This is a genomic window from Erythrobacter sp., assembly GCF_040217515.1.
Lineage (GTDB): Bacteria > Pseudomonadota > Alphaproteobacteria > Sphingomonadales > Sphingomonadaceae > Erythrobacter.
The window spans coordinates 223,073-327,558 of sequence record NZ_JAVJPT010000008.1; the positions used below are offsets into that span (position 1 = coordinate 223,073).

99 protein-coding genes, 4 tRNA genes and 1 pseudogene (1 of these 104 cut by a window edge) are annotated in these 104,486 nt (G+C 65.5%); 33 read left to right on the top strand and 71 right to left on the bottom strand.

The window, feature by feature from the left end; translation table 11 throughout:
• The 4 genes from prsR to RIB52_RS11210 form a co-directional block, all read right to left on the bottom strand.
• A protein-coding gene (prsR, locus tag RIB52_RS11195) for a PEP-CTERM-box response regulator transcription factor (protein WP_350175517.1) crosses the window boundary here: on the bottom strand, positions 1-807 show its 5' portion. 561 nt of this gene lie to the left of the window's left edge; the window shows 807 of its 1,368 coding nt (coding positions 1-807); it begins with the start codon at positions 805-807; its stop codon lies beyond the left edge, outside the window.
• A complete protein-coding gene (gene prsK, locus RIB52_RS11200) occupies positions 807-2,942 on the bottom strand; it encodes an XrtA/PEP-CTERM system histidine kinase PrsK (protein WP_350175518.1) in 2,136 nt (711 codons plus the stop codon). Before prsK ends, prsR begins: the two co-directional genes overlap by 1 nt.
• Positions 2,942-4,327, bottom strand: a complete 1,386-nt coding sequence (locus RIB52_RS11205) for a TIGR03013 family XrtA/PEP-CTERM system glycosyltransferase (RefSeq protein WP_350175519.1) — start codon at positions 4,325-4,327, stop codon at positions 2,942-2,944. Before RIB52_RS11205 ends, prsK begins: the two co-directional genes overlap by 1 nt.
• A 147-nt stretch (positions 4,328-4,474) precedes the next feature.
• Positions 4,475-5,812, bottom strand: a complete 1,338-nt coding sequence (locus RIB52_RS11210; RefSeq protein WP_350175520.1) for a helix-turn-helix domain-containing protein — start codon at positions 5,810-5,812, stop codon at positions 4,475-4,477.
• A 173-nt stretch (positions 5,813-5,985) separates the two neighbouring features.
• On the opposite strand from RIB52_RS11210, the gene RIB52_RS11215 reads away from it, so the two are divergent.
• Together RIB52_RS11215 and RIB52_RS11220 are read left to right on the top strand one after the other, a co-directional pair.
• Entirely contained in the window at positions 5,986-7,581 is a 1,596-nt protein-coding gene (locus RIB52_RS11215; protein WP_350175521.1) for an isocitrate lyase, read from the top strand.
• Between the two features lie 128 nt (positions 7,582-7,709).
• Positions 7,710-7,904 carry a hypothetical protein gene (locus tag RIB52_RS11220; RefSeq protein ID WP_350175522.1) on the top strand — a complete coding sequence of 65 codons (195 nt, stop codon included), beginning with the start codon at positions 7,710-7,712 and terminating at the stop codon, positions 7,902-7,904.
• Positions 7,905-8,108: 204 nt separating this feature from the next.
• Here RIB52_RS11220 and RIB52_RS11225 read toward each other — a convergent pair whose 3' ends face one another.
• Positions 8,109-9,428 carry an amidohydrolase gene (locus RIB52_RS11225; protein ID WP_350175715.1) on the bottom strand — a complete coding sequence of 440 codons (1,320 nt, stop codon included), beginning with the start codon at positions 9,426-9,428 and terminating at the stop codon, positions 8,109-8,111.
• Positions 9,429-9,523: 95 nt separating this feature from the next.
• Positions 9,524-11,365, bottom strand: a complete 1,842-nt coding sequence (locus RIB52_RS11230; RefSeq protein WP_350175523.1) for an SLC13 family permease — start codon at positions 11,363-11,365, stop codon at positions 9,524-9,526.
• A gap of 141 nt (positions 11,366-11,506) precedes the next feature.
• On the opposite strand from RIB52_RS11230, the gene RIB52_RS11235 reads away from it, so the two are divergent.
• Positions 11,507-12,883 (top strand): NAD-dependent succinate-semialdehyde dehydrogenase, encoded by a 1,377-nt coding sequence (locus tag RIB52_RS11235; RefSeq protein WP_350175524.1) that lies wholly within the window; start codon positions 11,507-11,509, stop codon positions 12,881-12,883.
• Between the two features lie 140 nt (positions 12,884-13,023).
• Here the strand turns inward: RIB52_RS11235 and RIB52_RS11240 are convergent.
• The 4 genes from RIB52_RS11240 to efp all read right to left on the bottom strand — a co-directional run bounded on the left by RIB52_RS11240 (position 13,024) and on the right by efp (position 14,959).
• Positions 13,024-13,108, bottom strand: a tRNA-Leu gene (locus RIB52_RS11240).
• A 43-nt stretch (positions 13,109-13,151) separates the two neighbouring features.
• The gene (locus tag RIB52_RS11245; protein WP_350175525.1) at positions 13,152-13,970 is read right to left on the bottom strand and encodes an inositol monophosphatase family protein; all 819 of its coding nucleotides are present in this window, start codon (positions 13,968-13,970) and stop codon (positions 13,152-13,154) included.
• A 31-nt stretch (positions 13,971-14,001) separates the two neighbouring features.
• Positions 14,002-14,391, bottom strand: coding sequence for a hypothetical protein (locus RIB52_RS11250; RefSeq protein WP_350175526.1), 390 nt, complete (start codon positions 14,389-14,391; stop codon positions 14,002-14,004).
• A 4-nt stretch (positions 14,392-14,395) separates the two neighbouring features.
• On the bottom strand, positions 14,396-14,959 hold the full coding sequence (gene efp / locus RIB52_RS11255) for an elongation factor P (RefSeq protein WP_350175527.1): 564 nt from the start codon (positions 14,957-14,959) through the stop codon (positions 14,396-14,398).
• Positions 14,960-15,215: 256 nt separating this feature from the next.
• On the opposite strand from efp, the gene RIB52_RS11260 reads away from it, so the two are divergent.
• Positions 15,216-15,626 carry an elongation factor P gene (locus tag RIB52_RS11260; RefSeq protein WP_350175528.1) on the top strand — a complete coding sequence of 137 codons (411 nt, stop codon included), beginning with the start codon at positions 15,216-15,218 and terminating at the stop codon, positions 15,624-15,626.
• Between the two features lie 3 nt (positions 15,627-15,629).
• Here the strand turns inward: RIB52_RS11260 and RIB52_RS11265 are convergent, their stop codons facing one another.
• Positions 15,630-16,340 (bottom strand): M23 family metallopeptidase, encoded by a 711-nt coding sequence (locus RIB52_RS11265; protein ID WP_350175529.1) that lies wholly within the window; start codon positions 16,338-16,340, stop codon positions 15,630-15,632.
• 129 nt (positions 16,341-16,469) lie between these two features.
• Between RIB52_RS11265 and RIB52_RS11270 the strand changes: the two genes are divergently transcribed.
• Complete coding sequence (locus RIB52_RS11270; RefSeq protein ID WP_350175530.1) at positions 16,470-17,024, top strand: manganese efflux pump MntP; 555 nt, start codon at positions 16,470-16,472, stop codon at positions 17,022-17,024.
• Here the strand turns inward: RIB52_RS11270 and thiE are convergent.
• The 8 genes from thiE to tkt all read right to left on the bottom strand — a co-directional run bounded on the left by thiE (position 17,014) and on the right by tkt (position 24,460).
• Positions 17,014-17,655: a thiamine phosphate synthase gene (gene thiE / locus RIB52_RS11275; protein WP_350175531.1), complete on the bottom strand. Its 642-nt coding sequence runs from the start codon at positions 17,653-17,655 to the stop codon at positions 17,014-17,016. The two genes, RIB52_RS11270 and thiE, sit on opposite strands and share 11 nt — an antisense overlap.
• Before the next feature lie 30 nt (positions 17,656-17,685).
• Positions 17,686-18,570, bottom strand: a complete 885-nt coding sequence (locus tag RIB52_RS11280; protein WP_350175532.1) for a fructose bisphosphate aldolase — start codon at positions 18,568-18,570, stop codon at positions 17,686-17,688.
• An 85-nt stretch (positions 18,571-18,655) separates the two neighbouring features.
• Positions 18,656-19,120, bottom strand: a complete 465-nt coding sequence (locus RIB52_RS11285) for a PaaI family thioesterase (protein ID WP_350175533.1) — start codon at positions 19,118-19,120, stop codon at positions 18,656-18,658.
• 23 nt (positions 19,121-19,143) lie between these two features.
• Positions 19,144-19,788: a 2OG-Fe(II) oxygenase family protein gene (locus RIB52_RS11290; protein WP_350175535.1), complete on the bottom strand. Its 645-nt coding sequence runs from the start codon at positions 19,786-19,788 to the stop codon at positions 19,144-19,146.
• A gap of 4 nt (positions 19,789-19,792) precedes the next feature.
• Positions 19,793-20,221, bottom strand: a complete 429-nt coding sequence (locus RIB52_RS11295) for a DUF4440 domain-containing protein (protein WP_350175537.1) — start codon at positions 20,219-20,221, stop codon at positions 19,793-19,795.
• The gene (locus tag RIB52_RS11300; RefSeq protein ID WP_350175539.1) at positions 20,221-21,423 is read right to left on the bottom strand and encodes a phosphoglycerate kinase; all 1,203 of its coding nucleotides are present in this window, start codon (positions 21,421-21,423) and stop codon (positions 20,221-20,223) included. The genes RIB52_RS11295 and RIB52_RS11300 overlap by 1 nt, the downstream gene beginning before the upstream one ends.
• Positions 21,424-21,445: 22 nt before the next feature.
• Positions 21,446-22,453, bottom strand: a complete 1,008-nt coding sequence (gene gap, locus RIB52_RS11305; protein WP_350175541.1) for a type I glyceraldehyde-3-phosphate dehydrogenase — start codon at positions 22,451-22,453, stop codon at positions 21,446-21,448.
• Positions 22,454-22,468: 15 nt separating this feature from the next.
• Positions 22,469-24,460, bottom strand: a complete 1,992-nt coding sequence (gene tkt, locus RIB52_RS11310) for a transketolase (RefSeq protein WP_350175543.1) — start codon at positions 24,458-24,460, stop codon at positions 22,469-22,471.
• Between the two features lie 260 nt (positions 24,461-24,720).
• Here tkt and RIB52_RS11315 point away from each other — a divergent pair, with 260 nt between their 5' ends.
• From RIB52_RS11315 to RIB52_RS11330, 4 genes are all read left to right on the top strand, one after another.
• On the top strand, positions 24,721-24,969 hold the full coding sequence (locus RIB52_RS11315) for a hypothetical protein (protein ID WP_350175545.1): 249 nt from the start codon (positions 24,721-24,723) through the stop codon (positions 24,967-24,969).
• A gap of 34 nt (positions 24,970-25,003) precedes the next feature.
• Positions 25,004-25,513: a cell division protein ZapA gene (locus RIB52_RS11320; protein ID WP_350175547.1), complete on the top strand. Its 510-nt coding sequence runs from the start codon at positions 25,004-25,006 to the stop codon at positions 25,511-25,513.
• A gap of 419 nt (positions 25,514-25,932) precedes the next feature.
• Positions 25,933-26,511, top strand: a complete 579-nt coding sequence (locus tag RIB52_RS11325) for a 5-formyltetrahydrofolate cyclo-ligase (RefSeq protein ID WP_350175549.1) — start codon at positions 25,933-25,935, stop codon at positions 26,509-26,511.
• 30 nt (positions 26,512-26,541) lie between these two features.
• Positions 26,542-26,784 carry a DUF2842 domain-containing protein gene (locus RIB52_RS11330; RefSeq protein WP_350175717.1) on the top strand — a complete coding sequence of 81 codons (243 nt, stop codon included), beginning with the start codon at positions 26,542-26,544 and terminating at the stop codon, positions 26,782-26,784.
• Positions 26,785-26,826: 42 nt separating this feature from the next.
• Here the strand turns inward: RIB52_RS11330 and RIB52_RS11335 are convergent.
• From RIB52_RS11335 to thyA, 5 genes are all read right to left on the bottom strand, one after another.
• Positions 26,827-26,903, bottom strand: a tRNA-Asp gene (locus tag RIB52_RS11335).
• A 127-nt stretch (positions 26,904-27,030) separates the two neighbouring features.
• Positions 27,031-28,296, bottom strand: a complete 1,266-nt coding sequence (locus RIB52_RS11340; RefSeq protein ID WP_350175551.1) for a dihydrolipoamide acetyltransferase family protein — start codon at positions 28,294-28,296, stop codon at positions 27,031-27,033.
• Between the two features lie 7 nt (positions 28,297-28,303).
• Entirely contained in the window at positions 28,304-29,359 is a 1,056-nt protein-coding gene (locus tag RIB52_RS11345; protein ID WP_350175553.1) for an alpha-ketoacid dehydrogenase subunit beta, read from the bottom strand.
• Entirely contained in the window at positions 29,356-30,660 is a 1,305-nt protein-coding gene (locus tag RIB52_RS11350; RefSeq protein WP_350175555.1) for a 3-methyl-2-oxobutanoate dehydrogenase (2-methylpropanoyl-transferring) subunit alpha, read from the bottom strand. Before RIB52_RS11350 ends, RIB52_RS11345 begins: the two co-directional genes overlap by 4 nt.
• Positions 30,661-30,777: 117 nt before the next feature.
• Positions 30,778-31,737: a thymidylate synthase gene (thyA, locus tag RIB52_RS11355; protein ID WP_350175557.1), complete on the bottom strand. Its 960-nt coding sequence runs from the start codon at positions 31,735-31,737 to the stop codon at positions 30,778-30,780.
• Between the two features lie 111 nt (positions 31,738-31,848).
• Between thyA and RIB52_RS11360 the strand changes: the two genes are divergently transcribed.
• A tRNA-Pro gene (locus tag RIB52_RS11360) sits at positions 31,849-31,925 on the top strand.
• Between the two features lie 360 nt (positions 31,926-32,285).
• On the opposite strand, the gene RIB52_RS11365 is transcribed toward RIB52_RS11360, so the two are convergent.
• The gene (locus tag RIB52_RS11365; protein ID WP_350175559.1) at positions 32,286-34,667 is read right to left on the bottom strand and encodes a TonB-dependent receptor; all 2,382 of its coding nucleotides are present in this window, start codon (positions 34,665-34,667) and stop codon (positions 32,286-32,288) included.
• Positions 34,668-34,771: 104 nt separating this feature from the next.
• Between RIB52_RS11365 and RIB52_RS11370 the strand changes: the two genes are divergently transcribed.
• Genes RIB52_RS11370 through RIB52_RS11380 form a run of 3 tightly spaced genes read left to right on the top strand, consistent with a single transcriptional unit; the run spans position 34,772 to position 36,904 of the window.
• Positions 34,772-35,575 (top strand): ThuA domain-containing protein, encoded by an 804-nt coding sequence (locus tag RIB52_RS11370; RefSeq protein ID WP_350175561.1) that lies wholly within the window; start codon positions 34,772-34,774, stop codon positions 35,573-35,575.
• Complete coding sequence (locus RIB52_RS11375; RefSeq protein WP_350175563.1) at positions 35,572-36,135, top strand: carboxymuconolactone decarboxylase family protein; 564 nt, start codon at positions 35,572-35,574, stop codon at positions 36,133-36,135. The genes RIB52_RS11370 and RIB52_RS11375 overlap by 4 nt, the downstream gene beginning before the upstream one ends.
• 10 nt (positions 36,136-36,145) lie before the next feature.
• Positions 36,146-36,904 carry an SDR family NAD(P)-dependent oxidoreductase gene (locus RIB52_RS11380; RefSeq protein ID WP_350175565.1) on the top strand — a complete coding sequence of 253 codons (759 nt, stop codon included), beginning with the start codon at positions 36,146-36,148 and terminating at the stop codon, positions 36,902-36,904.
• Here the strand turns inward: RIB52_RS11380 and RIB52_RS11385 are convergent.
• From RIB52_RS11385 to RIB52_RS11410, 6 genes are read right to left on the bottom strand one after another with little or no spacing between them, the layout of a single operon-like run.
• The gene (locus RIB52_RS11385; protein WP_350175567.1) at positions 36,901-37,677 is read right to left on the bottom strand and encodes an SDR family NAD(P)-dependent oxidoreductase; all 777 of its coding nucleotides are present in this window, start codon (positions 37,675-37,677) and stop codon (positions 36,901-36,903) included. The genes RIB52_RS11380 and RIB52_RS11385 overlap by 4 nt on opposite strands.
• Positions 37,674-38,993, bottom strand: coding sequence for a spinster family MFS transporter (locus RIB52_RS11390; RefSeq protein ID WP_350175569.1), 1,320 nt, complete (start codon positions 38,991-38,993; stop codon positions 37,674-37,676). The genes RIB52_RS11385 and RIB52_RS11390 overlap by 4 nt, the downstream gene beginning before the upstream one ends.
• A complete protein-coding gene (locus tag RIB52_RS11395) occupies positions 38,990-39,700 on the bottom strand; it encodes a TetR/AcrR family transcriptional regulator (RefSeq protein ID WP_350175571.1) in 711 nt (236 codons plus the stop codon). The genes RIB52_RS11390 and RIB52_RS11395 overlap by 4 nt, the downstream gene beginning before the upstream one ends.
• Positions 39,697-40,956 (bottom strand): cytochrome P450, encoded by a 1,260-nt coding sequence (locus tag RIB52_RS11400; protein WP_350175573.1) that lies wholly within the window; start codon positions 40,954-40,956, stop codon positions 39,697-39,699. The genes RIB52_RS11395 and RIB52_RS11400 overlap by 4 nt, the downstream gene beginning before the upstream one ends.
• Positions 40,943-42,301 carry an aromatic ring-hydroxylating oxygenase subunit alpha gene (locus RIB52_RS11405; protein ID WP_350175575.1) on the bottom strand — a complete coding sequence of 453 codons (1,359 nt, stop codon included), beginning with the start codon at positions 42,299-42,301 and terminating at the stop codon, positions 40,943-40,945. Before RIB52_RS11405 ends, RIB52_RS11400 begins: the two co-directional genes overlap by 14 nt.
• A gap of 51 nt (positions 42,302-42,352) precedes the next feature.
• Positions 42,353-42,709, bottom strand: coding sequence for a Rieske (2Fe-2S) protein (locus tag RIB52_RS11410; RefSeq protein WP_350175577.1), 357 nt, complete (start codon positions 42,707-42,709; stop codon positions 42,353-42,355).
• 127 nt (positions 42,710-42,836) lie between these two features.
• On the opposite strand from RIB52_RS11410, the gene RIB52_RS11415 reads away from it, so the two are divergent.
• The 3 genes from RIB52_RS11415 to RIB52_RS11425 are packed head-to-tail and all read left to right on the top strand — an operon-like array spanning position 42,837 to position 45,944.
• Positions 42,837-43,802 (top strand): thiamine pyrophosphate-dependent dehydrogenase E1 component subunit alpha, encoded by a 966-nt coding sequence (locus tag RIB52_RS11415; RefSeq protein WP_350175579.1) that lies wholly within the window; start codon positions 42,837-42,839, stop codon positions 43,800-43,802.
• A 16-nt stretch (positions 43,803-43,818) separates the two neighbouring features.
• Positions 43,819-44,841 (top strand): alpha-ketoacid dehydrogenase subunit beta, encoded by a 1,023-nt coding sequence (locus RIB52_RS11420; RefSeq protein WP_350175581.1) that lies wholly within the window; start codon positions 43,819-43,821, stop codon positions 44,839-44,841.
• Positions 44,842-44,846: 5 nt separating this feature from the next.
• The gene (locus RIB52_RS11425; protein ID WP_350175583.1) at positions 44,847-45,944 is read left to right on the top strand and encodes an acetoin dehydrogenase dihydrolipoyllysine-residue acetyltransferase subunit; all 1,098 of its coding nucleotides are present in this window, start codon (positions 44,847-44,849) and stop codon (positions 45,942-45,944) included.
• Positions 45,945-46,142: 198 nt separating this feature from the next.
• Here RIB52_RS11425 and RIB52_RS11430 read toward each other — a convergent pair whose 3' ends face one another.
• Both RIB52_RS11430 and secA read right to left on the bottom strand, forming a co-directional pair.
• Positions 46,143-46,898, bottom strand: a complete 756-nt coding sequence (locus RIB52_RS11430; RefSeq protein ID WP_350175585.1) for a sulfite exporter TauE/SafE family protein — start codon at positions 46,896-46,898, stop codon at positions 46,143-46,145.
• Between the two features lie 55 nt (positions 46,899-46,953).
• Positions 46,954-49,716, bottom strand: coding sequence for a preprotein translocase subunit SecA (gene secA / locus RIB52_RS11435; protein WP_350175587.1), 2,763 nt, complete (start codon positions 49,714-49,716; stop codon positions 46,954-46,956).
• A 505-nt stretch (positions 49,717-50,221) separates the two neighbouring features.
• On the opposite strand from secA, the gene argJ reads away from it, so the two are divergent.
• Positions 50,222-51,448, top strand: a complete 1,227-nt coding sequence (gene argJ / locus RIB52_RS11440) for a bifunctional glutamate N-acetyltransferase/amino-acid acetyltransferase ArgJ (protein ID WP_350175589.1) — start codon at positions 50,222-50,224, stop codon at positions 51,446-51,448.
• The gene (locus RIB52_RS11445) at positions 51,445-52,251 is read left to right on the top strand and encodes an inositol monophosphatase family protein (protein WP_350175591.1); all 807 of its coding nucleotides are present in this window, start codon (positions 51,445-51,447) and stop codon (positions 52,249-52,251) included. The genes argJ and RIB52_RS11445 overlap by 4 nt, the downstream gene beginning before the upstream one ends.
• A 93-nt stretch (positions 52,252-52,344) precedes the next feature.
• Here RIB52_RS11445 and trxA read toward each other — a convergent pair whose 3' ends face one another.
• The 8 genes from trxA to ahcY form a co-directional block, all read right to left on the bottom strand.
• Complete coding sequence (trxA, locus tag RIB52_RS11450) at positions 52,345-52,665, bottom strand: thioredoxin (protein WP_350175593.1); 321 nt, start codon at positions 52,663-52,665, stop codon at positions 52,345-52,347.
• Between the two features lie 57 nt (positions 52,666-52,722).
• A complete protein-coding gene (gene addA, locus RIB52_RS11455) occupies positions 52,723-56,247 on the bottom strand; it encodes a double-strand break repair helicase AddA (protein WP_350175595.1) in 3,525 nt (1,174 codons plus the stop codon).
• Positions 56,244-59,312 (bottom strand): double-strand break repair protein AddB, encoded by a 3,069-nt coding sequence (gene addB / locus RIB52_RS11460; protein WP_350175597.1) that lies wholly within the window; start codon positions 59,310-59,312, stop codon positions 56,244-56,246. Before addB ends, addA begins: the two co-directional genes overlap by 4 nt.
• A gap of 10 nt (positions 59,313-59,322) precedes the next feature.
• The gene (locus RIB52_RS11465; protein ID WP_350175719.1) at positions 59,323-60,012 is read right to left on the bottom strand and encodes a nucleotidyltransferase family protein; all 690 of its coding nucleotides are present in this window, start codon (positions 60,010-60,012) and stop codon (positions 59,323-59,325) included.
• 35 nt (positions 60,013-60,047) lie between these two features.
• Positions 60,048-61,055 (bottom strand): aminoglycoside phosphotransferase family protein, encoded by a 1,008-nt coding sequence (locus tag RIB52_RS11470; RefSeq protein WP_350175599.1) that lies wholly within the window; start codon positions 61,053-61,055, stop codon positions 60,048-60,050.
• Entirely contained in the window at positions 61,052-61,522 is a 471-nt protein-coding gene (tsaE, locus tag RIB52_RS11475) for a tRNA (adenosine(37)-N6)-threonylcarbamoyltransferase complex ATPase subunit type 1 TsaE (protein WP_350175601.1), read from the bottom strand. Before tsaE ends, RIB52_RS11470 begins: the two co-directional genes overlap by 4 nt.
• A complete protein-coding gene (locus tag RIB52_RS11480; RefSeq protein WP_350175603.1) occupies positions 61,519-63,876 on the bottom strand; it encodes a PAS domain-containing sensor histidine kinase in 2,358 nt (785 codons plus the stop codon). Before RIB52_RS11480 ends, tsaE begins: the two co-directional genes overlap by 4 nt.
• A 118-nt stretch (positions 63,877-63,994) precedes the next feature.
• A complete protein-coding gene (ahcY, locus tag RIB52_RS11485) occupies positions 63,995-65,419 on the bottom strand; it encodes an adenosylhomocysteinase (protein ID WP_350175605.1) in 1,425 nt (474 codons plus the stop codon).
• 250 nt (positions 65,420-65,669) lie between these two features.
• Between ahcY and RIB52_RS11490 the strand changes: the two genes are divergently transcribed.
• Entirely contained in the window at positions 65,670-66,149 is a 480-nt protein-coding gene (locus RIB52_RS11490) for a peroxiredoxin (RefSeq protein ID WP_350175607.1), read from the top strand.
• Between the two features lie 64 nt (positions 66,150-66,213).
• Here the strand turns inward: RIB52_RS11490 and RIB52_RS11495 are convergent, their stop codons facing one another.
• Positions 66,214-66,909, bottom strand: a complete 696-nt coding sequence (locus tag RIB52_RS11495) for a cytochrome b/b6 domain-containing protein (protein WP_350175609.1) — start codon at positions 66,907-66,909, stop codon at positions 66,214-66,216.
• A gap of 4 nt (positions 66,910-66,913) precedes the next feature.
• On the bottom strand, positions 66,914-67,402 hold the full coding sequence (locus RIB52_RS11500; protein ID WP_350175611.1) for a c-type cytochrome: 489 nt from the start codon (positions 67,400-67,402) through the stop codon (positions 66,914-66,916).
• 375 nt (positions 67,403-67,777) lie between these two features.
• On the opposite strand from RIB52_RS11500, the gene RIB52_RS11505 reads away from it, so the two are divergent.
• Positions 67,778-68,698: an OmpA family protein gene (locus RIB52_RS11505; protein WP_350175613.1), complete on the top strand. Its 921-nt coding sequence runs from the start codon at positions 67,778-67,780 to the stop codon at positions 68,696-68,698.
• A 53-nt stretch (positions 68,699-68,751) separates the two neighbouring features.
• On the opposite strand, the gene folE is transcribed toward RIB52_RS11505, so the two are convergent.
• Positions 68,752-69,372 carry a GTP cyclohydrolase I FolE gene (gene folE / locus RIB52_RS11510; RefSeq protein ID WP_350175615.1) on the bottom strand — a complete coding sequence of 207 codons (621 nt, stop codon included), beginning with the start codon at positions 69,370-69,372 and terminating at the stop codon, positions 68,752-68,754.
• Between the two features lie 260 nt (positions 69,373-69,632).
• Here folE and RIB52_RS11515 point away from each other — a divergent pair, with 260 nt between their 5' ends.
• From RIB52_RS11515 to RIB52_RS11530, 4 genes are all read left to right on the top strand, one after another.
• Positions 69,633-70,028: a metallopeptidase family protein gene (locus RIB52_RS11515; RefSeq protein ID WP_350175617.1), complete on the top strand. Its 396-nt coding sequence runs from the start codon at positions 69,633-69,635 to the stop codon at positions 70,026-70,028.
• 174 nt (positions 70,029-70,202) lie between these two features.
• The gene (locus RIB52_RS11520; protein ID WP_350175619.1) at positions 70,203-71,414 is read left to right on the top strand and encodes a hypothetical protein; all 1,212 of its coding nucleotides are present in this window, start codon (positions 70,203-70,205) and stop codon (positions 71,412-71,414) included.
• On the top strand, positions 71,411-72,181 hold the full coding sequence (locus RIB52_RS11525; protein ID WP_350175621.1) for an acylneuraminate cytidylyltransferase family protein: 771 nt from the start codon (positions 71,411-71,413) through the stop codon (positions 72,179-72,181). Before RIB52_RS11520 ends, RIB52_RS11525 begins: the two co-directional genes overlap by 4 nt.
• The gene (locus RIB52_RS11530) at positions 72,153-72,839 is read left to right on the top strand and encodes an HAD family hydrolase (protein WP_350175623.1); all 687 of its coding nucleotides are present in this window, start codon (positions 72,153-72,155) and stop codon (positions 72,837-72,839) included. Before RIB52_RS11525 ends, RIB52_RS11530 begins: the two co-directional genes overlap by 29 nt.
• A 150-nt stretch (positions 72,840-72,989) precedes the next feature.
• On the opposite strand, the gene RIB52_RS11535 is transcribed toward RIB52_RS11530, so the two are convergent.
• Together RIB52_RS11535 and RIB52_RS11540 are read right to left on the bottom strand one after the other, a co-directional pair.
• A tRNA-Arg gene (locus RIB52_RS11535) sits at positions 72,990-73,066 on the bottom strand.
• Positions 73,067-73,153: 87 nt separating this feature from the next.
• On the bottom strand, positions 73,154-73,594 hold the full coding sequence (locus tag RIB52_RS11540; RefSeq protein ID WP_350175625.1) for a (deoxy)nucleoside triphosphate pyrophosphohydrolase: 441 nt from the start codon (positions 73,592-73,594) through the stop codon (positions 73,154-73,156).
• Between the two features lie 73 nt (positions 73,595-73,667).
• On the opposite strand from RIB52_RS11540, the gene RIB52_RS11545 reads away from it, so the two are divergent.
• The gene (locus tag RIB52_RS11545; RefSeq protein WP_350175627.1) at positions 73,668-73,853 is read left to right on the top strand and encodes a Flp family type IVb pilin; all 186 of its coding nucleotides are present in this window, start codon (positions 73,668-73,670) and stop codon (positions 73,851-73,853) included.
• 116 nt (positions 73,854-73,969) lie between these two features.
• On the top strand, positions 73,970-74,140 hold the full coding sequence (locus tag RIB52_RS11550) for a Flp family type IVb pilin (protein ID WP_350175629.1): 171 nt from the start codon (positions 73,970-73,972) through the stop codon (positions 74,138-74,140).
• Between the two features lie 87 nt (positions 74,141-74,227).
• Here RIB52_RS11550 and RIB52_RS11555 read toward each other — a convergent pair whose 3' ends face one another.
• The 4 genes from RIB52_RS11555 to RIB52_RS11570 all read right to left on the bottom strand — a co-directional run bounded on the left by RIB52_RS11555 (position 74,228) and on the right by RIB52_RS11570 (position 79,609).
• Positions 74,228-75,706, bottom strand: a complete 1,479-nt coding sequence (locus RIB52_RS11555; protein ID WP_350175721.1) for a M48 family metalloprotease — start codon at positions 75,704-75,706, stop codon at positions 74,228-74,230.
• A 94-nt stretch (positions 75,707-75,800) separates the two neighbouring features.
• A complete protein-coding gene (locus RIB52_RS11560; RefSeq protein ID WP_350175631.1) occupies positions 75,801-76,751 on the bottom strand; it encodes an acetyl-CoA carboxylase carboxyltransferase subunit alpha in 951 nt (316 codons plus the stop codon).
• A 42-nt stretch (positions 76,752-76,793) separates the two neighbouring features.
• Complete coding sequence (locus RIB52_RS11565; RefSeq protein WP_350175633.1) at positions 76,794-77,675, bottom strand: tyrosine recombinase; 882 nt, start codon at positions 77,673-77,675, stop codon at positions 76,794-76,796.
• Between the two features lie 11 nt (positions 77,676-77,686).
• The gene (locus RIB52_RS11570) at positions 77,687-79,609 is read right to left on the bottom strand and encodes a hypothetical protein (protein WP_350175635.1); all 1,923 of its coding nucleotides are present in this window, start codon (positions 79,607-79,609) and stop codon (positions 77,687-77,689) included.
• Positions 79,610-79,868: 259 nt separating this feature from the next.
• On the opposite strand from RIB52_RS11570, the gene RIB52_RS11575 reads away from it, so the two are divergent.
• Genes RIB52_RS11575 through RIB52_RS11585 form a run of 3 tightly spaced genes read left to right on the top strand, consistent with a single transcriptional unit; the run spans position 79,869 to position 82,361 of the window.
• Entirely contained in the window at positions 79,869-80,438 is a 570-nt protein-coding gene (locus RIB52_RS11575) for a shikimate kinase (protein ID WP_350175637.1), read from the top strand.
• Entirely contained in the window at positions 80,435-81,580 is a 1,146-nt protein-coding gene (gene aroB, locus RIB52_RS11580) for a 3-dehydroquinate synthase (RefSeq protein WP_350175639.1), read from the top strand. The genes RIB52_RS11575 and aroB overlap by 4 nt, the downstream gene beginning before the upstream one ends.
• A 10-nt stretch (positions 81,581-81,590) precedes the next feature.
• Complete coding sequence (locus RIB52_RS11585) at positions 81,591-82,361, top strand: cyclase family protein (RefSeq protein ID WP_350175641.1); 771 nt, start codon at positions 81,591-81,593, stop codon at positions 82,359-82,361.
• 20 nt (positions 82,362-82,381) lie between these two features.
• On the opposite strand, the gene RIB52_RS11590 is transcribed toward RIB52_RS11585, so the two are convergent.
• A complete protein-coding gene (locus RIB52_RS11590; RefSeq protein ID WP_350175643.1) occupies positions 82,382-82,525 on the bottom strand; it encodes a hypothetical protein in 144 nt (47 codons plus the stop codon).
• Here RIB52_RS11590 and RIB52_RS11595 point away from each other — a divergent pair, their 5' ends adjacent.
• Positions 82,526-82,798 (top strand): hypothetical protein, encoded by a 273-nt coding sequence (locus RIB52_RS11595; protein WP_350175645.1) that lies wholly within the window; start codon positions 82,526-82,528, stop codon positions 82,796-82,798.
• Between the two features lie 92 nt (positions 82,799-82,890).
• Here the strand turns inward: RIB52_RS11595 and RIB52_RS11600 are convergent, their stop codons facing one another.
• The 19 genes and pseudogenes from RIB52_RS11600 to pgi all read right to left on the bottom strand — a co-directional run bounded on the left by RIB52_RS11600 (position 82,891) and on the right by pgi (position 101,677).
• Complete coding sequence (locus tag RIB52_RS11600; RefSeq protein WP_350175646.1) at positions 82,891-84,951, bottom strand: ATP-binding protein; 2,061 nt, start codon at positions 84,949-84,951, stop codon at positions 82,891-82,893.
• A gap of 85 nt (positions 84,952-85,036) precedes the next feature.
• A complete protein-coding gene (locus tag RIB52_RS11605; RefSeq protein WP_350175648.1) occupies positions 85,037-85,462 on the bottom strand; it encodes a lysozyme inhibitor LprI family protein in 426 nt (141 codons plus the stop codon).
• The gene (locus tag RIB52_RS11610) at positions 85,456-86,253 is read right to left on the bottom strand and encodes a heme-dependent oxidative N-demethylase family protein (protein WP_350175650.1); all 798 of its coding nucleotides are present in this window, start codon (positions 86,251-86,253) and stop codon (positions 85,456-85,458) included. Before RIB52_RS11610 ends, RIB52_RS11605 begins: the two co-directional genes overlap by 7 nt.
• Positions 86,250-86,495, bottom strand: a complete 246-nt coding sequence (locus tag RIB52_RS11615; RefSeq protein ID WP_350175652.1) for a hypothetical protein — start codon at positions 86,493-86,495, stop codon at positions 86,250-86,252. Before RIB52_RS11615 ends, RIB52_RS11610 begins: the two co-directional genes overlap by 4 nt.
• Positions 86,492-87,502 carry a biotin synthase BioB gene (bioB, locus tag RIB52_RS11620; protein WP_350175654.1) on the bottom strand — a complete coding sequence of 337 codons (1,011 nt, stop codon included), beginning with the start codon at positions 87,500-87,502 and terminating at the stop codon, positions 86,492-86,494. The genes RIB52_RS11615 and bioB overlap by 4 nt, the downstream gene beginning before the upstream one ends.
• Positions 87,499-87,972, bottom strand: a complete 474-nt coding sequence (locus RIB52_RS11625; RefSeq protein ID WP_350175656.1) for a DUF6998 domain-containing protein — start codon at positions 87,970-87,972, stop codon at positions 87,499-87,501. Before RIB52_RS11625 ends, bioB begins: the two co-directional genes overlap by 4 nt.
• 2 nt (positions 87,973-87,974) lie before the next feature.
• Positions 87,975-88,133, bottom strand: a pseudogene (locus tag RIB52_RS11630) (hypothetical protein); the annotation flags it as partial.
• A complete protein-coding gene (locus RIB52_RS11635; protein ID WP_350175661.1) occupies positions 88,130-88,390 on the bottom strand; it encodes a DUF2442 domain-containing protein in 261 nt (86 codons plus the stop codon). The pseudogene RIB52_RS11630 and the gene RIB52_RS11635, both read right to left, overlap by 4 nt.
• A gap of 123 nt (positions 88,391-88,513) precedes the next feature.
• Positions 88,514-90,667, bottom strand: a complete 2,154-nt coding sequence (gene scpA, locus RIB52_RS11640; RefSeq protein WP_350175663.1) for a methylmalonyl-CoA mutase — start codon at positions 90,665-90,667, stop codon at positions 88,514-88,516.
• Positions 90,668-90,754: 87 nt separating this feature from the next.
• The gene (locus tag RIB52_RS11645; protein WP_350175665.1) at positions 90,755-91,543 is read right to left on the bottom strand and encodes an enoyl-CoA hydratase-related protein; all 789 of its coding nucleotides are present in this window, start codon (positions 91,541-91,543) and stop codon (positions 90,755-90,757) included.
• A gap of 113 nt (positions 91,544-91,656) precedes the next feature.
• Positions 91,657-92,106: a methylmalonyl-CoA epimerase gene (gene mce, locus RIB52_RS11650; protein WP_350175667.1), complete on the bottom strand. Its 450-nt coding sequence runs from the start codon at positions 92,104-92,106 to the stop codon at positions 91,657-91,659.
• A gap of 9 nt (positions 92,107-92,115) precedes the next feature.
• Positions 92,116-92,739 (bottom strand): hypothetical protein, encoded by a 624-nt coding sequence (locus tag RIB52_RS11655; protein ID WP_350175669.1) that lies wholly within the window; start codon positions 92,737-92,739, stop codon positions 92,116-92,118.
• A 53-nt stretch (positions 92,740-92,792) separates the two neighbouring features.
• A complete protein-coding gene (locus RIB52_RS11660; protein ID WP_350175671.1) occupies positions 92,793-94,325 on the bottom strand; it encodes an acyl-CoA carboxylase subunit beta in 1,533 nt (510 codons plus the stop codon).
• Between the two features lie 90 nt (positions 94,326-94,415).
• Complete coding sequence (locus tag RIB52_RS11665) at positions 94,416-95,444, bottom strand: NAD-dependent epimerase/dehydratase family protein (RefSeq protein ID WP_350175673.1); 1,029 nt, start codon at positions 95,442-95,444, stop codon at positions 94,416-94,418.
• A 24-nt stretch (positions 95,445-95,468) separates the two neighbouring features.
• Entirely contained in the window at positions 95,469-96,824 is a 1,356-nt protein-coding gene (gene gorA, locus RIB52_RS11670; protein WP_350175675.1) for a glutathione-disulfide reductase, read from the bottom strand.
• Positions 96,825-96,888: 64 nt separating this feature from the next.
• A complete protein-coding gene (locus tag RIB52_RS11675) occupies positions 96,889-98,349 on the bottom strand; it encodes a DEAD/DEAH box helicase (RefSeq protein WP_350175677.1) in 1,461 nt (486 codons plus the stop codon).
• 219 nt (positions 98,350-98,568) lie between these two features.
• Positions 98,569-99,372, bottom strand: a complete 804-nt coding sequence (locus tag RIB52_RS11680; RefSeq protein ID WP_350175679.1) for a hypothetical protein — start codon at positions 99,370-99,372, stop codon at positions 98,569-98,571.
• Between the two features lie 74 nt (positions 99,373-99,446).
• Positions 99,447-99,902, bottom strand: coding sequence for a hypothetical protein (locus tag RIB52_RS11685; RefSeq protein ID WP_350175681.1), 456 nt, complete (start codon positions 99,900-99,902; stop codon positions 99,447-99,449).
• Between the two features lie 242 nt (positions 99,903-100,144).
• On the bottom strand, positions 100,145-101,677 hold the full coding sequence (gene pgi, locus RIB52_RS11690) for a glucose-6-phosphate isomerase (RefSeq protein ID WP_350175683.1): 1,533 nt from the start codon (positions 101,675-101,677) through the stop codon (positions 100,145-100,147).
• Positions 101,678-101,728: 51 nt separating this feature from the next.
• Between pgi and lepB the strand changes: the two genes are divergently transcribed.
• The 3 genes from lepB to era are packed head-to-tail and all read left to right on the top strand — an operon-like array spanning position 101,729 to position 104,174.
• Positions 101,729-102,568 (top strand): signal peptidase I, encoded by an 840-nt coding sequence (gene lepB / locus RIB52_RS11695; protein ID WP_350175685.1) that lies wholly within the window; start codon positions 101,729-101,731, stop codon positions 102,566-102,568.
• The gene (rnc, locus tag RIB52_RS11700) at positions 102,565-103,275 is read left to right on the top strand and encodes a ribonuclease III (RefSeq protein ID WP_350175687.1); all 711 of its coding nucleotides are present in this window, start codon (positions 102,565-102,567) and stop codon (positions 103,273-103,275) included. Before lepB ends, rnc begins: the two co-directional genes overlap by 4 nt.
• Complete coding sequence (gene era, locus RIB52_RS11705) at positions 103,272-104,174, top strand: GTPase Era (RefSeq protein ID WP_350175689.1); 903 nt, start codon at positions 103,272-103,274, stop codon at positions 104,172-104,174. Before rnc ends, era begins: the two co-directional genes overlap by 4 nt.
• Positions 104,175-104,304: 130 nt before the next feature.
• On the opposite strand, the gene RIB52_RS11710 is transcribed toward era, so the two are convergent.
• The coding region (locus RIB52_RS11710; RefSeq protein ID WP_502879527.1) for a GIY-YIG nuclease family protein at positions 104,305-104,486 on the bottom strand (182 nt) is incomplete at its 5' end.

Sequence of the window (104,486 nt, forward strand, 5' to 3'; positions counted from 1 at the left end):
GCGCTCCTGCAGGAAACGTAGCAGCTTGACCTGCAGCGGCAGCGGGATGTCTCCGACTTCGTCGAGGAACAGCGTCCCGCCATTGGCGCTTTCGATCTTGCCCTCCGTGGTCTTTACCGCTCCGGTGAAGGCACCTTTTTCATGCCCGAACAATTCGCTTTCGAGCAGGTTTTCCGGGATCGCGGCGCAGTTGATCGCGATGAAGGGCCCATCCACCCGGTCGCTCGCATCGTGCAGGCCCCTGGCGAGCAATTCCTTGCCCGTTCCGCTCGCGCCCAGCAGCATGACCGAGACGCTGGTACGGGCGACACGCTCGATCGTGCGGGCGACCTTGATCATTTCGGGCGCCCCGGTGATGAGCCGGCCAAGCACGGTCTTCTCCTCGCCCGAACGGGTCACGAGGCGGCGATTCTCCGCCTCGATCGCATGGAGGTTGAAGGCGCGCCGCACGATCAGGCCCAATTGCTCGATATCGACCGGCTTCTGGTAGAAATCGTAGGCCCCGCGTTCGATCGCCTGCAGCGCGCTTTCGCGCGCGCCATGGCCGCTGGCGACGATGACCTTGGTATCGGGTTTGAGCGCCATGATAGCATCGAGCACGGCAAAGCCCTCGCTCACGCCGTCGGGATCCGGCGGCAGGCCGAGATCGAGCGTTACGACGGCGGGCGTTTCGGCGCGCAATGCAGCAATGGCGCTGTCGCGGTCGCCGGCGATGACGACATTGAAATCGTCATAGGCCCATCTGAGCTGCGCCTGCAGGCCCTCGTCATCCTCGATTACGAGCAGGTTGGGTTTCTTGTCGGCCATCATGCGACCTCGTTGTCTCGGGCTGAAACAATATCACCGGCGGTGCCATCGAGCCGCGTGGCCTCGGACAAGGGCAGGTTGATCGAAAAGCGGCTGCCGATGCCTTCACGCGATTCGACAGTCAGGCGCCCGCCCATGGCGCGGATCATCTCGCGCGCCTCGAATGCGCCGATGCCGAAGCCGCCCTGCTTGGAGGAAACAAAGGGCTTGAACAGCGAATGGCGCACAAATTCGGGCGACATTCCGTGACCGGCATCGACCACGTCGATCCGCCCGGTAACGCCGTCGCGCGTGACGTCGATATGGACGGCGGCCTTGCCGTCGCTTGCATCGACCGCGTTCTGGACGAGGTGGACAAGCGCCTGTTCGAGCGCTTCCCTGTCGCCAACCACCGCGACGCTTTCATTCCGGGTCAAAGCGACAGCATGGACCCCGTCGAACCGCCTCGCAACATCGCGCGCCAGCTGGGCGAGATCGACCGTTGCGAGTTCCTGGACCTGTCCGGACCCGTAACGCCCGAGCCGGTCGAGTAGCGCCGTCAGCTTTTCGCTCGACTTGCGAAGGGTCACGAGCATGTCGGCGCGAAAAGCAGGATTGTCGGCGTGCTTTTCGGCATTGGCAGCGAGCAGCGACATCTGGCTGGCGAGATTCTTGATGTCGTGCATGACGAAGGCCATTCGGCGGTTGAATTCGTCGAACCGGCTCGCATCCATCAGCGCCTGCTGCCCGGCCTGTTCGGCGAGATAGCTTGCCAATTGCTGGCCCGCCACGCGCAGCAGGTCGAAATCTTCCCAGTCAAGCCGACGCTCGATCCGCGGGCGGGCGAGGATGATCGCGCCGACGAGCCGCTCGAAATGGATCAGCGGGACGAGCGCCCAGGCATCCTCCGCCTCGCGCAGCCAGGTCGGCACTTGCGCGACTTCGCCGTGATAATCGGTCCCGGCGCGCACCTCGTCGAGATCGAGAATATGGTGGTGCTGTTCGAGCAGCCCCGAAAGCGTGTATTCCCCGGCGACTGCGGGAACCTCGATCGTCGGCCAATTCCAGCGTGCAGTGAGTTCGAGCCGCGCCTCCTCGTCGGGCACGAGCAGCAGGCCCGCCGAGCTGTCGGTTATGTCGGCGATCGCCTTGACCGCTCGCTCGTGGAAACTCGCAGCCGCCCCCGAGCCGCGCCCGATCGTGCGCGTGAAGCGGAGCCATTCGGCGCGGTAGTCGTAACGGTGCTGGAAAAGGTGCTTTGCCGCCATGACCCGGATCCACGAGCGCACCCGTTCCGAAGGCAGCCAGACCACGGCCGCGACTATGGCGAGAACGAGAAAGGCGACCTGGCCCGTGCGCGCGACATCGCCCCCGCCGCCGATCAGCGCGATAGAGCGCGTCACCAGCACCATGACGAGCAGGTAGCTGCCGATCACCAGCAATGAGAGCGTCTGGAAGGTAACCGCGCGCGAAGGGCGCAGCTGCAGGCTTGCCCCGCGCGCATTCGCCCCGATGGCGAGCAGGCCGACCATGGCCCCGGCAAACAGACCGCGCAAGGCGACAAGCACGCCAGGGCTCTCGCCGCCGAGATAAGCGATGGTGTGCAGATTGAGGTCGTAGCCGAAGATCCCTGCCAGCGCGATTCCGCTCCAGCGCAGGACCGGGCGCGAGGCGGATGCGGCCCCGGCATAGAGGTTGTGGAGCAGCATCAGGGCACCGATCGCAACCAGCATGGCGAGGATCGCCGAAACCTCGAAGATGACGGCTTCCAGTTGGCGCGGCGCATTGACCCGCAATTCAAGCCCGAGAATGACCGGCTGCATCAGCTCGACCAGCACGAGAGCGAGGATCACCGGGCGGATCGGGCGCAGGCTCTCGTCACGTCCGTCGACGGAAAATAGGCGGAAGATCACTGCAATGAATGCAAGGTTGCGCGCGGTTGCGATCAATTCGCTCGTTGGCGCATCCGCCCCGAGCGCGGCTCCGAACACGCACCACAGCGCGGTGAGCGCACTCGCCCCGAGCGCCGCCTCGCGGTCGGGCCGCGATTTTTCGCCAAAGCGCGCGATCCACACCAGCGCCCCCGCCGCGAGCGCAGCACCCGCAATCATGCAGGCCGGCCCGAGATAGGGTGCAAGGGCTCCCGGCACGGCCATCACCGGGCACCTTCCGGCCAGAGGATGACCCGCAAGGTCTGGAGCAGGATGACGAGGTCGAGAAAGGGCGTGTAGTTCTTGGCGTAATACAGGTCGTATTCAAGCTTCTTGCGGCTGTCCTCTGTCGATGCGCCATACGGATAGTTGATCTGCGCCCACCCGGTGATGCCGGGTTTCACCATGTGCCGCTCGCCATAGAAGGGAATCTGCTCCTGCAGGTCGTCGACGAATTGCGGGACTTCCGGACGCGGGCCGACGAAGCTCATCTGCCCGGTGAGCACGCTCCAGGCCTGCGGGAGCTCATCGATGCGCACCTTGCGGATGAAACGGCCGAGCCGTGTGATGCGCGGGTCGTTTTCCTCCGCCCATTTCGCCCCGTCCTTTTCCGCGTCGGTGCGCATGCTGCGTAGCTTCACGATCCGGAACGTCTCGCCATATAGCCCGACGCGTTCCTGCCGGAAGAAGGCTGGACCCTTGCTGTCGAGCTTTACCAGCACCGCGAACAGGACGATGAGCGGAAAGGTGAGCAGGAGCAGGAGCAGGCTCGCGGTAATGTCGAAGATCCGCTTCACCGCGCTCGAAAACAGGCGGCCGCTTGAAAAGCCGTCGGAAAAGATCAGCCAGGAAGGGTTCACCGTGTCGAGATCGATCCGGCCCGTCTCGCGCTCGAGAAAGCTGGAGAAATCGTTCACGTGAACGCCCTTGGTCTTGATCCGCAAAAGGTCGCCGAGCGGCAATGCATTGCGGCGTTCCTGAAGCGCGAGCACGACCTCGGACACGCCGAGATTCTCAACGAAACGCCCCAAATCGTGGATCGCCTCGCGCTCGATCGCTTCCTCCACCACCCGCTCGGGCTCGCCCATGGCGATATAGGAAACGATCACGAAACCGCTTTCGGGCCGATCGCCCAATTCGCGCAGGCGCTGTGCCCGGTCGCCCGCGCCGAGCACCATCACCCGTCGGCGAAAGGCGGAGGAACCTAGGAAAGAATTGAGCAATAGCCGGTCGGCAACCAGAACCAGGATCGCAAGACCCATCGCGTAAAGCAGGGTCGAGCGCCAGAAGGTGTCGCCGGGCAGGAGAAAATCGATCGTCGCCAGCGCGATGATGCCCAGGCTGATCGCGACCAGCAGCCGCGCCCCCGCAAACCGCAGCGAACGCAGCGCATTGGGCCCGTAGACCCCGACCGAAATCATCGCCAGCCACACGACGAAAGCGGTTGTAAGCAGCTCCAGCCAACGCTCGCCGATCGGGCCGGGCTCCATCGCGATCTGGGCCGCGCGCAATTGCCAGGCGATTTCGCTCGCCAGCACAAGCAGCGCAAGGTCCAGCAGGCCGAGCAACAGCACGGCGTGCGGAATGTAATGCTTGAACAGGCGGATCATCGGCTCGGTCGGCCTCGGACTTTTCGGGTTGCGCTCCCCTTGCTCTAGGCCCGATAGTTTAAGTGTCGGTAAACCTTACACTGGCCGCGCGAGTCCGCGCGATGCCTTGGACACGGCAGTTAACGCTTCATCACCGCTCGCCTCCGGTCAAAGATCCTGGGCATTGGCAAGGCGCGGGGTGGCCGGGGTCAGGCAGTCTGCCCGGCCGCAGCGCGGGCAGCCGATGCCCAGCGGCACCGCATCCTCGGGGGCAAGCGAAATGCCGCGCGCCTGGGCGAGTTCGCCGGCAAAGCGCGCCTCGATGCCGAGCACGATCGCACGCCGGGCAGAGCAGGCCGCGCCATCGACTTCGACGGTGCGGGCGATGGTGAACCAGTGCCGGGGAGCCGCTTCGCCCTCGCCGAAAGTGACGGTCTGGGTGAGCATCTGCCCGCGGCTCTCGAACGCGGCATAGGGAACCCAGGCCGGCCAGCGCGCCCCGGCAAGCGGATGGACCGCCCCGCTCGCCCCGGCGGTGAATCCCAGCATTCGCCCGGTTCGCCCGAAGCGCGCGCTGAAAAACGGCAGGCCCCGCTCGCCCACCCGCTGGAGCGTGGTAAGGCGCTGGGCGAGCTGGTCGAAACTGACGGCGAAGCGTCGCTGGAGCACGGCGAGGTCATAACCCGTCTGCTCGCACGCTCGCAGGAAGCGGCGATAGGGCATGAGCAGAGCAGCGGCAAGATAGTCGAGAACATGGCTGTGAAAGGCACTGCGCGCCTCGTCGCTGGAGAGCTGCGCACCGGCGACCAGTTCCTCTATGGTATCGCGCTGTTCGAGCGCGCCGACCTGCCGCGCGATCTGGAATCGCCGCGCTGCGCCGGGGAGCATTTCCGAGAGCTGCAACTGGCGCGCATGAAGGTCGAGCCGCTGCACCATGCCGGGCATGACCTCGGCCGGCAGGATGCGGACCGAGAGACGGTGCTGCTGGCGGAGGCGCTCGCCCAGGCCTGCAGCCATGTCCCCGCGCGAAAGACGCAATTCGTCGGCCAGGCTCTCGGCCGCGTGGTCGAGATCGGAGAAATGGTTCTGCCAGCGCTCGATCGCCTCGCGCGCATCGCCTTCGGGGTCCTCCCTGCGCGCGCCGGCTTGCGGTCCGATGTCGTAGAGCCGGGCAAAGGCGGCCGCAGCCTGCGGGGCGGCGGCGAGGAATTCCTGTACTTCCTCGCGGTCGATGCCGAGATCGGCGAAACGGGGGTCGCTGAGCCGCCGCACGAGGCCGTCGACGCCGCCGATCGCTTCGTCTTCGCGCAAGGAGCGCGGGTCGAAATCGAAGCGCTCTATGACCTGCACCAGCACACGGGCGGAAACGGGCCGCTGGTTGCGTTCGATGAGATTGAGATAGGAAGGCGAGATACCGAGAGCGGCAGCCATTGCGGCTTGGGTCAGGCCCTCGCGCTTGCGCAGCCGTCGTAGCGAGGGTCCGGCGAGAAGGGCACTTTCAGCCATGATTGGGTGTCCAAAGAGGTTCGTGTTGTAACTTTCTTGACATCATTACACCAAATATCCGGCAAATCAGCCCATAGAGACAAGAAATTCTGTCATTTTTCCTGTCATGCTGCAACGCCGCACGGCACATGCGGCCCACTCACTCCCCAGGATGCAAAGGAGACTTATCAGCCATGACCTATCAGGACACGATCGCCCACATGCAGGGCCTTGTCAGCGCGAACGGCAATTGGAGCGGAATCGACCCCGAAAGCGCCGCTCGCATGGTCATCCAGAACCGCTTCCGCACCGGCCTCGATATCGCGCGCCACACCGCGAAGATCATGCGTGAGGACATGGCGGCCTATGATGCCGATCCTTCGCAGTACACCCAGTCGCTCGGTTGCTGGCACGGTTTCATCGGCCAGCAGAAGATGATCTCGATCAAGAAGCATTTCGGCTCGACCAAGCAGCGCTACCTCTACCTCTCGGGCTGGATGGTCGCCGCGCTGCGCAGCGAATTCGGCCCCCTTCCCGACCAGTCGATGCACGAAAAGACCTCGGTGCCGAGCCTTATCGGCGAACTCTACACCTTCCTCAAACAGGCCGATGCGCGTGAGCTCGGCATGATGTTCCGCGCGCTCGACGAAGCGCGCGAGGCCGGTGACGAGGTGAAGGCCAAGGAAATCCAGAAAAGCGTAGACAGCTACGAGACCCATGTCGTTCCGATCATCGCCGACATCGACGCAGGTTTCGGGAATGCCGAGGCCACCTATCTCCTCGCCAAGAAGATGATCGAGGCGGGCGCTTGCGCGCTGCAGATCGAGAACCAGGTGTCGGACGAAAAGCAGTGCGGCCACCAGGACGGCAAGGTCACGGTCCCGCACGAAGACTTCATCGCCAAGATCCGCGCCTGCCGCCACGCCTTTCTCGAGCTCGGCGTTGATGATGGCATCATCGTCGCGCGCACCGATTCGCTGGGTGCGGGCCTCACCAAGCAGATCGCCTATTCGAAAGAGCCGGGCGACCTCGGCGACCAGTACAACAGCTTCCTCGACGCCGAGGAGGTCGATCCGGCCAACATCACCAACGGGCAGGTTTTCATCAGCCGCGACGGCAAGCTGATGGCCCCCAAGCGGCTGCCCTCGAACCTCTACCAGTTCCGCCCCGGCACCGGGGTCGACCGCGTCGTGCTCGATTGCATCACCTCGCTCCAGAACGGCGCAGACCTGCTGTGGATCGAAACCGAGAAGCCGCATGTCGAACAGATCGCGAGCATGGTCGACAAGATCCGCGAGACCGTTCCGAACGCGAAGCTCGTCTACAACAACTCGCCGTCGTTCAACTGGACGCTCAATTTCCGCCAGCAGGTGTTCGACGCATGGGAAGAGGCTGGCAAGGACGTCTCCGCCTACGACCGCGCGAAGCTGATGAGCGTCGATTACGACGACAGCGAACTCGCAGCCGAGGCCGATGCGAAGATCAAGAGCTTCCAGGCCGATGCGGCCAAGCGCGCGGGCATCTTCCACCACCTCATCACGTTGCCGACCTATCACACCGCGGCACTGTCGACCGACAACCTCGCACGCGAATATTTCGGCGAGGAAGCGATGCTCGGCTACGTCAAGAACGTGCAGCGCAAGGAAATTCGCGAAGGCATCGCCTGCGTGAAGCACCAGAACATGGCGGGCTCCGACATCGGCGACGATCACAAGGAATATTTCGCCGGCGACGCCGCTCTCAAGGCGGCGGGCAAGGACAACACGATGAACCAGTTCGAGGCTGCCTGAGCCTACTTGGCGCATCCCGCACGGCCCGTTCCATCGCGGCCTTGCGGGATGCCGCCTCAAGCTGCATGAGTGTCGGCATGAATGGCGCGACCGCCAAAGCGCCCGATGCCGGACAGGGAGACATCCGAATGAGCGACACCACCAACACCGACGCCCCGAAGAGCGAGCCGGGCCGGGCCCGCGCGCTGCTTTCCACTGCGGACATGAAGCTTCTTCGCCGCGCGCTGGAAAGCCATGCTCGCACGACCGAGGACCGGGAGGAACTCGCCAAGATCAACGCGCTGCACCACCGGCTCGGCACCTACGTGCCCTCGACTCAATAGACGGCGGCGCAAGACCTCACCGGTTCTCCTGGGGAGGAGAAAACGGCCGTCGGATGCCTGGTTATCCAGGTGTCCGGCGGTCGTTATGCATTTGCGGCCCGACCGCTTCGCTGCTTGAGGGCAGGGTGTTTGCGGCCCTACCGCTTCGCTGCTTGAGGGCGGTGTGTTTCCGGCCCTACCGCTTCGCTGCTTGAGGGCAGTTCATTACCCGCCCTTTTTTGCAAGCAGGTCGAGGCTCGCCGCCGTCAATGCCTCGGTCGCGGTTGCAATCACGACCGGCGCGTCGGGCGCCCAGAAGGGCGAATGGAGGCTGACCAATTCGACCTCGCCGCGCTGCGCCGCTTCGTAGCGCTCCTGCGGGACCCCGCCGACCCAGAAGATCAGCGATTCGATGTTCTCCGGGTCCGCGCGGTAGAACTGGCCGAAATCCTCGCCGCCCATGACGCTCGGCACTTGGAAAACGCGCTCCGGGAAGCGGGTCTTCAGTCTCGCCATCACTTCTTCGGTGAATTCGGGCGTGTTGTAGGTCGAAGGCGTATAGGGCTCCTCGACCTCGACCACGGGCAGCAGTCCCAAGGGTAGCCCCGCCGCGAGCGCCTCGGCCTTCGCGATCCGACGAATGCCGTCGAGCAGGTGCGCACGGGATTCGTCGCTGTAGGAACGCACGGTCAGCTGCAGTTTGGCTGTGTCGGGGATGATGTTGTGTTTCGTGCCCGCAAGAAAGCTCCCCACAGTCACCACCGCCGAATCGAGCGGGTTCGTCTCGCGGCTCACCAGCGTCTGAAGGCGGGTGACGATGTTTGCGGCGACCACGATCGGATCCTTGGTCGTGTGCGGATAGGCGCCATGCCCGCCGACACCTTTTACCGTGATGTCCACGCTGTCGACATTGGCCAGCGCATAGCCCGGCGAATAGCCGATCATGCCCGCCGGAGCCTGCGCCGCGTCGTGGAAACCGAGCACGTAGTCAGGCTTTGGAAACCGCTCGAACAGGCCGTCCTCCAGCATCGCAAGCGCGCCGAGGCCCAGCTCCTCGGCCGGCTGGAGGATCATCACCAGAGTGCCCGACCATTCATCGCGCCGCTCGGCCATCAGTTGCGCCGTACCGACCCAGGCGGCCATGTGCGTATCGTGGCCGCAGGCGTGCATGATACCGCTTTCGACCCCGCTCGCGGGCGTGCCGCGCGCCTTCGAGGCATAGGGCAGCCCAGTCTGTTCGGTGACGGGCAGCGCATCCATGTCGGCTCGCAACATGACCGTCGGCCCCTCGCCATTGCGCATGACGGCGACCACGCCCGTCTTGCCAACACCCTCGGTCACTTCGAAGCCGAGTTCGCGCGCCCGCGCGGCGAGTTTCTTCGCGGTCTCGACTTCCTGGAAGGAAAGCTCGGGATTGGCGTGCAGGTCCCGGTAGAGCTCGACGAGGCCGGGCATGTCCTCGTTCACCGCATCGCGCAAGTCGTCCGCTCTTGCAGGCGCGGCCATCGCGAGCGCCAGCGCCGCGCCGGCCATCAGGTGCTTCATCATTCGATCGTCTCTCCCTTGGTTCCCTCGGCCTTCGCGCCGCATCGGTCGACGGATCATCCTACACGCTGCGCAGCCCGAAAAAAGTCACCGGCTCATCCAAGCCCGTAGAAGATCACCAGCAGGATCGACAGCGTAGTCACCATCAGCGCGACCAGCGGGACCCCGGTGCGGATATAGTCCGAAAATTCATACGAACCTTCGGCCATGATCAACATGTTGGTCTGGTAGGCGATGGGCGTGGCGTAGCACAGATTGCAACCGAACAGCACCGCGAGCACAAGCGGCTCGGGCGGCAGACCGAGCTGCGTCGCAATGCTGATGGCGATAGGCGTGCCGACGGTCGCGGCAGTCGCGTTGGAGGCGAAATTCGTCAGCAGCGTCACGAATACCATGATCGCGGCCAGCACCAGAGCGGGCGGCAGGAAGGCAAGGCCGAGCGACAAAGTCTCCCCGAGCCACGCGGCTGCCCCGCTTTCGAGGATGATGCGGCCGATCGCGATGCTAGCGGCGACGAGGACGATCACCTTTGCCGAAAGCGCACGACCGACGCGGTCGAACTTGACACAGCCTGTCACGAACATCGCAATCGCCCCCATCAGCGCCGAGATCGCGATCGGCAGCTTGAGCATGAAAATGCCCTGCGCGCCCGGCCACGGAATGCCGATAGAAGCGAGCGCAATGGCAACCCCCATGATCGCCCCGGCGAGGACTGCCTTCGACCGGCGCGGCAATTCGCGCGCGCCTTCGAGCATCAGGAGGCTGTCATTGCGGGCGAAATTCTGGAGATCCTCCTCCAGCCCCATGACGAGCAACACGTCGCCTTCGCGGATGCGCAGGTCACCGCCTTCGGAATACTGGTCCTTTTCACCCGGCCCGAAACGCTGCGGGCGATGAATGCCGAGCACCGCGACCGAATAGAGGTCGGCAATTCCCGAACTCGGCAGGGTACGGGTGATGAGGCGCGAATCCGCCGTCACCGTCATCTCCACCGCGACGATATCCTTGCCCTCGGCTCGGCTGGTGCGGCGGATACGGTCGAGGACCCAGGAGGGCGCGAGTTCGCCCTTGAGCACCCGGGTCGCCTCTTCCAGCGCCTCGTGCGTGCCAGAGATGTGCAGGCGCTGCTGTGGCTGCAGCGTGCCAGAGGGTGCATTGTGGAAGGTTATGTTCCCGGGAAGCTTGCTTTTCACCGCAGACAGATCCGAACCGGACAGCACGCTGTCGACGCCGACGCGCAGGCGTGTGTGAAACATGCGGCGCGTGGCATCGGGCTCGATGCTGTTGTCGCCAAGCAGGCGCGGCATGACGAGCCAGAGATAGGGAATCGCGATCAGCGCCGCTATCAGCACGATGGGCGTGAAATGGAACACCCCCATTTCCGGCAGGCCCAAGTCCATCGCGATAGAGGTGACGAGGATATTGGTCGAGGTGCCTATGGTGGTGGCCATGCCGCCGATCAGCACCGCCGCATTCAGCGGGATCAGCGTCTTGGAGGCGGGCATTGCACCCTTCGCCGCGAGCGCGACGAAGATCGGCAGCAGCAGGACCAGCACCGGCGTGTCGTTGACCGCCATCGACAAAAAGAGGGCGATAAGAAGCGAGACGAGCAGGCCGACCTGGAGGTTGAACCGGAAAACCTGCTCGAGCAACCGCGCCGCCGGGTCGAGCGCGCCGGTCACGACCAGGCCTCGCCCCATGATCATCAGCGCGCAGATCGTGATCAGGGCGTAATGGCCGAAGCCTCCGAAAGCGAGCGCGAAACCGTCGGTCGGGCGGGTCCCTTCCAAGGGGAAGAAATAGAGCCCGACGGCGATCACGGCGATCGTCATCAAGCTTACGATCTCGACCGACAGTCGCCCGCGCGCGAAAGCGACGAACATCGCGACCGTGACCGCCATCGCCGCCATGGCATGATATGATGGAAGCGAAAGCATCGAGCCCCTCTCAGCTTCGGCGATCTTTCAAACGAAGCGCGGAAGATCAAGCGAAATTGCAGCGCGGCGGGAGGTGGAACACAGCGCAACGGGCGACCGTTGACTTGGGGAACGCCTACACAATCCCATCCGGAGCTGCCCATGACCGACCAAGCCATCACCATCAACCCCGCCACCGGTAACGAACTCGCTCGCTATGGGCGCATCGGTGAAGCGGAAGCAAGGCAGGCGGTCGAGCTCTGTCACCAGGCATTCGACACGTGGCGACACACCACTGTCGAACACCGCGCGAGTGTCCTCCGCTCGATCGGCGCAGCCCTGCGCGAACGCAAGGAGGAACTTGCCGAACTGATGAGCCGCGAGGTCGGCAAGTTGATCGCCGACAGCCGTGACGAGGTCGAATTGTGCGCAGCGATCTGCGACTACACCGCCGAGATCGGCCCCGAGGAGCTTGCGAGCGAACAGCGCGACCCGGCCAATGCCGCGCGCGGGATCATCACCTACGCGCCGATCGGCGTGATCTACGGCATCCAGCCGTGGAATTTCCCGGCCTACCAGGTCGTACGATACGCGATTGCGAACCTCATGACAGGCAATGGCGTGCTCTTGAAGCATGCGGAAAACTGCACTGGCAGCGGGCTCAAGCTGCGGGAGATCTTCGAGGATGCAGGACTGCCCGAAAACCTTTTCACCGTGCTGGTGATCGACCATGAAGTGTCGGATTCGATCATCGCGCATGACAAGGTGCGCGGCATTACCCTGACCGGTAGCGACAAAGCTGGCAGTATCATCGCCGAGCAGGCGGGGAAGCTGAACAAGAAAACCGTGCTCGAACTGGGATCGAACGATGCCTATATCGTGCTCGAGGATGCGGACGTTGACCTTGCCGCGAAGACTTGCGCCACCGGGCGCCTCTACAACAATGGCGAAACCTGCATCAATGCGAAGCGATTCATCGTGACCGATGCGGTGCATGACGAATTCATGGAGAAATTCGTAGCGGCGATGGAGGAGGCAAAGCCGGGCGACCCCTTCGACGAGGCGACCGGCATCGGCCCTATGGCGCGAGAGGACCTGCGCGAGACCCTGCAGGAACAGGTTGACGAAAGCGTCGAAAAGGGCGCGCGCATCGTCACGGGGTGCGCAATTCCGGATGGCCGCGGCTGGTTCTACCCGCCCAGCATTCTCGCCGATGTCGAACCCGGTCAGCCCGCTTATGACGATGAACTGTTCGGCCCCGTCGCCTCTGTCATTCGTGCGAAGAACGACGAGGATGCGATGCGGCTTGCGAACGACAGCCGATACGGCCTTGGCGGCGGCATATTCTCGCAGGACGAGGACCGGGCGATCAAGCTTGCCGAGCAGCACTTCGACACCGGCATGGTGTTCGTGAACACCTTCGGCGTGGCGGACCCGTCGATGCCCTTCGGCGGGGTGAAGGCGTCGGGCTATGGACGCGAACACGGCGGCTGCGGCGTCAAGGAATTCGCCAATACCAAATCGATCTTCGTGGGCTGAAGGCGCAACCCCCGCGAAGCCGACCCCGGCCCGAAGGGCCGCAGGGGCGACCGCCCGCCCGCAGCGCCGAAGGCGTGAGGAAACCGCAGCCCGGATGGGCTGCGAAAAACAAATAATCCAAAACCCCCATCCGGGGGTTTTGGTGCCCCTGGCCCGACTCGAACGGGCACTTCCGAAGAAAAGCGATTTTGAGTCGCTCGCGTCTACCGATTCCGCCACAGGGGCACGCCTCTCGGGCGAGGCGCAGGCTGTTACCGCCAAGGGTGGATTACTTCAAGGAATTCGCCAGAAGCTTGTGCAGCTTCGAATGTAATGCGTCATTGGCCGCGAGCACCTGCTGCGAATGGATCGGAGCGGAACGTCCGCGATAATCGGTAACGAAACCGCCGGCCTCGCGCACCAAAAGGCAGCCCGCCGCCGTGTCCCAATCGCAGAGGTCGCTCTCCCAGAAGCCGTCAAAACGCCCTTGCGCGACATAGGCCATGTCGAGCGAGGCGACGCCGAACCGACGGATCCCGGCGACTTCCGGCCCGATGGCGCCGAAAATGCGGCTCCATTCGGCAAAATCGCCATGTCCCTGGAAGGGAATGCCGGTCGCGATAAGCGCATCGGACAGGCGCGAGCGCGCCGAAACGCGCAGCCGCCCGTCATGAAGCCAGGCGCCGCGGCTTTTTTCGGCCCAATAAGTCTCGTCATTGATCGGGTGATAGACGAGGGCGGCGGTGACATCGCCCCAGCCCTTCCCGTCGAGACGCGGCTCCTGCACCGCGATCGAAATGGCGAAATGCGGGATGCCGTGAAGGAAATTGCTGGTCCCGTCGAGCGGGTCGACGATCCAGCGCGGCTTGCCTTCCTCGCCTTCGATGATGCCCGCTTCTTCCATGACGAATCCCCAACCAGGGCGCGCCTGGCCGAGTTCGTCATAGAGCGTGCGTTCGGCGCGCATATCGGCCTTGGACACGAAATCGGCCGGTCCCTTGCGGCTGACCTGGAGGTGTTCGACCTCGCCGAAATCGCGCCGCAAACGCCCCCCCGCTTTGCGCGCGGCGCGCTCCATCACGCGGACGAGGCCTGAAAATGTCGCCATGTTTTCTTCCGTAAGGGACCGCCGGACCGCCTTAGCGGGGCTGCGCGGGAGCCTCTTGGCCCTGTTGTGCGGCCGGGGGCTGGTAGCCGCAGATACTCGCCATCACGCCGAGCATGACACCGCTGTCGGTGCGGTCGAATCGCTCCGGATTGGCAGCGATGGCCTTATCCATCGCAATGGTGATATCGCGCATCGAATTTCCGTAAATGCAGCTCATCAGGGCGTTCTTCACGTCCTGATCGACGGCTTCGGAATTGAGCGCCGTCATCAGCAGGCTCATGTTCTCGACCGCGTGCTGGCGGGTTTCCTGCGTATCTGCGGAAGGGGCGGGTGCGGCAGCATCCTGCGCAAGCACCGGCATAGCGGCGCATGCGGCAATGGCAAAAAGCGGGACGAAAGTCTTGTTCAGTCGTTGTGTCAAAAGATTAACTGGCCTTTCCGACATAAGTCTGTTCGTAAACGTCGACCACGATCCGAGTGCCCGCTTCGATATGCGGGGGGACCATGATCTTCACGCCGTTGTCGAGCACGGCGGGCTTGTAGCTCGAAGAAGCGGTCTGCCCCTTCACCACCGCGTCGGCTTCGACGATCTCGGCTTCGATCTGGCTCGGCAGCTGCACGCTGATGGGCTTTTCCTCCCACAATTCGAGCTGCACCTGCATACCGTCCTGGAGGAACGGCCGGGCATCGCCGAGCAGGTCCGAAGGGAGTGAGATCTGTTCGTAGGTGTTCTGGTCCATGAAAACCAGCATGTCACCATCCTCGTAGAGGAACTGGTATTCACGCGTGTCGAGCCGAACCTTCTCGACCGTGTCCGCGCTGCGGAAGCGTATATTGGTCTTGCGCCCGTCCTGCAGGTTCTTCATCTCGACCTGCATGTAGGCCCCGCCCTTGCCCGGCTGGGTGTGCTGGATCTTGGCGACTTTCCAGATGCCGCCTTCATATTCGAGGATATTGCCGGGGCGAATATCGACGCCGCTGATCTTCATGGGGGCTGTTTGCCTTCCTTGAGGAGGTTGGATGAAACGAGTGAAAGAACGGGCGTGTGCAAGGCCCGGTACAGGCCGGAGGGAACGCGCGGCCCGGGTTCAGCGGGTGCGCCAATAGCCGAGCCCGCCCGTCGGGGCAAGCGCAGCGCTCGCGGCGCGCGCCAGAGACCGGGGCAATGCAGCGTGGATTCATGGGCAAGCGCGTAGCGAGAACGCGCCGCAAGTGTTACCTCCCCGGAAAGGACGGACGATCACCATGAAAAAACGTGCCATTCTCATGCTCACCACGCTCGCTGCGGGGATGGCCGCGGCAAGCCCGATATCCGCGCGCCAGCAAGAGGGATCGGGGACGCCCGCAACGGGCGATACGGGGGGCGCGCTGCGAACGCTCGACCATGGCCGCTGGAGCTGCGCTTTGCCGGGCGATGCAGCCGGTGCGGCATGGAATCCGGTGCCTGAGGCCGATTTCTCAATCGGCCCCTCGTCGAGCTATGAGACGCGGGCCGGACGCGGAACCTATATCCTGCGCGGACGCATCCTCACTTTCACTCGTGGCCCCAAAAAGGGCGAACGCTTTGAACAGGTCGGGCGCAATACTCTGGAGGTGATCGAGCCGGACGGCGAAAATGGGCGTCTGACCTGCACCCGCGTCGGCGGGCCACGCTGAAGATTATTGCTCCCGCCCTTCGACCAGCAGCGGGTAGGGGTTAACCGCGTTCGCCGGTTCCCACCACGCTGCATCGGAGGTTGTCTCAAGTATCGCGAAATGCAGATGGGGCGCCTCGGGCGAGGCATTGCCGGTTGATCCGACCGTTCCGAGCCGCTGGCCGGCACGGATGCGCTGTCCCTCGCGCAGCCCCGGGGCATAGTCCGCGAGATGGGCGTAGTAATAAATTTTCAGGCGATCGGGGGAGCGAATATAAAGGGAATTGCCGCCGGCTTTGGAGCGGTGGAGTTTCGCCACCGTGCCGGGTGCGGCGGCCAGCACGCTTGTTCCTTGCGGCGCCATGATATCGATCGCCTCGTGCAGGCGCACGCTGTTTTCCCCCCGCCGGTCGGAGAACGTGTCGGTAAGCTCGCTCGCCGCGACATTCATTACCGGGATGCGCAAGGTCGCGGGACCCGAAGTGGCTTCGGCCGTGTCCGGCTCTTCGTCGGGCTCGGCGGTGTCGAGCGAGGGTTGCGGCGTCGATTCTCTATCGTTCTCGGCTGCGTCCGTCGAAACGGCCTGCGGACTGGGCGCAGCCTCGGCCGGACGAAGCGATTGCTCCCCTTGGCGGTTTTCCGCCAATTCCATGAGCGTCCCGCCGAAGACGATCCAGACGACGGAGGTAAGCGTCGCGGTGACGAGGATCGTGGTGAGGCGGTCGAAAAATGTCATGGCAAGCAAAGCCTAGCGCGTCGCGTCCTGCCCGTCACCTGCCCGGCGCAACCGCGACGTCCCGGCCTTCGGCCGCGTCCGGGTCCATTCGCGCTTTCCCTACGGCGAGACGAGAGGATAAGGGATGTCATGCTTGCCGTCATCGTCCTTGCACTCGGCCTCGCCATGGATGCCGTCGCCGTCGCGCTCGCGCGCGGCGCGGCGGGCGCGCACCGGATGACCAGCGCGCTGGAAGTCGGCTTGGCTTTCGGTGCTGCCCAGGGACTGCTGCCGCTGGCGGGATGGGCACTCGGGCTGGCATTTGCGGAGTGGATCGAACCCTTCGACCACTGGATCGCCTTCGCGCTGCTGGGCTTTCTCGGCCTGCGCATGATCCGCGAGGCTTTGGCCGAAGACGAACCCGGCGCGCCTTTGCGCACGCGCTCCCATTATGCAGCCCTTGCGCTCGCCGCCTTGGCGACAAGCCTGGATGCGGGCGCGGCCGGATTGACCCTGCCGCTCTTCGCGCCGCCGGTGCTCGTCTCGTGTCTTGTCATCGCCAGCATGACGGCGATGCTGTGCGCCCCGGCCTACTGGCTCGGCACGAAGGTGTCGCAGCGGCTCGGTTCGATAGCGGAGATCGCTGGGGGCATCGCGCTGATCGCGATCGGCGGGCACATCCTTTTCGATCACCTCACGACCTGAGAACCTTACGGAACGCAGTGACCGCTTCGACTTCGTCGCTGTTCCAGACCCCGCCCGAAACGGCCAGGAAATCCGCCCCGGCCTCGGCCAACGGCCGACAATTGGCGGGCGTTATCCCGCCGATCGCGACGCAGGGGATCTCGAACAGGTGCGCCCACCAACCCAGCAGGCCCGGATCGGGCCGCTCGGCATCGGGGCCCTTGTCCTTCGTCGCGGAAGGGTAAAACGCGCCGAAGGCGACATAATCCGCCCCCGCCTCGCCCGCCTCCATCGCGAGATGCCGCGAGGCGTGACAGGTCACGCCAATCTGCGCCTCGCGGCCCAGGGCCTCGCGAGCCTCTCTTGGCGCGCTGTCCTCCTGCCCAAGATGCACCCCGTCCGCCCCCAGCCTCTTGGCGAGCGCGATGCTGTCATTGACGATGAAGGCCACGTCGCGCGCGGCGCATATCTCCTGCAAGGGGGCGGCGAGACGGGCGGCCTCGTGCTGGTCGATATCCTTCGCCCGGAACTGGAAGGCTGTCGCCAGCCCCTCTCCCGCATCGAGCGCGCGCTTTAGTCGCTGCGGGAAGTCGCCGCCTACCTCGAGCGGGGAAATCAGGTAAAGCTGGGTATCGGGCACGCTCCGGCTCATGCCCGCGCCTGTCGGCGCAGGCCGCGCTCCTTATATGCTCGCCGCAGCGATCTTTTCGATCGCATCGCTGAGAGCCTTGTTGAAATCGGGATCGGACTGATCCTTGCGCAGGTCCTGCAGTAGGCCCCGGCTGAAGCTTGCGATCATCCCGGGATTGCGCGCAAGATGCTCGCAGGCTTCATCGGTCGAATAACCGCCCGAAAGCGCCACGACGCGCAGCACCTTGGGATGGCCGACAAGGCCACCATACAGCCCCGCCCTGGCCGGGATCGACAGCTTGAGCATGACCTGCCGGCCTTCGGGGAGGGTCTCGAGATGCCTGGTGATTTCGGTGAGGAGGATGTCTTCGCCCGCTTCGCGGTCCGCGGCATGGATGTCATATTCCGGTTCGATAATCGGCATGAGGCCCGCATCGAGGATCTGGCCCGCCACCTCGAATTGCTGGGCAACCACGGCCGCGATGCCCTCGGGATTCGCCGACTTGATGACCGAGCGCATCTTGGTCCCGAACATGCCCTTGGCGACGGATTTATCGAGCAGGGTGGGAAGCTTGTCGAGCGGCTTCATCAACTGCACGCCACCCTCTTCGTCGGCGAGGCCCTGGTCGACCTTGATGAAGGGAACGATGCCGCGTGCCTTGAGAGCGTCGGCGGTCGGCTTGCCATCGACCTCGCCGTCCATCGTCTTCTCGAACAGGATCGCACCCAGCACCTTGCCTTCGCCGAAGCAGGGCGCGGTGATGACCCGCGCACGCATCGCATGGATCGCGGCGAACATCTCGTCCTCGCCCGACCATTCTTCGTCATTGACACCGTATCCGCGCAGCGCCTTTGGCGTGGAACCGCCCGATTGGTCGAGCGCGGCGATGAAGCCCTCGCCGGTTGCGATCCGAGTGGTCATATCCTTCGTGTTCATAGTGCTACTTCAGCCCCCTCATTGGCCGTCTTCGTCTGGGCAAGGGCCTTAGCCAGCGCCCGGCCATGCTGCAATGCCGCAAGTATCAGCCCGCCGCGAGACGCCGGATGATCCCGGTGAAAGACAATGCGGGCTTGCCATCACCGGTCACGAGACCGCGCACGAAGATCGTCTTTCCCCCGCCGCGCGTGACCTCGCCGCGTGCCTCGACCAGCGCGCCGGACGGCACCGCGCCGAGAAAGTCCCCCGACAGGTTCACCGTTACCGCGTTGTCCTCGCCCAGCTCGTCCGCCGCGATCGCGAAAAGCGCGAAATCGGCGAAGGTCATGAGGCAGCCGCCATGCATGAAACCCGCCCCGTTCATGTGGCGCTCCTCCGCGCGGAACGCGCAGACATGGTCGCCGCCGGCTTCGCGCCGGCGATAGAAGGGGCCGGAACGCTGTTCGTAGGGATCGCCGGGCCAATAGGACCAGCCGGCGAATTCACCTTCGGATGCGACCTCGCTATGGGCATAACCGTCGCCGGGTTCCGGGCTTGCTGTTTCTTTCACGGATTTCGCTCCCCTTGTCGGTTTCAGCTCTTGGGCGGCCGCAATGCGGGCACGAGATTGATCGCGACCGAGATCCGCGTGCCCGTACCGCGGAAGGCGCGCACCGAATGCTGCAGCCAGCTCGGGAACATGACGATCAGCCCGGTCTGAGGACGGATCATCGGTTCGTTGTTCTGAACTTCGCCGTCGGCATCCTTGAACCGCAGGTCGAGCGAGCCCATCCGCACCATCGGCATGCGCGGATCGAGCAATTGCAATTCGCCGCCCAGTGCGGGGTCGGCCGAGCCTTCATAGCCGTCATCGAGATAGGCCACGGCCGACCACAGACTGCCGGGATGGGTGTGATACTGGTTGGCGTGGCCCTTCTGTGAAACGTTCGCCCACATTTCCGGAACCCAGCCATATTCCCGTCCCTGCTCCTTGGCGATATTGACCACCCCCGCATCGGCCATCCCGATCGCCTTGTAGACGAGCGCGCGCGCTGCCTCGCCGCCCCATTCGATCATCCGCGTATTCGAATGCCAGCTGCCGATATTGGAAATCTGCACGCCTTCGGGGTCGCGCACCTTTTCCGCCATGATCGCCTCGCGCAGGGCCATGATCCCTTCCGGGCTCTGCAGCCGATCGATCAGCAAGGGGGTCGAGAAGAAATGCCGCGCCTGTGTCATCGCATCAGCGCCATAATTGCAGACGCCTGATCGCGTCGGACAGATTCTCGTCCGCCTCGATCGGTGCCAAGCTGCGCTCCGCGAGCTTCCATCGCCGCGACAGCCGCGCCTTGCGCCACAGGTCGGTGACCAGGAATCCGCCTTGCCACTTGTGCTTCCCGAGTTCGAGTTCGAGTTCAACATGACCGGTAAACCACGCGGCCCGGCCATGCCGACGGCCCGCCGCCTCTTTGCTACGGAACCCTGCGAGCACCAGCCCCGAGTCGAGGGCGGCGAGGAAGCTCGAGCGGTCGAGCAGGACCGGCGGCGCCGTACCAAACATCATGACGCAATCCGAACGGACGAGAGCCTTGATCGTCCCGCGGTCCCGCTCGAGCCAAGCCTGCATCAGTCGCCTACCGCCATCGTCAAGCAGCGGGGTGATATCCGTCATCAGGCCGAGAGCGCGGCGACGCCGGGCAGCCGCTTGCCTTCCATCCATTCGAGGAATGCACCGCCCGCCGTTGAAATATAGGAGAAATCTCCCACCACTCCGGCCTGTGCGAGTGCCGCGACCGTATCGCCACCGCCCGCCACGCTGGTGAGCGACCCTTCCTTTGTCAGGGCTGCCGCGGTCTGCGCGAGCCTCATCGTCGCCGCATCGAAAGGTTCGGTCTCGAACGCGCCGAGCGGGCCGTTCCACACGACGGTGCGACATGTCTTGAGCACATCGGCAAGCGCCTCGGTCGCCTGCGGGCCGAGATCGAGGATCATCTCGTCCGCACCAACCTCGTGCACATTGCAGGTGCGCATCGAGGGCGGGTTGGGAACGAATTCCCCGGCCACCACGACGTCGTAAGGCAGGTGCACCGTACACCCGGCGTGATCCGCCTCGTCCATGATCTTCGCGGCGGTGTCGGTAAGATCATGCTCGCACAGCGATGTGCCGACATCGACCCCGCGCGCGGCGAGGAAGGTGTTGGCCATGCCTCCGCCGATGATGAGATGCTGGACGCGTCCGACAAGATTTTCGAGCACGGCAAGCTTGGTCGAGACCTTGGCCCCGCCGACAACGGCTGCGACCGGCGTTTCGGGAGTGCCGAGCGCTGCATCGAGCGCCTTGAGCTCGGCCTCCATCGAGCGACCCGCATAGGCGGGCAGATGCTGGGCGATGCCCTCGGTCGAGGCATGGGCGCGGTGCGAGACGGAGAAGGCATCGTTGACGTAAAAATCGCCGGCCTGCGCCATGCCCTGAGCGAAATTCGGGTCGTTGGCCTCCTCGCCCGGCCAGAAGCGGGTGTTTTCCAGCAGGCCGATATCGCCGGGGCGCAGGATGCCCACGGATTGGTCGACCACCGGGCCCATGACCTCCGGAATGAACATGATTTCCCGGCCCAGCACCTTTTCGACGTCGCCGACGACATAGCTCGTCGACAGGGTCGAATGGCGCTGGCCCCTGGGCCGCCCGAAATGAGCGAGCAGGAGCACCTTTGCACCGCGTCCCGCGAGTTCGAGAATGGTCGGCTTCACCGCCTCGACGCGCGTCACGTCGCTCGCCGAACCTTCCCTCATCGGCAGGTTGAGATCGACCCGCACCAGCGCGACCTGGCTGGCGAGATCACCGGCAAGGTCGTCGAGCGTCCTGAATGTGCTCATGCTCGTCCCTCCCGGGCCATTTTCAGAGGAACTTCGCCATCGCCCCGGCGGTGTCGATCATGCGGTTCGAAAAGCCCCATTCGTTGTCGTACCAGCTGACGACGCGGGCGAGCTGGCCTTCCATGACCGAAGTCTCGAGGCTGTCCACCGTCGAGCTCGCCGGATAATGGTTGAAGTCGGAGGAGACGAGCGGCTGGTCGGTGTAATCGAGCACGCCCTTCATCGGACCCTCGGCTGCGGCCTTGAGCGCGGCGTTGAGTTCCTCGGCGCTGGTCTCGCGCCCCGGCACGAAAGTGAGATCGACGAGGCTGACATTGGGAGTGGGCACCCGCACCGAGGAGCCGTCGAGCTTGCCGTTGAGTTCGGGCAGGACGAGGCCGACCGCGCGCGCCGCGCCGGTCGTGGTCGGGATCATGTTGGCAGCCCCGGCGCGCGCGCGGCGCAGGTCCTTGTGGATCTGGTCGAGCATGCGCTGGTCGTTGGTGTAGGAATGGATGGTCGTCATGAAGCCACGGGTGATGCCCACCGTGTCATTCAGCACCTTGGCGACGGGCGCGAGACAGTTCGTGGTGCAACTCGCATTGGAAACGATATCGTCTTCGGCGGTCAGGCTGTCGTGGTTGACCCCGAAAACGATCGTCTTCGACACGCCCTTGGCCGGGGCGGAGATGAGGACCCGCCTTGCACCGGCCTCGACGTGGGGGCGCGCGGCTTCATCGGATTGAAAAAAGCCCGTGCATTCCAGCACGATGTCGACCCCCATTTCGCCATGCGGCAGCTTGCCCGGATCGCGCTCGGCAGTCACCGCGATGCGCTTGCCGTTCACGGTTATCGCGCTCTCGTCCGAGCTTACCTCGCCGCCGAACCGGCCGTGAACGCTGTCGTGAGCGAAGAGCAAGGCGTTGGATTTCGCGTCCGCAAGGTCGTTGATAGAAACCAGGTCGAGGTCGTGATCCCCCCGCTCGAGGATTGCGCGCGCCACCAGACGCCCAATGCGGCCAAAACCGTTGATCGCAACTTTCGTCGCCATGAATGTAACTCCTGCTTATCCGTTCAGTTTGTCTTTGATTTCGGAGGCGACCCGCTCGGCGGTGAAGCCGAAATGCTCGAACAGGGCCTTGCCCGGCGCGGAGGCGCCGAACCGGTCGAGCCCGAGCGTCAGACCGCCCGGAAAGGCGCGGTTCGAGGTATAGCGTTCCCAGCCGAACGTGCTCGCCGCCTCAAGACTGACGATCAGCACATCATCGGGCAGCAGGTCCGCGCGATAGCCATCGTCCTGCTCGTCGAACAATTCGGTCGAGACCATCGAGACGACATCGACACCCAACCCTCGGGCCTCGAGCGCCTCGGCCGCTTCCACAGCCAGCCCGACTTCCGAACCGCTCGCCAGGATCACCGCCTTGCGCGTATTTCCCGCCTCGCGGATGCGATAGCCGCCGCGTGCGCAAGGATTGTCCTCCCGTGTCTCAAGCCGCAGCTGCGGCAGGCCCTGCCGGGACAGGGCGAGCACGGTGGGACGGTCCGACTGCCCGAGCGCGACCTGCCAGCATTCGGCAGTTTCGACCGCATCGGCCGGGCGCATGACGAGAAGATTGGGCATGGCGCGCAAGCTCGCCAGATGCTCGATCGGCTGGTGGGTCGGCCCGTCTTCGCCCAGGCCGATGCTGTCATGGGTCATCACGTAGATCACCCGCGCCTGCTGGAGCGCGGAAAGACGAATGGCGCCGCGCGCATAATCGGTGAAGACAAGGAAGGTGCCGCCATAGGGGATCACGCCGCCATGCAACGCCATCCCGTTCATCGCCGCGGCCATGCCGAATTCGCGGATCCCGTAATAGAGGTAGCGGCCCGAATAATCGTCGGCCGTAAAGGGCTTTATATCGCCAGCCCTGGTGTTGTTCGAGCCCGTGAGATCGGCGCTGCCACCGATCATTTCGGGCACGACGGGGTTGAGCACGGCTAGGGCCATTTCGCTCGCCTTGCGGCTCGCGACGCCCTGCGGATCGGAGACGAGCTGAGCGATATGCTGGCCGAGCACGTCCGTCTCCGGCAATTCGCCAGCCATGCGGCGCTCGAACTCGGCCTTGTGCGCGCTCTCGGCAAGGCGCACCTCCCAGTCCCCCAGGGCCGCCCGGCCCGCATCGCCCGTCGCGCGCCACTGCTGGAGCAACTCGTCAGGAATCACGAAGGCCTCATGGTCCCACCCCAGCATTTCGCGCGTGGCGGCAATTTCCTCCACGCCGAGCGGGGCGCCATGGGTCGCGGCGGTCCCCTGCTTGCCGGGCGAACCCTTGCCGATCACCGTCCTGCAGGCGACGAGCGAGGGGCGATTGGTCTCCTTCGCCTCGCGGATGGCGCGTTCGATGTCGTCGAAATCGTGCCCGTCGCATTCGACCACGTGCCAGCCCGTCGCCTCGTAACGGGCCTTGATGTCCTCAGACGTCGAGAGGTCTGTCGCCCCGTCGATCGTGATACGATTGTCGTCCCACAGGACGATGAGATTGCCGAGATGGAGATGGCCGGCAAGGCCGATCGCCTCGTGGTTGATGCCTTCCATCAGGCATCCGTCGCCTGCGACGACCCAAGTACGATGGTCGACGAGTTCATCGCCGAACACGGCGTTGAGATGCCGTTCCGCGATGGCCATCCCGACGGCCATGGCAAGCCCCTGACCGAGCGGACCGGTGGTGCATTCCACGCCTTCGAGAAGGAAGTTCTCCGGATGGCCTGCGCACGGACTACCCAGCTGGCGGAAATTTCGAATGTCCTCGATAGTGGGCCGGGCATAGCCGGTGAGATGGAGGAGCGAATAGATCAGCATGGAACCATGCCCTGCAGACAGGACGAAGCGGTCGCGGTCGGGCCAGTCGGGCCGCGCTGGATCGAACTTGAGATGGCCGTCGAACAGGACGGTGGCAACGTCGGCCATGCCCATCGGCATGCCGGGATGACCCGAATTGGCCGCCTGCACCGCGTCCATCGAAAGGGCGCGTATGGCATTCGCCATGCGCTGGAGACGGGCCGTATCTTTCGTCATGGCGGGGTATGCCTCCTGCTGGCGCCGCTGAATGGGGCAGATCGCGAGGGAGCGCCCACCCGCGTCAAGCCCGCCCTGCCCCGTGTCCGGAGGGGCGAGTCGGTCCCTCGTGGTTGCGCGCTGCCATTGCCGAGGCTTCCGATAAGGTCAAGCGCGCGGCAGAGCGCCGCACTCGAAAAGCGCCCGGAGAAAAAGCGGCACTCGAATGACCGCCTGCGCATGCTCTGCAATGCCTTTTATCAACAGGCCCGCCCAAGGCTTTGCGCACCAACGGCTTTGTTGGTAATTGGCATGTCATGGGGAAGGGCCGGATCGAACAGGCGATTGGGCGCATCGAAGCCGCACTGGCGCGGCTCGAAACCGCACGCCCTGCGGCTGCTTGCGATAATGGTAACCCGGAAGGTTCGCCCAGACTGCTCGCTGTCATCGACAGCCACGAAAAGCTGCGTGAGGAAGTCGCCGAAACTCTGCGCGATCTCGACTCGCTGATCGCGGAGCTTGAGATGTGACCCGGCAGCGTGATCCCGAGACGATCCGGCGGCGATGAGCACGGTCACTCTCACCATCGGGCCGCGCAGTTACCAGGTTGCCTGCGCGCCCGGCGAAGAAGCTGCGGTCGAGCGGCTCGGAGCGATCGTGGCGGAGAAATACGCGCAGCTCGGCGCGGCGCGTGGACCGCAAGAGGCGCAGAACATGCTCTTCGCCGCCCTGTTCATGGCCGACGAACTGGCCGAAGCACGCGAAAAGGCGGCCAGGGTCGAACACGAACAGGAACGCATCGACGGCACGCGTGAAGCACTCGAGGCAGAGCTCGAAACGCTCCGCAAGGCCGAAGCCCGCGCCCGCGCCGAGAGCCGCGGCCTGAAGGCGGACCTCGCGGAACTGCGCGAGGCCGCCAGCCAGCAGCACGACCTGTTCGGCGCTTCCGACACGGAAGAAGCGGAAAGCATCGCCGTGGCACTGGAAAACCTCGCCGAGCGGCTCGAGAGGACCGCGATGAAGCTTGCCGGGCCCTCGTCGGACACCCTTGAAGCGGACCCGGCCGAAGCCTAGGTTCATGAATGACGGGACTGCCCGGCACGAGCCGATCGAATATCCCTGAGGCTATAAGCAATCCAAGGGAGCTGTCCCTGCCTGGGTCCACGGGTTCGTCCCGAGGGCTCGGGTAAACGGCGCCCACCTGACGTGAAGGCGTCAGAGGATTTCCCGGCAACGACCCATGGTGGTCCCGTCACGTTTTTTGTGCCCTACCGCTTCGCTGCTTGAGGGCGGGTCGCTTTCTGCCCTACCGCTTCGCTCCTTGAGGGCGGGTTGTTTTTTGGTCTGCTCGCTCTCGACCATCCGAGGGCGCGGCGCATCGGGCGGCCGCACGGGTCCGCTTAGCATGCCTGCGCTTTCGACTTCGTCCACGGCTTCCTCGCCTTGGGTTACATATCGCTCGCTTTGCGAGCAGGAAGCGTCAGGTCCCTTGAATGTCGCGCAAATCGGAACTTCGTAAGCTGTTGAGAGCGCGGCGCCGCGCGCATGTCGAGGCGCAGCCTGACCGCATCCGCGCGCTCCTTTTCCATCGCCCGCCCGCGCCGCTGCTGGACATGATCGGCGACGATGCGGTCATCGGGCTTTACCATGCGAGCCGCTACGAAGCGCCGGCAGGCGCATATGCCGGATTCTTTGCGGAGCGCGGGCACCGGATCGCCCTGCCCCATTTCACCGCGCGCGACGCGCCGATGACTTTTCGCGTCCACACAGATCCCTTCGGCGCAAGCGATCTTGTCCCTGGTCCCTTCGACCTGCTCCAGCCCGCAGGCGAACCGGAGGAATGCGTCCCCGACGTGCTGTTCGTGCCGCTCGTGGGCTTTACCGAGACCTGCGAGCGGCTCGGACAGGGCGGCGGCCATTACGATCGCTGGCTCGCGGAACATCCGGGCCGGGTAACGATTGGGCTCGCATGGGACGCACAGCTGATCGAGCCGGCCCGTGACCTGCCGCTGGAGCCGCATGACCAGCGGCTCGACGCGGTCGTGACGCCGACGCGGATATACCGACCCTAAAGGAAAGACGGACCAGCGATGACAAATCCAATGCGCGAGACCCCGACCTGGCGGATCCCTCTCGGGATCATCACGCTATTCCTCGTGCTCATGGGGTATGCCATCGCGATCGCACGCTATGCGCCCGATCTCATCGGGCAATGGCCCGGCTGGGCACAGACGATCGTCTATCTTGTCCTCGGAGTGATCTGGCTCCTGCCGCTTAGGCGTTTCCTGATCTGGATGGAGACGGGCCGCTGGAGCGCGCCCGAGCCCGACGACCAGACGAATTGAAGTTTCCTCAGGTCCTCGCCGACTTGGCCTGTGATGGGAAAGTGGCGCGAGTGACGGGACTCGAACCCGCGACCTCCGGCGTGACAGGCCGGCGCTCTAACCAACTGAGCTACACCCGCGCATGGGTGATTCCCGCGCCTGTTAAAGGCTCCAGCAGGCCCGCTGCCGGTGGGGGAGCAGCGCCATTAGGCCCGCCGCTTGAGGCTGTCAACGCTCTCACGCCGGGCTCGCGCGCTTTTTTTCCTTTCAATCCCTGAACAGCAGGACGGGCGTTTCGATCAACTGCCTCACTTCCTGGATGAAGCTCGCCGCGTCATATCCGTCGACCACCCGGTGATCGCAGGAAATCGAGATGTTCATGAGCTTGCGCTTTGCGATTCTTTCCCCGCCCTGGCCGTCGGGCACGAACATCGGGCGCTCGATTATCCGGTTCGGCCCGATGATCGCCACTTCGGGGCGATTGATGACCGGCGTGGTCGCCACGCCGCCTAGCGGACCGAGCGAGGTAACGGTGATGGTCGAGCCCGAAAGCTCCTGTGATGTCGCCGATCCGCTCCGCGCGGCTTCGGCAAGGCGCGCGATCTCGCTTGCGAGCTGCCAAAGATTACGCGCCTGCGCGTCGCGAATAACGGGAACCATCAGTCCGTTATCGGTCTGTGTCGCCATGCCCATGTGGACCGAACCATGGCGCGTCACCAAGCCCGCGTCGTCGTCATAGCGGGCGTTTATCATCGGAAATTGCGGGATCAGCTTGCAAAAAGCGGTTATCAGCAGCGGCAGGAGCGTAAGCTTGGGCCGACTGCCGCGGTCCGAATTGAGGTCAGCGCGCATTTCCTCGAGTGCGGTCACGTCGCATTCCTCGACATAGGTAAAATGCGGAATGTTGCGCTTGGCCGCGGCCATGTTCTGCGCGATCCGCTTTCTGAGGCCGATGACCTTGACCTGTTCGTCCGCACGGGCCTCGCCCGCCGGGGAGAAGCCACCGCCGGAATTGTAGGCAAGGAACTGGTCGAGATCGCCGTGCCGCACGCGTCCGTCCTCGGCGGGTTTCACTTCGGCGAGGTCGATACCGAGATTTCTCGCCCGCTTGCGAACGGCCGGGCTAGCGAGGACCTTGCGGGCGGGCCCGGAGCCGGCGCTCGGAGCAGGGTCAGGTGCCGGGGCAGATGTCGGAGCAGCTATGGGCTCGGGTTCCCGCTCCGGCGCGGGCTCAGGCTCCGGCGCGGACTCCGGGCCCGCCTCGCCCTCCTCGACGTCGTCGGGCACTTCGCCCTCGACCTCGATCACGAGCAGCATTGCGCCGACCGCGATCGTGTCGCCAAGCTCACCCGCGACTTCGAGCACCTTGCCCGCCACCGGGCTTTCGATGTCGATCGTCGCCTTGTCGGTCATCACATCGACAAGATGCTGGTCCTCCTCGACGCTGTCGCCGACCTTCACGTGCCATTCGACGATTTCCGCCTCGGCCACGCCTTCGCCCACGTCGGGCATGTTGAAAGTGAACTTCGCCATGGTCGCGTCAGTCCTTCAGGATTGTGTCGATGGCCTCGCCGATGCGGACCGGGCCGGGAAAGAAGGCCCATTCGAGGCTGTGGGGATAGGGAGTGTCGAAACCGGTGACCCGCGTCACGGGCGCTTCGAGATGGTAGAAACAGCGTTCGGTAACCAGCGCGGACAGCTCCGCGCCGAAACCGGACGTGCGCGTCGCCTCGTGGACGATCAGGCATTTCCCCGTCTTCTTCACAGACTTTTCCACAGCCTCGATGTCGAGCGGGACCAGCGTGCGAAGGTCGAGAATGTCGGCATCAATGCCCTTCTCCTTTGCCACCGCCTCCGCGACATGGACCATTGTGCCATAGGCGAGGATGGTGAGTTCCTCGCCTTCGTCGACGAGCCGCGCCTTGCCCAGCGGGATGCGGTAATATCCCTCGGGAACAACGCTTTGCGGATGCTTCTTCCACGGTTCGACCGGGCGATCGTAGAAGCCTGAAAACGGTCCGTTATAGATCCGCTTCGGCTCGAAGAAGATCACCGGATCATTGTCCTCGATCGCGGCGATCAGGAGGCCCTTGGCATCATAGGGAGTCGAGGGGATCACCGTCTTCAGACCCGAGACGTGGGTAAACAGGCTTTCGGGGCTCTGCGAATGGGTCTGTCCGCCGAAGATCCCCCCGCCGAAAGGCGAGCGTACAGTCATCGGCGCGATGAATTCCGCAGCCGAACGATACCGCAGCCGCGCAGCTTCGGAGATGAGCTGGTCGAGGCCGGGATAGATATAGTCGGCGAACTGGATTTCGGGCACGGGCCGCAGACCATAGGCCCCCATGCCGACCGCAACGCCGATGATCCCGCATTCCGAGATCGGCGTGTCGAACACCCGCGTCTTGCCGTGCTTTTCCTGCAGGCCGGCGGTGCAACGGAACACGCCGCCGAAATATCCGACATCCTCGCCCATCACGATCACGTCGGGGTCGCGCTCGAGCATGATATCGAGCGCATCGTTTATCGCGTCGATCATGTTGACGCGGCGTTCGCTGGTTTGGCCGGCCTCGTCGTGCTTTGCCTCGGCGCTCATCGATTGGGCCCCTTCTCGCCGAATTTCCTGATGCGCTCGCGGGTCGCCTGTTCGGCCTGTTCCTTGAGATTCCAGGGCAGCTCCTCGAACACGTCCTCGAACATGGTGCGGAAGGGCTGGTGCAGGCCGTGGCCGAGAATGCCGTTCTTCTCGGCTTCCTTGGTCACTTCCTTGACCTCTTCGGCGCATTGCTTGTCCATCGCGGCCTGCCTGTCCTCGTCCCATTCGCCGATCGCGATGAGGTGGTCCTTGAGCCGCTTGACCGGATCGCCCAGCGGCCATTCCTCGCGCTCCTGCGCACTGCGGTATCCGCTGGGATCGTCCGAGGTCGAATGGCCCTCGGCGCGATAGGTGAAATATTCGATCAGCGTCGGCCCCTGATTGGCGCGTGCCCTGTTCGCCGCCCAAAGCTGGCTCGCATAGCAGGCGAGCGGGTCGTTGCCGTCAACTCGCAGCCCCGCAAGGCCATAGCCGAGCGCGCGCGCCGCAAAGGTGGTGCGTTCCGCCCCGGCGAAACCCGAAAAACTCGAAATCGCCCACTGGTTGTTGATAATATTGAGGATAACCGGTGCATTATAGACCGTCGCGAAGGTGCAGGCGCTGTGGAAATCGCCTTCCGCGGTCGAACCCTCGCCCACCCAGGTCGCCGCGATCCGGCTGTCGCCCTTGATCGCGCTGGCCATCGCCCAGCCGACCGCCTGCGGGGTCTGGGTCGCAAGATTGCCCGAAATGCTGAAGAAGCTGTGCTCGCGGCTCGAATACATGATCGGCAGCTGGCGGCCCTTCAGCTTGTCGCCCTTGTTCGAATAGATCTGGTTGATCATCTCGAGCAGCGGATAACCGCGCGCGATCAAGACACCCTGCTGGCGATAAGACGGGAATACCATGTCGTCCGACGCCAGGGCCATGGATGTGGCGATGCTGGTCGCCTCCTCGCCGGTGCATTTCATGTAGAAGCTGGTCTTGCCCTGCCTCTGCCCGCGGAACATGCGTTCATCGAAGGCGCGGGTCATCGCCATGTGGCGAAGCATGGTGCGCAGAGTTTCCGGATCGAGCTTCGGGTCCCATGGGCCGCGCGCCCTGCCGTCTTCGCCCAGCACACGAATTAATCCATAGGCCAGGTGGGTGATTTCGCTTGGATGCGCGCTTTCATCAGGCCTTGGCTGCGCTCCCGCCTCCCCGATATCGATGTCGGAGAAATCGACTGCGTCGCCAGGACGATATTTCGGCTCGGGTACATGCAGCGCGAGGGCGGGGCGATTGCCCCCGGCGCGGGGCGAATTGTCGGCCGGATCGGCCATAAAGGCGCTCTCCCAAAAGAGTGAAGCCGATCGCAACCTTCGCGCAGCGATCATTGCTTGCGCGTGAATTTTTATTTCAGCGCCGTGAAGCGGTCAAGCGCGGCAGCGAGCTCGCGCTCATACCGCAACAGGTGCCTTGATCGGCGGTTGCGGGGCGTAATCATGGACCATGAAATCCTCGATTTCATAGTCGAATATTGTCGCAGGCCTTCGCACGATCTCCAGCCTCGGATGCCCCTCCGGCCGGCGCGCGAGCTGTTCCTCGACCAGCGCGGCGTGGTTCAGATAGAGATGGACGTCCCCGCCCATCCAGACAAGCTCGCCCGGCTCCATGTCGACCTGCTGTGCCATCATCCGGGTGAGCAGAGCCGCCGACCACAGGTTGAAGGGCAGGCCGAGCGCGACATCGCAGCTTCTTTGGTAGAGAATGCAATTAAGCCGCGCGTCCGGGCCTTCGCCCGCGACATGGAACTGGTAGGTCTTGTGACACGGCGGGAGGGCCATGCGGTCGAGTTCCGCAACGTTCCAACCCTCGATGATGTGGCGCCGGCTCGCGGGATTGGTCCGCAGGCTTTCGACGACCTCGGCGACCTGGTTGATGCCCGGACCCTTTTCGTAAAGCCCGTCCCTGCGATAGCGGAAGGTGGGCCAGTCCACCCATTGCTTGCCGTAGACCGGGCCCAGGTCGCCCCAGCGCTTGGCAAACTTTTCATCGTCCGCAATGCGCTGCACGAAATCGTCGAGCGCAATGTCGTCCCCGGTTTCCCGGACATAGCGCGCATGCGGCCATTCATTCCATATCTTGACCCCCTGGAGCACGAGCGGACGAATATTGGTCTCGCCGGTCAGGAACCACAGCGTTTCGCGCGTCGCGGTTTTCCAGTAGACGCGTTTCGTCGTGAGCAGCGGCATGGCACCATGGGTAAGGTCGAAGCGCAGCTGCACCCCGCAGATCGACCGCGTGCCAATCCCCGTGCGGTCGACACGCTCGCTGCCCCGCTCCCAGATCCGGCGCATCAGCTGCAGATATTGCTCTTCGTAATGGGGCGAGGAATCGGGAACGGATGCGCTTTGCATAACAAACACGCCATAGCGGCCAATTGCCCGCTTGCCACCCCGCCCCGTCCCACCTATAGGGCGCGCCTTGCCTCGACCCGCGGGTAAGCGATTCCGCGGGACCGACACGGTCGGGGAGTAGCTCAGCCTGGTAGAGCACTGTCTTCGGGAGGCAGGGGCCGGAGGTTCGAATCCTCTCTCCCCGACCAATTTGCTTTCTCGAATGGATCGGTCCGATGGGAGACAGGCGCTCCCGCGCGATGGAGCGACCGGCTGCGGTGCGAAGCGGCCGGCGCTCCGGCCGAACGACCAGTCCCCGCAGCGTATGCCGAAGCCGCCGTTCGTCGCTTCGCCCGTTCACTATCATGAGCGGCGCAAGTTGATGAAATACTTTCGGGGCGATCCACGTGCGAGGATCACCGTAGGATTACCGCAAGCGCGATCCAACAGCGCCAGCATTGACCCGCACGGCAAAAATGGGGCCCCGCGCCGCCGCGGAGCCCCCAGTCCGTCCGTGGCGCAGAGATCCATCCGCCACGGGCTTCCTCCGATCCCGGGCGACCAGGGGGTTAGAAAGCGAAGCCGATTTCGACGCCGTAAAGGCGCGGCGGCGACAATGTCCCGAAATCGACGATCGAATTGGTAAGGCCGAAATTGATCTGCTCGTCGAACAGGTTCTCGACGAAGGCGGTGACACGGAACATGTCCTGGTCGGGACCGCCGAAACTGATCGTCGCCGAGGAATCGACCCGCCACAGCCCCTCGACGATGCCGCGCGGCGAATTGAAGAATTCCTGCACCCGCTCGCCGACATAGCGGCCCTGCCCGTTCAATTGTAATTCGCCGAAGCCGAGATCGGCGGTGTAGGTCGCGCCGATGCTGCCGGTCCATTCGGGCGCGTTGCGCAGCTCCAGCGTCGAGAGGTCGGCGAGGATCAGCGTGCCGGGCGGCTGCGGCGGGGTCGAGATATAGGTCGAAGACGCGATGAACGCTTCGTAATCGGTGTATTCGGCATCGAGATAACCGAGCGAGGCATCAATCCTCAGCCCCTCGAAAGGCAGAGCGCTCACCTCCAGTTCGGCCCCGCGGATACGCGCCTCGGCGACGTTGCGCACCGTGGTGGAGGTAAAGGTGGGCGGCGGGCCGGGCTCGATCGCCTCTTCCTGCTTGTCCTTGTATTCGTTCCAGAACAGCGCGGCGTTGATCCGCAACCGCCGGTCCAGCAGGTCAAGCTTGCCGCCAACTTCGAAAGCGTCGATGATCTCCGGATCGAACGGCGTCGTCACGTCGCGCACGGTCCCGGCGCGCGCGCTGAACCCGCCCGCATTGTAGCCGCGCGTGAACGAGGCGTAATAGAGCATGTCCGCGTCCGGTTCCCAGGTCAGCATCACCTTGGGCGTGAATTCGAACCAGTCCTCGCTCGCGCCGCCTGCATCGGTCAGCGGACGGCCGTCGGGAATGCCGTCGGTGATCTGATAGGGCGCGGTCGGCGGCAGGCCCGCATCGTAGAACCGCGTTTCGATGCTCTTTTCGTCCCAGGTCGCCCGCCCGCCCAATGTCAGGGTGAGCGTGTCGGTCACGGCCCAGTCGGCCTGCGCGAAAATGGCGGTGGTGGTGGATTCGTGATCGTCCTCGTCCCCCGCCCCGTTGACGAAGAGGACACCCGGCGGGACCGGCGCGCCGACCACGGACAGGTCAAGCTTGATCGCCTGGCGCAGGCTGTATTCCGAATGGAAATGGAACGCGCCCGCGACGAAATTGATCGGGCCCTCGAACGAACTGGCAAGGCGTATCTCGCCGCTATACTGGCTGTAATCCTGTTCGCGCACCACGTTGAAGGCGGTCGCGCTCGACCCGTCGAAGTCGATGAACACCTCCTCGCGCGAATCGCGCATCCCGAACACGGTCGACAGGGTCAGCGTGTCCGACAGGTAGATGTCGCCCGTCACCGTCAGCGCATCGAGCCGAGCATCGAGGAAATGCGGGTCGGTCGAGGTCGAAACGGGATTGACCGGGTCGTCGCAGATGCCCTGGATCAGGCAGAGCGGGTCCGGGCCGAAAGCGGGCGTGACCGTCGCCGGAACCGGGAAGGTCGTCTGGATGAGGTCGATCGGCAGCGGCTCGGTCCCCGCGATGCCGCGCGGGACATAAGGCGCGAGGTCCGAATTGTCCTCGGCATGGTCGTAGATGATGTCGAAGGTCGCGACCCCCGGCGTTTCGATCCTCAGCACGGTGCCGAAATTCCAGCGATCGCGCGCACCGCGCGAGCCCCCGGCTGGATTGGCGAAAAAGCCGTCATCGGTGAGATACTGCCCGCGCACCAGCAATGAGACAGTGTCGCCGATCAACGGGGTGTTGATCTCTCCGCGGAAATCGAGCGTGTCGAAATTGCCCACGGTCACGACCCCGCGCGCGCCGAATTCGCCGGTCGGGCGGCGGCGGGTGGCGTTCAGCGCGCCGCCGGTGGTGTTGCGGCCGAACAGGGTGCCCTGCGGCCCGCGCAGCACCTCGATGCGTTCAAGGTCGAACGTGTCGAGCAGGTTGAAGGCCGAGGTGCCGAGATAGATCCCGTCGAGGAAGGTCCCGACCGCGGGATCGAAGCTCTTTTCCGGGTCCTGCGAGTTCACCCCGCGGATCGACACCTGCGCGAGGCTCGGTCCGATATTGACCTCGGTCAGGACGAGGTTGGGGACCTGGCCCGCCAGTTCGGAAATGTCGCGCGCGTTGAAGCGTTCGACTTCGGCCTGGTCGAATGCGGTGATCGCGATCGGCACGTCCTGCTGCGCCTCGGCCCGGCGCTGGGCAGTGACGACGATCTGGCGCAGGCCCTGGTCCGAGGTCGCCTCGGCGCCCCCATCCGATGCGTCCTGCGCCTGTGCGACAGCCGGCAGGACAAGGCAGATCGCCCCCACGGCGAGTCCTGCACGCAAGCGTGTTTTGTATTGGCTCATTTTTCCTCTCCCCGGCGCTGATTGTCCCCTGCCGTTACGGCATGGGGCCTTTTGGCGCTCACAAACTTTTTGACAGGCCAGTAAGAAAAGTCAAGATTGGCAGAATGGACAGGTCAGCAACGGGCGAAGAACGGGCGGCAGCAGGCTCGGGCGCAATAGGGCGGCGCGAGGTCAGGCTGGTGGTCGGCGGCATGGCGCACGATTTCGATTTCGTGCGGATGGAATTGCTGCGCGCGCTGGGCGAGGAGCCGCGCAACCGGGTCGCGGTGTCCGCGACATACGAAGAATTCGACGGCCATCGGGACACCGCCCTGATCAGCTATACCTGCAATGTCGAGCCTTCGCCCGAAGCGGCGCTGCGGCTGCGTGATTTCGTCGAACAAGGCGGGCGTTGGCTTGCCCTGCATGCGACCAATTCGCTGCTCGAATGGGGCGGGGAAGGCGTATCGGGTCGCCCGGCGGCGGGCGATTTCCTCGAGACGCTGGGCAGTTCCTTCCAGGCCCATCCGCCGATCGGCCCGTACGAGGTGCGCCCCGGCCCGGTGGCGGACCCGCTGAGCGCCGGGATCGCGCCCTTCACGATCGAGGACGAGCTTTACCTGTCGGACTATGCGGGCGACATCGAGGTCCTGCTCCACGCGCGTTTCGGCGGCGCGGCGCCGGGATTCGTCCGCGATGACTGGCCCGAAAGAGACCACGCCGTGCTCTATCGCCGCACACTGGGGGCGGGCGAAGTGCTCTATTTCACCCCGGGCCATGCCCGCGGCCATTATGACGCACCGCACCGCACGCCATTCTATCCGCATGTCGAACGCGGCGCGTGGGTCGTGCCCGAATTCCGCGAGGTGCTGGCGCGGTGCCTGCGCTGGGCCTGCCGCGTGCCGGTGATCGAAGGAGAAGAGGCATGAGCCCCGGGCCCGGCCTTCCGCCGCTCGGCGATGGGGACATTCCCGAAAAGCTCGCGCGCGTGATCGAAGCCTGGCCCTACAAGCTTCACCGCACGCTCGCCCATTCGCCGGACACGCTGCTGACGTGGCTGCCCTTCGGCGAACATATCCTGATGCACAACACATTGCCCTTTCGCGAGCGCGAGATCGCGATCCTGCGGGTCGGCTGGAACGCCCGGTGCGCCTATGAATGGGGGATGCACTCGATCGTCGCGCGTCGCGGGGGATTCGGGGAGTCCGATTTCGAAGCGCTGTGCGTCGGGGCGGAAAGCCCGCACTGGACGCCGGGCGAAGCGGCGATCGTGGCGGCAGTCGATGACATGCAGTCGCGCTGGACGATCGGCGAAGAGGTGTGGGGTGAGCTTGCGCAGCATTACGCGCCCGACCAGATCGTCGACCTTGTCTGGCTGTCGGGCAATTTCATGACGATCTCGCTGCAGCTGAACGCGCTTCGTGTGCCGCTCGAGGACGGCCTGCCGCCGCTGCCCGAGGACCGGCCCCACTACACCAGAGCGACTTAGGAGATAGGCAATGGATCTCGAAATGAAGGGCGCAAAGGCGATCGTCACCGGCGCGACGCGGGGAATCGGCAATCGGATCGCGGAAAAGCTGCTCGAGGCGGGCGCCGATCTCGCCTTTTGCGCGCGCGATGCCGACGCGGTGGCGACATGCGAGAAGGCGTGGGGCGCGCGCGGCTTTCACGTGAAAGGGGCGGCGGTCGATGTCGGCGACGCGGACGCCTACCGCGCATGGCTCGCCGGAGCCGCGCATTGGCTCGGCGGGTGCGATGCCTTCGTCCACAATGTCTCAGGGGGAGGCGGCGCGGGCGGCGACGCAAAATGGCGCGCCAATTTCGAGGTCGACCTGATGGGCGCGGTGCGCGGTCTGGAGACCCTGGAGGAGCCTCTCGCGGCGGGCGGCGGATCGGTCCTGTTCGTGTCCTCGACGGCGGGGCTGGAAACCTATCCCTTCGTCCAGCCCTACAACGTGATGAAAGCGGGGCTGATCGTCTATGCCAAGCAGATCAGCCAGGTGCTGGGCAAGAAGGGCGTGCGGGTGAACTGCATTTCGCCCGGCGCGACGACCTTTCCCGGCGGCAACTGGGAGAGGCACAAGGTCAATTATCCCGACTATTACGAGGCGACCGTGGCGGAGATCCCCTTCGGACGGCTCGGCACGGCGGAGGAGGTCGCGGATGCGGGCGTTTTCCTGCTGTCGAAGCGCGCCTCGTGGGTCACCGGGGTCAACCTCATCGTCGATGGCGGGCAGACGCGGCGGGTGTCGCTCTAATTGGCGATGCTCGCGCCGCCGTCGACGGGCAGGTCGATGCCGGTGACGAAGGCCGAATCCTCGCAGGACAGGAACAGCACCGCCTTCGCCACATCCTCGGGCAGCACGATCCGCCCGGTCGCCGCACCCAGCGGATGGAGTGCGACACGGCGGGCGTAATTCGCCTCGCGCTCTTCCCCGGTGTTGCCGAGATTGGCCTCCATCATCGGCGTGAGCGTCGATCCGGGGTGGACCGCGTTCACGCGGATATATTCGCCGCGCTCGGCGAAATGCAGCGCATAGGCCTTGGTCTGCGCGCGCAATGACGCCTTGGCAGCGCAATAGGCAGGCAGCGCCGCATTGGGCCTCAAGGCAAGGAGCGAGCCGACATTGACGATCGCGGCGTGATCGGATGCGCGCAACAGCGGAGCCAGAGCCTGCACCGAATGGAAGATGCTGTCGCCGTTGATTCGCTGGAATCGTTCCCAGAAGGCGGTATCGATACTGTCGACGTCGCCCATTCCCGAAATGCCGGCATTGTTGACCAACACGTCGAGCCTGCCATGGCGCTCCCCTATCGCTTCGGCCAGCCGGTCCCAGTCCCCGCGCGCTGCGACGTCGAGCAGCGCGCCGTGCGCCTCCTCGCCCAGCTCCCCGGCGAGCGCAAAGGCGCGGTCCCGGTCCACGTCGGCGCAAATCACATGCGCGCCTTCCCCGGCGAACAGCCGCGCCACCGCCGCGCCGATTCCCCCGGCAGCGCCCGTCACCAGCGCGACCCTGCCGTCGAGCTTCATGTCTCCCTCCGAAGCGCACGATAGGGCCGGAACGCCGCACGCAGCAGGACGAAAGCAACCGGCGCGCAGGCCGCGTTCACCCAGGCGAGCGAATAGCGCACGCCCTCCGGCCCGGTGAACAGCGCATCGTTGAAAGCGCCCACCACGAGCGGTCCCGCGCCCAGCCCGACGAGGTTTATGACCAGCATGTAGAGCGCGCTCACCTGCCCGCGCATCCGGCCCGGCGTCACCAGCTGGATCGCGGTCCCGGCCATGGGATAGGGCATGGTCGACATCAGCATTGCGGGCGCGAAGACCACCAGCGCCAGCTCGCCCGTCGGCATCAGCGGGGCGAGCCCGCCGAACACCCCCGTGCCGAGATAGCCCCACGCCGCGACCTTCAAGGGCGCATCGCTCGCGCCCGCCGCCGTCATCCGGTCGCACAGCCAGCCAGCCAGCAGCGCACCCACCGGGCCGAGCACCAGGTAAAGCGCGCCGTAGGCGACCCCGATCTCGCCCGCCGACCAGCCATAGGCGCGGATGAACAGCGCCGGGGTCCACACGGTCGAGGCATAGCCCGACAGGGTGATCATGCTGAAGCCGGCAAAGACCAGCACCAGCGCGCGGCGCTGTCCGGAAAGATGGGCCGCCACCTCGCGCAGCGGCAGCTTAGGCTGCACCAGCCCGCCGCGCCGTTCCGGCTCCTTCAGGACCACCATCAGAAGCACCGCGACCACCAGCCCGGGTGTAGCGACCAGCAGGAAGGTCCGCCGCCACGGGGCAAGCTCCCCCAGAAAGCCCGGAGCGTCCCACGCCGACACCGCCTCGATCGCCACCCCGCCCGCGATATAGGCGAGCCCGATCCCGACGAAAGCGGTCATGGTGAAAACGCTCATCGCCCGGCCCAGCCGCTCCGGCGGGAACATGTCGGAGATGATCGAATAGGCGGTCGGCACGACGCTTGCTTCGCCCGCACCGACCCCGATCCGCGCGACGAACATCTGGCCGAAGCTCCGCGCAAGGCCGGATACGAGCGTGAACAGGCTGAACAGCGCGACCCCGATGGCGATGACAGGCTTGCGCGGGCCATTGTCGACCATCCGTCCGATGGGCAGCGCCATGGCAGTGTAGAACAGGCCGAAAGCGACACCTTGCAGGAGGCCGAACTGGGTGTCGGTGATCGAAAGGTCGCGCTGGATCGGCTCGACCAGCAGGTTGATCACGATCCGGTCGAGATAGGAGAGGATATTGGCAAGCGCGAGAACCGCGAGCGCGGTCCAGGCGAGCCGCTGCGCTGGCCATGGCCGAGCCTCGAGGAACCCGGCCTCGGCTTTCAAGCCGCGTCGCCCTCTTGCCCTGCCCCGGCCACCACCTTGCGCAGCAGCGCGATGCCTTCTTCCGTGCCGATCAGGTGCTTGAGAAAGCGCAGCATCGCACCGACGCGCTCATCGCGATTGAAAGTGATGCCGTCCTGCTGGGCGACGCCTTCGAGCAGGAAGCGCACGATGTCGCGGCGCAGGTCGAATTCGACATTGTCGGACAAGTAGCGAGGGAACAGGCCCAGCGCCGCCTCGCGCCGGGCGCGGTCGAAGGCGGCGAGCGCGGGCTCCATGACGCTGCGCAATTCGGGATCGGTGCGCGAGGCGAGGGAAAGCTCGGTATAGGCTTCGAATTCGGGCGTCTGGAGCTGTTCCCACGCGATATCGACCGCCCGTTCGAGGAATCCGTCGTCATGCGGGAGGTCCTCCATCGCTTCGGTATACATGTCGATCCGGCGGCGGGTGACATGGCGGATGATCGCCTCGATCAGCTCGCTGCGCGATCCGAAATGGTAGAGCATCGCGGCGCGGGTAATGTCGGCCTGCTTGGCAACGGCAGTGGTCGAAAGCTTCTTGTAGCCGTCCCGCGCCAGCACGGCGACGCCGGCATCGAGGATTTTCAGCCGGGTGCGGCGGGAACGATTGAATTCGCCCGAGGTCAGCGCCGCCGGGTCGGGCAGGCGGGAAATGTGGCTGGTTTCGGTGCTGTTGGTGTCGTCGGTCATGGCTCGAATTCCAAGGGCAGGGATGTCATGCCCCGTTGATGGAAATTCGTGCGGAAGGGAAGGTCTTGCTCGGGCTCGGCAAGCCGGACCGAACGGTAGCGCGCCAGGATTTCGGCCAGCGCAAGGCGCATTTCCAGTCGGGAAAGCGCCGCGCCGACGCAGAAATGGATGCCGTTGCCGAAAGCCATGTGCGGCTTTGGCGGCTTGCGGTCGAGCTGCACCTCGCCCGCGCCTTCGCCCCAGACCTGCCGATCGCGATTGGCGGCGGCGAAACGCACATGGAGCATGGTGCCGTCCGGGATCATGTGCCCGTCCAGTTGCTGGTCGCCCACCGCCTTGCGGAACTGTCCCTGGATCGGGCTGTCGAGGCGCAGGACTTCCTCGAGGAAGGGCGCGATCTTCTCCGGTTCCCCCTTGAGCCGTGCGAACAGGTCCGGGTCGCGTGCAAGGCGCAGCAGAGCAAAGCCGAGTGTCGAAGTGGTCGTCTCGTTGCCCGCCACCATCAGCTGCGTGAGGATCGAGAGCAGCTCCGAATTGTCGAGCGGTTCGCCATCGGGCTTGGTCGCATTGGCGAGCGCGGTGATGATATCCGTCCCCTCCCCTCCGCGCCGCTCGTCGCAAAGCGCGACCATCGCCTTGTGGCATTCGAGCGTGAGACGCGCGATCTCGACGGCGCGCTCGTCGCTGGTGAGAAATCCGATCTCGTCGGCGAAGGCATCGGACCAGCGCTTTACCGTGTCATCGCCCAGGTGCCGCATGCCGAGATATTCGCCGATCACCGAGACCGGCAAGGGTACGGCGAAATCCGGAAAGAAATCGGTGCGCCCGCCCTTGGCATCAATCGCATCGAGCAGTTCGCCGATGCGTGCAGCGACGAAGGGTTCCATGACGCGCAGGCGACGGGGCAGGAAAAAGGGGCCGACGAGCTTGCGATAATCCTCGTGGCTCGGTCCGTCGTTCTGCACCATGGTGAGCGCGAGCGGCCAGCCCTGCGCCTTGATCTCAAGCACTTCGGCAGGCAGCCCGCCCTCTCGCATCGCGGCGCGGTCGGCGAAGCTGGAAAAGCGCGTGTGGCTGCGCATCACCTCTTCGGCAAGCGCATAGTCGAGCACGAAGACGACCCCGGTTTCGGGTTCCGTCCACAACGGCCCGGCCTCTTCGCGCATCGCCTGGTAGGCCAGCCACGGCGCGCGCATGAAGCCCGCCATGCGCGGTTTCAGGTCCCCGGGCCGCGCGATGTCCTCAAGTTCTTCCAAGGCTCTTGTCCAGTTCGGCGTGGAAATGGCGGATGCGCGCTTCCTGGTAGTCGCCGGTGACCGGCCCCCTGGTGCGCATCGTCTTCAAACCCCTCTGAAGGGCGGCAAGATTGGCCGAATCCTCGTCGAACACAGTGCAGTATCCACCCAGTTGCGGCGCTTCGTGGAGGCTCGCATCCGGGCCGACGACCTGCGGTTCGGGCACATCCGCCGGATCCCCTCCGGGCGCGACGAACAGGATGTCCATGACACTCATATCGGGGTCGGTCCCGAGCGGGCGGAAACGATAGACGAGATAGCTTCCCCAGCCCGCCCAGCACACCAGATTGGGGAAGACGTGGTACTGGATCGTGTCGATCAGTTCGCAATCGGTTGCCTCCCCGGCGAAGGGAATGCCCTGCTCGACCAGGGACTTGCGCCGCGCGGCGCCGATCGCCTCGCGCGCGCTCTCGGCGGTTTCGGGCAGGGTGAGCGTGTCTGCCGCATCGCCGAGCGCGGGGCGCATTCCCTCGCGGTAGACCTGTTCATCCGAAAGCGGTTCAATGTTCGGGCTGGCAAGGCCGCGCGGGCTTATCATGCGGGTGTGGGGCACGCCTTCCCATACGTCGTACTGCGTGTTGGCATCGCCAAGATAGGGCGCGGCGCTCGCATGGGTTTCGGTGACGTGGAAGCTCTCGATGAAGGCTTCCAGCGCGATCTTCCAGTTGCAGCGGTTGATCTTCTGCACGTGCGCGACCTTGACCCGCTCGGCGAGCGACCAGCCGCGCGTTTCATAGGCCTCGGAGACGGGACCGAGAAACTCCTCGAGACTCTCCTTGCACCCGTCCGGACAGACGAAAACGAAGCCGCCCCAGGTCGCGACCCGGGCCTCGGGCAGGGCGAAATCGGCCTTGTCGATATGGGCGAAATCCCATTCGTTGACGAGCTTCTTGCATGTCCCGTCGATGTTCCAGGTAAAGCCGTGGAAAGGGCAGCGGAATTCCTCGGCCGTCCCGTCGCAGTCGCGCAGTGCCCGGCCGCGATGGAGGCAGGCGTTGAAGAAGGCCTTGATCGTTTCGGTGGCGGAACGGACCACGATCAGCGAGATGTCGGCGATGTCGTAGAGCACATAGTCGCCGACCTCGGGAATATCCTCCAGCCGGCACGCCATCTGCCACGTCTTCGGCCACAGCCGCGCATTCTCGAGCGCGGCGAAATCCGGATCGAAATAGCGCCGCCGGTCGATCGGCTCAACCGGCACCTCGGCTTCGCCCCTTTCGGCAAGGACCGGGGGCACGGCGCGCTTCTCATGCGCGAGCATCTCGTCAAGCGTCGGCTGCGGGGCCTTGCGGGAACGCTGGGGCATCTCGAACCTCTCCGGAAACCTTTTTACATTCCTGTATGAATTCTGCAAGCCTCACACCCGCACCCATACCTCGCCTTCTTCGATCCGCACCTCATGGGTTACGAGTGCGCGCCGGGTCGGCCCGCCAAGCGACGCGCCATCCGACAGGCGGAAGCGCGCACCGTGATGCGGGCAGGCGATCGTGCCCGAGCGCACCCTTCCCCCCGCCAGTGACTGCCCGGCATGGGGGCACTGCGCTCCGATGGCGAAGACCTCGCGCCCCGAGCGACACAGCAGAACACCGCGCCCGGCGACCATCACGGCGAGCGGACGAGTGGCGGGAATATCACCGATGACAACGCCCGCGCGCTGCCAACCTGTCTCGCTCTCGCCCGTCATCCCTTCCATAAGGCTCCCGAAAATGGGCATTTCGCCGCCGTTCGTTCCGTGGGAACCCTGCCCGCGTCAATCCGGCTCGACAACCTGCCCTGAAATCCGATCTGGTATTTTTAGATATGCCTGTATAAAGTTTTGCCGCCAAACAGGGAACCGACAGATGCAGCTAGACCGCCCCACCCTCATCGAAGCCTATCGCCGGATGCGCCTGATCCGCGAATTCGAGGACAATGTGCAGGCCCAGTTCGAGCAGGGCCGCATTCCGGGCTTCGTCCACCTTTATGCCGGGCAGGAGGCGAGCGCGGTGGGCGTGTGCCTGCACCTGTCGGACGAGGATTACATCGGCTCGACCCATCGCGGCCACGGCCATTGCATCGCCAAGGGCTGCGACGTCACGGGCATGATGAAGGAGATCTTCGGGCGCGAAGGCGGGCTGTGCCGGGGCAAGGGCGGATCGATGCACATCGCCGATCTCGACAAGGGGATGCTCGGCGCGAACGCCATCGTCGGCGGCAATCCGCCGCTCGTCGTCGGCGCGGCGCTCACGCTCAAGACCAAGCGCCTGCCCCATGTCGCGGTGTCCTTTACCGGCGATGGCGGATCGAACCAGGGCACCACCTTCGAGGCGATGAATCTCGCGGTCGTGCTTAATCTGCCGGCGATTTTCGTGTTCGAGAACAACGGCTACGGCGAGGGCACGGGCGTCAGCTATGCTGTCGGGGCGGACTCCATCGCGGGCCGCGCGGCCGGCTTCGGCATGCCGGCCACCGCCGTCGACGGACGCGATTTCTTCGCCGTGTTCGAAGCCGCGCGCGACGCCATCGAGCGCGCCCGCACAGGTGGCGGCCCGAGCGCGATCGAGGTCACCTGCATGCGCCAGCACGGCCATTTCATCGGCGACGCGCAGGCCTATCGCAGCCGCGAGGAACTCGAGCGCGTGCGCGCCGACGACCCGCTGCGCATTTTCCGCGATCGCGTGACTGCGGATGGGCGGCTCGACCCCGGCGATCTCGATACGGTGGACACGGAATGCGCCGCTGCCATCGCCGAGGCCATCCACGCCGCCGAGAACGCGCCCGTCCCTGCCGAGGACGAGCTCACCACCGACGTCTACGTCTCCTACTGAACAGGCGAGAAAAGCCATGCCCCGCAAGACCTACCGCCAGGCCATCAACGAAGCGCTCGATTCCGAAATGGCGCGCGATGAAAACGTCATCGTCATCGGCGAGGATGTCGCCGGGGGCGCAGGCGGCAGCGGCGAGGACGATGCCTATGGCGGGGTGCTCGGCGTGACCAAGGGCCTCGTCGGGAAATATGGCCGCACCCGCGTAATCGACACCCCGATCACCGAAAGTGCGATCATGGGCGCCGCGGCAGGCGCCGCCTCGACCGGCCTCAGGCCCGTGGCGGAATTGATGTTCGTCGACTTTCTCGGCGTGTGTTTCGACCAGATCTTCAACCAGGCGGCGAAATTCCGTTACATGTTCGGCGGAAAGGCGCGAACGCCGCTCGTCATCCGTTCGATGATCGGTGCGGGGCTGAGCGCGGCGGCCCAGCATTCGCAGGCGCTGCACCCGATCTTCACCCATATCCCCGGGCTCAAGGTGGTCATGCCATCGAACGCCTATGACGCGAAGGGCCTGCTGATCCAGGCGATCCGCGACGACGACCCGGTGATCTTCCTCGAGCACAAGGCGCTCTACGAGACGCAGGCGGAGGTGCCGGACGAAGCCTACACCATCCCTTTCGGCGAGGCGGAATTCGTGACCGAAGGCGACGATGTAACCGTGGTCGCTTTTTCCGCCATGGTCGCGCGGTGCAAGGCCGCAGCGGACACGCTTGAAAAGGATGGGATCGAGGTCGAACTGATCGACCCGCGCACGACTTCGCCGCTGGACGAGGACGCGATCCTCGAATCGGTGGAACGCACCGGGCGACTGGTGGTGGTCGACGAGGGCAGCCCGCGCTGTGGCCTGGCCGCCGATATTGCCGCGCTGGTCGCCTGCAAGGCCTTCGCGCACCTGAAAGCCCCCATCGCGATGGTCACTCCGCCGCACACGCCCGTCCCCTTCGCGCCCAATCTGGAGGCGGCCTATCTCCCGAGCGCCGAACGCATCGCCGCCGCCGTGCGCGCGACGCTCGGCGAAACCGTCCCGGCGGAGTGACTCGCATGGCGCAGCTCACCGCGCTCACGATGCCCAAATGGGGCCTGTCGATGGAGGAAGGCACGCTCGCCTCGTGGCACCTTGCCGAGGGCGATGCGGTCGATGAAGGCACGGAAATCGCCGATATCGAGACCTCCAAACTGCTCAACACTCTCGAAGCGAAGCAGGCGGGCACAGTGCTTCGCCTCGTCGCCGGGGAAGGCGAAACCCTGCCCTGTGGTGCCCTGATCGCGGTGATGGGAGAAGACGGCGCGAGCGCGCCGGACATCGATGCCTTCATTGCCTCTTTCCGGCGTGTCGAAACCGATGCCGCAGCCGGGGAAGAGCACTACGCAGCACCTGCCTACCGTAATGCCCAGGTCGACGGCCTGAACCTGCGCTATATGGAGGCAGGCGCGGGTGAGGAGGCGGTCCTCCTGCTCCACGGCTTCGGCGGGGACGGCGGCAACTGGATGTTCGTCACCGAGGAGCTCGCGAGCGACTACCGCACGATCGCGCTCGACCTGCCGGGCCATGGCGGATCGGACAAGACCCTGCCCGGCAGCGGGAAGCTCGAGGACATGGCGGCGCTGGTACTGGCTTTCATCGAGACTGAGGAATTGGGCGCGGTCCATCTCGTCGGGCACAGCTTCGGCGGTGCGGTCGCCGAGCAGGTGGCCGCCACCGGCACGACCCGCTCGCTGACGCTGCTCGCACCGCTCCTCCCAGGGCTCGCGCTCGACCGAACCTATATCGCCGATTTCGTCGCGGCAAAGCGCAAGCGCGAATTGCGCGCAGTGCTGACCCGGCTGGTCGCCGATCCCGATGCCATATCGCGCGACATGGTCGACGACGTGCTGCGTTACATGCGGCTCGACGGGGTGGGCGCTGCGCTGGAGAGGCTGGGCGCGGTCGCGCGGGAAATCGCGCAGGCGGAGCCCCGTCCGCCCGCAGCGCGCGCCGTGGCGATCTGGGGCGAGGCCGACCGCATCATCCCGCCGCCGGGCGAAGGGTGCCTGTACAACGATCACGTCCTGCACGTTGTCGCCGATGCAGGGCACCTGCCGCATCTCGAAAGGCCCACCGAAACGACCCGCCTTATCCGCACCGCGCTGACTGGCTGATTTTCCGCGACGCTTCCGAAGCAGCCGAGGGACTCGAATCGCGACCAGTGCGATCGAGACCCGCTAAAAGAGCGACGGAATCGCCGCGCCGACCGGAAGGAGCATCCGATGCCGTGAGCGGGATTGCCGCATCAGATCCACGCCGCAATTCGCACGAAAACCGCCGGGCATTCGGCGGGACACACGTAATCGGGGCGTTCAAATACCCGCGATCAGCCGTACGCCCACCACCATCACCAGCAGCGCCGTAAGCCCGCGGACCCAGCGCCCCGGCATCACCTTCAAAGCGAGAAGGCTCCCCGCCTGTCCGCCGATGACGACGGCCAACAGCAACGGCAGGCCACCTGCGATCGCCCCGCCGAATGCCTCGTGGCCGTTCTTCAGGAGCTGGCCGATAAGGCCGAACAGCGAATTGACGAGGATGAAGAAGCTCGCCGTCGCGGCGATCTCGCGCGCGGCGCGCCAGCGCGTGAGGTGCAGGAGAGGAGCGAGAAAGATGCCGCCGCCGATCCCGACCAGCCCGGCAAGATAGCCGAGCGGGACGGCAATGAGGGGCATGAAACGCGCCGCGCGCGAGGGCTCGGCGGGGCGCGCCTTGGTGACCGGCAGCAGCATGGCAAGACCGGTGAGGACGAGGCTTGCGCCAAGAAGGGCAAGAAATGTGGTGCGATCGATCGGCGTCAGCCCGCCGAGCAAAGCGGCGGGCGCGGCGAGCGCGGTCATCACCACCGCCCCGCTCCATGGCAGGATACGCGCCCGGGCAAAGCGGACGGTCGATCCGGCCACGACCACGATATTGCAGGCCAGCACCAGCAGCGGCAGCACGCGATGATCGAGCCCCGACAGCGCCAGCAGCGCGGCATAGGTGGAGCCTCCGCCGAACCCGACACTCGCATAGAGGAGCGCTGTGACGGCAAAGGCGACCACGAGCAGGGCCGGGACCGCACCGATCATGCCGCGCCGATCATCCCGCCCTGCCCTTTCCGGTCACGCCACCGAGCGGACCGGCTCAGGCGATCTGCCGGGTTCCCGCCGCGCCATGGCAATGCTTGTACTTGTTGCCGCTCCCGCAGGGGCACGGCGCATTGCGGCTGATGTTGAGATTGGCATAGGGGTTGTCGCGATTGGCCCCGCCCGGCCCGGAGGCGGCGCGCGGCGAACCGGCGAGCGAACCGAACAGTTCGGGCCGCTCCTCCGACCCGTCATCGTCGTCCGAATTGTCGCGCCCGGTCAGCGGATCGATATGCCCGGTCAGGAAATCGGGCAGGTCCGGCAAGTCGACCGGAGCCGGCTGTGCGGGCCGGAATTCGTTCTTGAACAGGAACTTGGTCACTTCTTCTCGCAGCTTGTCGAGCATTGTCTCGAACAGGCCGAAAGCCTCCTGCTTGTATTCGTTGATCGGCTGCTTCTGCGCGATGCCGCGCATCCAGATGACCTGCCGCAGCGCGTCGAGGGTTGCGAGGTGGTCCTTCCAGTGATGGTCGAGCTGGCGCAGGAGAATTTCCTTTTCCGCGCGCCGCCAGTCGGCTTCCTCGAAGCGGGCGATTTTCTCGTCCATGATCGCATCGGTCCGCTCACGCAGGCGTTCCTCGATCAGTTCGGGTTCGACCTGATCCTCCTCGAGCCACTCATCGAGCGGGACCTCGATCCCGAAGACCTCGTCGATGCGCTCCTTGAGCCCGGCAATGTCCCATTGCTCGGGATAGGAGCCGGGCGGGCATGCGGTCGTGACGAGCGCGTTGATCGTATCGTGGCGCATGTCGACCACGACATCGTCGACCGCCTCGGCATCCATGATCTCCGCGCGCTGTTCGTAGATGACCTTGCGCTGGTCGTTCATCACGTCGTCGTACTGGACGACATTCTTGCGCGCGTCGTAATTGCGCGCCTCGACCTTCTTCTGGGCGGTCTCGATCGCCTTCGACAGCCACTTCGAGCCGATCGCCTCGCCGTCCTCCAGGTTCGAGTTCATCATCTTGGCGAACAGCGTGTCGGGGCCGAAGATACGCAGCAGGTCGTCCTCGAGGCAGAGGTAGAAACGCGAGAGGCCCGGGTCGCCCTGGCGGCCCGAACGGCCGCGCAGCTGGTTGTCTATACGGCGCGATTCGTGCCGTTCGGTGCCGAGCACGAACAACCCGCCCGCTTCGAGAACCTTCTGCTTTTCTTCCTCGAGCTCGCGCTTGATCCGCTCGATCTCGGCGTCTCGTTCGGGGCCTTCGGGCATGTCTCCCAGCTCATCGTTGATGCGGAAATCGAGATTGCCGCCGAGCTGGATGTCAGTGCCGCGCCCGGCCATGTTGGTGGCAATGGTGACCGCGCCGAGCCGCCCGGCCTGCGCAACGATGCCCGCCTCGCGCTCGTGCTGGCGGGCGTTCAGCACCTCGTGCTTCACGCCTTCCTTGTCGAGGAACTGCGAGAGGAGTTCGGACTTCTCGATCGAGACCGTGCCGACCAGGATCGGCTGGCCGATGGCGTTCTTTTCCTGGATCGCCTTGGCGATGGCCTGGAACTTGTCCATCGTGTTCTTGTAGAATTCGTCGTCCTCGTCGATCCGCTGGACCGGCTTGTTGGTCGGGATCTCGACGACATTGACCTTGTAGATGTCCCAGAATTCCGCCGCCTCGGTCGCTGCGGTCCCGGTCATGCCGGAGAGCTTGGGATACATGCGGAAATAGTTCTGGAAGGTGATCGAGGCCATCGTCTGGTTTTCCGGCTCGATCTTGACGCCTTCCTTCGCCTCGACCGCCTGGTGCAGGCCGTTCGACCATCGGCGGCCTTCCATCATGCGGCCGGTGAATTCGTCGATGATGACGACCTTGTCGTCCTTGACGATGTAGTCGGTATCGCGCTGGCGGGCGAAATGCGCGACAAGCGCCTGGTCGAGATGGTGGACGACCTGCGTGTTCTCGACATCGTAGAGATTCTGGGTTTCGATCAGTCCCTTCTCGAACAGGATCTTCTCGACTTCCTCGATCCCGTCCTCGGTCAGCTGGACGCGCTTGGTCTTCTCGTCGATGTCGAGCCAGTCCTTGGGCACTTCCTTCGCCACCGCGTCGAGCGCGACATAGAGATCGGACTTGTCCTCGGTCGGGCCGGAGATGATCAGCGGGGTGCGCGCCTCGTCGATCAGGATCGAATCGACCTCGTCGACGATCGCGTAGTTGAAGGGGCGCTGCACCATCGAGCCGCGATCGTGCTTCATGTTGTCGCGCAAATAGTCGAAACCGAACTCGTTGTTCGTGCCGTAGGTGATGTCGGCATTGTAGGCTTCGCGCTTCGAATATTCGTCCATGTTGGGCACGATCACGCCGACGCTCAGGCCGAGCCAGCCGTATAGCTGCCCCATCCATTCGGCGTCGCGCCGGGCGAGGTAATCGTTGACGGTAACGACATGCACGCCCTTGCCCTCGAGCGCGTTGAGATAGACCGCCAGCGTCGCAACCAGCGTCTTGCCCTCGCCCGTGCGCATCTCGGCGATCTCGCCGCGGTGGAGCACGATGCCGCCGATCATCTGCACGTCGAAATGGCGCATGCCGAGCACGCGGAAGGAGGCCTCTCGCACGGTGGCGAAGGCTTCGGGGAGGATGTCGTCGAGGCTCGCCCCGTTATCGAGCATCTCGCGCAGCTTGGCGGTCTGGCCCTTCAACTCCTCGTCGGACATCGAGTTGATGCGGCTCTCAAGAGCGTTGATTTCATTGACGATCTTGCCGAGCGATTTGACGTAGCGGTCGTTCGACGAGCCGAAGACAGACTTCATGAGGGTGTTGAACATGGATCGAATCCTGCGTTTGGCAGAGGCCCCTTGCGTTAGGGCCGAAGAATATCGGGAGGGTTTCGCACTCCTTGCGGCGCGCGTGGGCCTGCCACGCGGGCAGGCGAAGCTTTGGGCGCGAACCCTATTCGAGCGCGCGCTCGACCCCCATCAGGACCGGCATGCGCAGTGCGTATGGACGCGGCGCGGGCGACGACCGACGCGTCTCTCGGCACCGCCGGGCAGCCTTGTCACCGGCATCGGCAGGCTCTGCCGGAAGGTGAGCGCGCCTTTCGGTCGCCTCGGCCGAGGCTCCGACATTGCAGGGGAAAAGCGGATGCGCGGACGCGTGGGCAGGGCCGCTCAAGGCAGCGAGGCCCGATAGCAAAGCCAGAAAAGCTAAGAATTGCCGCGTCATCGGCTGCGCAAATAGGCGTTTTGCCTTCATTCGTCCACCTCGCAGGGCCAATTATGCGCCTTTAAGCGCCGTTTACTAAGACCGTTCGCCAGCCTAAGCGCAAAACGCATGGATCTCGAATGCTCTCCCCTCGCCTTGCCCTTTCCCGAAATGCCTGAGATCGATGGCGTTCGGCTGCGCGTTGCACGAGCGGGCTACAAGGACTGGGATCGGGCCGATCTCACCTTCGCAGAACTCGCGCCTGGAACAACGCTGGCAGGGGTCTTCACCAAGAGCGCCTGTGCATCGAGCGAGGTCGAGCTGGGTCGGCAGCAGGTAAAGGCGGGCACGGCCCGTGCATTGATCGTCAATGCGGGCAATTCCAACGCTTTCACAGGATATCGCGGGCGCGAGGCGGTTGACGCGATCCAGCGCCAAGTCGCCGAAGCGCTGGACTGCATGCCGGGCGATGTGGTCGTATCTTCCACCGGCGTGATCGGAGTTCCGCTGCCGAAGGACAAGGCGCACGCAGGGATCGAAGCGGCGCAGCGAGCCGAGGATTGCGACTGGGAGAAGGTGGCGAACGCGATCTCGACCACCGACACCTTCCCCAAGGGAGCCCATGCGAGCGCCATGCTGGGCGAAACCCGGGGCGAACTCGTCGGCATTATAAAGGGTTCGGGCATGATCGCGCCCGACATGGCGACGATGCTGGGCTATGTCTTCACCGATGCCGACGTGGCCCCCGGCTTTCTTCAGGAGGCGCTCGAGCGTGCCAATGCCGAGACGTTTTCCTGCATCACGGTCGACGGCGACACCTCGACCAGCGACACCGTGCTCGCCTTCGCCACGGGCAAAGCGGGCAATGCGCGGATAGAAAACTGGAACGGCCCAGGAGCGGACGCCTTCGCGGCGGCGTTGGCGGATGTCTGCCGCCGCCTCGCCCAACTCGTCGTGCGCGACGGCGAAGGGGCGTCGAAATTCATCACGGTGCGCGTGGCGGGCGCGGCGGACAAAGAAAGCGCCCGGCGGGTCGGTCTCGCCATCGCCAATTCGCCGCTGGTCAAGACCGCGATCGCGGGCGAGGACGCGAATTGGGGCCGGGTCGTCATGGCAGTCGGCAAGGCCGGCGAACCGGCGGACCGCGACCGGCTTTCGATCGCGTTCGGCGGTATCTGGACCGCGCGCGATGGCGGTCCGGTGGAAGATTACGACGAAGCCCCGGTAGCCGAACACCTGAAAGGCCGGGACATCGACCTGGCGGTGGACCTCGGCATCGGCGAAGGTCGCGCCACCATCTGGACCTGCGACCTCACCCACGGATATATCTCGATCAATGCGGATTACCGTTCATGAGTGAATTGACCGCCCTCGACGCCGAAATCCGCGACCTGCTCCGCTTCGCCGCGGAGCGTTCGATGCTGCCCCGTTTCCGCGCCCTTGCGGACAGCGAGGTCGAGCTGAAGGGCAAGGACGATCCCGTCACCATCGTTGACCGCGAGGTCGAGGACTTCCTGACCGAAGCGCTGACCCGTCTGGCCCCCGGCGTCGCAGTGGTGGGCGAGGAAGCGGCCCATGCCGATAAAAGCGTGCTCGACAGTCTCTCGGACCAATGCTGGATCATCGATCCCCTGGACGGGACGGCGAATTTCACCGAAGGGAAAGAGCCCTTCGGCATCATCGTCGCGCTGGCCGATGCCGGCAAGGCCGTGGCGGGCTGGATCTACGACCCCAATCTCGATCGGCTGTGCCATGTTCGTGCCGGGGAAGGCGCGAAGATAAACGGCGAAATCGTGAGCGCGCGCACGACCGGGGAGGAGCCGCCGGTGACCGCGGTGAGCCGCATGTTCCTCACCCCCGAACAATCGGCGATGGTCGATGAACGGCTTGCCCCGCATTACACGCTGGTCGACATTCCGCGCTGTGCGGCCGAGCAATATCCGCGCCTTGCCCTGGGGCAGAACGACATTTCCAGCTTCAAGCGGACCTATCCCTGGGACCATGCTGCGGGCGTGTTGTGGCTGAACGAGGCGGGCGGCCGGGCGCTACGCCTCGACGGCAGCGAATATCGCGTGGATGACAGCAGCGGAAAGCCCGGCCTGGTCGGTGCATCGAGCCCGGCAATCTGGGATGCCTTCGTCGCCCGCGTGGCGGGCTGAATCCTCACAGCCCACCTCGACGTGTGCGTGCGCAGCAACCCGGTGCGGCGGGGATAGGCGGGCGCCGCTCTTGCGGCGCGCCCTCAATCCGCCTTAAAGTTCGCCTTCAAGCCATTGCTTGAGCTGGTTTTTCGGACGCGCGCCCTGCAGGTGCGCGGCGGGCTTGCCGTCCTTGAAAAGGACGAGGAACGGGATGCCCTGCACGCCCATCTCGGTCGGCACGCCGGTGTTTTCCATGATGTCCATCTTGGCGATCGTGACCTGATCGCCCAGCTCGTCGCTGATTTCCTCGAGCGCCGGGGCGATCATCTTGCAAGGTCCGCACCAGTCGGCCCAGAAATCGACCAGCACGGGCTTGTCGCTTTCGAGGACGTCGGATTTCCAGCTGTCATCGGTCACATTGACGGTGGCCATAATTCATCTCCTTCGACGGGGCTGTATCGCGTGACCCAAACTAGGGTCAATCCGCGCTCACTCAATACGCATCGGGCTTGCGCGCAGATAGCTTTCCTGCGCCTCGGCCAATTCGCGCTTGTGCCGGGCAAGGGTCTCGTCCGGAAGTTGGATGAGATGCGGGCCGGAGGTGTAGAGCAGCGCGGCGCGCACGGTGCGGCCGGGATAGATCGCCTCGAGCGCAGCGGCATAGGCGGCCATCTGCCGCAGGCTCGCAGCGGGCACGTCCTCCAGCCGCGCGGGCGGGCGGCGGGTGGTCTTGAAGTCGACCACGCTGACCGTATCGTCTTCGATCAGCAACCTGTCGGCAGTTCCGGCGACCACGATCCCGCCGACAGTCGCGGCAAGCGGAACCTCGGCAAGCGCCCGGGGCGAGAAGATCGCGGCATGGCGGGGATCGCCGATGACGCCGAGCGCGCCGTGGAGCATTTCCGATCGCACGGCCTCGTCGAGATCGCCCGCCTGGCGCGCGAGCCAGCGCGAGGCGGCTTCCTCGCGCCGGGCGGGCGCGATATCGGGCAGGCGTTCCAGCAGGCGGTGGATGAGGATGCCGCGCCGGGCCGCGTTCTGAGCCCCTTCGCCGGGTGTTGCGGAAAGCGGCGGGTCGGCACCCTGTTCCTCGCCCGCGCTGCTCGGCGCAAGCGGACGCGGCGGGCGCGGTTCGGGGCCGACCGGGGTTCGCGCCCATGCGGGCAGCTGCTCTGCGAAAGCCGCGCCTTCGACATCGCCGGCAGGCACCAGCGGGTCGGCCCGGTGTCCCCGTTCCCAGCGCGCGCCCCATATCGGGTCCGCCTGTTCCCCGCCGTCGAAAAGAGGGGCGAGCCGCGCATACCAGCTGTCCTCGGGCGGCCCCTTATCGGCATGTTTCGGGCCCAGAGACCCGCCGATGAAGAGCGCCTCTTCCGCCCGCGTCATCGCGACGTAAAGCAGCCGCCAGTGCTCCTGCATGTCGGCGATCCTGCCGCGTTCGGCTGCCTCGGCGACCCGCCCGCAGAGCTGGTCCTTGGTCAGCCCCGGCATCGGCACCAGCCGGCCGGTCGGCTCGCCCAGCGGCGCATCCTCAAGTTCCAGATCGCCGCCCCGGCCCGGCTCGCCGGTCGCATCGGCAAGGATCACGATTGGCGCCTGCAGTCCCTTGGAGCCATGGACCGTCATCACCCGGACCTGCCCACCCGCCTCGCCCGAATCGCGCTTGAGATCGGTCGCGCCCGCGTCGAACCATTCGAGAAAACCCGCAAGGCTTGGAACATGTGCGCCCTCATAAGCAAAGGCCGCGTTCAGCAATTCGTCGATCGGATCGTTCGCCTCTCGCCCAAGCCGCGCAACAAGCTTGGCGCGGCCCTGCCACGGCCCGGTCAGCAGCCATGAAAGCAGCGCCTGCGGAGTCTCGTAATCGGCGCGCGCAAGAAGATCGCGCAGCCTCTCGGCGCTCACCGCCACAAAAGCGTTTTCGTGACGGCGCACATGATCCCACAACCGCATGCCCTTCGCCCGCGGCGCGTGGGCGAGCAAATCGTCCTGGCTCCAGCCCATCAGGGGCGAGACCAGCAGGTTTGCCAGCGAGAGGTCGTCTCCGGGCTGCGCGGCGAAGCGCAGCGCGGCGAGCAGGTCGCGCACGGCCAGCGGCTCACCGAGGCGGAGCCGATCGACCCCGGCGACCGGCACGCCGCTGGCGTAAAGCTTGGCGACGATCTGCGCGGCAAGCTCCTTGCGCTTCCTGACCAGCACCATGACATCGCCCGCCCGCGCGTGACGCGGGGCATCGCCCTTGGCAAGGACGAAGGGTTCCTCCTCCCTGACCCAGTGCGCGACCTGCCGCGCGATCTTCTCGGCCAGCAGCGTGTCGTGGCGCGGCAGCCAGTCCTGCTCCTCGCCCTCCGCGGCCTCGTCCGCCCTGTCGCCCGCCGCATCGACCGCGCGCACCGGCTGCCACAGCGTCACAAGGCCCGGCCTGTCGGCGCCCTCGTGCTCACCGGGCGGTTTCTCGAGGCCGAAAGCCTCGTGACCGAGCGCACGGATCGCCGCATTGACGAAATCGAGCACGGGCTGCGACGTACGGAACGATCGCCCGAGATCGAGATCCCTGAAGCCGGGCAGCAACCGATTGTCGCGCGCGCCCGCCAGATTGGTTCGGGCCGCCTCGATCCGCGCCCGCACGCGCTCCTTGGCGCGCGCGAAGTTTTCGGGGCTGGTTCCCTGGAAGCCGAAGATCGCCTGCTTGTAATCACCCACGGTGAAGATCGTGCGCAGTCGGTCCCCATGCGCGCCCTCGCCGCTGAAGAAATCATCGATCAGTGCATCGATGATGTCCCATTGCGCGCGGTTGGTGTCCTGCGCCTCGTCGATCAGGATATGGTCGAAGCGTCGGTCCAGCTTGTAGCGGATCCAGTCGGCGGAAAGCGAACCGGACAACAGCGCCGCAGCCTTGCGGATGAGATCGTCGAATTCGATCAGGCCCTCGCGCTCCTTCGCCTCCCTCCACCGAAGCGCAAAGGCGCGGCCAATGGTGAGCGCGTCATCGAGCAGGGCGGCAAGGCCAAGCAGCGCGCAGCGTTCGCGGTAGAGCGACAGGGCCGAGGCGATTTCCCGCTGCCGTTCGGGGATGAGCGGGTCCTGTTTGGCGGGGACCTTCATCTGGCGCGGCTCCCCGTCCTTCTTAAGGATCGTGTCGTAGAAGCAGGGGACGAGCCCCGCGCGCGCCTCGGGCGAACACGATAGCCAGCGCGGGATGAACTCGGCGCAATCGCGGCCGTTCTTCGCGTTCCAGCCGCGCATGACCGGCAGCATCGCGGCGAGGTGGTGATCGGGAAAGATGTCGGGATGCAGCACCTCGGCCACCCAGGCGTCGCCCGCATCGGCGGGGATTTCGAGCAGGCTGCGCACACGCTCGCCAAGCGGAGGCTGCCAACTGCCCGGCCCCTCCCATAATTCGCCCGCGCCCGCACAGCGCAGCAGCCAGTCATGAAGCGCGCCGGGATCCTTGCGCGTCACGAAGTCGGCGATCGCCCCGGTCAGCCGCTCGTCCCCGTTCGCGCGGGCTTCCTCGAGCATTTCGGTGAGCACGTCGCGGGCGAGCAGTTCGCGCGTGCGATCGTCCATCGGCTGGGCACCGGGCTGCAGGCCGGCCTCCTGCGGGAAGGCGCCGATGAGCCATTGCGAAAAGGCGTGGATCGTGTCGATCCTGAGGCCCCCGCCGGGGCAGTCGAGCACGCTTGCGAAAAGGGTCCGCGCGCGCTCCTGCGTGGCTGGATCGATATCCGCGCCGAGATGGCCGAGCTCCGTCGCGAGCGTGGTCGCATCGAGCCGCACCCATCGTGCGAGCACCGCGTTAATGCGGTTCGCCATTTCCGCTGCCCCCGCCTTGGTGAAAGTCAGGCACAAAATCTGCGAGGGATCGACCTCCTCGCGCAGCAGCAGGCGCAGGACGCGCGCGGAAAGGACCTGCGTCTTGCCCGTGCCGGCCGATGCGGACAGCCAGACATTGTCGCGCGGGTCGACCGCCGCGCGCTGGTTGCCTTTCAAGGGGAAGACCGCGCCGCTCATGCCCCGGCCCCCGTCTCGCCCCCGCTGCCCGGTCCGAGCGTAACGATCCATTCCTCGAGCCGCATGAGCTGGTCATAATCGGAATAACCCGGATAATCCGGGTTCTCGCGCGCGCGAAATGGCTCTTCGCCCCTGATATACTTGTCGATCGCCTCGGCCAGCTTCGCCTCGTGATGCGGCAGGAAATCCTCTGGCGGCAGGCCGCTGCGCTTGCCCCCGGTCCGGACGGGCTGCTCGACATACCCGAAAGCGGGCTTGCCATCCTCGCTCTTCGCCCGGCCGAGCGACCAGTATTCGAACCGGCTTGCTTCGCCGGTGAGGCGCGCTTCGCCCATGGTGAAGGCGCCATCGCGCGCGATAAGACCGAGAAGTCCCATCTGCAGGGCAAAGCCCGCCTCCACCTGTGCGGCACTGGGCGGCGCACCGGTCTTGTAGTCGACGATCGCATAGGTCCCGTCGGGCAGGCGGTCGATCCGGTCGGCCCGCCCGCGCACTTCGACGCCGTCCACCCTCATGCTTCCCTTTGCCTCCCATGCGACCACCTCGCGCCCGTCGGCGGCATTGGCGGTGATGCGCTGCTCGAACCAGGCGAGAGCGGCGAGGATGCGCGGCTGCCACAGGCCGCGAAACAGCGGGTGAACCGCCGCTGCGGCGAGCTGTTCCTCGGCGAAGGGAACGAGCGGCAGGCCGGGCCGCACCACTCTTGCGTCGTGCCACGCCTCGAGGATCTCGTGCACCAGCGTGCCGCGCAGGGCGGGATCGCCGAAGGGATCGGCACCCAGTGGATCGAGGCGGCGCAGATGCAGGATCTCTCTCGCGTAGAACTGGTAGGGATCGCCAAGCAAGCGGTCGAGCGCGGTCACGCCGATCGCCACGTTGCGCTGCGTTTTCGAAGGACGCGGTTCTGGCCGGGATGCGGGCGCAACCGGCTCGGGCGCGCGGTCGAGCTGCGGGAGCAGCGCAGGGATGCGCGTCTCGCGGTGGCGCCGGGCAAGCCTGTCGCCCAGTAGCGCCTCGGCTCTCAGCCAGAATCGCGATGGACGGGTGGGGCCTTCGGCATCGCGCTGAGCCCGGCTGAGCACGACCTGCGGCGCGCCCATCGCGCCCGCAAGATCGTGCGCGGCAAGGCCGATGCGGAACTCCGCACCCGGAACGCCCAGCGCGCGCAGCACGCCGGGGGCGAGCAACGGGTCGGGCGCGGGCGGCTGCGGCCAGCTCCCCTCGTTCAGCCCGGCGCATATGACGAGATCGGCCCGCGCCATGCGCGCTTCGAGCAGGCCGTAGATCGCGATCCTGGGATGGCCGCCATAAGGCGGGCGCACCGCGATCTCGTCCATGCATTCGCGCACCACCTGTGCCAGATCGCCCCGACGCAGATGCGTGCTGCAGGCGCGCGCATCGAGCCGCAATTCCTCGACCATGACGGCAAGCGCGCGCCCGTCCTCGTTGGCCCAGATACGCGTGTCGCACAGGCCCTCGGCACAGCCTGCGAGAAGATCGAGAAGGTCGGCAAGCGGGCGCGCCTCGTCCTCGCTGTCGGCAGGCTCGACCAACCCTGCGACGAGCATTGCGGCCTCCTCCCACCATTCGGCCACCCCTGCCCTGCGCGCCATGTCGCCCAGCGCCCCGAGTCCGGGGGCGACGAATTCGCCGCGCAGGCGATGGTCGAGGCGGCGCAGCGCCGCCAGCCAAGCCTTGCGCTGTTCCGGTGAGCCTGCCCGCACGAGCGGGTGGGAAAGGGCGGAGACCAGCGCGAGCGGATCGGGCCCCTCGCTGGCGAGGGAAGCGAGCAGGCCGAACAGGCGGCCCGCCGGGGTCAGCGAAAGCGGACGGCCCGCGCTGTCATCGGCGGCGATGTTCCAACGCGCGAGATGCTGCACGATGCGCCGGGCGAGCGCGCGATCGGCGGTCACGACCGCGATCCGTTTTTCCGGCTCCTCCAGCGCCTCGCGCACCAGCAACGCGATAGCCTGCGCCTCTTCCTCGCTGGTCGCGAGCGTCATCAGTCCGACCCCCGAAAGCCGCCTGTGCTCGGGTTCGAGATCGATCCATGCACGGCTCGCCTCGGGAGGAAGGAAGAGCGAGCTGATCGCACGGCTGCGCTCGGGCTCGGCCGCTGCCATGCCGCGGCGATGCCATGGCCGGACCTCCTCCCGAGCCAGCCCCATGCGTTCGAGCAGCAGCTTGAGGTGATATTGCGGATGGGTCAGCGCGTCCCCGCGCGCGAAGACCTCGCCCCCCGGCTCGGGTGCGGCGCCCGCGCGGCCGAGCTCCTCCCACGCCGCTTCGTCCATGGCGAGATCGAGATCGGGCAGGATCACGGCCCCGTTCGGAAGGTCGGCCACGGTTCGCAGCATCCGCGCCAGCGCCGGTGCTGCGCTCGTCACGCCGGCGGCGATGACAGGCGTTTCGGGCGGGGCCTCGCGCCAGGCCTTCGCAGCGCGCTCGAACAGGAGGTTGCGCCGCGTCGCCGCATCGACCGCGCCGAGTTCCTCCAGCCGCGCGCGCCAGCGCGCCTGCACCCGGGCGAAGAGGCGCAGCGAAGCCTGCCAATGTTCCGCCAGGTCCCCCAGCAGGCCGAGCACGCTCTCGCCAAGAAGGTCCTCTGGCTGCTTGGCCTCGACCAGCAGGCGGTCCATCGTCCGGGCGAGGTCGCGCGCGAGCCGCAGACGCGCCGCGCCGGGCAGCGGCGGCTCGCCCGTTTCGCCACGCTCGGCCTCGATCAGCGCGGCCAGTTCGAGCCAGCGGCGCCCCGGCTCTATCGCCGGCGGGATGCTGTCGGCCCCGAGCGGGTCGAGCAGCGTGCCGAGGGCCTCGTCCAGATCGAGGTCGCCCACCGTGACCATGCGCGGCATCAGCAGGCCCGCTTCGCCCGCAATCCCCGCATGGCGAATGAAGGCTTCGGAAATCGTGCGCGCGGCGCGGCTCGATGGGACCAGCAGGGTAAGCCGGGCAAGCCCGAAACCGTCCTCGCGGTAGCGCGGGACCAGCCCCGCGACCAGCGCATCGGCAAAGCCGCGATGGGCCGCGATCGAATAGACCGAAGGACCGCGCGGCTCTCCCACCGGTGCGCCCTCAGCCGCCCGCAAGCGCGGCTTCGGTTGGCGTAATCGCCTGCGGCGTGCCGACCTCGAACCATTGCCCGGTAAAGGCGACACCATAGAGGCGGCCTTCCTCGATCGCGCGGTTCCAAAGGATGTTGGTCGAAAAAGGCCCTTGGGGTGCATCACGCAGGAGACGATGCGAAACGAGCTGGATGCCGGTGTAGATGAAAGGCGCGATCCGCCCCGCCCTGCGCCGCGAAAGAAGGCCGGCTGCGTCCATATAGAAATCGCCCGGCCCGCTGAAATTGCTCGCCCTCACATGGGGCACGACGAGCAGAAGAGCGTCCATCGCATCGGGGTCCCAGCGCGTGGAGAGGTCGGCAAAGGCATTCTTCGGCCCGTCGAGCCAGATATTGTCGGCGTTGAGGCAGAAGAACGGATCGGGAAGGTGCCCGGCCGCACGGACGAGACCGCCCCCCGTCTCGAGCAGCTGCGCACGCTCGTCCGAAATCGTCACTTTCGGGGCCTCGCGCTCCAGCACATGCGCCTCCAGCGCATCGGCCAGATAATGGACATTGACCACGGCGCGCGCGACGCCCGCATCGGCGAGCCGGTCGAGCGCGTGATCGATCAGTGCCTTGCCCGCAACCCGCACCAGCGGCTTGGGCTGCGTCGCGGTGAGCGGGCGCATGCGCTTGCCGAGCCCTGCAGCAAGGACCATCGCGGTGTCGCTGGCAAGCGGGCCGTGCGAAAAGCTCACGCGATCTCTCCCCCATGGGCGCCGCGCAGATCGGCGGGAATATTGGCATCGAACCAGCGCGCCACCGGTCGGAGCGCGGGATAGTCAAGATCCGCTTCGAGCAGCTTCCAAACGCGCGGAATCATCGCCAGATAGCGCGGCTTGCCGTCGCGCTTGGCGAGACGGGTGAAAATGCCGACGATCTTGGTATTGCGCTGCGCGCCGAGCGTCGCATATTCGCCGATGAAGTCGCCCGCGCCGCCGTAAAGATCGACACCGCGGCGGTGGCGCTCCTCGCGATAGGTCTCCAGCATCATGTCGGCGAAGCCTGGATCGACATCGCGCCGCGCATCCTGCAGCAGCGAGACGAGGTCGTAGGCGGCATGTCCGACCAACGCATCCTGGAAATCGATCAAACCCTGCGGCGCGCCCGGACGGCCGCCCAGCAGCATGATATTCTCCGCGTGGTAATCGCGCAGCACCGTAACCCCGTTATGCGGGCTTTTCACGACAGGCTCCAGAACCTCGCGCCAGGCCGCCTCGAAGCCCGCCTCGTCCACCTCGATTGCGGCTGCGGAGGCGTACCATTGGGTGAACAGGCGCACTTCCCCGAGATAGGTGTCCATGTCGTAAGGTGCGAAGGGGCCGGGCGGCTTGTCATGCAGGTCGGCAAGCGCATGGACCGCGGCTTCGTAGGCGGCCTCTTCATCCTCGGGCCGGGCATCGAGCCAGTCGCGCATCCGGTCGTCGCCGAAATCCTCGAGCAGCACCCAGCCCGCCTCGGGGTCCGCATGGTGGATAGCAGGCGCGCGCAGGGAGTGTGCCGCGAGCCATTGCGCCACGTCGAGAAACGGCACCGGGTCCTCATGCGGGGGCGGCGCATGCATCAGCATCGCACCGCGATCGCCCGCGCGCAGACGGTAATAGCGCCGGAAGGACGCATCGCCCGGCAGCGGGTGGATCGCCGCATCGCCCCAGCCCGCCGTGCGCAGGAAATCATGCAGACCCTCCGGAAGCTGTGTCATGGCATGCGTCCTAGCCAATCGGAACCGCCTTTAACAATCGCGATCCGCCCCTCTTCCGCATCTTTTGCGCGCGGCTTGAGCGTGATGTCGAGACAGGCCGGCTCATGCGCGAAACCGCCTGCGCATTCGGGCCATTCCGCGATCAGCACGGCACCCTCGCGATAATCGTCGAGCCCGATCTCGGCGATTTCCGCGGGATCCTCGAGCCGGTAGAAGTCGGCATGGACCGCCGGCATGGCGAGCGGCGGCGCATCGTAGCTCTCGATGATGGTGAAAGTCGGCGATGGCACTTCGCCCGGATGGCCCAGACTTGCAAGGATCGCGCGGGCGAGTGTCGTCTTGCCGGCCCCGAGCCCGCCCGACAGCGCAACGACATCGCCGGGCCGCAGCACGCGCGCGATCCGTTTGCCGAAAGCGCCCACCGCATCGAGATCGGGCAGGGCCACCGAGACTTGGCCCGCGCTCATGGCAGGCGGATGGTCGCGGTGGTCCCCGCACCCTCCCGGCTCTCTATCGATAGCGTCCCGCCATGCGCCTCCACCAGCTGCCGGGCGAGCGGAAGACCGAGCCCGCTGCGCTTTTCGATCTTGCCGTCCGTCCCGGTGCGCAGCCCGTCAAGCGCGCGGTCGAGCTCCTCCTGCGCCATGCCGCTGCCATTGTCCCGCATCACGATCACCGCCGACCAGTCTTTGCCGGGCATGGGCTTGGGAAGCTCGATCACGATCCGGCCACCCTCGCCGGTCGCGGCAATCGCATTGTCGAGCAGGTTGCCGACGGCGCGGGCAAGCTGGCGACGGTCGACCGATGCCACGCATCCGCGCCGCCCCTTGAGATCGAGGCTCAGCCCGGCATCGATGATCGCCTGCTCGCGCTCGCGCACGACCTCGGTGAGCAGGGGCAGCAGATCGACCTCTTCCTTGGAGATCGGCAGCAGGCCTGCTTCGGATTGCGACAGGTCGAGCACGTTCTCCACCTGCTCGGTCAGGCGCTCGACCGCAGCGAGGATAGCGTCGATATATTCGCCCGCGACCCCGTCGGGTGGCTCGCCCGCAGCCCCGCTTTTCAACATTTCGGCATAGCCGCCAATGGTCGTCAGCGGCGTGCGGAATTCATAGCTCATATTGGCGAGAAAGCGGGTCTTGACCGCGTCCGCCTCTTCCAGCGCGGTGGCGCGCTCGCGCAGCGCTTTCTCCGCTTTCTGGGAATCGGTGATGTCGAGCACGGTCAAAAGCCCGTTACCGTCGGGCAGCGGAACCCCCGCGAACCGCAGGGTGCGCCCGTCCTTGAGCTCGATCCGACCGCCCTCGCCCCGCCGGTCGAGAGTCGCCGCGCGCACCACGGCGCCGATCTGCTGCGCCTCGGACGGACGGACGAGATTTTCGGCGATCGCATCGAGCAGTTCCTGCGCGCCGGGATGGGTATCGAGGAATTCGCTCGAGAGCCCCCAGGTCCCGGCGAAACTGCGGTTCCAGAGCTGGACCGACCCGTCCGGGGCGAAGATCGCGAGCGCCTCGAACAGGCTGTCGAGTGTCGCGGTGCGGGTGCGCAGCAGCGTGTCACGGGTCGCCGAGAGCGCGAGCTGTTCGGTCCGATCCTCGGCGATCAGGACCAGCCCGCCATCGGGCATCGGCTGGCCGACGATCCTTAGATGCGTGCCGCCCGGGAGCGGCCAGGCCTCCTCCTGCGTTGCGGGCTGGCCGAACCAGGCGACGTGTTCGCGCCGCCACTCGGGAAAATCGCGCACTTCCGGGGTGCGGCCACGCTCGCGCGCATCGGCAAGGAACCGCTCGAAAGCGAGGCCTTCGGCAATCGCTTCTGCGCCAAGGCCGAACAGGCGGGCGAAGGGCAGGTTGGCGAAGACGAGCCGTTCGTTCCCGTCGAATTGCGCGACCCCCACCGAAAGCTGGTCTAGCATGGCGCGCTGGGCCTCGCGATAGGCGCGAAAGGCGCGTTCGACCTGCTGCTGTTCCTCGATGTCGATGGCATAGCCGGCCACCCCGTCGCGCCCCAGTGGCAGGTCGCTTACCCGCAGCGATCGGCGCTCACCATGGATCGTGGCGGCGACGATGCGCTCGTTCTTTTCCTGCGCATCAAGCGCGAGGCTGGCGATCTCGGCCGGGCTCCGGCCGTCCTCGTCCGGTTCGAGCAATTCGGCCTGGCCGGTCACGACTTTCCCCGCGCTCGGCGCGCCGACAGCTTCGACATAGGCCTCGTTGACGAGCCGCAGCTTCATGTCCCGCCCGCGGAACCAGAGCGGCATGGGAGCGGCCTCGATCAGACCGACAAGTGCGGCGAAATCCGCCTCGGCGCGGGTCGCTGCCGCTCGCAGCCGGGAAAGTTCCGCCTCGCTGTCGGTAAAATCGAACACCCAGACCAGCGCCGCTCCCCCGGGCGAGACCTGCGGATCGGCGAGCGCGCCGTGAAAGGCAAGGCTGCGGCCCGAACCCGGCGGTGTCAGCGCGAGCTGGAAGGGGGCGGCGCTTTTCTGGGTGATGCGAATCTTCTCCGACAGCGCCTCGAGCTGGTCGGGGGCGAGCCCATTCCCCTCGCCCGCCGCCAATTCGCTGAGATAGCCGGGCATCTTCTCGAAGCCGAGCCAACGCGCGAGCCGTTCGGGCCCCTCGATCCGGCCGTCGACCCGCACCAGCATCGGCACGGCGGGCGCGACATCGAGCAGGTGCTGCATCCGCTTCATGGATTTCTGCAGAGCGCGCATCCGTTTCGTCTTGGCGCTCGCCCGCAGCACGACCACCGCCGCGCCCACCGTCCATGCGGCGAGCAGCAATCCAATCAGGACCAGCGCGAGCGGGGTAAGTTCCATTCCTGCCAGCTATGCGGGGCGCGGCAGGGATGCAACTGGCGCAGCAAAAGGTGCGCAGGAAAAAGCCCCCGCGCGTCGCCGCGCGAGGGCTTTTCGCCTTTCGCCGTCGGGCAAAAGGTCAGTAGCGGTAATGGTCCGGCTTGAACGGGCCTTCGGACGGCACGCCGATATAGTCGGCCTGCTTCTGGCTCAGCTTGGTGAGTTCAACACCGAGTTTGTCGAGGTGGAGCGCGGCGACCTTCTCGTCGAGATGCTTGGGCAGGACGTAGACATCGTTCTCGTACTCGTCCGCCTTCGTGAACAATTCGATCTGGGCAAGCGTCTGGTTGGTGAAGCTTGCGCTCATCACGAAGCTCGGGTGACCGGTGGCGCAGCCCAGGTTCACAAGACGGCCCTTGGCCAGCACGAGCAGCGAATTGCCGTCGGGCTTGGTCACCATGTCGGTGCCTTCCTTGATTTCCTTCCAGTCATAATTGTCGAGCGCCGAAATCTGGATCTCGCTGTCGAAGTGGCCGATATTGCACACGATCGCCATGTGCTTCATCGCCTTCATGTGCTCGCCGGTGATGACGTCCTCGTTGCCGGTGGCGGTGACGAAGATATCGGCGCGCTTGGTCGCTTCCTCCATCGAGACGACTTCGTAGCCATCCATCGCCGCCTGAAGGGCACAGATCGGGTCGATTTCGGTGACCATGACGCGGGCGCCGCCGTCACGCAGCGAGGCGGCCGAACCCTTGCCGACATCGCCATAGCCCGCGACGCAGGCGACCTTGCCTGCCAGCATCACGTCGGTCGCGCGGCGGATCGCGTCGACCAGCGATTCCTTGCACCCATAGAGGTTGTCGAACTTCGACTTGGTGACGGAATCGTTGACGTTGATCGCCGGGAAGGGGAGCTTGCCCTGCTTGGCGATCTGGTAGAGCCGCATCACGCCTGTGGTGGTCTCTTCCGATACGCCCCTGATGGTCTTAACGCTCTTGGTCAAATAGCCCGGCTTTTCCTTGACGAACGCCTTGAGCGCACGCTGCATCTCGATTTCCTCGGCATTGGCGGGCGGCGGCATTTCCTCGCCCGCTTCGAGCCGCGCGCCCCACAGAGCGAACATGGTCGCATCGCCGCCATCGTCGAGGATCATGTTGGCGGTGAGATCGGGATCATCCTTGGTCGACCAGTCGAAGATGCGGCCGACATAGTCCCAGTAATCGGCCAGGCTCTCGCCCTTGATCGCAAAGACCGGAACGCCGCGATCGGCCATGGCGGCGGCGGCATGGTCCTGGGTGGAGAAGATGTTGCAGGTCGCCCAGCGCACCTCGGCGCCGAGTTCGATCAGCGTCTCGATCAGCACCGCGGTCTGGATCGTCATGTGCAGCGAGCCGGTGATGCGCGCGCCCTTGAGCGGCTGCTGGCCGGCATATTCCTCGCGCAGGGCCATCAGGCCGGGCATTTCGGTTTCGGCGATCGCGATCTCGTCGCGGCCGAACTGGGCGAGGGCAATGTCCTTGATCTTGTATTCGAGTGCAGGCGTTGCGGTGGCGGTGGCCATGAAGCGGTCTCCTTGGGACTGACTTTAGTTGACGAAGCTCATACACCCCGCCGTCTTGTACGGGCCCATAGCGACCGGCGCGCGCGGGGGCAATATAAAGTTATCTTTATATGTGAAAATGCGCGAATGCGGTATCCTGCGCTACTCGACGATGGCCCGCGCCGCAGCCTCGCGATTGCGACGGTTGGCAGCCTCGGCCAAGCCGCTATACCACCCGCACGATCCACCAAGCAGGAAAGGGAGTAGATCCATGACGATTTCGGTAGGCGACACAGTTCCCGACGTGACGCTGGTCAAGGCGACCAGCGAAGGCCCGCAGCAGGTCCAGGCGAGCGACTATTTCGCCGGCAGGAAAGTCGCCCTGTTCTCCGTCCCCGGTGCCTTCACCCCGACCTGCTCGGCCAAGCACCTGCCGGGCTTCGTCGACAAGGCGGGCGATCTCAAGGCCAAGGGCGTGGACGAGATCACCTGCACTGCCGTCAACGACGCCTTCGTCATGAACGCGTGGAACAAGGCCGACGGCAGCGAGGACATCACCATGCTCGCCGACGGCAATGGCGATTTCGCCGAGGCGCTGGGCCTGACCATGGACGGCTCGGGCTTCGGCATGGGCAAGCGCGGGCAGCGTTTCTCGATGGTCATCAACGACGGCGTGGTCGAACAGCTCAATATCGAGGCACCGGGCGATTACAAGGTCTCGAGCGCGGAACACATGCTCGGCCAGCTCTGAGAGGCGGCATGCCGCAAGGCGAAGGGGCGCCTCCCGGCTCGGGAGGCGCCCCTTTCTTCGTCCGTCATGTAAGCGGCGGCGCGCCCTGCGCGATCCACCAGGCGAATCCGCCCGCGAGCAGCACCGCTGCGAGCGCCCTCGCCCACGGCACGGCCCCGATCCCCTCGGTCCCGGCGGGTGCGGCACGCCTGCCCGTTACCATCGCACCCACGAGGCGCTGTCGCTTCACCGCCTCGTAATAGATAACGGCCGCGAGGTGCAGCGCGATGAAGCCGACCACGACCCAGAAGAACGTCTCGTGGATCTCGGTGATCGTGTCGGCGGTCATCACGCCCACCAGCGGACGCAGCGGCCCGGTCATCCCGTCGAAGGGATCGCCCGCGAACAGCCCCATCGAAACCTGCGCCAGCATCACCAGCAGCAGCGCCAGCGTGCTGTAGCCGCCGGCCGGATTGTGCCCGACCCATTCTCCCTCGCCGCCCAGCTTGCCGCGAAAATAGGCGAGCACCGTTCCCGGCGCGCGCAGGAAATCGCCGAATCGCGCGGTGCGCGGGCCGATAAAACCCCACAACAGGCGCAGGCTCAGCACGCCGAGCAGGACAAGGCCGAGCCGTTTGTGCCAGCCCCATTCGGAATTCTCCGCCGTCCACCACATCGCCGGAATCAGGACGACGAAGCTCCAGTGCGACAGGCGCACGAGCGGGTCCCACACCTTCGCCCGGTGGGGACCGCCCGCGCCCGCTTCGGCGGGCCCGCTCATGAAATCAGGCTTCGTCGTCGTAGCGGAACTGGTCGTGGCAGTTCTTGCACGAACCGCCCATTTCCTTGACCGCCGCGCCGACAGCGGCCGGATCGGCCCCGCCCGCCGCCTCGACCAGAGCGGCGCTGGTATCGATCAGCTTCTGCGTCGCCTCGGAGAATTCCTCCGGGTTTTCCCAGATCGCGGCAAGCGCCTCGGTGTCGTAACCGGCCTCGCGCGCGGTCTCCTCGACGAAATGCTGCTCGATATTGCCGGCGCGCTGGTTGATGTCCTCCGCCTTCGCCTGGATCACCGCAAAATCGGGGCTTGCCTGTTCGAGCTGGCCGCGGATCGCCTTGAACGCATCGCCGATGCCTTCGAAATTCTCCTCCCGTTCGTCGATGACGGGCGAGCTCAGGTCGCTCGCGACCTCGGGCGCCTCGCTCTCGCACCCGGCAAGAATTGCGGCGAATGCGGCGATAGCGGCGGTGCGGGCAATCACGTTTCGGTCCATGGTTTCGAACTCCTCGATGAAGCGTTGGGATCCCGGCTCGCATTGCTAGGCCGGATCGCGCGCTCTCGCAAACCCTCCTTTACCGCCCGGCTGCCCAAAGCGCCGGGTCAAGGGCGTTCGACCTGCCTTGCAGGGCCATCGCGCTGCCGGACCCGATGCCGTCGCACGCCCTGCCGCAAGCCCCGCTCGCAACGGCGCGCACGAACGCCCCGCCTTGCCGGGGATTCATCGCCCAGCAAGCTTGCCGCGAACAATCGGGCGAGCCATTGTGAACGCGGTGCTTGAGGCCGCATGTCTTGAATGGCGCGCAAGGCCCGCAAAGCCCTTTCGCGAAGGGCGCACGGGGCACTGGACGCCGATAATTGGAGGAAAGCCATGAGTGTCATTTCGAAGCGGGCCGGACTTGCCCTCTTCGCCGGAGCGATCGCGCTTCCCCTTTCGGGTGCCTTCGCGCAGGCCGATCCATCGTCCTCGGGGCGCCAGATGACGGTCATCGGCTCGCCGCCCGCCGACCTCTCCGACCTGCCCGAGGGCCCGCGCATCGAAGGCGTGATCACCGCGCGCAACGGATCGGCGATACAGGTGACGAAGCCCGAAGGGGGCGAGGACATCGTTTCGGTCGGCGCGGGCACGGTGATCAAGTCCTCGGGGGGTTTTCTCGGGCTCGACAAGGACAAGCTCGGCCCCGAGGCGTTGCTGAACGGACTGCCGGTCAAGGTCGAAACGGTGCGCTGGGGCCGCCGCCTGCTCGCGAGCCGGATCGACCTGAAGGCGCGCGACCTTCGGACCGCGGCGATGATCCAGTCGGGCACGCGCCAGCAATTCGCCGAGCAGGGTGCCGCGATCGAAGAGAATGCCCGCGTCGCCGAGGCGCTGCGCGGACGGGTCGCGGATATCGACCAATACAACGTCAAGGGCACGACCAATGTCTATTTCGACACTGGCGAGTATGAATTGTCGGGCCGGGCGCGCGGCGAATTGTGCGAATTCGTGCGGCGCGCCGAGGCGATGGACAATGCCCTGCTGCTGGTCGTCGGATACACCGATTCGACCGGCAGTTACGAAATCAACCAGGAATTGAGCGAACGCCGTGCGGGGCGCGTCACCAATTTCCTCCAGCAGCAATGCGGGTGGAAGCCGTGGCGCATGTTGACGCCCACCGGCATGGCGACCGCCGATCCCGCTGCCGACAACACGACCGAGGCGGGGCGCGCGCAGAATCGCCGCGTGGCGGTCAATATCCTGGTCTCGAAAAGCGTCGACGGCATCGGCGCGTCGGGCAACGAAGGGATGTAGTCGGGCGCGTGCGGGGGCAGGACAGACCGCCTCCGCGCGCGTGCTGCGGACCTTCAGTAACCCATCAGGCTCATCACTTCCTTGCGGCTGCGGGGATCTTCGAGAAAGCAGCCCAGCATCCGGCTCGTCACCATCTCCACCCCGTGGGTCTTGACCCCGCGTCCGGTCATGCAGCCATGCTGCGCCTCGATCACCACCGCGACGCCCTGCGGTTCGAGATTCTCCCAGATGCACTGCGCGACCTCGGCCGTCAGGCGCTCTTGCACCTGCAGGCGGTGGGCGAAGCCGTGCAGCACGCGGGCAAGCTTGGATATGCCGACCACGCGCGCATCCGGAAGATAGGCGATATGCGCCTTGCCCGTGATCGGCGCCATGTGGTGCTCGCAATGCGACTGGAACGGAATGTCCTTCAGCAGCACGATCTCGTCATAGCCGCCGACTTCCTCGAACACGCGGGAGAGATGGATCGCCGGATCCTCGCCATAGCCGCGGCAATATTCGAGCCATGCGCGCCCGACCCTCTTGGGCGTGTCGAGCAGCCCTTCGCGCGACGGATCGTCCCCTGCCCAGCGCAGCAGCGTGCGGATTGCATCCTGCACGTCCTCGGGCACCTCGGGCTTGCCCAGCGGATTGTCGGGATCGAAATCGTCGGAATCGTGGTCGAGGCAATTCATGTATGGCGGTCTTTCCGGTGCTGGGAACGATAACGGTTACGAAAGCGTGAGCGGTTCGGATGCATTCCCGCCCGATGGCGCGGCCCGCGGGCCAAGCGGGGGAAGCGCCCCTCGGCCGCGCACGGCGTGGGCCGGGTCGAGACGCGATGGTCCCGAACATTTGCGAAGCTGCGGCTTAATCCTCATCCCGATTTGGCTATATAGACAGGGTAAGACGATTTGAACCGCCCAATATTGACATAAGTTGATAAGAACCGCTTTTGGCCGCAACCGTTCCCTCTCCCGCCGAATTCGAGCGCGCTGCGCTGGATGCGATCGCGCGCCTGCCGGATGAATTCCGCCGTCGCCTGGCCGACGTGGTGCTCCGGATCGAGGAATTCGCCGGTGCCGAACAGCTTGCATCGGCGGGGATCGCGGATCGCTGGGACCTGACCGGGCTTTACGAAGGCGTGCCGATCCCCGAACAATCCCTGTGGGACCCGGCACGCATGCCTCCGGTCATCAGCCTTTTCCGCCAGCCTCTCCTGCGCGAGATGGAGGAGACGGGAGTCGCGTTCGAGCCGCTGGTGCGCCATGTCGTGATTCACGAAGCAGGCCACCATTTCGGCTTTTCCGACGAGGACATGCACGCGCTCGAGGACGCGGCCGGCGACTGAGCAAGCCGGGGCGGCAGGCGATTGCCGTTCGCTCCGGCAGGAATGCGCCGCATCCGGCCCGCCCCCGCCCGCCCGGCCCGCGCATCGCCGCGCCGGGCGAACCTTCCGAAAGAGTTTTGGCAAGCCCCTTGCATGGCGGGCGGCGCTACCCCGCGATGCAAGGAGACACGGCGCATGGCACCCACCCCACAGCCAGCCGCAACCGGGCCGCAGAGCCGGCCGAGAATCCTTTTCTACCTGCCCACCGTCACGCCCTGGTGGTTCGAGGAGATCTGCGCCCATCTCGTGCGCAAATGCGCGCAGAGCCACGAAGTGCACGTCATGCTCTGTCCGATGTGGCGCGGGACGGGCATTGCCGAGGGGCAGTTCGATATCCTTGCCTCACTGCCGCATGTCCATTGGCACGTGCTCGACGGACCCGACCACCCCACGCTCAGAACCGACGCAAGCACCGCAACCGACCTGTTCGAGCTGGTCGAATTCCTTGCCCCCGACATCACCTTGTGCCGCAGCGCCGATCTCGCCGCCCCGGCGCGCTTTCCGGGCGAGGTGCGTTTCATCATGGAAGGGGCCGCCCCGCCGCTTCGCGCGCGGCCCAATGCGACGGTGCTGACCCGCACCCTGTTCGATTACGGGCTCATGCCCGATCTCACCGATGAAGAGTCCGCCGAGCTCGACAGGCTTGCCCCGCAGCTATGGGATGCGCGCGTCTTTCCGGACCCGGCCCGGCCTCGCGCGGATTTCCTTGCCGAGCATGGCATCCCGGACAACCGGGTTCTGATCGGCCTGCCGCTCGAATACGAACAGCCGGAGAACTTCTTCGACCGGCATCACCGCTTCGCCGACAACGCCGAGATGATCGCATCGCTTGCCGCGCAGATTCCGGACCATGCGGTGCTCGCCGTCACCCACCACCCGCTGACCGAGCGGCACGGCGATCCGGGCCCGGTCGAGGATATCGTCGCCCGCCTCGGCGAGCGGGTCCGGCTCCTGCCGAGCAGCGCCAAACCCGGCGCCATCAGCCGTGCACTCGCCCGGCACTGCGATGCGATGGTGGTCGGCAATTCGAAGAGCTGGTCCGCCGCCGCAGCGGCGGGCAAGCCGATCGTGCGCCTGTCCGATTTCGCGACCGGCGCGTGGATCGGTGCCTATGACAGCCTTCCCGCCTTCTTCGCCGACCAAGCAGGCGGCCGCGTGCGCGGGCCCGACCCGGCGATGGCGCGGCGCTGGTTCGCCTGCCACATGCTCAACAACGTTTTCGACCCGACCGACCCCGCGCTGAGCGGCGACGACATCGTCGCGCGCGCGCTCCAGCCCGTCGACAGCGCGCGCTGGCTCCCGGCCCTGGATCGCTACAAGGCGCTTTCGCTGGCCGAAGCGGCATGAGCGTGCCCATAACCCGGCCCGGCTTCGATATCGCGGTGGTGGTCCCGGTACGCCGGGGCTCATCGCGGATCCGCGAAAAATGCCTCCTGCCTTTCGGCGAGCGGGCAAGCCTGATCGAATGGAAGCTCGCCCAGCTGGTGCAGGTGATCGCGCCCGAGCGGATATGGCTGTCGAGCGAGGACGAGGAATTCCTCGCGATCGGCGCTGCGTTCGGCATTTCGCTCCACCGCCGCCCGGCCCATCTCGCGCGCGGGCACGACGCGCCCTTCCGCGATGTCATCACCGGCATCGTCCGCGACATCCCGCATCGACACATCGCCTGGGCGACCGTCGTCTGCCCGCTGATGGCGCCGCAGGATTATGCGAGCGCGTTCGCCGCCTATCGCCGCGCAGTCCTCGCCGGGGAGCACGATTCGCTGCTCGGCGTGAACGAGGCGCGCGATTACTATTGGTCGCGCGGCGGCGCGCTCAATTACTCGGCGAGCCGCGAGCACACGATCTCGCAGGACCTGCCCGACTGGTTCAGGGTGACGAACAGCCTCTACATGGCTCCGCGCGCGCTGATGCTCGAGCGCGAATATCTCCTCGGGGAGCGCCCGCTGCTCCATGTCCTGCCGAAGATTGCCGGGATCGATATCGACACCCATGAGGATTACCGCATGGCCTGCGCGCTCCATGCGCTCTACTGCGAGGAGGCAGCGGGAGACGAGACGGGCAACAAAGCGGGAGGGGCGCGCGATGAGCGGCTTGCCACCTGCGAATCCTGACTGCGTCTTTTTCGATTTCGACGGCGTGATCGTCGATTCGCTCGAAGCGAAGATCGCCGCTTTCGGCGACCTTTACGCCGAATTCGGGGCCGAAGTGCGCGCGAGCGTGGAAGCCTATCAGCGCGCGGTCCCGGGCGAGACGCGCTATGCCAAGATCCCGCGCTTCCACCGCGAATTGCTGGGGATCGAATTGTCGCAGGCCGAAATCGCCGCCTGGGCCGAAAGGCTGCGCCATATCGTGGCGGACCGGGTGATCGCCTGCCCGCTCCTGCCCGGTGTTACGCAAACACTGGCCCTGCTCGCGCGGCGGGGGACCTGCGCCCATGTCGTCTCCGGCACGCCGGAGGACGAACTCGCCGCGATCGCCGAGGCCAAGGGGCTTACTCCCTTCTTCCGGTCGCTGCGCGGATCGCCCCGTACCAAGCCCGAAATCGTGCGCGAGATCCTGTCGGCGGAAGGCTTCGCGCCCGAAAACTGCCTGTTCGTGGGCGATGCGATCAGCGACCATGCCTGCGCCGAGCAATGCGGGCTGGGATTTCTCGGTCGGGCCGGGCGCGCGCACCCGTTCCCGGACGGGACCGTCGTGGTCGAGAACCTGCTGGAATTCTTCGCAGTGGATCGCGATCCCGGCGCGCCCAAACGCACGCGGGCCGCCTGATCGCTCCGGCGTCGGGGCACCGGGAAGGATTGTCTCGCTCGCTACGCTCGCTCGTCGTCTCCGGCGGCTGCGCCGCCTCCGCCTGGGAACAGGTTCGCCTCCTCCCTATGACCCACCAAAAAAGCCCACCCCTTGCGGGATGGGCTTTTTTGGCGCGCCAGGAAGGATTCGAACCTCCGACCGCCTGATTCGTAGTCAGGTACTCTATCCAGCTGAGCTACTGGCGCGCGGTAGGCAGCGGCACATAGGAGGCTGCGACCGGCTTGGCAATCCCCTGCGTGACACGGCCGGGCAGGACTTCGAGCGCTGTGCGTTCACTCGCGCACGGCCCCCGCGAAAAGCTGCGCGGCGAGCAGGGAATCGAGCGGCGGCTTGGCCAACCGGTTAATCGCGCCAGGTTCGAACCATCCGATTTCACCGCCTTCGAGCGCAGATGGTTCGCCTTCCCAGCGCGTCACAATGTAAAGCATGATGACGATCGGTTCGCGCCCCGGGGCGGCGGTTTCCTCGGCGAAACAGCGCGGTTCGAGATCGCTCGCCCGCAGCGCGATCCCGAGTTCCTCGTGCAATTCCCGGACGAGGCATTCCGATGGATTTTCAAACGCTTCAACCTTACCCCCGGGAAATTCCCAAAGCCCGCCGTGATGCTTGTGCAGGGGTCTGCGATGCATCAGCCAGAGCCCGTCGGGACGCTGCAACGCGCCTGCGCTCACCGCGATCCAGCCGCGCGGGTTGTCGGGATTTTTTTCAACCACGCTCGCGCGATCAACCTTTTCTTAAAACTCTGGGCGGATTTTCGGGACCGTCAGGCAGACAACGGGTGTCACCATGATTTTGACGAATTTCCTTAAGCACATCGGGAACGACAAGTCAGGGGCAACCACCATTGAATATGGCCTGATCGTTAGCTTGATCGTGATTGCCATGATCGGTTCGCTCGAAGCCCTCGGGGGCGGGAACGACGGCATGTGGGATCGCATCGAGCAAGCGTCGAACCAGGTGATGGGCAATTAAGTTTCTCGAAAGAACCTCAATTAGTAATTTTTCAAGGACTGCGCATTACCTCGCAATTGCTCGTTCGTGAAAATGAATGGGTACGGGTACCGAAGACCGAAACCAGGAGACTAGACATGACTTTCTTCAAGAACCTCGTCCGTGACGAGCAGGGCGCCACCGCCATCGAATACGGCCTCATCGCCGCTCTCATCGCCGTCGCCGCGATCACTGCGATGACCACGCTCGGCAACAACCTGAGCGCGACTTTCGACGACGTTTCGGACGACCTCGTCGCCGCGGAATAATCGGTTTCTCAGGAAACCTGAACGGAGGGCGGCAGGGAAACCTGCCGCCCTTTTCGTGCGCGACTTGCGCAACGAAAAACGCGCATGTCAGCGCGCGCGCACCACGATCTTGACCTTCTGTCCCGGCCTCAGGCGATCGCCGCCGCCCAGCGAATTGAGCACGCGGAACCGCTCTTCCTGCGCGCTTGCATAGGCCATGCGCCGCGCAAGGCTCGCGATCGTATCGCCCCGGCCGACCGTCACCACGTCGAGCCGCTTGGGCACGACATTCGCCGCTTCCTGCGAGGAGATCCGGCGCATCGACTGGAACATCGGCGCGAACACGTTCGCCCGGCCCGCCGGCGTTACCGCGGCGAAGTGATAGGCCCGGTCGCGGGCGAATTCATAGGCATAGACGACCACGTCGATCGCACCGTTCTGCGCGTTGACGCGCGCGGTGCCGACCATCGCGCGCAGCCCGTTGACGCTGGTTGCACGCATTTCCTGCGGGGCCAGCCGCTGGTTCTCCCCACCGATCGCGGCAAAGACCCCGCGCACGTAACGGTCGAGATCGCCCGTATAGGGCCCGAGGCTCATCTGTGCCTGGCCGACCTGCCCGTTGATGCTCACCGCGCTGGTCCCGTTCACCATGTAATAGCCCTGCGGCACGGTGAAGGTGAGGCGCAGGTCCGGATGGATGAAGCGCAGCCCGTCGATGATGCCCTGCTGCGGATCGTCGCCGTAAAGCATGCCGTCGATCCGGGTGAGGAAGGTGTCGGTGTTGGTTATCCCCGGCGCAAGCGGGCGCGCCTTCGCAAGCGCCTCGCGCACCCGGCTCGCCGGGTTCGGGTGAGTCGAGGCCCATTCGGGAATAGAGGCATTGCGCCCCCGTATCCGCGCCTCGAGTGCGTTCTGCTCGGCAAGGCTGGCGAGCACGTTGCCCATCGCGCGCGGATCGTAACCGGCGCGGGTCAGATAGGTTATGCCCAGATTGTCGGCCTCCGTCTCCTGGCTGCGCGAATAGCTCAGCGTGAGCAGCTGCGAGCCCTGCAGGAAACCCCGCGACAGCGTGTCGCCGAGGCCCGAATCGCCCAGCAGGATCGAACTGCCGATCGCCCCCAGTATGCCGAGGATCGAATTTCTCTGTGCGGCCGCCTGCCGGCGCTGCGAATGGCGCGCGGCGACATGGCCGACCTCGTGGCCGAGCACGGCTGCAAGCTCGGCTTCGTTGTCCATCAGCGTCACCAGCTGGCGGGTCGTGTAGACATAGCCGCCGGGGATCGCGAAGGCATTGTGCGCAGGGCTGTTGAGCAGGCTGACGGTGAAGCTCTGGCGGGCATTGCCGAGGCCCGACTGGACCGCGATATTCGTGCCGACCTGTTCGACATAGGCCGCCTGCGGCCCACGCATCGCGCCGCCGAACTGCTCGAGGAACTGGGGATGGTATTTCGCCCCCTGCTGTTTTTCGGCCGGGGTAATGGGGGTGGATGCGCTGGGAATATTGCCCGCCCCTACACATGCCGAAAGCGCGAGCGCGCCAAGCGATACGGTGGCGAGTCGCAGGGCCCCTGCGATACGGTTCGTCATGCTCATCGGTTTCAGGCCTCCTCTTCCGGGGTGCTTCATCGTTCTTGGCTACCAATACAATGCGCGCCGGTAAGTTTCGAGAAGCCCCGCCGCATCATCCGCCCAGCTGGACGAAGCGTTCCTCGCGCTTGGCCACCAGCGCTTCGACCGAAAGGCCGGAAAGCGCATCGATTTCTTCGCCGATCGCCTTGCCCAGCGCCTTTGCCGCCGCCGCCGGCCCGCGATGGGCGCCGCCGGCCGGCTCCTTGACGATGCGGTCGATCACTCCGAGCCGCTTGAGATGCTGCGCGGTGACTTTCATCGCCTCGGCCGCCTCGGGCGCCTTTTCGGCGGTGCGCCACAGGATCGAGGCGCAGCCTTCGGGCGAGATCACCGAATAGACCGCATGCTCCATCATCAGCACGCGCTCTGCGCTGGCAAGCGCGACCGCGCCGCCCGATCCACCCTCGCCCACGATCGCAGCGACCATCGGCACGCGAAGCGCAAGGCAGGCCTCGGTCGACCGGGCAATGGCCTCGGCCTGGCCGCGCTCCTCGGCCTCGATCCCCGGAAACGCGCCCGAGGTATCGACCAAGGTCACCACCGGCAGGCCGAAACGGGATGCGAGCTCCATCAGGCGGATCGCCTTGCGATAGCCTTCGGGCTTGCCCATGCCGAAATTGTGCTTGATCCGGCTTTGCGTATCGTTGCCCTTTTCATGGCCGATCAGCATGACCCGCCGCCCGGCCAGCTTAGCGAAACCGCCCATGATCGCCTGGTCGTCGCCGAACAGCCGGTCCCCGCCGAGCGGCACGAATTCCTCGAAGGCATGGGCGACGTAATCGCGGAAATGCGGGCGCTGCGGGTGCCGGGCAACCTGCGTCTTCTGCCACGGCGTGAGCGAGGCATAGGTGCTCGCCAGAAGGTCCGCCGCCTTGGCTTCGAGCCGCGAGATCTCGGAGGCGACATCGACATCGTGCTCGGCATCGACCGTGCGCAGGGCGGCGATGCGTTCGTCGACCGACTGCACCGGCTTTTCGAAGTCGAGATAGGAAACCTTTTTCATATGCCGGCAGGGGCTATCGGGATGTTGCGCGCTGGGCAAGCCTCATGAGGATCCCTGCCCCAGGGGATGACGCAGATTCACCAATTCGACGAGCCGCGCGGCATCGACATGGGTATAGATCTGGGTGGTGGCGATATCGGCATGGCCGAGCAGGGTCTGCAACACCCTGAGATCCGCCCCGCCCTCCAGCAGATGGGTCGCGAAGGCATGGCGCAGGACATGCGGACTGACATTCGCCGGATCGAGCCCGGCGCGCGCGGCAAGGCCTTTGAGGAGCTGGAACAGGCGCACACGGGTGAGGTGACCCGAAGCCCCGCGGGAGGGGAAAAGGAAGTGCGAACCATCCACCGGGCGCACCGCGATCCAACGCGCCAGCGCGGCGGCGGCGCGTTCGCTGACCGGGACCATGCGCTGCTGCCCGCCCTTGCCCGCCACCGTCAGCAGGGGGGCATCGCGCGGGACGGCGCTCACCGGCAGGGAAACCAGCTCGCTCGCGCGCAGGCCCGAGCCGTAAAGCAATTCGACAAGCGCGAGAAGGCGCACCGCCCCGGCCCTGCCGCTCTCCGCTTCGCGCTCTGCGGTGTCGAACAACGCCTCGACCGCCCCATGCCCCAGCACCTTGGGCAGCGGACGGCGCGTGCGCGGCGCCGGGAGCGCTGCGGAAGGATCGTCGCTGCGCCAGCCTTCGTCGCAGGCGAAGCCAAAGAACTGCCGCAGCGCCGAAACCTTGCGCGCAACCGTGGAGGGGGCGAGCGCGGCCCATTCGCCGGAAAGCTGCGCGACCTTCGCGCGCGGCGCAGCGGCAAGATCGCCGATCGCCTCTTCGGCCTGCGCGAGATCGCGGGCATAGGCGGCGAGCGTATTCGCCGCCGCGCCGCGCTCGCTCGCCAGCATGTCGAGAAAGGCCCGCACCGCTTCCGACACGGCCTTTCGCCCTATCCGCGCGCGACCGCTTCCGCTGCGATCATGCGCGCTTCGGCTGCGAGCCCGACGCGGTTGAGACCGGCAACGATGCGATAGAGATGCAGCGGGGTCATCTGCGACCAGTCGGTCCCCTGCATGCCGAGCCCCGCCAGCATGGCGACGAGCGCGGGATTGCCCACCTCGGCCGCGAGCGCGATCATGCGGGTCCAGCGGGTCTCACGGGAAAGGTCGATGTCGAGGCGCGCGGCATAGGCATCGCGGTCATCGGGTGCGATCCGATCCAGCCCGGCAAGCCCCGCCACGAGGAAGGCGGCCTTTCTCCGCTGAGCGCTTTCGCGTTCGTCGAGGAAGGCATCGAGAGCGTCTCCATCGGCCTCTCCGCCGTTCGGATCGGCCAGCGCAACGAGCGCCCAGCCCACGCTTCCCGCGTTCACCACGCCGCGCCATGCCGCTGCATCGCGGTCCAGCCCGGCGGTGAGCATCGAGGCAAGGAGATCGCCCGCCTCCTCGGCCAGAGCCTCGTTTGCGGGGATGCGCGCGGCGGCATAGGCGGTCGCGACCAGCGCGCCGTAATCGAGGACATCCTCCTCGCCCCACAGCCTGCGCATCGCTGCGACCCGCGCTGCGGGATCGGCGGCGAGATAGGCCTGTCGCAGCGCCCCAGCCTCGGCGGCGACATCCCCACCGGCCGAGGCATCGGCATAGACCTGACTGTAGAGATCGACCATCGCATCGGCCGAGAACACGCCGACGCGCGCCGCCTCCCGGGCAAAGGCGACCCGTTCGGCAGGCGCACGCTCCGGTGCAGGAGCAGCCGCGAGCGCATAATAAGGCCCGGCCTCGCCGAGAAGCCTTTCGGGCACGGGCTCGCCCAGCGCGGACGCGAGGCCGAAGCGCCATGGATTGAGCTGCTCGACCTCGTCCCATTCGATCTCCACCGCCCGCCGGCCGCGTCCCGCCGCGCCCGCGTAACGCCGCGCCAGCAGCACATCGATGCGCGGAGCAATTCCCTGGGTGAGCGCCCGGTCGAGCTGCGATGCGGCAAGCGCGGTCTCGCCCGCATAGGCATTGCAGATCGCCTGCCACAGCACCCATTGCGCGTCCTCGCGCGCGGACCCCTGCAGCCGGATTGCGGGGCAGGCCCCGGTAAAATCGGTCAGCGCGACATAGGCGGCGAGCGCTTCGTCGGTGAGGCGGCCATTCCAGTTCGCCGTATCGACATCCTGCGCAATCGCGCGCGCGGCCATATGCTCGCCCATCCGGTTGAGAAGCCCTGCGCGCAACGCGGCGAATTCGACCGGATCCATCCCGTCCGGTGTGGCGAGGCGGCTGGCGAGCGCCCGGCGCAGAAGGATGTGACCCCAGCGCGAAACCGGCGCGGTCTTCGTGCCGGCAAGCAGGGCCCGCACGAGCGAGGCGGGCTGGCGGGAAAGCGATCCGGTCGCAAAGCCGCCTTCCGAAGGCGCGATCACGCCGACCTCGGCCAGCGAACGGCGCGCAGCGGGGGGAATGTCGAACTTGGGCTTGAGGCCGAGCACTTCGTCGAGCTCGTCGGGCGACATGTCCTCGAGTTCGTCGAGGGTAGGCAGTCCGGCGAGCTGATCGGGGGACAGTTCCGGCACCGGCGGCAGGTCGTCGGGCAGGAGCAGCCGGTCGCCGGTCGCGTCGGGCGCAGCCCGGGTCGGACCGGCCTGCGGCGCGGGCGTCGCAGCCGAGGGAGGCGCGGGGCGTGGGGCCGCAGTCGGTGCAGCCCCCGGAGCAGTCGGCGCAGGCCGGGAGGTCGGGCCGGGAGTCGGCGCCGGATCGTCGAATCCCGGGGGAAGCAGCGATTCGGGCTGATCCTGCGCGCCCGATCCGGTCGCGATCAGACCGCCGCCGAGCGCTCCGGCCAGGGCGAATGCCGCCGCGCCGGCGGCCCCGCGCGGAAACTTCATCGTGCGCTCTCCGGCAACGCCACCGCCTCGACGATCGGGCGGATCGGCTCCTCCCCGCCATCGGCCCAGGCCAGGGCAAGCAGCACGACCACGCCCCCGCAGACCGCGAGGCCAATACGGGCCGCCGGGCGGGCCGCCCGGCGACCCGCACGGCGCGGTCCGCCGATACCGGCACCGATGCGGCCCCGTGAAGGGCGTGACGAGCGTGACGGGCGAGACATATTGCGCGTCCCCTAGCCCATCTATAGGCCATGCGGCAATGTCCTCGGATACCGCCCTCGACGAGACCCGCATTGCCCGTCTTGCGCCGCTGATCGACCGGCCGATCGTGCTGGTCGGGCTGATGGGCGTGGGCAAGTCCACGGTCGGGCGGCGGCTCGCCGCGATGCTGGGGCGTGGCTTCGTCGATGCGGACGAGGCGATCGAACAGGCCGCGCACCGCAGCATCGCGGAAATCTTCGAGGAATTCGGCGAATCCTATTTCCGCGACGGCGAAAGGCGCGTCATCGCCCGCCTGATCGAAGAGGAAGCGGGCGTGATCGCGACCGGGGGCGGGGCCTTCGTCGATGGCGAAACGCGCGCGCTGATCCTCGGGCGGGCGATCGCGGTGTGGATCGATTGCGACATCGAGACACTGGTGGAGCGCACCTCGCGCCGCAGCAACCGGCCCTTGCTCCGGAACGGGAACCCGCGCGAAATCCTGACGAAGCTGGCGCGGGAGCGCCGCGAATTCTATGCCCAGGCTCCGGTGCGGGTGCAAAGCGTCGACGGCCCCCATGCCGACACCGCCCGCGCCATCCTGAAGGCGATCGAGGACCACCTTGGATGACGCAGGACTGCCAGATCGTCCCGGTCGAACTTGCCGGACGTTCCTATGACGTGGTGATCGAACGGGGCTGCGCGCTCCATGATTTCGCGATCCGGGCGAAGCCATGGCTCGCCAGCCCTGCGCCTTTGCGCAAGATTCCCTTCGTCGCCGACCACGCAACGCACCGGCTGTTCGCCGATGCGATCGGGCAAAGCCTCGCCAGCGCGGGCTGCGAGCCCGACTGGTTCGTGGTCGAACCGGGCGAAGGGGCGAAAAGCTGGCCGGTGCTGGAGGAATTGTGCGACTGGCTGCTCGGTCTGGGCGTGACGCGGTCGGACCATGTCGTCGCGCTGGGCGGCGGCGTGGTGGGCGATCTCACCGGCTTTGCCTGCGCCATCCTGAAACGCGGCTGCGGGTTCGTTCAGGTGCCCACCACCCTGCTCGCACAGGTCGACAGCTCGGTCGGCGGCAAGACCGCGATCAACACGCGCGCCGGCAAGAACCTGATCGGGGCCTTCCACCAGCCTTCGCTCGTGCTCATAGACCCGCTGGTGCTGGACAGCCTGCCGGACCGCGAAATGCGCGCCGGTTTCGCGGAAGTCCTCAAATACGGCCTGCTCGGCGATGCGGAATTTTTCGGCTGGCTCGAAGCGAATGCCACGGCGGTGCTCGCGCGCGAGCCCGAGGCGCTGTCCCACGCCATCGCGAAAAGCGTTGCGGCCAAGGCGGCAATCGTCGCCCGGGACGAGCGCGAGACGAGCGGCGTTCGCGCCCTGCTCAATCTCGGCCATACGTTCGGGCACGCGCTGGAGGCGGAGACGGGATTTTCGGACAGGTTGCTGCATGGCGAGGCTGTCGCGCTCGGCATGGTGCTTGCCGCGCGATATTCGGCGCGGCGGGGCGAGTTGTCCCACGAGGAAGCCGGGCGCGCGGCCAGAGTTGTCGCAGCAACCGGTCTCCCTTCGGAAATCTCGACGCTCGGGCTGCAATGCACGGGCGAACGGCTGGTGGACCACATGCGCCATGACAAGAAGATGGAGGGCTCGGGCACACTCCCCTTCCTGCTGCTGCGCGCCATCGGCGCGGCCTACATGGCACGCGACGTCGAACTCGCCGATGTCGCGGCCTTCCTCGACCAGCAATTGCAGGCACCCCTGCCATGACCGACTGCCCATGACCCGCTTCATCGACCTGTCGATCCCGATCACCAACGATGTCGTCTCCGACCCGGAGGTTATGCGCCCGCGCGTCACCTACATGACGCACGAGAGCACGTGGCAACAGATCGCGATGTTCTTTCCCGGGCTCACCCGCGAGGACCTGCCCGACGGCGAAGGCTGGGCGGTCGAACAGGTGGAGCTTTCCACCCATAACGGCACCCACATGGACGCGCCGTGGCATTACCATTCGACGACCAATTCGGGCGCAAGCCCCGCGCCAAGCATCGACGAGGCCCCGCTCGACCGCTTCTTCCGCCCTGGTGTGAAACTCGATTTCTCGGGCCTTTCCCACGGTCATGTGGTGAGCGCTGCCGAGGTCGAGGCGGAACTTGCGCGGATCGGTCACGTGCTCGCCCCGCTCGACATCGTTCTGGTTCAGTCGGGGGCGGTTTACGGGACCGAGAATTTCACCGACCAGGGCGTCGGCCTGGGCGCGGAAGCAACGCTTTGGCTGACCGAAAGGGGCATCGAAGTGGTCGGGACCGATGCGTGGAGCTGGGACGCGCCGTTCAGCCACACCGCGACGGCCTGGGCGGAAAGCCGCGATCCAACGATCATCTGGGAAGGCCACAAGGCCGGACGCATCCGGCCCTATTACCAGATCGAGAAGCTGACCAATCTGGATCGGCTCCCCGCAAGCGGCTTCATTCTGTCCTGCTTCCCGGTCAAGATAGAACGGGCGAGCGCGGGCTGGATCCGGGCGGTCGCACTGGTCGAGGACTGAAGCCCTGCGGGCCTTTCGGCTCAGCCTGCCGGGCGTGCGTTACCCTTGGCGAGCTTGTCCGAAATGTCGGTGATCTTGCCACCGTCCTGAATGTTCTCTCCGGCCATCATCGCGTCGTGCTCGGCAAAAAGGCGCTCGATGTCCGCGCGCCTTTCAAGAAGCACGTGCGCGATGCCCGGCGCAAGGCTTTCGCCGTCGCCGATCTGGCCGAGTATCGCGGCAAGATCGCTCGCCGTGGCATCCTAGGCGGTCTTGAAGAAGTGACCCTTGCGGTCGAAATATCCGGTTCCCTTGCGTGCCATCCTTGCCGATCCCTCGCGGTCGCCGCTGAAATAAGGGCGACACGTGACCTTTATCGCGCAGCAGTGGGGTTTGCGCCATCACATTTACGCAAATTGGTGGCCAGAAACGCGAAAATGTCGTCAATATACAAATGACGGTCGTTGGAACGGCAGTTGAGCGTCCTCTTATTGCCTTATGGTGAAAATTTCTTGCCCCCGATTCGGGTCGGGCCGATCCGCCCGCACCCCTATTCGAGCTCGAGAATCACCGCATCCACCGCCAGGCTCTCACCCTCCTCGGCATTGATAGAGGCGATCCGGCCTTCCTTCTCGGCGCGCAGGATGTTCTCCATCTTCATCGCCTCGACCGTGGCGAGCGGCTGGCCCGGCTGGACATCCTCGCCAGCGCCGACATGCAGTTTCACCAGCACGCCCGGCATCGGGCAAATGAGCATCTTGGAAAGGTCGGGCGGCTCCTTCTCGATCATCAGGCTTTCATGCGTGGACAGCCGCAGGGGAAGGACCAGTGCGCGATGCGCCGCGCCGCGGGTCGTCACGATCCAGTGATTGCCGCTGCGCTCTACGATCAGGCCGAAGCCGTTACCGTCGGCATCCGTCGCGCTTGCCTGCGCCATGCCGGGCATCCAGTCGCATGTCCCCTCGACGCGGTGCCCGTCCACCATCGCGTGCCCGTCGCCGAGCACCACCTCGAAGCGCTTGTCGCCCAGCTTGACCAGCCATTCACCCGTGACGCGCTGCACGCCCTCGCGCCCGTCGTCGCCGTCGAGCCGGCCGGAGATGCGCCGCGCGCGGCTCTGCCACGTGAACTCGATCCCGGCCGCGATCGCTGCGAGCCGCCGCTCGAATTCTGCCGAAACCGGCGCGCCTTGGAACCCCTCGGGATATTCCTCGGCGATGAATCCGGTCGTCAGCTCGCCGGAGCGAAAGCGGGGATGCTGCATGATCGCCGAGAGGAAATCGACATTGTGCCCCAGCCCCTTGATGCGGAAATTGTCGAGCGCCTCGATCTGGAGATCCGCTGCCTCGTCGCGCGTGGGCGCCCAGGTGATCAGTTTGGCGATCATCGGGTCGTAGAACATCGACACTTCGCCGCCCTCGAACACGCCGTCATCGACGCGGACCGAGCCTGCGCCGTGGGCAACGCCGCGCCGGGCCTTGCCCTGCACTTCCCCGTCCTCGCTCCAGCCGGGGATCGGGGGCGAATAATGGGTGAGACGCCCTGTCGAGGGAAGAAATCCGCGATAGGGATCCTCGGCATAGACGCGGTTTTCGATCGACCAGCCGTGAATGCCGATATCGTCCTGGCTCATCGACAGCTTTTCGCCGGCGGCCACGCGGATCATCTGTTCGACAAGGTCGATGCCGGTGATCGCCTCGGTCACCGGATGTTCGACCTGCAGGCGGGTGTTCATCTCGAGGAAGTAGAAGCTTTCCCCCGTCGGGTCCGCGCCGGAGACGATCAGCTCGACAGTCCCGGCCGAGTGGTAATCCACCGCCTTGGCCAGCGCGACGCATTGCTCGCCCATGGCCTTGCGCATCTTGGGCGTGACGAAAGGCGACGGCGCTTCCTCGACCACTTTCTGGTGGCGCCGCTGGATCGAGCATTCGCGCTCGTTCACATAGAGCACATTGCCGTGCTTGTCGCCGAGGACCTGTATCTCGATGTGGCGCGGGTTCTCGATGAATTTCTCGATGAAGACGCGGTCGTCGCCGAAGCTGCTGAGCCCTTCGCGCTTGGTCGCCTCGAATCCTTCGCGCACGTCGTTCTCGCTGTAGGCGAGGCGCATCCCCTTGCCTCCGCCGCCGGCGCTGGCCTTCATCATGACGGGATAGCCGATGTCGTTGCTGATCTCGACCGCGTGGTCGGTATCGCGGATCTCGCCGACGAAGCCGGGGACGACATTGACTCCCGCCTCGCGTGCGAGCTTCTTGGATTCGATCTTGTCGCCCATCGCCGCGATCGCACCCGCGGGCGGGCCGATAAAGGCGATGCCTTCCTTGTCCAGCGCCTCGACGAAACCGGCGCGCTCGGACAGGAAACCATAGCCCGGATGGATCGCTTCGGCCCCGGTCTCTTTCGCCGCGGCGATGATCCTGTCCTGCACCAGATAGCTCTCGGCTGCGGGCGAAGGGCCGATATGAACGGCCTCGTCGGCCATCTTGACGAAAGGCGCGTGCCGGTCGGCATCGGAATAGACCGCGACCGTTGCAATCCCCATCTTCTTCGCGGTGGTGATGACCCGGCAGGCGATTTCGCCGCGGTTGGCAATCAGGATTTTCGAGAACAAGCGAACCCCTCCAGGCAAATGCGCATTCGTGCCTGTGGCCTATGCCGCCTCCCCGCGCGGCCTGCAACCTATCGGATTTGCGCGCTCACATCCCGTCTTCGGCGAGCGCGCGCAATTGCTCGGTCCGGGCATTGGTGAGCGCGGTCTTGCAGGTCGAGACAAGCAGCGGCTCGAGACTGCCGCCACGCGCGACATATCCCTCGGCGCGGCAATGCGCATCGCGGAACGTCAGCCATGCGCGCTGCGCTTCCAGCAGGGTGTCGAAATAGCCTGGCCGGGTGTCGCGGGCGTAGGGATTGTCTTGCCAGTTCGCATCGCGCGCCTTCATCGCCTGCGCCGTGATCGCCCATTGCTCGTTGAGATCGGTGTCGGCGATCGCGAAATCGCGGCTCGCGCACCAGTTCATCTCCTGCTGGGCTTGTGGATCGTCGCAGTTCCAGTCGGGATTGGGCGGCGCGAGCTGCGAGGCGGGGTGAAGCGCCACAAGCAGGGGCGCGATAAGGGTCAGCATGGCGGCATCCTTTCGGCAGCGAAAGCGGTAAGCGCGTCAGCATAGGCGGGCGCGCCGCGCCTGTCGCCCTCGCCTGCGACGAGCGTCTCGATCGCCCGCGCGAGCATGGCGACGTTTTCCGGCGCGAGCGTGCCGAGCGGTTCGACGTAAACGCCGATGGTGAACAGGATCGCACCCGTGTGCGGCAGGCGGCGCAGCGTCTGGCGTTCGCAGCGCACGAACAGCGTCTCGCCCGCATTATCGGCGGTGACATGGGCGAATTGGCCGTGAGGCGCGCCCTCGGCCAGCCAGCGGCGCTGCGCGGTCGGCGCGATGAACCAGTTGCACCGGCCGTAGATCGCACCGGGGCGCAGGGTCGCCATGAAGCGATCGACGCCGCTTGCAAGCTGTTCCTCGTAGCCTGCAATCGGCGCATGAAGCGCGCGCAATGGCAGGCCGAGCTTGTCGGCGGGGCGCCAGTCGGTCGGCCATGCGACGGCGGCGCCGATCAGGCGATAGATGTCTTCACCCGCGGCCCTGGTGAGCAGGCACATATCCTCGTGCGCGGCGAGCGCAGCTTCGGGCAGCGCGCCCTCCACGCCGAGCATGGCCGCGAGTTCGCGCCCCGGTGCCTCGGCTTGCGGTGTAAGCTGCACGGCTCCGGGCCATTCGGCGAAAGCGGCGGTGCGCGCTGCGAGATCGGGCTGCTTCTGGAGCCATTGCCCCTCGGTCAACCGGCACAGCCCCATGCGAAGCTGCCCGCCCCCGCGCGCCCTGGGAAGCAGCGCGTCGACCGAGAAGCCGAGGGTCATTCCGGTCCCTTGCGCGTCAATCCCTTGATCGTGACGATTGTCCAGACCGCGTAAGCGATGATCGCGATGATCGCGATCGTCTGGTTCTCCAGCATCGCGCCCGCATGGCAATCGACGATCCGCTGGTGGCTTTCCTCGTCCCAGCCTGCGCCAAAGCCGCATTTGACGTAATTTGCGGCGATGATCAGCTGGACCGCGATCCAGTAGATCACGCTGACGAGGATGGGACGCTTGCGCATCATTCGGCCGGTTCTTTGCGATCGAGCCTGCGCAGCGGTTCCTCGCCCTTGAGCGCGGTCAGGCCCAGCTTCGCCAGCAGCGCGCCGTCGCTGTCGTCGCCCGCATTGGGCGCGGTCAGCAGCTTGTCGCCGGTGAAGATCGAATTCGCGCCCGCGAGGAAGCACAGCGCCTGTGTGGCGTCGGACATGGACTCGCGGCCGGCGGAAAGGCGCACCATGCTCATCGGCATGGTGATGCGCGCCACCGCGACGGTGCGGACGAATTCGATGTCGTCGATTTTCGCCATCGGCGTATCGGCGAGCATGTCGCCCAGCACCGTGCCCTTTACGGGCACGAGCGCGTTGACCGGCACGCTCTCGGGATGTTCGGGAAGCGTCGCGAGCGTGTGGATGAAGCCCACCCGATCCTCGCGCGTCTCGCCCATGCCGACGATCCCCCCGGAACAAACGTTGATCCCGGCCTTGCGGACGTGATCCAGCGTATCGAGCCGGCACTGGAAATCGCGTGTCGAAATCACCCGCTCGTAATATTCGGGCGAGCTGTCGATATTGTGATTGTAATAGTCGAGCCCCGCCTCCGCGAGCATCTCGGCCTGATGCGGTTCCAGCATGCCCAACGTCATGCAGGTCTCCAGCCCCATGTCGCGCACGCCCTTCACGATCTCGACAATCGCGGGCATGTCGCGGTCCTTGGGATTGCGCCACGCCGCGCCCATGCAGAACCGGTGACTGCCCGCATCCTTGGCCTGCGCCGCGCGCTGGAGCACGGCCTGCACATCCATGAGCTTAGTCGCCTCGACCCCGCTGTCTGCATGGACCGACTGCGAGCAATAACCGCAATCCTCGGGGCACCCGCCGGTCTTGATGCTGAGCAGGGTGCAGAGCTGGACCTGTTCGGGCGGGTGGTTGCCGCGGTGAACCGTGGCGGCCTGGAAAAGCAGTTCGGTGAAGGGCAGGTCGAAGAGCGCCGCGATTTCCTCGCGGGTCCAGTCGGTGCGGAGGTGGGTCATTGGTTACTTCCGATCATTGGCAACCGATCTTCATCAGCGACGCCGTCATTCAATTTCAGCAGGCCACGAAGATTTACTGTACGCTGCCCTGTCCAGCTTTCCGGTAAAAGCTCAGAAACAACCCTTCCCTCTGGACCGTTATAGATCACCTCGCCCTCGCACGCCTCGTAGTCGAGATGCAGAACAATGAGATGGTCGGCCTTCGTCTCAACAGGACGAAATGCTGGGCCGCGACGCGTCCCGCTCGCCTTAACCTGAACCGATCGATCATCCGGCGCGTAACCGTCGATTCCTTCATTACTACGCCCAGTCAATCTGAGCCCGAAAAGATCAGCGGCTACCGCTTCGCCTAGGTCTCCAACGAGATTTCCATCGAACGTAAAACGAAGGTCATAGGCCGCGAAATGATCTTTCAGCTGATTCCGAGCCGCAACCAACTCTTGGACGTGAGGGGGTAGCCTGAACTTCATACTCACTCCGCCGCCTCGTCCAGCCCCTCGCCCAGCGGCGGCATGTTGTGCCCCAGCAGCGTCAGGATATCCGCCGCGCATTCGACCACGTTCGAGCCGGGGCCGTAGATGCCCTGCAATCCCGCCTCGCGCAGGAAGTCGTAATCGCTCGCCGGGATCACGCGGCTTTCGGCGCTGGCGCACCCCTCAAGAGCCCTTCGGTGCTGAGGTCTTCGTCGATTTCGGGCCAGTGCATGCCATAGCCCGCCCCGGCCTTCTCCCACATTGCCCGCTGCTCCGGCGTCGCATGGAGCAATCTCGGATACCAGGCGAGCGGAACCGCAATCGTCCGCCCGTCCATCAAATCGACGATCAGGCTGGCCTCGTCGAAGCGCACGTCGAGCACGCGCTCGTCGGTCACCTTAGCCGAAATATTCATGCCATGCCTCCCGCACCCAATGCCGTCACCCCGGACTTGATCCGGCATCCAGCTCTTCTTGGCCCGCGGTTGTAGAAAAGCTGGACCCCGGATCAAGTCCGGGGTGACGAAGAGAGAACACAATCACTCCGCCGCCTCGTCCATCTCTCCATCGAGCGGCGGCATGTTGTGGCCGAGCAGCGTCAGGATATCCGCCGCGCATTCGACCACGTTCGAGCCGGGGCCGTAAATGCCCTGCACCCCCGCCTCGCGCAGGAAGTCGTAGTCGCTCGCCGGGATCACGCCGCCTGCGGTCACCTTGATATCGGCGCGGCCCGCTTCCTTCAAAAGGCGGATCAGTTCGGGGATCAGCGTCTTGTGTCCGGCGGCGAGGCTCGAGCAGCCGATCACGTCGACGCCGTTCTCGAGCGCCATGTCGCGCGCTTCTTGCGGAGTCTGGAAGAGCGGGCCGGAGACGACCTCGAAGCCCATGTCGCTGAACGCCGACGCGATCACGTTGGCGCCGCGATCGTGGCCGTCCTGGCCCATCTTGGCGACCATGATCCTGGGCTTGCGCCCCATGCGCCGCTCGACCGCATCGACGCCGCTGGTCACCTGTTCCCAGCGTTTGTCGAATTCGTAGGCAGTCTTGTAGACGCCGGAGACGGGCTTGGGCGTCGCATCGTGGCGGCCGAACACTTCTTCCATCGCCTGAGAGATCTCGCCCAGCGTCGCATCGCGGCGCGCGGCCTCGACCGCGAGTTCGAGCACGTTTTCGCCCGCCTTGCAGCCTTCGGTGAGCGCCGCGAGCGCGGTGCGGCAGGCATCCTCGTCGCGGTTGGCGCGGACCCATTCGATGCGCTCGATCTGGCCCTTGCGGACCTTGGCATTGTCGATGTCGAGCGTCTCGATCGGGTCTTCGTGTGGCTTGCGGTACTTGTTGACTCCGACGATCACCGTCTCGCCCTTGTCGACGCTGGTCTGCTTTTCCGCCGCCGCGCGTTCGATCGCCGCCTTGGGCGCGCCGGCATCGACATAGGCCGTCATCCCGCCAGCGGCATCCACCTCGGCGATCAGCTTTTCGGCCTCGTCCACCAGCGTCGCCGTCAGCGCTTCAATGTAATGCGAGCCGCCGAGCGGATCGACGACATTGGTGATGCCGCTTTCCTCCTGAAGCACCAGCTGCGTGTTGCGCGCGATGCGGGCGGAGAAATCGGTCGGGAGCGCGATCGCTTCATCGAGCGCGTTGGTGTGGAGCGACTGCGTCCCGCCCAATGTCGCGGCCATCGCCTCGATCGTGGTGCGGATGACGTTGTTGTAGGGGTCCTGCTCCTGCAGCGACACGCCGCTCGTCTGGCAGTGGGTGCGCAGCATCTTCGACTTGTCGGCCTTCGCGCCGAGATCGTCCATCACCCGGTACCACAGCGTGCGCGCGGCGCGCAGCTTGGCGATCTCCATGAAGAAGTTCATGCCGATGCCGAAGAAGAACGACAGGCGCGGCGCGAAGGCGTCGATATCGAGCCCGGCGTCCATCGCACGTTCCACGTAGGCCTTGCCGTCGGCGATGGTGAAGGCGAGTTCCTGCACCGCCGTCGCCCCGGCCTCGTGCATGTGATAGCCGCTGATCGAGATGGAGTTGAAACGCGGCATGTTGGCCGAGGTATAAGCGATGATGTCCGAGACGATCCGCATGCTCGGCTCGGGCGGGTAGATATAGGTGTTCCGGACCATGAACTCCTTGAGGATGTCGTTCTGGATGGTCCCCGACAGTTTCTCCTGAGACACGCCCGATCGTTCGGCGGCGACGATGTAGAACGCCATGACCGGGATGACCGCGCCGTTCATGGTCATCGACACGCTCATTTCATCGAGCGGGATCTGGTCGAACAGGATCTCCATGTCGCGCACGGTGTCGATCGCGACCCCCGCCTTGCCGACATCGCCCACGACGCGCGGGTGGTCGCTGTCATAGCCCCGGTGCGTGGCGAGGTCGAAGGCGACCGACAGGCCCTTCTGCCCGGCGGCGAGGTTCCGGCGATAGAAGGCGTTCGATTCCTCGGCGGTCGAAAAGCCCGCATATTGCCGGATCGTCCACGGGCGGCCGGCATACATCGAGGCCTTCACCCCGCGCGTGAAGGGCGCGAAGCCGGGCAGTCCCGGGTCCCAGCCCTCGTGGTCCTCGCCCGTGTAGAGCGGCTTGATCTCGAAGCCCTCTGGCGTCTGCCAGGTGAGGTCGCGGCCCTTCACTTCCTTGTCGGCAAGGGCTTTCCAGTCGGCGGGAGTCGGTTTGTCGGTCATGGCTCGCTCATAGACGAAAGGATGCCCCCGGCGAAAGATGCGCCGGGAGCCGGGCGTGACGAACGTTCTTCGGGGCTGGCGTTACGCCTATTGCCCCTTGAATTGGGCCTCGCGCTTCTGGAGGAAGGCCATGCCGCCCTCCTTGGCATCGTCGCTCGCGCCCGCGATGCGCTGCGCTTCGGCTTCGGCCAGCAGCACCATCTGCAGGTTCTGGTCGATCGCGGTGGCGATGTTGCGCTTGATATGGGCGTAGGCGAGCGTCGGGCCATTGGCGAGCTTGGTCGCCAGCGCCTTCGCCTCGTCCATCAGCGCATCGTCATCGACGCACTTGTAGACGAGGCCCCATTCCTCGGCCTGTTCGCCGGAAATCTTTTCGCCCAGCATCATCATCCGCGTCGCGCGCGCCCGCCCGATCGCGCGGGTGAGCAGCCAGGTCGAGCCGCCATCGGGAACGAGGCCGATATTGACGAAGGCCTGCAGGAAATAGGCGGAGCGTGCGGCAATGGTGAAATCCGCTGCGAGGGCAAGGCTGCACCCGACGCCCGCAGCCGGTCCGTTGACCGCGCAGATCACCGGCACGTCGGCACGGATCAGCTGGCTCACCGCCGGGTTGTAATGCTGGATCAGCGCCTCGTGGCTGCCGCCCTTGCCGCCCAATGCGCTGCCGCTGCCGCGCGCCGACAGGTCCGCGCCCGAGCAAAATCCCTTGCCCTCGCCCGTGATGAGCACCGCGCGCGCATCGCCGAGATCGTAGAAAGCCTGCCCCAGCTCGTCCGCCATCTGCGGCGGCATGGCATTGAGCCGTTCGGGCCGATTGAGGGTGATGATGGTGAGCGGGCCTTCGCGTCCCACGCGGATGGTTTCGTACTCGGACATTCTTCAAACCTCTCTATCTCGTCACCCCGGCCCCCGAGCCGGGGTCCAGCTGCCTTTCGGCAACCGGGCAAATGAAGCGGGACCCCGGATCAAGTCCGGGGTGACGAATACAATCAATTCGACCAGTGCGCGTCTTCGCGGGGCGTTTCCATGATCTCCGTAAGCATGCCCTGCATGTCCTTGGGATGGACGAAAAAGATAGGCGTGCCGTGCGCGCCGATGCGGGTGGGGCCGAGGATGCGCTTGCCCATTTCCTCGAATTCGGCGCGCGCTTCGGCGATGTCGGGAACCTCGAAGCAGACATGGTGCTGACCGCCCAGCGGGTTCTTTTCGAGAAAGCCGCGAATGGTCGATGTCTCGCCGAGCGGCTCGATCAGCTCGATCTGCGTGCCGTTCATGCCGCTGTCGGTGGGCGTGTCGACGAAGCAGACCTTCACGCCCTGCTCCTCGAGATCGAACGGCTCATGGATATGGGTGGCGCCCAAGGTGTCGCGGTAATGTTTGATCGAGTCCGCGATGGAGGGGGTCGCGACCCCGATGTGGTTGAGACGGCCTAGTTTCATTTATTCACCTCAGATGGAGCGCACGTCAGGATAGACGTGGAGGATATATCGGCTGTGGGAATGGCGCTTGGGTATGCCGAGCGCGTATTCGGCCGTCGCATAGGCCGCTTCCCAGGCCTCGGACGAGCTGGGTCCGTTCATCTCGTCATCGCAACAGAAATCTACCGTTACGAGGTAGGCGTCAACTCCTAGGCTTCGGAGCCAGACCAGATGCGCGAGACGGTTAGCGTATTGATAAAACTGCCTGTGCCACCTCTCAGCATCCATTCGTGCCACGCCCATTCGCATGGCAGCCCAGACCAGAGATGCCTTGATCTTCTCCAAAGATGCCTCCGATGCTTGAGAAGGCGATGAGCAGAACTCGTCAATATGCGCTTTTGCCTCGACCAGCAGGGCGCAGCCATTGTCGGTCTTGCCAAGCGCGTCCCACTGGGGGCCGCCTTTCGGCCAGAAGCGCGCCAAGTCCGCCTCAAGATGAGGCAAACCCAGCAATTGCAGAAACGCAGAGTCGCGATACTCGGCGAAATCATCGCCTTCGAGCGGGCTCACCCAGTCGATTCGCGAAGCATTTTCAACACGAGACAAAATGGCCTGTTCAAGCGAGGCCGCCTTGCGGCTGGCCGCAAGCTGCATCCATTTGAGGCTACCTTTGGTCCCTAGAGGCTGAACGGCGCGCACTGGTCAACTCACAACGGAATATTGTCATGCTTCTTCCACGGGTTCTCGAGCCGCTTCGTCCGCAGCCGCCGCAGCCCCAGCGCCACCCGGCGGCGCGTCGCGTGGGGGTGGATCACCTCGTCGATATAGCCGCGTGAGGCCGCGACGAAGGGGTTGGCGAAGCGGTCCTCGTATTCCTTGGTCTTCTGCGCGATCTTTTCGGGGTCCTCGCGGTCCTTCCTGAAGATGATCTCCACCGCGCCCTTCGCACCCATCACCGCGATTTCCGCGGTGGGCCAGGCATAGTTGAGATCGCCGCGCAGGTGCTTCGATGCCATCACGTCGTAGGCCCCGCCATAGGCCTTGCGCGTGATGATCGTGATCTTGGGCACGGTCGCCTCGGCATAGGCGAAGAGCAGCTTTGCCCCGTGCTTGATAATGCCGCCCAGTTCCTGCGCCGTGCCGGGAAGAAATCCGGGCACGTCGACGAAAGTCACGATCGGGATCTCGAACGCGTCGCAGAACCGCACGAAGCGCGCGGCCTTCTTTGCGCTCGCGATGTCGAGCACGCCGGCGAGCACCATCGGCTGGTTCGCCACCACGCCCACGGTGCGCCCCTCGACCCGGCCGAAGCCGCAGATGATGTTGGCCGCGTGGGCAGGCTGGATCTCGAAGAAAGTGCCCTCGTCGAGGGTCTTGGCGATGACCTCGTGCATGTCATAGGGCTGGTTGGCGTTGTCGGGGATCAGCGTGTCGAGGCTCGGCTCCTCGCGGTCCCACGGATCGTTGACGGGAAGCTCGGGCACCTCCTCGCGGTTCGACAGCGGGAGGTAATTGAAGAATTCACGCGTCGCGAGCAGCGTCTCGATGTCGTTTTCATAGGCGCAGTCGGCAACGCTCGTCTTGGTCGTGTGGGTGATCGCGCCGCCCAGTTCCTCCTGCGTGACCACCTCGCCCGTCACGGTCTTTACCACGTCCGGCCCGGTGACGAACATGTAGGAGCTGTCCTTCACCATGAAGATGAAATCGGTCATGGCGGGCGAATAGACCGCTCCCCCAGCGCACGGCCCCATGATAAGGCTGATCTGCGGGATGACGCCCGATGCGAGCACGTTGCGCTGGAACACCTCGGCATAGCCGCCGAGGCTGTCGACGCCTTCCTGGATGCGCGCCCCGCCCGAATCGTTCAGGCCGATGACCGGCGCGCCGACCTTCATCGCGGTGTCCATCACCTTGCAGATCTTCTGGGCGTGGCGTTTCGACAGCGCGCCGCCGAAGACGGTGAAATCCTGCGAAAAGACATAGACAAGCCGACCGTTGATCGTGCCAGCCCCGGTGACGACACCGTCGCCGGGGATCTTCTGGTCCTCCATGCCGAAATCGGTGCAGTCGTGTTCGACGTAAGTGTCGAGTTCCTCGAAGCTGCCTTCGTCGAGCAGGACGTCGAGCCGTTCGCGCGCGGTCAGCTTGCCCTTGGCGTGCTGCGCGTCGATGCGCCTTTGCCCCCCGCCCATGCGGGCGGCTTCGCGGCGGCGTTCCATTTCGGCGATATTGGCGGACATTCGGCAGGACCCCTCGATTGCTTCGTCTCGTGCCGAGGTCGTTGCCGCAGCCTCGGCGGAGCGTCAACGTGTCAAAAAAGCGGGGCCGGCCTAGCGCGGCGTCACGATGCCCTTTTCGACAAGGCTGCGCGCGGTTGCCTCGATGCTGTCGGCGGCGCTGATGTAGTCGATGCCGAGCACCTCGCGCGCATGCGCCCCGGATACGTCGCGATGGCGGCCGAGCTCGGTCTTTACCTGCCTGATGTCGGCCATGAAGGGCGCGAGCAGTTTCACGATCGTGGACGGCAGGCGGCGGGTCGGGACTTTGGCCGAAAGGTCGGGCACGCGCTCGCGCAGGACGGCGGCGATATCGCGCATCCACAGGAACCTGTCCGAAACGGCGAAACGCCCGTCCCTTACCGCTTCGGCCGGCGCATCGAGCGCACGGACATGGGCGAGCGCGACGTCGCGCACATCGACGATGCCGAAACCCGCGTCGGGCAGCGCGGGAATCTCGCCGGTCAGCAGCTTGCGCACCAGTTCGATCGAGGTCGACAGGTCATCGTCGTAGACCGGGCCGAGCACCGCGACCGGGTTGATCGAGCAGAACGCCATGTCGGGCGCATTCTGGGCAACCCATTCGCGCGAGGCCTTTTCCGCGACCGTCTTGGAACGGTGATAGGGCGGCACGTCCGGGTTCTCCAGCACGGTCCAGTCGGATTCGTCGAAATGATCCCTACCCGGCTCGTGGCCATAGGCGATGGCGGCCGCCGAGCTGGTGAGGACGAAACGCGTTACACCCGCCTTCTTCGCGCATTCGAGCGCTCTGAGCGCCCCCGCACGCGCGGGTTTCACCAGTTCGTCCGGGTGTTTCGGCGTGGTCAGGGGAAAGGGCGAGGCGACATGGGCGACGGCATCGCAGCCTTCCATCGCCTCGGCCCAGCCGGAATCGTTTTCGAGATCGGCTTCGAACACGCGCAGGGCTTCGCCCGCATCGCGCCAGCGATCGCGCAGTCGCGGCTCGCTCTTCGAACGGTTTCGGACCGTGGTGTGGACCGTCTTGCCCGATCGCAGCAGCAGGTCGATGATCTCGCCCCCGATATAGCCGGTTCCCCCGGTCACCAGCACCGTGTCAGCCATGTGTCTCTCCCTCGCGGCCCCGACCTATTTGAAGAGCACCAGCTCCTCGGCCATGGTCGGATGGATCGCCATGGTCGCATCGAAATCGGCCTTTGTCAGCCCGGCCTTCACCGCGACCGCAGCCATCTGCATGATCTCGGGCGATTCCGGGCCGATCATGTGCAGGCCGACCACCCGGTCATTCGCCGCATCGACGACCATCTTGTAGAGCCCGCGCTCGTTCCTTCCCGCGACGACATTCTTCATCGGGCGGAAATCGGCCTGGTAGACCTTGACGTTACCCAGCCGATTGCGCGCCTCGCCCTCGGTCATCCCGACGGCGGCGATGGGCGGGTGCGAGAAGACCGCGCTGGGAATGCAGGAATGGTCGACCGCAACTGGATCGCCGCCGCCGAAAACGGTGTCGGCAAAGGCCTGCCCCTCGCGGATCGCGACGGGCGTGAGTTGCACACGGGCGGTGACATCGCCCACGGCATAGACGTAATCGACGCTGGACTTGCTGTATTCGTCGACCTTGATTTCGCCGCGAGGGCCGAGTTCGACGCCGATGTTCTCGAGCCCCAGCCCTTCGGTATTGGCAACACGCCCGGTCGCGGCCATCACGACATCATAGACGCGCTCGTCATGGTCCGTCAGCTTCACGTCGAGCGCGCCGTCGTCGCGTTTGCGGATGTATTCGAACTTGTTGTTGAAGAGGAATTCGATACCCTTGGTGAGCGATATCTGCAGCAGCCTGTCGCGCAGGGCCTCGTCATAGCTCCTGAGGAGCACGTCGGACCGGTTGGCGAGCGTGACCTTGCTCCCGAACTCGTTGAAGATACCGGCGAATTCGTTGGCGATATAGCCCCCGCCCAGGATCAACACCCGGCGCGGCACTTCATCCAGATGAAAGGCCTCGTTCGAGGTGATGATATGTTCGCGGCCTTCGCATTCGGGAACGTGGGGGCGCGCGCCGGTGGCGACGAGAATGTAGCGCGCCGTGACGACCCGGCCGCTTTCGAGCGTGATTTCATGGTCGCCCGTGATCCGGGCGCGTTCGTGGAACACTTCGACGCCATGATTTTCGAGCGTTTCGTTATACAGCCCTTCGAGCCGGTCGATATCCTTCTGCACATGATCGCGCAGAGCCACCCAGTCGAAGCTCTTGCCCTCGATGCTCCAGCCGAAATTGAGCGCGTCCTCGAGGTCCTCGGCGAAATGCGCGCCATAGACGAGCATCTTCTTGGGCACGCAGCCGCGGATGACGCAGGTTCCCCCGACGCGGTATTCCTCGGCCGCAGCGACCCGCGCGCCGTGGCCCGAGGCGATGCGGCTGGCGCGGGTTCCGCCCGAGCCGATGCCGATGGTGAACAGGTCGTAATCGTATTCGCTAGCGGACATCTCGCCTCCGTTGGTCGTGCGGAGGCGCTATGCAGGCGAGAGGCCCGCTTGCCAAGGGAAGCGTCTAACCGCGCGGGGCCCCGCCCCCGCCGGCACCGGCCCGACGCGGGCCGCGACGACGGCGCTGACCGCCCCCGTGATTACCGGCGCCCTGACCGCCCGAACGCTGGCCGGACTGACTGCCCGAACGCTCACCACCGGAGCGATTGGGCCGCCCCTTGCGCGCGGGATGCTTCTGCTTCGGCTTCGGGCGCGTGTCTTCGCCCTGCCCTTCGGCACGTCTCGCGCCGCCGGCGGGCTTGGGCCTGACCTTTTTCTGCGAAACCCGCGTCGCGCCGCGTGCGGGCGGCTTGGTCGGGCCGACGCCTTCGACCACGGCGCGGAAATTGTCCGGCAGCGCCAGGCGCTCGAACTGCGCATCGGTCGTGCGCTGGATGTCCTTGAGGTAAGCGCGTTCATCCTCTGCGCAGAAGGCGATCGCGATCCCGTCGCGCCCGGCACGCGCGGTGCGCCCGATGCGGTGGACATATTGTTCGGGAACATTGGGCAGCTCGTAATTGATGACATGGCTGACGCCCGGAATATCTATACCGCGCGCAGCGACATCGGTCGCGACAAGCACTGCGGTGCGACCCGAGCGGAATTCGTCGAGCGCGCGCTGGCGCTGGCCCTGCGATTTGTTGCCATGGATCGCATTGGCGGCGATCCCCGCACGGCTCAGCTTCTTGACCACCCGGTCGGCACCATGCTTGGTGCGGGTGAAGATCAGCACGCGCTCGGTCTTGCCCGGAACGTCGTGGCGGCCCGACAGGATCAGCTCGAGGAGCGACTGCTTCTCATCCTGCTGGACCATGAACAGATATTGCTCGATCCGTTCGGCGGTCGAGCTTTCCGGCGTGACCGAGACCTGCACCGGGTTGCGGCAATAGCCGTTAACCAGTTCCTTGATCGCTTTGGGCATGGTCGCGCTGAAGAACAGCGTCTGGCGCTCCTTCGGGACGAGATCGCGGATCTTCCTGAGGGCGTGGATGAAGCCGAGGTCGAGCATCTGGTCCGCCTCGTCGAGCACGAGCACCTCGACACCCGACAGGTTGAAGGCGTTCTGGTCGATGAGATCAAGCAGGCGCCCCGGTGTCGCGACGAGGATGTCGGTCCCGCGATGCAGCTTGTTGCGGTCCTTGTTGACGCTGGTTCCGCCGACAATGACCTGCACCTTCAGCCCGGCAAGCGCGCCGTAGTCCCTGGCGCTCGTGGAAATCTGGACCGCGAGTTCGCGGGTCGGGGCGAGCACCAGCATCCGGCAGCTCTTGAAGGGAATGCGGTTGTCGCTGGCCCGCAAGCGGTCGATCGACGGCAGCATGAAGGCCGCCGTCTTGCCCGTGCCGGTCTGGGCGATGCCGAGGAGGTCGCGGCCTTCAAGCACGGGCGGGATCGCCTGGGCCTGGATCGGGGTCGGCGTATCGTAACCTTGCAGCTCGAGCGCCTGGAGAACGGGCTGCGAAAGCCCGAGTTCTTTGAATGTCATGTGAGTTTACAGCTCGCAATATATGCGGCGCGCTGGTCGGCTCCACGGGTGGGAGGGACGACGCATGCGCGGCGCGGGGGAATGGAACGCCCCGCGTGAAAAGGGATGTCTGTAGATGGTTTGCGTTGCGCCGCCGGGGGCGGATATGTCAGAGCCGCCGCTTCACGCGGGCTGATGGCGCTCGCTTGCGCATGCAGATGGGCCTTTGCCCGCCAAAAGTCAATCGCGCTCTTCGCGTTTGATGTAGCCGTCCAGTTTCATCCACATCCTGAAATCGATCCGGCTCGAATAGGTCCCGCTCACCGCGTTGCCCTCCGCATCGCGTGCCGGGGCGAAGCGGTGATGCTCGAGCAGGGGGCGGCACAGCTCTATCGTCACGATCCTGCGCCGGAAATCGCGGTCGAGCGAGCAATCGGTAGGATTGCCGTCTTCATCGACCTCGAGGGTAAAACCGATCACTTCGGAAAGCAGCCGCTGTCTTTGGGCGGCTGCGGCCAGCTGCCTAAGACCGTCGAATGCCAGTGGCACGGGCGGGCGCTGGCCGGGCGGCAGGAACAGGACACGGATGCACTCGCCGAAAGCCTTCGCGGGGGCGGCATATCCATCGAGCGGGACGGGCGTAAGGCCGGCTTCGGTCACAAGGGTAAAACTGTCACCACCCTGGTTCGCGGCGAGGAACAGCGCCACGGGGTGGGCCCCCATGCGCTCGCGCTGGGTCTCCAGCGCCGCGGCAGCGCCGCTCAGCAGGACGTTGCCGCCTTCCGCCAGCACCCGGATCTCGCCGCCGACCAGCCCTTCGCCGTCTCCGCTCGCCAGAGCCCGCCCGTCGAGCGCATATGACCCGTCCTTTCGCAGGCTGATCGCGAAATTCTCGGCCTCGCCGGTGACATGGCGAAGGTCGCAGCGCCCCTCTCCTGACGTGCTGCTCCATTTATCGCTGTCTTCGGCCAAGGCAGGAGGGCTCGCGGCAAGCAGACCGCCGATCACCATCGCGGCACCACAGCGATTCCATATGCGCGCCATGACGATTCCCCTGCGCTCGATCCGAACAGGTATGCTGCCCTAAAAGTCGCCGTGATGGGGCGAGAGATGAAGCCTTACAAATCCGCACGCAGGTCCGCATAGACGAGGCGCGAGGAATAGCTGCCCGCGACCGCCGTCCCGCTCGCATCGTGGGCGGGCTCGAAGGTGTGATGGGCGATCAGGACGTCGCACAGGCGTTCGTTGATATAGGTGCGGCGAAATTCATGACGCAGTTCGCAGCCGGTCACATCGCCGGCGGCATCGACGGTTAGCGTGTAGTCGATCGACGGGCGCACGATCCGCAGGCGCGATGAAGTCTTGAGGAACTGCCACCCCCCGTCGAAGTCCAGCAGCCGCACGGGGCTCGCTCCGGCTTCTGGGCCGGGTTCGCTTTCGGTTCGCGTCCCGGCTTCGGCTTCCGCTTCGACCTCGGTCGCTCCATTCGCACCCGCATCGGCATGCTGGGCCATGAAGGCGGGCGAAACGAACAAAGCAGCGACAGCTGCAGCGGGAGAGAAAAGCAGAATCATGAAAGAGGCCCGATTGGTTGAATGCGGTGATGCGAGCTTTCAAAATATAGTGCGGAAGCGTGTATGCAATTCAACTTCCTATGCGGGTCGAAATTCGCAATATCTCGCAAAATTCGTGCGCTTGAGTGAAATCACTTTATGGCGCGGCGTAAGCATGAACCAATGGCGTAAAATTTATGACACGTAAGTGAACCCGGACGCAAGACGCCGCCGGGTATGGCTCCATTCGGGGCGTGCTCCTCTCACCGAAGCCCCGCCGCCTGCATCAGCGCCATGGTCGAGGCATCGAAATCGCCTTCCCCGGAGTCGATTCGTTTGGCGATCGCCTTGCCGAGCTCGACCCCGAACTGGTCGAACGGATTGATCCGCATCAGCGCCGCATTGGCAAAGGTGCGATGCTCATGGAACGCGATCAACGCACCAAGACTCGCCGCGTCGATATCGTCGAGCAGGATCGTCGCGCTCGGCCGGTCGCCGGGATAATGGCGCGCGGCATCGTCAGCCTCGCTCCCGGTCATCAGCGCGGCGCCCTGTGCGAGGCAATTCATAAGCAGCGCACGGTGATGGGCGGGATCGAGCAGGTCGCCCGGCGCAATGCTCGCGATGAAATCGACCGGCACGATATGCGTGCCCTGGTGGAGCAGCTGGAACACGGCGTGCTGCGCATCGGTCCCCACCCCGCCCCAGGTGATCGGCGCGGTCGGGCGCTCGACCGGCTCGCCATCCACGGTCACGCTCTTGCCGTTCGATTCCATTTCGAGCTGCTGGAGATAGTCGGGCAGCAGCGCCAGCCGCTCGTCATAGGCGAAGACCGCGCGGGTCTGGCAGCCGCGGATGCGGGCATAGTAAAGGTCGGCGAAAGCGGCGAGCAGCGGCGCATTGTCGCGCCCTTCGGTGTTGCGGAAATGATCGTCCATCGCCTTTGCCCCGGCGAGCAGCGCGCGGAAATCCTCCATCCCGCAAGCCAGAGCGACCGGAAAACCGATCGAGGACCAGAGCGAATAGCGCCCGCCCACGCTTTCGGGAAACGGCAGGATGCGGGTCTCGTCCACGCCCCACTCGACCGCGCGATCGGGATTGGCGGTGAGCGCGATTACCCGTCCATAGGGATCGGCAATGCCGTTATCCGCGAGCCATTTGAGCGCGCTTGCCGCATTGGTCATCGTTTCGGTCGTGGTGAAGGTCTTGGACGCCACCGCGATCAGGGTCGTTTCGGGATCGCATGCCGCAAAGGCCTGCTCGAGAGCGAGCCCATCGATGTTCGCGACGACTTGGGTATCGACCCGGGCCCCGTCGCGGGTGAGCGCATCGACCGCCATGGCAGGGCCCAGCGCCGACCCGCCAATGCCGATATGGATGAGGTGTTTGACCTCGCCCAGCGCGCCGTCATGGATCGCCTCGACCAGCATGCCCATCCGCGCGAGCAGCGCTCCCGCTTCCTCGACCTCCGGCTCCGACCCGCTGCCGCGCATCGCGCCGTGATTGGCCGCGCGGCCTTCGGTCGGGTTGACAACCCCGCCCGAAAACAGCGCCGTTCGGCTGGCGGCGAAATCGCATGCCCTGGCCAGATCCTCGAAGGTCGCCAGCGCAGTGTCGTCGAGATGCGTTTTCGACCAGTCGAAGAGGATGCCGACATCGCCCAGCTCGCCGAGACGGAACTCCAGCCTGCGCGAGAATTTGTCCACCCGTCCCGGATCGTCTTCGAACAGCGCGGCAAGCGTGGCGGGCTCAAGCGCGGCAAGACGCTCCCATGCGGCGGATATCGGATCATTCATGCGGCAAACCCCCTTGGCGCTTAGACCGGGGTGCGAGTAAGGGGGCAGGCGATGGATGTTAAGCCCCAAACAGGTGCCGAGCCCGCCGCGCAAGCCGAGCAGAGCCCGGACAGGGACCAAAGCTGGCTCGGCTTTGCGCGGTTTCTGGTGCTGGTGCTGCTCGCGGTGCTGGCCTTCCGCACGCTGGTTTTCGCCCCTTTTTCGATCCCCTCGGAAAGCATGCTGCCGCGGCTCGTCAATGGCGATTACCTGCTCGCGGCGAAATGGCCCTATGGCTGGTCGCGTCATTCGCTGCCCTTCGATGCGCCGCTTATGGAAGGCCGCGTGCTGGCGAACACGCCGCAGCGCGGCGACATCGTGATCTTCAAGCATCCACTCGACCGCTCGGACTACATTAAGCGCGTCATCGGCCTGCCGGGCGATACGATCGGCCTGGTCGGTGGGCAGGTTGTTCTCAATGGCGAACTTGTCCCGCGCGCGGCCCTGCCCGATTTCGAAATCGCGGTCTCCCCCAACACGACCTGCGCCAGGGGCGGCAATCAGGTCATCAGCGCCGACGGGAGCGCGGTGTGCGGCTACGCTCGCTTCCGCGAAACCCTGCCCGGCGGGCGGCAATACGAAGTGCTCGATTTCGGCCTGACAGCAGCCGACAGCATGCCGCCGGTCACCGTTCCGCAAGGCCATATGTTCGTGATGGGCGATAATCGCGACAATTCACGCGACAGCCGCTTTCCGGCGAGGATCGGCGATGCGGTGGGGGTCGTGCCGCTCGAGAACCTGGTCGGTGAGGCGAGCGTCATCATGTGGTCGACCGATGGCAGCGCCGAATGGGCGAAGCCATGGACCTGGTTCACCGCCGCGCGCTGGGACCGGATCGGGACCGGCCTGTGAGCGGGTCCGGCGACCTCGCCGAGGGCACGCGCGACTGGCTGGTCGAGGCGGGTTTCGGCGTGAAGGAGGAGCGCGTCTGGCTGGAGGCGCTCACCCATGGCAGCTTCAACGGGAGCAATGCCGCCAGCGGTCCGGCAGGCAGGGACATGGACTATCAGCGGCTCGAATTCCTTGGCGACCGCGTGCTGGGACTCGCGGTGGCCAGTTGGCTGTACCGCGCGCACGACGCGCCCGAAGGCCGGCTTTCGCAGCGCCTTAATGCGCTGGTGAGCGGGCGGACCTGCGCGCGGATCGCCCGCGATCTCGGGGTTCCGGACCATGTCCGCCTGGGCAAGCAGGCGCGCGAGGACGGCGGGGCCGACAGCGACAAGATCCTCGGCGATGCGATGGAAGCGCTGATCGGGGCGAATTTCATCGAGAACGGCTTCGATCACACCAAGGCAATCGTCTATGCGCTGTGGGATGCCGAACTGGCGGGCGATGCGGGCAAGGCCAAGCATCCCAAGAGCGCGCTGCAGGAATGGGCCGCAGGCAATCGCCGCGCCATGCCCAGCTACACGGTGGTGGACCGCAGCGGCCCCGACCACGCTGCGCGCTTTACCGTCGAAGTCGTCATTCCCAGCGTCGGCAGCGCCGAGGCGACCGCATCGAGCAAGGGCGAGGCCGAAAAGCTCGCCGCACAGAAATTCCTGGAGCAATACGGATGAGCGAAGCGACGACGAAATGCGGGGTTGTTGCCGTTCTGGGCGCGCCCAATGCGGGCAAGTCGACGCTGGTCAACCAGCTGGTCGGCCAGAAGGTCGCGATCACCAGCGCCAAGGCGCAGACGACCCGCGCCCGGATGCTCGGTATAGCGCTCCACGATAAAGTGCAGATGATCCTCGTCGACACGCCCGGCATCTTCGCCCCGCGCCGCCGCCTCGACCGGGCGATGGTGAGCGCGGCGTGGGAGGGTGCCGAGAGCGCCGATGCGATCGTGCTGCTGGTCGATCCGGTCAAGCAGCGGCGGCATGAACTCGAACCGCTGCTCGACGCGCTGAAGGACCGGCCGGAACGCAAGATCCTCGCGCTCAACAAGGTCGATGTCTCGAAAAAGGAGCCGCTCCTCGCGCTGGCGCAGGAACTTGGCGAGAAGGTCGACTTTGCCGAGATTTTCTTCATCTCGGCGCTCAACGGCGAAGGCGTTGGCGAGATGAAGGACGCGCTCGCCGCGATGATGCCCGAGGGGCCGTGGATGTATCCCGAAGACCAGGTCTCCGATGCCTCCGAACGCCTGCTCGCCGCCGAGATCACCCGCGAACAGCTTTATCGCCAGTTGCACGAGGAATTGCCCTATGACAGCGCGGTGCGGCCCGAACTGTACCAGCACCGCCCCGACGGCAGCCTCGAGATCCACCAGCAGATCGTCGTCGCCCGCGAAAGCCAGCGCCCGATCGTGCTCGGCAAGGGTGGCCAGCGGATCAAGGCAATCGGCGAAGCGGCGCGGACCGAACTGGCCGAATTGCTCGGCGTGAAGGTCCACCTGTTCCTGCACGTGAAGGTGCTGGAGAACTGGAGCGAGGACAAGGAGCTGTTCGAGGAAATGGGGCTGGACTGGGTGAAGTAGGGGCCTTCGGGCTCACAGCTTTTGCGAGCGTCGGCTGAGCGCGATGCCGGGAAAATTGCGGACTGTCGGCAAACGACTCCATCGCCGCCATCTATTTCACGCGTCGCCCCGTGCTTGACACGGGGCTCGGCTAATCTTCCAACGCCTTCGATACGAACCAGCTTTCCCACAGGTCGTCCCAATCGGGATTTTCGGCTTCGATCAGCGCGAATTTCCATTCCCGCCGCCACTTCTTGACGAGCTTTTCACGCGCGATCGCCTGTTCGATATTCTCATGGCGCTCGACATAGACGAGCCGCCGCTTGCCAAAGT

Excerpts from the sequence above, each read along its gene's own strand:
- prsK (WP_350175518.1), bottom strand. The coding sequence starts at position 2,942 with ATGGCCGTGCCGGGAGCCCTTGCACCCTATCTCGGGCCGGCCTGCATG.
- RIB52_RS11205 (WP_350175519.1), bottom strand. The coding sequence starts at position 4,327 with ATGATCCGCCTGTTCAAGCATTACATTCCGCACGCCGTGCTGTTGCTC.
- RIB52_RS11210 (WP_350175520.1), bottom strand. The coding sequence starts at position 5,812 with ATGGCTGAAAGTGCCCTTCTCGCCGGACCCTCGCTACGACGGCTGCGC.
- RIB52_RS11215 (WP_350175521.1), top strand. The coding sequence starts at position 5,986 with ATGACCTATCAGGACACGATCGCCCACATGCAGGGCCTTGTCAGCGCG.
- RIB52_RS11220 (WP_350175522.1), top strand. The coding sequence starts at position 7,710 with ATGAGCGACACCACCAACACCGACGCCCCGAAGAGCGAGCCGGGCCGG.
- RIB52_RS11225 (WP_350175715.1), bottom strand. The coding sequence starts at position 9,428 with ATGAAGCACCTGATGGCCGGCGCGGCGCTGGCGCTCGCGATGGCCGCG.
- RIB52_RS11230 (WP_350175523.1), bottom strand. The coding sequence starts at position 11,365 with ATGCTTTCGCTTCCATCATATCATGCCATGGCGGCGATGGCGGTCACG.
- RIB52_RS11235 (WP_350175524.1), top strand. The coding sequence starts at position 11,507 with ATGACCGACCAAGCCATCACCATCAACCCCGCCACCGGTAACGAACTC.
- RIB52_RS11245 (WP_350175525.1), bottom strand. The coding sequence starts at position 13,970 with ATGGCGACATTTTCAGGCCTCGTCCGCGTGATGGAGCGCGCCGCGCGC.
- efp (WP_350175527.1), bottom strand. The coding sequence starts at position 14,959 with ATGAAGATCAGCGGCGTCGATATTCGCCCCGGCAATATCCTCGAATAT.
- RIB52_RS11260 (WP_350175528.1), top strand. The coding sequence starts at position 15,216 with ATGAAAAAACGTGCCATTCTCATGCTCACCACGCTCGCTGCGGGGATG.
- RIB52_RS11265 (WP_350175529.1), bottom strand. The coding sequence starts at position 16,340 with ATGACATTTTTCGACCGCCTCACCACGATCCTCGTCACCGCGACGCTT.
- RIB52_RS11270 (WP_350175530.1), top strand. The coding sequence starts at position 16,470 with ATGCTTGCCGTCATCGTCCTTGCACTCGGCCTCGCCATGGATGCCGTC.
- thiE (WP_350175531.1), bottom strand. The coding sequence starts at position 17,655 with ATGAGCCGGAGCGTGCCCGATACCCAGCTTTACCTGATTTCCCCGCTC.
- RIB52_RS11280 (WP_350175532.1), bottom strand. The coding sequence starts at position 18,570 with ATGAACACGAAGGATATGACCACTCGGATCGCAACCGGCGAGGGCTTC.
- RIB52_RS11290 (WP_350175535.1), bottom strand. The coding sequence starts at position 19,788 with ATGACACAGGCGCGGCATTTCTTCTCGACCCCCTTGCTGATCGATCGG.
- RIB52_RS11295 (WP_350175537.1), bottom strand. The coding sequence starts at position 20,221 with ATGACGGATATCACCCCGCTGCTTGACGATGGCGGTAGGCGACTGATG.
- RIB52_RS11300 (WP_350175539.1), bottom strand. The coding sequence starts at position 21,423 with ATGAGCACATTCAGGACGCTCGACGACCTTGCCGGTGATCTCGCCAGC.
- gap (WP_350175541.1), bottom strand. The coding sequence starts at position 22,453 with ATGGCGACGAAAGTTGCGATCAACGGTTTTGGCCGCATTGGGCGTCTG.
- tkt (WP_350175543.1), bottom strand. The coding sequence starts at position 24,460 with ATGACGAAAGATACGGCCCGTCTCCAGCGCATGGCGAATGCCATACGC.
- RIB52_RS11320 (WP_350175547.1), top strand. The coding sequence starts at position 25,004 with ATGAGCACGGTCACTCTCACCATCGGGCCGCGCAGTTACCAGGTTGCC.
- RIB52_RS11325 (WP_350175549.1), top strand. The coding sequence starts at position 25,933 with ATGTCGCGCAAATCGGAACTTCGTAAGCTGTTGAGAGCGCGGCGCCGC.
- RIB52_RS11330 (WP_350175717.1), top strand. The coding sequence starts at position 26,542 with ATGCGCGAGACCCCGACCTGGCGGATCCCTCTCGGGATCATCACGCTA.
- RIB52_RS11340 (WP_350175551.1), bottom strand. The coding sequence starts at position 28,296 with ATGGCGAAGTTCACTTTCAACATGCCCGACGTGGGCGAAGGCGTGGCC.
- RIB52_RS11345 (WP_350175553.1), bottom strand. The coding sequence starts at position 29,359 with ATGAGCGCCGAGGCAAAGCACGACGAGGCCGGCCAAACCAGCGAACGC.
- RIB52_RS11350 (WP_350175555.1), bottom strand. The coding sequence starts at position 30,660 with ATGGCCGATCCGGCCGACAATTCGCCCCGCGCCGGGGGCAATCGCCCC.
- thyA (WP_350175557.1), bottom strand. The coding sequence starts at position 31,737 with ATGCAAAGCGCATCCGTTCCCGATTCCTCGCCCCATTACGAAGAGCAA.
- RIB52_RS11365 (WP_350175559.1), bottom strand. The coding sequence starts at position 34,667 with ATGAGCCAATACAAAACACGCTTGCGTGCAGGACTCGCCGTGGGGGCG.
- RIB52_RS11370 (WP_350175561.1), top strand. The coding sequence starts at position 34,772 with ATGGACAGGTCAGCAACGGGCGAAGAACGGGCGGCAGCAGGCTCGGGC.
- RIB52_RS11375 (WP_350175563.1), top strand. The coding sequence starts at position 35,572 with ATGAGCCCCGGGCCCGGCCTTCCGCCGCTCGGCGATGGGGACATTCCC.
- RIB52_RS11380 (WP_350175565.1), top strand. The coding sequence starts at position 36,146 with ATGGATCTCGAAATGAAGGGCGCAAAGGCGATCGTCACCGGCGCGACG.
- RIB52_RS11385 (WP_350175567.1), bottom strand. The coding sequence starts at position 37,677 with ATGAAGCTCGACGGCAGGGTCGCGCTGGTGACGGGCGCTGCCGGGGGA.
- RIB52_RS11395 (WP_350175571.1), bottom strand. The coding sequence starts at position 39,700 with ATGACCGACGACACCAACAGCACCGAAACCAGCCACATTTCCCGCCTG.
- RIB52_RS11405 (WP_350175575.1), bottom strand. The coding sequence starts at position 42,301 with ATGCCCCAGCGTTCCCGCAAGGCCCCGCAGCCGACGCTTGACGAGATG.
- RIB52_RS11410 (WP_350175577.1), bottom strand. The coding sequence starts at position 42,709 with ATGCCCATTTTCGGGAGCCTTATGGAAGGGATGACGGGCGAGAGCGAG.
- RIB52_RS11415 (WP_350175579.1), top strand. The coding sequence starts at position 42,837 with ATGCAGCTAGACCGCCCCACCCTCATCGAAGCCTATCGCCGGATGCGC.
- RIB52_RS11420 (WP_350175581.1), top strand. The coding sequence starts at position 43,819 with ATGCCCCGCAAGACCTACCGCCAGGCCATCAACGAAGCGCTCGATTCC.
- RIB52_RS11425 (WP_350175583.1), top strand. The coding sequence starts at position 44,847 with ATGGCGCAGCTCACCGCGCTCACGATGCCCAAATGGGGCCTGTCGATG.
- RIB52_RS11430 (WP_350175585.1), bottom strand. The coding sequence starts at position 46,898 with ATGATCGGTGCGGTCCCGGCCCTGCTCGTGGTCGCCTTTGCCGTCACA.
- secA (WP_350175587.1), bottom strand. The coding sequence starts at position 49,716 with ATGTTCAACACCCTCATGAAGTCTGTCTTCGGCTCGTCGAACGACCGC.
- argJ (WP_350175589.1), top strand. The coding sequence starts at position 50,222 with ATGGATCTCGAATGCTCTCCCCTCGCCTTGCCCTTTCCCGAAATGCCT.
- RIB52_RS11445 (WP_350175591.1), top strand. The coding sequence starts at position 51,445 with ATGAGTGAATTGACCGCCCTCGACGCCGAAATCCGCGACCTGCTCCGC.
- trxA (WP_350175593.1), bottom strand. The coding sequence starts at position 52,665 with ATGGCCACCGTCAATGTGACCGATGACAGCTGGAAATCCGACGTCCTC.
- addA (WP_350175595.1), bottom strand. The coding sequence starts at position 56,247 with ATGAGCGGCGCGGTCTTCCCCTTGAAAGGCAACCAGCGCGCGGCGGTC.
- RIB52_RS11465 (WP_350175719.1), bottom strand. The coding sequence starts at position 60,012 with ATGGTCCTTGCTGCAGGGCTCGGCAAGCGCATGCGCCCGCTCACCGCG.
- RIB52_RS11470 (WP_350175599.1), bottom strand. The coding sequence starts at position 61,055 with ATGACACAGCTTCCGGAGGGTCTGCATGATTTCCTGCGCACGGCGGGC.
- tsaE (WP_350175601.1), bottom strand. The coding sequence starts at position 61,522 with ATGAGCGCGGGCCAAGTCTCGGTGGCCCTGCCCGATCTCGATGCGGTG.
- RIB52_RS11480 (WP_350175603.1), bottom strand. The coding sequence starts at position 63,876 with ATGGAACTTACCCCGCTCGCGCTGGTCCTGATTGGATTGCTGCTCGCC.
- ahcY (WP_350175605.1), bottom strand. The coding sequence starts at position 65,419 with ATGGCCACCGCCACCGCAACGCCTGCACTCGAATACAAGATCAAGGAC.
- RIB52_RS11490 (WP_350175607.1), top strand. The coding sequence starts at position 65,670 with ATGACGATTTCGGTAGGCGACACAGTTCCCGACGTGACGCTGGTCAAG.
- RIB52_RS11495 (WP_350175609.1), bottom strand. The coding sequence starts at position 66,909 with ATGAGCGGGCCCGCCGAAGCGGGCGCGGGCGGTCCCCACCGGGCGAAG.
- RIB52_RS11500 (WP_350175611.1), bottom strand. The coding sequence starts at position 67,402 with ATGGACCGAAACGTGATTGCCCGCACCGCCGCTATCGCCGCATTCGCC.
- RIB52_RS11505 (WP_350175613.1), top strand. The coding sequence starts at position 67,778 with ATGAGTGTCATTTCGAAGCGGGCCGGACTTGCCCTCTTCGCCGGAGCG.
- folE (WP_350175615.1), bottom strand. The coding sequence starts at position 69,372 with ATGAATTGCCTCGACCACGATTCCGACGATTTCGATCCCGACAATCCG.
- RIB52_RS11520 (WP_350175619.1), top strand. The coding sequence starts at position 70,203 with ATGGCACCCACCCCACAGCCAGCCGCAACCGGGCCGCAGAGCCGGCCG.
- RIB52_RS11525 (WP_350175621.1), top strand. The coding sequence starts at position 71,411 with ATGAGCGTGCCCATAACCCGGCCCGGCTTCGATATCGCGGTGGTGGTC.
- RIB52_RS11530 (WP_350175623.1), top strand. The coding sequence starts at position 72,153 with ATGAGCGGCTTGCCACCTGCGAATCCTGACTGCGTCTTTTTCGATTTC.
- RIB52_RS11545 (WP_350175627.1), top strand. The coding sequence starts at position 73,668 with ATGATTTTGACGAATTTCCTTAAGCACATCGGGAACGACAAGTCAGGG.
- RIB52_RS11550 (WP_350175629.1), top strand. The coding sequence starts at position 73,970 with ATGACTTTCTTCAAGAACCTCGTCCGTGACGAGCAGGGCGCCACCGCC.
- RIB52_RS11555 (WP_350175721.1), bottom strand. The coding sequence starts at position 75,706 with ATGACGAACCGTATCGCAGGGGCCCTGCGACTCGCCACCGTATCGCTT.
- RIB52_RS11560 (WP_350175631.1), bottom strand. The coding sequence starts at position 76,751 with ATGAAAAAGGTTTCCTATCTCGACTTCGAAAAGCCGGTGCAGTCGGTC.
- RIB52_RS11570 (WP_350175635.1), bottom strand. The coding sequence starts at position 79,609 with ATGAAGTTTCCGCGCGGGGCCGCCGGCGCGGCGGCATTCGCCCTGGCC.
- RIB52_RS11575 (WP_350175637.1), top strand. The coding sequence starts at position 79,869 with ATGTCCTCGGATACCGCCCTCGACGAGACCCGCATTGCCCGTCTTGCG.
- aroB (WP_350175639.1), top strand. The coding sequence starts at position 80,435 with ATGACGCAGGACTGCCAGATCGTCCCGGTCGAACTTGCCGGACGTTCC.
- RIB52_RS11585 (WP_350175641.1), top strand. The coding sequence starts at position 81,591 with ATGACCCGCTTCATCGACCTGTCGATCCCGATCACCAACGATGTCGTC.
- RIB52_RS11605 (WP_350175648.1), bottom strand. The coding sequence starts at position 85,462 with ATGCTGACCCTTATCGCGCCCCTGCTTGTGGCGCTTCACCCCGCCTCG.
- RIB52_RS11610 (WP_350175650.1), bottom strand. The coding sequence starts at position 86,253 with ATGACCCTCGGCTTCTCGGTCGACGCGCTGCTTCCCAGGGCGCGCGGG.
- RIB52_RS11615 (WP_350175652.1), bottom strand. The coding sequence starts at position 86,495 with ATGATGCGCAAGCGTCCCATCCTCGTCAGCGTGATCTACTGGATCGCG.
- bioB (WP_350175654.1), bottom strand. The coding sequence starts at position 87,502 with ATGACCCACCTCCGCACCGACTGGACCCGCGAGGAAATCGCGGCGCTC.
- RIB52_RS11625 (WP_350175656.1), bottom strand. The coding sequence starts at position 87,972 with ATGAAGTTCAGGCTACCCCCTCACGTCCAAGAGTTGGTTGCGGCTCGG.
- RIB52_RS11635 (WP_350175661.1), bottom strand. The coding sequence starts at position 88,390 with ATGAATATTTCGGCTAAGGTGACCGACGAGCGCGTGCTCGACGTGCGC.
- scpA (WP_350175663.1), bottom strand. The coding sequence starts at position 90,667 with ATGACCGACAAACCGACTCCCGCCGACTGGAAAGCCCTTGCCGACAAG.
- RIB52_RS11645 (WP_350175665.1), bottom strand. The coding sequence starts at position 91,543 with ATGTCCGAGTACGAAACCATCCGCGTGGGACGCGAAGGCCCGCTCACC.
- mce (WP_350175667.1), bottom strand. The coding sequence starts at position 92,106 with ATGAAACTAGGCCGTCTCAACCACATCGGGGTCGCGACCCCCTCCATC.
- RIB52_RS11655 (WP_350175669.1), bottom strand. The coding sequence starts at position 92,739 with ATGCAGCTTGCGGCCAGCCGCAAGGCGGCCTCGCTTGAACAGGCCATT.
- RIB52_RS11660 (WP_350175671.1), bottom strand. The coding sequence starts at position 94,325 with ATGTCCGCCAATATCGCCGAAATGGAACGCCGCCGCGAAGCCGCCCGC.
- RIB52_RS11665 (WP_350175673.1), bottom strand. The coding sequence starts at position 95,444 with ATGGCTGACACGGTGCTGGTGACCGGGGGAACCGGCTATATCGGGGGC.
- gorA (WP_350175675.1), bottom strand. The coding sequence starts at position 96,824 with ATGTCCGCTAGCGAATACGATTACGACCTGTTCACCATCGGCATCGGC.
- RIB52_RS11675 (WP_350175677.1), bottom strand. The coding sequence starts at position 98,349 with ATGACATTCAAAGAACTCGGGCTTTCGCAGCCCGTTCTCCAGGCGCTC.
- RIB52_RS11680 (WP_350175679.1), bottom strand. The coding sequence starts at position 99,372 with ATGGCGCGCATATGGAATCGCTGTGGTGCCGCGATGGTGATCGGCGGT.
- RIB52_RS11685 (WP_350175681.1), bottom strand. The coding sequence starts at position 99,902 with ATGATTCTGCTTTTCTCTCCCGCTGCAGCTGTCGCTGCTTTGTTCGTT.
- pgi (WP_350175683.1), bottom strand. The coding sequence starts at position 101,677 with ATGAATGATCCGATATCCGCCGCATGGGAGCGTCTTGCCGCGCTTGAG.
- lepB (WP_350175685.1), top strand. The coding sequence starts at position 101,729 with ATGGATGTTAAGCCCCAAACAGGTGCCGAGCCCGCCGCGCAAGCCGAG.
- era (WP_350175689.1), top strand. The coding sequence starts at position 103,272 with ATGAGCGAAGCGACGACGAAATGCGGGGTTGTTGCCGTTCTGGGCGCG.